Genomic DNA, 115,343 nt, shown 5'->3' with positions numbered 1-115,343 from the left:
CAAGGCGAAGCCGACCTCTCCTGCAGCTACGCCGCTGTCCGCACCCTGCGCCGACTGGGCCGCACCCCGGCCGAACCCGCTGGCATCGTGAGGTTCCTGCGGTCGCGCCGCAACAGCGACGGCGGCTACACCTGGCAGCGCGGCCTCCCGTCGGACGGCTGGGCCACCTACTGCTGCACCCGCGCCCTGCACGATCTCGGCGAGGAAATCGACGAGCCCGCCCGGGTCGCGGAATGGGTGTCCGGCACCGCGACCGTCGAAGGCGGGTTCGCGATGACCGCGGGCCGTCCGCCGGACGTGTGGGCGACCTGGTGCGCCACAAAGACTTTGGTCGAGATCACCGGCACCGCCGCCCCGGAACCGGCACGGCACGCCGGATGGCTGGCCGCGCTGCAGGGTCCCGACGGCGGCCTGACCTGGCAGCCCGGCTCGAACCTCTCGGACGCCCGAGCCTGCTACTACGGCGTGCGCGCGTGGCGAGCCGTGACCACCGCACCGTTGCCCTGGCGGACCGGACCGCTGGTCTCGTGGCTGTGCGAACAGCAAACCGTCGAAGGCGGATTCCGGTTCGCGCCCGGCTCGGCGGTCTGCCTCTGGGCGACGTTCCGCGCGGTGCTGACCTTGCGCGTCCTCGGCGCCCAACCGCCCGACCCAGCGGGAGCGCTCGCGTGGATCGGCGATCGGCGGCTGCCCGGCGGCGGGTACGAACGCTGGCCCGGCTACGGCCGTTCCGACATCTGGGCCTGCTTCTCCGCCGTGGGCGCGCTGACTGCACTCGGCTACGACCTTCCGGCCGCGGAAGCGGACGCGATCGCCGAAGCGGTGGCGCGCTGCCGCCTGGCGGGCAGCGGCTACACCTACCGAAGCCCTGAAGCCGCAGGCGACAGCCTCGCCACCGCGGCCGGTCTGCTCACCTCGGCGCGTTCCGGTACTCCGGCACGGGGGTTGGTCCGCTGGCTGCAGGACGCGCAGCCGCCCGCGGAAGACGGCGTCGTCTACATGCCGGGCCAGACCGCGGAAGTCCGTTGCACGCAATGGGCCTTCGAAGCGTTACGGGCGAGCGGACACCGGCTGGACGAACGCCGTCTGCTTCGCTGGATCGCGCGGCTGCAGAACCCGGACGGCGGGTTCGCGCACTGGCTCGGCCGCGCCTCCGACCTCGTCTCCACCACTGCCGCCGTCGAACTGGCCGACCGGCTCACCGGCGGCCGCCCCACCACGATCCTCGACGGCGCGCGAGCAGTCGCCTTCGTGACGCTTTGCCGCGACGGCGGCCTGGTCGACCCGGCTTCGGCCGGCACGGCCGCCGCGAGCGCCGCAGCGCAGGCCGCGCGGGTGCTGCACCTGCTCGGCGCCCGCCCCGCCGCGGCGAGCCTGCACGCCGGGCTGGCCTGCTACGCCCGGGCGACCGGCGGATACGCCGCGACCGCGCTCGGGCTTCCCGACCTCGCCACCACCTACCAGGTGGTGCGCACCGACCAATGCCTCGGCCGCGATTCCGACCGCGCGTGCGTCGCCCGCTTCCTCCTGCGGGTCGAACTGGGCGACGGGCACTACGCCTGGAGCCCGAGTTCGCCCGCGGTGGCCGGGCCGCTCGCCGACTGCCTCGGCGCACTCCTGCGCGCGTGGCTGACCGATCCGGCGGCGCTGCTGCCGCCCTTGAACTTGTGAACGAAGCAAAACCGGCCGCCGGGCGTCGGCCGGGCATCGCATTCCGCTCAGCACCGGGAAGGGAGCAACGGGTGAGTACAGTGCGCGACAGTACCGCGGAGGGCAAGAAGAAATCGCTTGCCGACATGTTGGCCCGTGCACGCGCCAAGATCACCGACGGACCGCGTCCCCGCCAGGACCGCGGCAACGTGCCGCTGTCGTATTCGCAGGACACCTTGTGGGTGGTGGACCAGCTCGCCACCGGAAAATCGACTTACAACGTCGCGTTCCTGTTCCGCCTCGAAGGCGATCTGGACGCCGACGCGCTCACCGAGTCCTTCGCCAGCATCGTCCGCCGCCACGAAGCGCTGCGGACCTACGTGCTCGAGGAGAACGACGAGTTCTTCCAGGGGATCGTCGAGGATCCCGAGATCGTCGTCCCGCGGTCGTCCGCGTCGTCGGAGGCCGAGGCCCGCCGGATGCTCGACGAACTCGCCGAGGTCGGGATGACGCTGACGGAATTCCCGCTGTGGCGCGCGGACCTGGTCCAGGTCCGGCCTGATCTGCATTACTTCGGCCTGGTCGTGCACCACATCGTCTTCGACGGGGTGTCGACGGCCATCTTCTTCGACGAGCTGGAGAAGGAATACAACGCGCGCCGGGCCGGCTCGACGCCGCTCGTGGAGCCGCCCGCCGTCCAGTTCGCCGACTTCAGCGAATGGCAGCGCAAGCAGATGCGCGCCGGGGCCTGGCAGGCCAGCGCGGACCATTGGGCCGAGGCGCTGCGCGACGTCGAGGTGATGGACCTCCCCGGCGACCGCCCGCTGCCGCCCGCGGTGACCTACCCCGGCCGCGCCGTGGTCCAGACCTGCGAAGGACTGGCAACCCAGGCCAACCGGCTCGCGTCCTCGCTCACGACCACCCCGATCACCGTCTACGCCACCGTGATGGCTTGTCTGTACCACCGGTATTCGGGTTCCGGCGACGTCATCTTCGGCATGCCGAGCGCGAACCGCGCCGAGGTCGAAACCGAACGGACCCTCGGCTTCTTCATCAACATGCTGCCGCTGCGGTTCCAGCTCGATCCGGAGGAGACGTTCCAGGAGACGCTCAAACGCGTCCAGCAACGGCTGCGCGGCGCACAGGCGCACGGCTACCTGCCGCTGGAGCAGATCATCGCGAGCGCGCAGGTCCGGCGCGACCCGTCGCGGTCGACGCTGTTCCAGTACACGCTGACGATGAACGAGTGGACCGAGCCGATGCGCCTCGACGGCGTATCCGCGACGGAGGTCGAGGTCCCCACCACGCAGGCGAAGTTCTTCCAGCAGTGGACGGTCGCGCGCAGCGGCCCGGACCTCGAAGTGCACACCGTCTACAACACCGACATCTTCGACCAGGCGACGATCGAAACCATGCAGCGGGTGTTCGTCTGGCTGCTGCGCAGCGCGATCGCCGACCCGGGCATCAGCCTCCGCGAACTGTGGGCCCACGACAGCGAGTCCCGCCGGATCCAGGCCCAGCTCGGCATCGGCACGCAGGCGCCGGCGCCGACCGGCAACGTCTACACGCAGTTCTGCCAGGTCGCCGAGGAACACGCGGACCGGCTGGCCGTCAGCAGTCCCGGAAAAGACCTGACGTACGCGGAATTGCGCCAACGGGTCGAAGCGCTGCGCGGCTATCTGGCCGAAGCCGGAGTCCGCGCGGGCGACCGGGTCGGCGTCGCGCTGGAACCGTCGGCCGACTTCTCGGCAACAGTCCTGGCGTTGCTGGCGATCGGCGCGGTGTACGTGCCGATCGACGCGATGAACCCGCGCGGCCGGATCGAGGCGATCATCGAAGACGCCGACCTCCGCTGCGTGGTGTGCGACGCGACGACCACTGGAATCGCGCCCGGCGCGGAATGCCGGTTGCCGGTCGAGGCGCCGGTCCCGGCGAGCCTGCCCGGACCGGCGCGCGGCGGGAACGAGGTCGCGTACCTGATGTACACCTCGGGCAGCACCGGCAAGCCGAAAGGCGTGCTGATCACCCACGACAACATCCTCGGCTTCATCCGGAACGTCCGGACGCTGTTCGAACTCAGCCCGGCCGACCGCGTGCTGGGCTACGCGTCCTGCGGGTTCGACGTGTCGGTGTTCGAGATGTTCGGCGCGCTGCTGAGCGGGGCGTCGCTGCACGTCGTGCCGTCGGTGATGCGGCTGAGCATGGCGGAGGTCCAGCAGTTCCTGGAGGAGCACCGGGTCACCGTGACCGACCTGCCGCCGTCGGTGATGAAGCTGCTCGACCCGGGTCCGCTGAACGATCTGCGGATCGTGTTCGTCGGCGGCGAAGCGTTCTCGCACGAGCTGGTGCGGGCGTGGGGCAAGGGCCGGCGCATCTTCAACGGTTACGGCGTCACCGAGTGCACCGTCACCAGCGTCGTCGAGGAGCTGGAAGAGCCGCTGCCGGCGGCCGGGCTGCCGATCGGCGGGCCGATGGACAACCACGTCGCGTATGTGCTGGACGAGCACAACCGGCCGGTGCCGCAAGGCGTCATCGGGCAGCTGGCGCTCGGCGGGGTCGGGCTGACGCCGGGCTACTGGCGGCGCGACGAGGACAACCGGGAGAAGTTCGTCCCGGATCCGGTCGGGCCCGATCCGTCCGCGCGGGTGTATCTGACCGGGGATCTGGTGCGGCACAACGGAGACGGCCGGCTGGTGTACGTCGGGCGGCGCGACCGGCAGGTCAAGATCAACGGGGTGCGGATCGAGGTCGGCGAGATCGAGAGCGTGCTCCGCGCCGCCGAAGGGCTCCGCAACGTCTACGTGCAGGTCCGCCAGGACGGGGACCAGAAGCGGATCGTCGCTTACTGCGCGACCGGGGGAGCGAAGCAGGCGAGCGAAAGCTCGCTGCGGGACTACTGCCGCAAGCGGCTGGTGTCCACGATGCAGCCGTCGACCTTCGTGCTGCTGGACGAACTGCCGATCAACGGCAGCGGCAAGATCGACGAACGCGCGCTGCCGGACGCCGATTTCACCGTCGAGGCCGCGCCCGCGGAAGAGCTCACCGAGCTCGAACGGGCGATGCTGACCGACGCCTTCGGCCCGATCCTCGGCCGCACCGATTTCCCGAAGACAGCGAGCTTCTTCGACCTCGGCGGCACGAGCCTGCAAGCCGCGCAACTGGTTTCCAAGATCAAGAAACTGTTCTCGGCGACGATCTCGCTCGCCGCGTTCTTCAACGATTCGAGCGTGCAGAGCATGGCGCTGGAGGTCGAACGGGCGCGGCTGGCCTCGCTGTCGGCCGAGGAGCTGGAGAAGGCCATCGCCGGGATGACCGAAGAGGACGTCGCCCGGCTGCTGGCCGGCGAGTGAGCGGACGTGGAGCGCATCCGGAAAGGAGGAGAGATGGACGGTGACGGCAAACGCCTGAGCAGCTATCTCAGCGCGAGGTCGGCGGCACCGGGCGTGCCGGGACTGGTAGAGCTGAGCCGGTCGGCGCCCGGCGCGAAGGTCCTGCTGTTCGCGCATCCGGTCGGCGGCAGCCTGCTGACGTATCAGCCGCTGGTCCGCAGATTCCCCGAATATGCCTGCTGGGGCCTGGAATCTTCGCGGGAGGTGCTCGACGGCGGCGAGCCGACGGAGTCGATGCAGGACCTCGCCCGCCGCTACTCCGAAGTTCTCGCCGAGCATTGCCCGGACATCGACCTGGTGTGCGGCTGGTCCTTCGGCGGCGCGCTGGCCTGGGAAATCGCCAATCTGCTGGCGGCGCGCGGGAAGCGGCCGAAAGTGGTGCTGCTCGATTCGACGTGGTCGACCATCGCGTACGAGGAGTCGACGCACGCCGAAGAACTGGAGTGGTTCGTCCGCGACGCACTGCGCTCAGGCGGGCACGACGGCGAATTCGCGGCGAGCACCGAGTCCGAAGCGGCCGAGATCGTCGGCATGGACGAGGAGACCTTCTCCGAACGCCTCCGGATCTTCGGCCACAACAGCCGTCTTCTCCGCAAGTGGAAGCCGACGCCGGGCGACCTGGACGTGGTGGTCGTACGGGCGGCCGAGTCGTTCAAACGGGACTGGCGCACGGTGTCCTCGGGCGAGGTCGACTTCCAGGAGCTGCCCGGCGAGCATTACGGCCTGCTCCAGAACGCCGACACGCTCGCCACCATCGAGAAGATCATCCGCAGCGCGCTGGATCTCCCCGTGCGCACGTCGGCAGTCAGCACCGGTGCCGGGCCCGATCTGCACGCGGCGTTGAAAGAGCTGGTCGACACGCCGCATTGGCGCGATCTCGTGCTGCGGGCCCGGAAAATGGAGCCGGAAGCGATCGCCGAGGCCTACCGGGAGCTCGGCAGGCGCGGGTTGCTCACCCCGGACTGGCCGGTCGAATTCGGCGGCTCCGGCTTGCCGACCAAGACCGGGATCGAGCTGTTCGAGCAGTTCATCGCCACCGGGCTGCCGGATCTCGTGTACGCGCTCACCGTGCAGATCGTCGGCTACTTCGTGCTGAAATCCGGCTCGGACCGGCTGAAACAGGACCTGCTCCCGCGCATCAGCCGGGGCGAGGAATTCGCCACCGTGCTCTACAGCGAGCCGCGGGCGGGCAGCGATCTCGCGTCGCTGCGCGCTCGGGCGGACCGCCGAGGCGACCGTTATGTCCTCAACGGCGTCAAGGTGTTCAGCATCTACAGCCACATCTCGGGCTCGGCGCTGGTCGCGGCGCGCACCGGCGATGACGGTCATAAGTACGACGGCATCACGCTTTTCGTCATCGACCTTGCGTCGCCGGGAGTGACAGTCGAGCTGGTCGAGACCATTCAGCCCGAGCAGATGTGCCGCGTCCGGCTGAAGGACGTCGAGGTCGAAAGCTGGCGGCGGATCGGCGAAGAGGGGCGTGGCTGGGCTCTGCTCGACGGCGCCCTGGCCATCGAACGCACCGGCATCGACCACGTCGTCCGAGCGGCGCGCTGGCTGAAAGCCCTGCGCACGGCGGCGGTCGGCCCGGATGAGCTGCAGCTGCTCGAAGGCCAGGTCGAATGCGCGACTACGGTAGCCCGCGCCGCCACCGAGGTCTTCCTTCGCCCCGATGCGACGGCGACGGACACTGCGGTGGCCAAGCTGTACACCAGCGAAACGTGTCAGCAGGTCGGGCACGAGGTGCTGCGCCGCTGGCGGACGCTCCGGACCGAGCCGCACGACGGTCTGGTCCGCGAGGAACTGCTGTCCGGGCTCACCGAATCTCCCGGGCTCACCCTGTCGGCCGGTTCGTCGGAGATCATGCTGTCGACGCTTTCGGTGGACCTCAAGGAGGAGTACGCCACGCGGTGCCGGGAGATCCTGCACCGGTTCGGCGGCGAACTCGCCGACGCGGTGGTCGAGGTCCTCGAACCGGTCGGGGCCGGGATCAAGGCGAAACCGCTGTTCAGCTACTCGGCCGACCGCCGCGCCGCGCTGGCGGAAACGTTGGCGGAGCTGGGTTTCGACCAGGTGGAGACTCCCGAGGACGACGGCGGGCTCGGCCTCGGCCTCGCCGTCGGCTGCTCGATCAACCTGAGCCTGGGGTACCTCGGGTTCGAGAACGCCTACCAGCCCTCGGCCGCGCCCGGCGCGCGCGAAGGCCGGGTGCGGCACGCGGCCTACGTGCTGGGCCTCGGCCTCGGACTGTTCCGCACCGCCTGGGAACACGCCGCCGGCCGCGAGCAATTCGGCCGGAAGCTCGTCGACCTCGACGCGCTGATGTTCCCGCTCATCCGGTCGTACGCGGAACTGCACGCGGTGAGCACGAGGCTGCAGGAAATCGCGAACACCTTGCCCGGCCTGGACGACGCGGCGCTCCGCCGGTTCGAATTGGTCGAGCAGGACGTGATGGTGCGCGCGGTCCGCGCGTCGATGCAGGTGCTGGGGGCACAGGGCATCACGGAGTGGTCGGTCGCCTCGCGGTTTTACCTGCGCTGCGCCGAGAACCTCGGGCTCGCTGCCTGACATTCACGCAAAGGAGACGTTTCATGCTGGTCGCCCTCGCAGGTTCGCAGGTGGCTCCCGACGGGGCTTCACCGCAGCTCTACGACGAATCGCTGTACTCCGCCCAGGACATGCACGCCGTGTGGCAACGCATGCGTGCCGAGGGCGGTCTGCACCGGCAGCAGACGCCGGACGGCCAGCAGTTCCTCGCGGCGATGCGGCACGCCGACGTCAAGGCGGTTCTGGGCGACCACAAGACGTTCTCCTCGGCCTACAGCACCATGCTCAGCGTGCGGGGCGACGGGGATGTCGCGGCGGGGGCGGCGATCCACCTCACCGACCCGCCGCTGCATCCCGAACTGAAGCGCGTGTTCACCCCGCTGATGACGGTGCAGGCGACGCAGCGGCTCCAGGTGGGGATCGAGGCGCGGATGCGCGAGCTGTTCGACGCCGTCCGGGGCAAGGAGACCTTCGACTTCTGCGAAGCGATGATCACCCTTCCGATGACGATCACCGGGCCGCTGATGGGCATTCCGGAGAGCGAATGGCCGATCACCGGCCGGGCGACGGTCCGCGCGATGGGCGGGTCGGACGTCCCGCAATCCGAACGGCAGCGCCGGTTCGACCTTTTCGAGGCGCACACGACGATCATGACCGTCCTCGGCGAGGTGCTCGAATCCGGTCCGCCCGAGGACACGGTGAGCGGACGGTGCCCGCACGCCGCCGAAGTAGTCGGGGACCCGGATCGCGACGTCGCGCTGCTGAACGCGTACGCGTTCCTGATGGGGGCCAATCCGACGGTGCCGCAGACCATCAACCAGACCCTGATCCTGCTGGCCGGCGACGAGGACCTGTGGTCGTGGTTCGTCCGCCAGGAACGGACCGACCAGCGGTTCGTGGACGAGGCGCTGCGCTGGGCGAGCCCGATCAACCACGTTTTGCGGCGCGCGGTCGCGAACACTACGCTCGCCGGAACCGAGGTCCGGGCGGGGGAATTGGTCACCGCCTGGCCCGCCTCGGCCAACCGGGACGAGGAGGTATTCCCGGAACCGTTCAGGTTCGTCCCCGACCGTTCCCCGAACCAGCATCTCGCCTTCGGGCTCGGCGTGCACCGGTGCATCGGCCAGCATGTGGCCGTCGCCGGGTTGAAGACGTTTTTCGATCTGTGGCGCGAAAACGTGCGGTCCTTCTCGCTTTCGGGACCGCCGCGGCATCTCGTCTCGAACTTCCTGAACGGCGTCGTGCGCCTGCCCCTGGCAGTCGGCTGGAACTAGGCCGGACGGGGAGAGAAGGGATGCCGCGACAAGGAGGACTGATGAGCGAACTGGTGACGAGCGTGGTCGGACCGGGCGACTGGCCCGCGATCGACGAGTTCTTCGGGCCGAAAGGGCTCGTCGAATACTGCTGGTGCATGTATTTCCGGCTGGGCTCGAAGGACTATTCCGCGTGCCGCCCGGCCGCGCGCAAGGCGACGCTCGGCGACCTGGTGCAGGACGGGGAACGGGTCGGCGTGCTCGGCACGGTCGACGGCGTTCCGGTCGGCTGGCTCGGCGCGGGGCCGCGGCTGGGTTTCCCGCGATTGCAACGGTCGCGGGCGGCGAAACTGCTTCCCGGCGACGACCCGGAGCGGATCTGGTCGATCGTCTGCGTGTACCTGGCGCGCGAGCACCGGCACCGCGGCCTGCTCCGGCAGCTGATCGACCGGGCGGCCGAGTGGGCGCGAGAAGAAAAAGCCGACCTGATCGAGGCGTACCCCGAGGACGACCGCGATCCGGAGTCCGGCTTCGACCCTTACAGCTTCCACGGCCGGGTCAGCACCTTCGAGGCGTGCGGATTCACCGTTGTCGAACCCCGGCTGCAGCGCAGAGCACTGGTGCGAAAGGAGTTCCGGTGACAGTCCACGAAATGCTCCCGCTCGAACCGTTCCTCAACAACCAGGCGGCGACCACGCCGGCGAACCTCGCCGACGGACGGCTGAACGTCTGGCGGAACTCGATCCCGGCGCAGCCCGGGCCGCTGGAACGGGTGGTCGACGGCGTCCCGCTGCGCAGCACGCTGCTGGACGGGAGCGGCCCGGACAACCTGGTCTGCTCGGGGCAATGGATCGAGGTCCCGCAGCGGCGCTGGGACTGGCTGTACGTGATCGGCTGCGGCGAACGGCGCGTCCGCGACTACGTGACCTGGCATTTCGCCGACGGATCGGCGAGCCGCGACCGGTTCGAGCTCTCGGATCTGTGGGAGGGCCGGTCGGACTACGGCGAGGAATTCGCGCTGCGCACCGACACCATCCACTATCCGCAGCACGTGCAGGAACGCATCGGCATCACCCTGTGGTGCCAGCGCGTCCCGGTCACCCGCAGGCAGCCGCTGTGCGCGCTTTCGCTGCCGGAGAACCCGGCGGTCCATTTGTTCGCGATGACGCTGCTGGGCCGCTGAACGACATTTTCGGAAAACCTCGGAAAGGTTTCGGCATGCCACGACAACGCGGCTGGGACGGTGCGACCGGCACCTATCCGCAATGGTACGAGGATCCGTTGAGCTGTCTCCAGACCACGGTGGGCAGCATTCTGCTGGAACACGGCCTGCGCCCGGTCGAGGTGCTCGGCCTCGCGTGCGAATTCGCTTTCGCGCCGCAGGACACGATGTGCGAGGAGTTCTACCGCCCCGCGCAAAGCAGCCGGGGCGTGGCGGCCGATCTGTGTCCTTATCACGACGTGGAATCGGAGTGGACGTCGGGAAAGAACGCCGACGATCTGATCGAGCTGGTCGAAAAGCACGCGAGCGTGATCGTGGCGGTGGACAATTACCATCTCCCGTTCCGGCCCGCTTATCACGACGTCCACGCCGCGCATCTGGTCGTGGTCCCGGCCTGGCGGAAGGCCGGCGGGGAAACCGAGTTCTACGTGTCGGACGCGCAACCGCCCCGGTTCCAGGGGTGGTTGCCCGCCGAGCACCTGATGAACGCGTGGACCTCCGGCAATCCGGCCGACCACCAGGACGTGTTCTTCTCGAGCAGCGAGATCGCCGGCCGCGTGCTGACCGCTCGCGTGGAGTCGGAGTCAGAAGACCTGACCGCCGACGGGTTCGGCCGTGCGATCGAAGGCAATATCGAGCGCTGGAACAACGGTGCGGCCGATGACGCGGATCGCGTGTGGACCGGCCAGGCCGGGGTGCGCCGGTTCGTCCAGCAGTTGCAGGAACGCAGCAGCGATCCGGCGGAATTGCGGCCCGCTTACACGTTCGGCTGGGCGATGCAGGCACAGGCGTTCCTGCACGGCCGCCTGACGCAGGAATTCGCGCGCCGGGCGAGCCTGCCGTATCTGTCCGGAATCGCCGCCGCCGCGGACAGCGTGATGTCGGCGTGGTCGAACCTGCGGCTGCTGAGCGCGCACGCGGCGAATCTCGCGCGGGTGCCGGAACTGGTGCTGCGGCGCGGCGACGAATTGGTGCACGCGTACGAGCAATTGGCCGTCGAATGGCGGCTCGCGGCGTCGAGAGGGTGGGCTGAGGCCAGATGAATGCCGGAGGCGGTGGAGAGCTGGCGCTCGCCGGCGGGGAGCCGGTCCTGCCGTCGCTCGCGCCGGTGGACTGGCCGAGGACGACCGACGCGGACCGGGCCGCGGTGCTCGCGGTGCTGGAGTCGAACGTGTTCGTGTCCGACCGCGCGGGACTGACCGCGGTCGAGCGGCTGGAACGGTCCTGGGCCGAGTTCCTGGGCGTGCGCCGCTGCGTCGGAGTCAGCAACGGGACGACGGCGATCGAACTCGCACTCCTCGCCCACGGCGTGGGCCCGGGCGACGAGGTCGTGGTCCCGGCGCTGACCTTCGTCGGGACGGCGATGGCGGTGACGCACGTCGGCGCGACGCCGGTGTACGCGGACGTCGACCCGGTCACCTTCACGATGTCGCCGCGCAGCCTGGGCGCGGCGTTCACCGAGCGCACCAAGGCGGTCATCCCGGTTCATCTGCACGGGCTCAGCGCTGATATCGCGGCCATCACCGACCTCGCCCGCAGCCATGGTTGTGCAGTGATCGAGGACGCCGCGCAGGCGCACGGAGCCCGGTATCACGGTGTCCTGTCCGGCGCGTTCGGCAACACGGCGACGTTCAGCCTGCAGATGACGAAGAACCTCCCTACCTGCGGCGAAGGCGGGCTCGTCGTCACCGACGACGACAGCGTCGCGGACAGTCTGGTTCAGCTGCGGCAGTTCGGCGAGTTGATCCGACCAGATCAGCCGCGCAGGTATGTCAGCCACCGTTTGGGGTTCAACGCGAAGCTGAGCAACGTGCAAGCCGCGTACACGGGCAGCCAGCTGGAGCGGTTCCCGGGCTACCACGCGGCGCGGCGGAAGAACGTCGCGGCTTTCCTTGCCCGGCTGGGAAATCTGCCTGGTTTGGTGTGCCCGAGCGAGCCGGAGGGGTACGAGCACGCCTGGCACATCCTGCGCTTCGTCGTCGACCTGGACCGGCTTTTCCCGGACCTGAGCACGGCCGCGGCCCGGACGCTGCTGATGCGAGCGCTGCGCGCGGAGGGCGTGCCCGCGACCCGGTACCAGATGATGCCGCTGGCCGACCAGCCCGCGTTGCGCTCGCTCTGCCAGCAGGAGCCCGCCTGGCCGGTCACTCAGGACGTCATCGACCGGAGTTTCACCATCCAGCAGCGGCATTTGCCGCCGGACGCCGGGCCGTTGCTGCAGAGGTTCGCCGACGCGATCGAGAAGGTCTGGTCGAACCTCGCCGTCCTGGAGAAAGGCGCGGTCTCGTGACGACAGCAGTGCGCAAGCCGGACCGCGAGGCGCTGGAAGCCCGCGCGGACCGCATCCGCGAGCACATCGTCGAGATGTGTTCCGGACCGGAGGGCGGCCATCTCGGCGGTTCGATGTCGTCGGTCGAGATCCTGGTCGCGCTGTTCTTCCACGTCATGAACATCAACCCCGCCGACGCCGAAGGAAAAGGCCGGGACGTTTTCGTTCTGAGCAAAGGACATTCGGCGATGGCGCTCTACGCGACGCTCGCCGAACGCGGGTACTTCCCGCCGGACGAGATCCCCACCTTCTGCCGCCCCGGCAGCCGCTTGGCGACCCACGGCAACGTCGCGGTCCCCGGCGTCGAATTCGCCACCGGCTCCCTCGGCCACGGACTGGCCTTGGCGAACGGCGTCGCGTGGGCGCAGCGGAAAGTCGGCACTGCGAACACCTTCGTCCTCGTTGGCGACGGCGAACTGCAGGAAGGTTCGGTCTGGGAAGCGGCGCAGGTGAGCCGGGCGTTCGACGCGGGCAACCTGGTCGTGGTCGTGGACGCGAACGACTTCCAGCAGACCGGCTCCGTGTACGAGGTGAGCGACGGCGCCTCGCCCGCACAACGGTGGTCCGGCTTCGGCTGGCACACCGTCGAGGCAGACGGCCACGACCTGCCCGGGCTCTGCGCGGCGTTAGAAGACGCTGCCGCGACGGGGGAGCCGACGGCAGTGGTGTGCCGGACGGTCAAGGGCAACGGCGCTGGACTCCTCGCTGGCCGGGCGGTGTCGCATTTCGTCCGGCTCGACGCGGCGAAGCGCCGGCGCGTTGAAGCCGGGATGCAGCGGGGAGGTCCCGGCCGTGGTTGAGACCAAAACCGAGCGCAAGAGCACCCGGGCCGCCTTCACCACCGCGTTGCCGGAGCTGGCGATACGGCACAACGTGCTCGTGGTCGACACCGACACCGGATCTGTCACGCCAACTCCCGAGATGGAATATCTCAACGTCGGCATCGCGGAATCCGCCGCCGTCGGTCTCGCCGCGGGCGCGGAGCATCTCGGCTGGCGTGCGCTCGTCTGCACCTTCGCGGCTTTCTCGGCGAGCCGGGCCTTCGAGTTCATCAAGCTCGACATCGCTTATCCGCGCCGCCGGGTGTGCATCGTCGGCACGCACGGCGGCGTCAGCGGCGGCTGGCTCGGCCCGACGCACCACTGCGCCGAAGACCTCGCCCTGATGAACGCGCTGCCGAACATGCGCGTGGTCGTCCCGGCCGACGCGCGGCAGACGGTCTCGCTGCTGGAGCAGTGCCTGGAGTACGACGGCCCGACCTACCTCCGGCTCGGGCGCAAGGATTCGCCGGTCTTCAGCGCCTTGGCGGAACCGGAACTCGGCGTGCCGCAGGAAGTCCGCGCCGGACAGGACCTCGCGCTGGTCGCCACCGGGCCCGAGATGCTGCTGACCGCGCTGGAAGTCGCGCGCGGGCTGACGGCGGAGGGCTACCGCGCCCAGGTGATCAACGCGCACACGGTCGACCCGGAATCAGCCGCCGCGGTCAACGACCTCCTCGCCGGCGAATGCCGATGGCTGGTCACTTTGGAAGAGGCGTGGCCCTCCGGCGGCATGGGCGCGCAGGTCGCCGCGGCGGCCGGGGCACGCGGGATCCGCTGGCTGCCGATCGGCCTCGACGGCTTCCTGGCCCCCGGTTCGCACGCGGACCTGCTCGCGGCGGGCGGGCTCGACGCCGGCTCCGTTCTCCGCCGGGTGCTGGCTTTCACCGGAGAACTTCAACCGACAGGGAAGGGGACGCACATGACCACCGAATGCCTCAGCTGCGCCGGGGACGTCCAGATCCAGGCGGACAGCTACCCGGGCGAGATCGTCAGCTGCCCGAAATGCTCGGCGGAGCTGGAAATCTTCTCCACCGCCCCGCTCAAGCTCGCGATCGCGCCCGAGTCCGAAGAGGATTGGGGCGAATGAACGCCGCAGCGGTGGGGATTCTGCTGTCGGTGGTCCGCTACGAGGAGCGCCGCTTGCTGTCCGAAATGGACGATCGCGGTCTTCCGGTACACCGGATCGATCCCCGCGCCGTGTCGTTCGCGCCGGAGCAACTCGCCCTGCTGCCGGGCATGACGGTGCTCAACCGCGAGATCTCCGCACAACGCGCGCTGTTGATGGCCGAAACTCTCGAAGTCTTCGGCGCATTCCCGGTCAACGACGCGACGGCGAGCCGGATCTGCGGCAGCAAGTGGTCGACGTACCTGCAGCTCCGCCAGTCCGGGATCCCGACGCCGACGACGCTGCTCGCGCAAACGCCGGAGGCCGGGCTGCTGGCGATCGAAGCGATCGGCTACCCGGCCGTCGTCAAGCCGCTCGGCTCGTCGTGGGGCAAGCGGGTCAGCCTGATCACCGACCGCTACGCCGCCGAAGCGGTGCTCGAACACTGTGCGGAACTGCCGTCGGCGGCGATGCGGACCGCGATCGTCCAGGAGGCGGTGCGGCCCGGCTCGCCGGATATCCGGGGCATCGTGGTCGGCGGCGACTTCCTCGGCGCGATCGTGCGCTCCGGCACGGACTGGCGGAACAACGTGGCGCGAGGCGCAGCGGTCGAATTGCTCCAGCCGGACGACGAGGTACGCCGGTTGTGCCTCGAAGCGACAGCCGCGGTCGGTGCCCGGGTGGCGAGCGTGGACCTGGTCGAAGGCGCGGACGGCCGCCGATTGGTGCTGGAAGTGAATTCCCGGCCGGAGTTCCGCGGTTTCGAGAGCGCGACCGGCGTGGACGTCGCGGCCCGGATTGTCGACCTGTGCGCCGGCGGCGTACTCGAAGAGAAGGAATCGGCGTGAAACGGATCGCGGTGGTAGGCGGCCGGGGCTTCGTCGGCGGCGAGCTGCTCCGGCTGCTCGTCCACCATCCCGGAGTCGAGGTCGTCGCCGTCACCTCGGACACGCACGCGGGCCGGGCCGTGGAAACGGCGCACCCGCCGCTGCGCGGAAGCGGCCTGCGGTACCGGCAGCGCGCGGACCTGGAGCCGGTGGACCTCGTCTTCCTGGCGGGCGTGCACGGATCCACGAGCAAGATCCTCGACGAGGTCAGCGCGTTCGCCCCGAAGATCGTCGACCTGACCGCGGACTTCCGGATCGAGGACGCCGCGCTCATGCGGCGGTACTACGGCTGGGACCGCGAGGGGGCTCCCGCGTTCGTCCGCGGCCTGCCGGAACTGCACCGCAAGCAGATCGTGGACGCGGATCGCGTCGCCATTCCCGGCTGCATGGCCACGTGCGCGATTCTGAGCCTCGCGCCCTTGGCTCAGCGCGGTCTCCTCGGCGCAGTGCAGATCGACGCGCGGACGGGCAGCAGCGGTTCCGGAGCCTCCGCCGACACGTCGAACTCCCACGCACTGCGGAGCGGTGTGCTGCGAGTGTTCGCCCCGTTCGGCCACCGGCACGAAGCGGAAGTGACCGAGGCGCTCGGCGTGGAGTCCTCGATGACCGTCACCGCGACACCGCAGGTCCGCGGCGTCCAGACGCTCGCGCGCGTGGCAGTCGATCTGAGCGAGCGCGAGCTGATCCGCCTGTACCAGGAGGACTACGGCTCGGAACCGTTCGTCCGCCTGCTCACCAGCCCGCGCGGCGCGTTCCGCTATCCGGACCCGAAGGTGCTGCTCGGTTCGAACTACTGCGACATCGGCATCGCGGTGGACAACCGGGGCAGCGCGCTCGTGATGGCCAGCCTCGACAACCTCGTGAAGGGAGCGGCCGGCGGTGCCGTGCAATGCATGAACCTCCTGCTCGGCCTCCCTGAAACCAGCGGGCTGGCCTTCCCCGGATTGCACCCGGTGTGAGCGCGATGAGAATTGTCGTGAAGTGGGGCGGCAGCCTCCAGGAGAGCGGGACCGGCATCGCCGACGATCTCGCGGCGCTGTGGCGCACGCACCGGATCACCGTGGTGCACGGCGGATCCCGGGACATCGACCAGACCATCGGCGAACTCGGCCTGCCGCGCCGCACGCTGCAGTCTCCGGACGGCATGCAGACGAGATACACCGACGCGGCCACGCTCACCGCTGTGATGATGGCCCTGCGCGGCCGGACGCAAGCGCGGCTGATCTCGGAGTTGCAGCAGCGCGGGGTCCCGGCGGTCGGACTGTCCGGAATGGACGGAGGACTCGTCCGCACCGAACGCAAAGCGGCGATCCGCGCGGTGTCGGACGGCCGGACCCGGGTGGTGCGGGACAACCTGGCGGGCCGCGTCGTGAGCGTGGACCCTCGCCTGCTGGACGCTGTCCACGACCTGGAGATGGTGCCGGTCGTCTGTCCTCCGGGCATGACCGCCGACGGGCAGCCGACCAATGTGGACGCCGACCGGATGGCCGGCGAAATCGCCGCGGCCTGGCGCGCGGACCGGTTGCTGCTGTTCACCGACACTGCCGGACTGCTGGCCTGCCCGGACGATCCGTCGTCCACCGTCGCGGAGCTGAACGTGGCCGACGCCGAAGAGCTGATCCCGACGCTGCGCGGCGGCATACGGATGAAGATCGCCGCCGCGACCGAAGCGCTCGGCAAGGGCTTGCGGGCAGTGCAGATCTGCGACGGACGCGGGGGAGCGCCCCTGACGGAAGCACTCGGCGGAAGCGGAACCTTGATCGGGAAGGGGCTGGGCCCGGCATGACGATTCAGGATTTCAGCACGCGGGAGGGCGAGCTGGTCGACAGCGCGGCGGTCGCGCTGCTGGCGGAGGCGGTGTCGATCCCGTCCGTCTCCGGCGAGGAGCGGCAGCTGGCCGAGCGGCTGCGCGACATCGCGGCCGGCTTCGGCGCGGACAGTTTCCTTGACGACGTGGGAAATGCGCACGCGATCGTCGGCAGCGGCGCGCGGACGGTCGTGCTGCTGAGCCACCTCGACACCGTTCCCGGTTCCGTGCCCTTCGAACACAGCGAGACCCACATTCGCGGCCGTGGCGCTGTCGACGCGAAAGGGCCGCTGATCGCGATGCTCGTCGCCGCGCTCACCAGCCGCGACCTCGGCCTCCGTGTCCACTGGATCGGCGTGGTCGAGGAGGAAGCCTTGTCCTCCCGGGGCGCCGAGCACGTCCGCGAGACCGTGCCGGTGCCGGACGCCGTGCTGGTAGGGGAGCCGAGCGGGTCCTCAACGGTGACGGTGGGCTACAAGGGAATGGTCCAGCTAGACGTCCGTTGCGAGGTCACGCGGACCCACACCGCGACCCCCGAACTGAAGTCGAGCGAGACGCTGATCGCCGCACTGGCCCGGCTTCTCGACGTCTTCTCGACGCGTGGCAACGCGAACTTCGCCGACGTCGGCATGGTCGTCAAGAACGGCAACTTCGAGCCGTTCTCCAGCCGCTGCTCGCTGTCCTTCCGGACCCCGCCGCACACGTCGCCCGAGGAACTGCGGAATCAAGTCGCCACGATCCTGGGCGAGCACGCGGCGGTGACGCTGCGATACGAGGTGCCGCCGGTGGTCGTGCCACGAAGCTCCCCGTGCGTCCGCGCGCTGTCCCGCGCCATCGCCATCGAAGGGCGAAAACCACGGTACAGCCTCAAAACCGGCACCAGCGACATGAACACGCTGAGCCGCACCTGGACCGTCCCGATGGCCACCTACGGCCCCGGCGACCCGTATCAGAACCACACCGACGGGGAGCACATCGCGATCGCGGAATACCTCGCGGGCGTCCGCATCCTGCGGACGGCCTTGCGGGAACTGGACAACTCGCTGCTGGAGGTGAAGTCGTGACCGAGCTGCTGGCGTTGTGGTGCGTGCCGCGGTCGCGCTCGACCGCGTTCGAGCGCGCGATGTACGAGCGCGGGGATTTCCTCGTGATCCACGAACCGTTCTCGCGCGTATCCGATTTCGGCACCGCCGAGGTCGCCGACCGGACCTGCACGAGCCAGGACGAGGTGATGGCCGCGCTCCTTGAAATCTCAGCGACGCGGCCAGTGTTCTTCAAGGACACCACAGACTTCCCCATCGACCGCCTCGACGCGAACCCGGCTTTCGTGCGCCGCTGTCAGCACGCGGCGATGATCCGGAACCCGCGCGACACCGTGCGTTCGCACCTCGTGATGCAGGCCGACGCGACGTCGCGGGCGATGGGATTCCGGAACCTCTGGGACATCGTCGCCACCGTCCGCGCCGCCGGAATGCCGATGCACCTGGTCGACGGCGACCGGATGGTCCGCGGCCCGGAGCAGGAGATGACGGCGTACTGCGCGGCGATGGGCATCCCGTTCGTCCCCGGTTCGCTCGCGTTCCGGAAGGAGCCGCCGCCGAGCTGGGGGACCACCGGGCGCTGGCACGCCGGGGCGAGCGCGTCGACCGCGCTGGGCGTCGCGTCCCGCACCCGGGAGGAACTGCCCGCCGAACTTCAGCTCGTCGCGGAGAGATACGAACGCGACCAGCTGCCGTATCACGACCGCATCAGGGCGGCGCTGAATCCGGAGCAGAGGGAACCAGCCAGCGGGCAAGGATCGCAGAGGAGTGCACATGAGTTTGGGGCGTAGCTTCACCCGCCTGTGGATGTCGCAGGTCCTGTCGAATTTGGCCGACGGCCTGGTGATCGCCGCCGTGCCCCTGCTCGCCGTGGTGGTGACCAGGGACCCGCTGCTGATCGGCGGGCTCACCGTGGCGCAGTTCCTGCCGTGGCTGGTCTTCACCCTGCCGGCCGGGGCGCTCGCCGACCGGGTCGACCGGCGGTTCATCATGGTCTGGGGCAACGTGGTCCGGGCGGCCGGTTTCCTGTTGCTGGTGCTGATGCTGGTCGCGCAGTTGCACAGCATCGCGATCCTCTACCTCGCGGTCTTCCTGACCGGCGTCGCCGAAACACTGGTGGACAACGCCGCGCTGACCGTTCCGCCGCGGCTGGTCGAGCGCAAGGACCTGGAGAAGGCGAACGGCCGGCTGTTCGCCACCCAGTCGGCGATCCACAGCTTCATCGGACCGCCGGCGGGCGCGGCGCTGTTCGCGATGTCGGCAGTCCTGGTGTTTTCCACCAGCGCCGGGCTTTTCGCCCTCGCCGCACTGGCGTTGGTGACCCTGCCGCGGATGCTGCCCACCGCGCACGACACCAGCGGCAGCACGCATTCGGCGGGCGAAGTCGTCCGCAGCATCAAGGAAGGCTGGTCGTACTTCTGGGAACACCGGCTGCTGCGCCGGGTCGCGTTCATCTCCGCCTCGATCAACTTCTTCTCTTCCGCCACAGCCAGCCTGCTCGTCCTGCTCGCGACGGGCCCACTCGGCGTGACGACGTCCTGGTACGGCTTCTTCATCGCGGTGCCCGCGGTGGGCGCGATCCTCGGTTCGCTGATCGCGGCCAAGGCGGTGCCGCTGCTCGGCGGCGGCCCGGTGACCTGGCTCGCCGCGCTCGTGCCCGCCGCCAGTTATGCGGCACTCGGCCTGACCCACAGCGTCGTCCTGGTCGAGATTCTCATGTTCCTGAGCGCCATCGCGACGGCGCTGAACCAGATCGTGGTCAGCACGCTCCGGCAGGCCGCGGTGCCCGACGAGCTGCTGGGCCGGGTCACCGCCGCGTACCGGTTGATCGTGCTCGGCGTCGTGCCGGTGGGCGCGCTGCTCGGCGGCGCACTGGCCCGCTGGCAGGGGACGGCCGCGACCTTCATCGCGGCGGCGATCGGCCTGACGCTTTCCGCGTTCGTCTTCGCGTCGCGCGTGACGACGCGGGGGTTGAAGGAAGCCGAGGCGGCCGGGCACACCCCGAAGGCCGCCCCGCTGGAGCCGATCCCCGGAACGGACTGAGTTTCGCGTTTTGCCCCGAAAGTGCTGCGAAGAGGAGTTCCCGTGCCCGAAAGCCGTGTTGCCCTGTCGCCAGCGGAGTACGAACATCCCGCCGACGAACTGGAGGAGCGCGTCGCCGCGATCATGGCGGCGGTGCTGGACGTCGACCTGGTCGGCAGGCGCGACAGTTTCTACGACCTCGGCGGCGGATCGCTCGCGGCGATCCGGATCTGCGCGCGCATCGCGGGCAAGATCGGCTGCCGGCTGGATCCGACGGTGCTGCTCGAACACGACGAGCTGGCCGATTTCGTCGAGCAGATCCGGCAGGGCGCGCCGTGAGCGTGCACGCCGCGGTCGCCCGGCACGACGGCGACGCGACCGCGCTGGTGCACGGCAGCGAACGGGTCAGTTACCGGACCCTGGTCGCGGCGGGGAAAGCCGTGGCGCATCGGCTGTCCTCGGAGGGCGTGCGGCCGGGCGACATCGTCCCGCTGGTGCTGCCGCGCAGCGCGCAGCTGATCGCGGTCCAGCTCGGCGTGCTGATGGCGGGCGCCGGCTACGCGGTGCTCGACCCGCGCTGGCCGGAGAGCCGGATCGCGTCGATCCTGGCGCAGCTGGACGACCCGGTCGTCGTCGGCCGTCCCGGGGTCGGTTTGGGCGTCACCTGCGCGCTTGAGCCGGTGCCGCTGGCCGAGCTCGCCTCGGGCGCCCAGGCCGCACCGGTGCTGTCCGGCCCGGAAGACATCGCGATGGTGTTCTTCACCTCCGGCAGCACCGGCGTCCCCAAGGGCGTCCTGGTGCCGCATCGCGCGGTGACGAGGATGTTCGGCCCGGACGGCCTGCCGGGCTTCGGGCCCGGACACGTCACGCCGCAGGTCGCGCCGGGGTCGTGGGATATGTACGCGTTCGAGCTGTGGGGTCAGCTGACCACCGGTGGTACGTCGGTGGTGGTCGAGGAAAGCCACCTGATGCCGAGCCGGTTGCGCGATCTCGTCGCCGAGGAGGGCGTGGACACGGTCTGGCTGACGACCTCGCTGTTCAACCTGATCGTCGACGAGGATCTCGATGCCTTCAAAGGCGTCCAGGAGCTTTACGTCGGCGGCGAGAAACAATCGCCCCGGCACGTCGGGATCTTCCTCGACCGCTTCCCGGAAATCCCGCTCTGGAACGGGTTCGGCCCGGCGGAGAACGGGATGCTGACAACCGTGCACCGGATGCGTCCGTCCGATGCGGACGTTCCCGGCGGAATTCCGGCCGGTGTCCCGGTGCCGGGAACCGAGGTCGTCATCCTGCGCGACGACGGTTCCCCCGCGCCCGCCGGCGAACCGGGCGAGATCGTCGCGCTCGGTTCCGGCGTCGCGCTGGGATATCTCGGCGACGAACGGCTGTCGCGCGAACGGTTCCCGCGACCGGGGGCGTACCGCACCGGTGACGTCGGACTGCTGGACGCTGAAGGGATCCTGCACTACCGCGGCCGCCGGGACCGGCAGGTCAAGCTCAACGGCAACCGCATCGAACTCGGCGACGTCGAGGCCGCCGCGGCCGCCGTCCCGCAGATCCGCACCTGCGCGGCGGTCGCCCGGACGGACGCCGACGGCCGAGTCGCGCAGATCGCCCTGGTCTACACGCTGACCGACGGCGCTCAGCTGTCCCCGCGAGAGGCACGCAAGGAACTCGCCGCGCTGCTTCCCGCCTACGCGGTCCCGACGAGATTCGAACTGGTCGAAGAACTTCCCCGGCGGGAGAACGGCAAAGTCGACCTGTCCGCGCTGGAGGGCCGATGACGGACGTCTTTCCGCAGACCTTCGAACAGGAAGCGATCTGGATCGCCGACCAGTTCGCGGGCAGCCCCTCACCGTTTCTCGAAACCTGGGCCCAGCGGATTTCCGGCCCGCTCGACGTTCCGGCGCTGGAACGCGCGCTTCAGGCGCTGGTGGACCGAAACGCCGCGTTCCGCACAAGGTTCACCCTCGACGAGATCGGTCCGGTCCAGCTCATCGATCCGGTCGGCGTGCTGCCCCTCGAACGGTTGCCATGGCCCGGGGGAGACCTGCACGAGGTGCTGCGCCGCGCCGGGCAACGACCGCTGGACCTCACGTCGGCACCGGCGCGGATGACGCTGTACGACTACGGCCCGGACGAATACGTCCTGCTGCTGCAGATCCACCACGTCATCGTGGACGACGCCTCGCTGGCGCTGATCGACCGGGAGCTGTCCGCGCTGTACGCGGAGCAGGCCCGCGATGCTTCGGCGCTGACTCTGGGCGAGCACGCCGCCCGTCAGCGAGCGGCCGGGATCGCGGACGAAGATCTCACCTTCTGGTCCTCATATCTCACCGGCGCCCGCGCGATGTCCCAGTTGCCGCCGCACCCGCGCCGACTGCCTGCCCGACGGGGAACCGAGTGCGCTTGCGTCCGCGCCACCGTCCCCGCCGAACTGAGCGACGCCGTCCGCGCGGCCGCTCGTTCCCTGCGCACCACCGCGAACGTCCTGATGAGCGTCTGCCTGGCTTTTGTCGCCGCCGCGGTGAACGACGACGACATCGTTCTCGGCACCCCCATGTCCCGCCGCGGCGACCCGGACCTCGACGACGTCATCGGCTGCCTGACCGACTTGCTGCCCGTGAGATATCAGGTCCCCTCTGCTGCCACGGTAGGCGAGGTCTGCGCCGCCGCGAAACGCACGTCCCTAGCCGTGCTGCGGCACCGAAACGTGCCGTACGCGCTGCTCGGCGGAGGCGTCACGCGCGAGCGCGGCGTGCTCTCGGGCGAGCACCTGGGCCGGATCTGCCTGGTCCTCGATGAAGCGCCCAGCGAACTGCAGCTTCCGGGCCTGCGCTGCGAACGAATATACGTCGCAGGCGCGGCAGCGAAGTTCGACTGGCTGCAATACGTGGTCGCGGACGGCAAAAGCTGGCAAGTCCGAGCCGACTACGCCACCGACTACTTCACCGCCGACGAAGCGCACGCAGTCCTGCGGCAATGGCTGACCGCGCTGTCGCTCGTCTCAGGAGACCTCGACCTTCCCGTGCGCACCCTGCTCGACCAGCTGGAGGCCCGCAGATGACCGCGCCGTCGTACGAACTGACCCATCCGCAAGCCCTCGAAGCCGAAGCCGTGCACATCTTCCGCGAGGTCGCGGCCACCTTCGCCCGCCCCGGGCTGCTGTTCTCCGGCGGCAAGGACTCCGTGGTGATGCTTCACCTGGCGCGCAAGGCGTTCTGGCCCGCGCCGGTGCCGTTCCCGCTGGTGCACATCGACACCGGCCATAACTTCGACGAGGTGATCGAGTACCGCGACGAGGTCGTCGCCCGCCTCGGCGTACGGCTCGTCGTCGGCCACGTCCAGGACGACATCGACAACGGCCGCGTCACCGAAGACCTGCGCGCGGGCCGAAACCGGCTTCAAACCACGACTTTGCTGCGGACAATCAACGACCAAGGCCTCGACGCCGTTTTCGGGGGAGCGCGCCGCGACGAGGAAAAAGCCCGCGCCAAGGAACGCGTGTTCAGTTTCCGCGACGAATTCGGCCAATGGGACCCGCGCAATCAGCAACCGGAACTCTGGCGGCTGTACAACGGCCGTCACCGCAAAGGCGAGCACATCCGGGTGTTCCCGCTTTCGAATTGGACCGAACTGGACATCTGGACCTACATCGAGGCCGAGAACATCGACCTGCCGCCGCTCTATTACGCACACCGCCGCCCGGTCGTCCGCCGCGACGGCATGCTGCTCGCCGACACCCGCTTCCTCCACCGCCGCCCGGACGACGAGGAGCCGTTCACCGCGACCGTCCGCTTCCGCACCGTCGGCGACGCCACCTGCACCGGCTGCGTCGAATCGACCGCGGCCACTCCCGCGGAGGTCGTCGCCGAGGTCGCCGCCACCCGCGTGACCGAACGCGGCGCCACCCGCGCGGACGACCGGATCTCCGAAACCGGCATGGAGGACCGAAAGAAGGAGGGGTACTTCTGATGAGCCACCTCGTCCGGCTGGCCACCGCGGGCAGCGTCGACGACGGAAAGTCGACGCTGATCGGACGGCTGCTGTATGACTCGAAAGCGATCTTCGAAGACCAGCTCGCCGCCGTCGAACGCACCAGCGCGCAACGCGGCGACGCCCACACCGACCTGGCCCTGCTCACCGACGGCCTGCGCGCCGAACGCGAGCAAGGCATCACCATCGACGTCGCCTATCGCTATTTCGCCACGCCACGGCGGAAATTCATCATCGCTGACACTCCCGGTCACATCCAGTACACCCGCAACATGGTCACCGGCGCCTCCACGGCCGATGTCGCGCTCATTCTCGTGGACGCGGAAAAAGGCGTGCTGGAACAATCGCGCCGACACGCTTTTATCGCCAGCCTGCTCGGCGTCCCGCACCTGACCGTGTGCGTGAACAAAATGGACTTGGTCGGCTACGCGCAGGAACGATTCGCCGAGATCGTCGAAGAATTCCGCCGCTTCGCCGCGAAACTGGACGTTCACGACCTGGCCTTCGTGCCGGTTTCCGCCCTGCACGGCGACAACATCGTCAACCGCAGCGCCGAAATGCCGTGGTACGAAGGCCCCGCGCTGCTGCACCGCCTCGAAGAAGTGCACGTCGCGTCAGACCGCAACCTGATCGACGCGCGCCTGCCAGTGCAATACGTCATCCGCGCCCACGGTTTCGCCGAGGGCCAAGGCTTCCGCGGCTACGCCGGCACCATCGCGGGCGGTGTTTTGAAACCCGGCGACGAGGTCACCGTCCTGCCGTCCGGATTCGGCACCACCGTCACCGCCGTCCGCGGCCCCGGCGGCACCGCGATCGAAGAAGCCTTCGCGGGCCAGGCAGTCACGGTTGAACTGTCGGACGAGATCGACATCGTCCGCGGCGACCTGATCTGCCGCCCGAACAACCACCCGCACGTCGCCGCCGACGTCGACGCCATGGTCTGCTGGCTGACCGAACACAGCTCCCTGTCGGTCGGCGCCCGATACACCGTCCACCACACGACGCGCGAGGTCCCTGCCACCGTCGGCCAGCTGGACTACCGCCTGAACATCAACACCCTGCACCGCGATCAGACCGCCGACTCGCTGGCCCTGAACGAAATCGGCCGCATCCGGCTGCGCACGCAACAGCCCCTGCACTTCGACCCGTACCGCCGCAACCGCGACACCGGAAGCTTCGTGCTCGTCGACGAGACCAGCAAGAGAACTGTCGCCGCCGGAATGATCATCGGCCCCGCGGAAACCGCGCCCGCCGTCGTCTGGCACGAACCGGCCGTCACCCGTGCCAGGCGCGCCACCTCGGGAATGACCGTGTGGCTGACCGGTTTGTCGGCGTCGGGAAAGTCCACTGTGGGCGCCGAGCTGGAGCGTCGACTGGTCGCCTCCGGCCGCCCCGCCTATCTGCTGGACGGAGACAACCTGCGCCACGGCGTCAATGCCGGCTTGGGCTTCTCCGCTGAAGACCGCCAGGAAAACGTCCGCCGAACCGGAGAGATCGCGAAGCTCTTCGCCGACGCGGGCACCGTGGCCGTGGTGTCGCTGATCAGCCCGTACCGCGCCGATCGGGACGCCGTCCGCCGCAGCCACGAAGAAGCGGGCTTGCGGTTCGTGGAGGTCTTCGTCGACACCCCGCTGGAGACTTGTGCGGCCCGCGACCCGAAGGGCCTGTACGCGAAGGCCCGGCGGGGCGAGATCGTCGGCTTCACCGGGGTGGACGACCCGTACGAGGTGCCCCGAAGCCCGGACCTCGTCCTGCGCCCGGACGACGGTGCTCCGTCCGCACAGACGGAGATCCTGCTGGAGTGGCTGGCGCGGTGACCGATGCTCCCGCCGCACGAACCGGCGCGGCGATCCCGCCTTAGCACGCTCTCCGGCCCGCACAACGCCGCCCCGGCGAGATCCCCCCTGTCGGCGAAAATCCCGTCACCCATCGCGATCCGGCGCGCATAACCTCCAGGAACCGCCAGGTCGTGATCGCCAGCGGAACCCAGTGCCGAGTAGGGAAAGGCTGCGGATCGTGACGCTGCGGGAAAAGGTCGAGAGCCGCCTCGCCGGAGAGTTCGTGCCGGGGGAGCGCGTACTGAACGCACTGGTCGCGTTCCGCACGGGCGGCGTGCGGAAGACGATGGTCGCCGGCGCGGCGGGCATCGCCGGGCTCGCGGGCGCGGCGGGGATGGCGCTCGCCGCGCGGCGCGGGCAGACCGAAGCGCCGCAGGTGCCGATCCCGACGCCGGGCCGGTTCGTCTTCTCGCTCACCTCGCACCGCGTCGCGCTGTTCACCGTCGGCGGCATCGTCCGCGCCGCTCCGGGGAAACCGCTGCGGTCGTGGATGCTCGACCAGCTCGCCTGGGTGTCGGAACCCGAACTGAACTCCGGCGTGGCACAGGCGCTCCGCGGCCAGATCGGCATCACCGGCGAAGGCGTGCTCGGCTACGAATTCGCTCGCCTCCAGGTCGACGAGGGACGCTCCATGATCAAGCGCCTGGCCCGCGCCCTGAAGGAACTCGACGCCTGAGCTCCCGGATCCCCGCCAGCTCCTCTGGAACCGGTCCACAATGGACAATGCCCAGCCGCCGCGTGGCGCGCGTCATCGCGACGTAGAGGTCGTTGCGGCCCAGGGGAGCGTCGAGAATCCGGGCCGGATCGACGATCAGCACCGAATCGAATTCCAGCCCCTTCGCCTCCCCAGGAGTCAGAACCGTCGCGGCACAGCGCTCCCGCAACGCGGCGACATGACACGCCGGAGCAATGATCAGCTCACCAGCAGCAGCACCGACCTCGGCAAGCGTGCCCTGCCGACGCCACGGCGCTTCGCCAGCAGCCCGCACAGACCGCGGCAGCTGAAGACCAGGGTGCTGCGCGGCGAACAACTCGCCTGCGGCTGCCATGATCTCCGACGGCGTCCGGTAATTCACGCTCAACTCCGCCAACCGCCAGCGATCCGCCACGTGCGGCCGCAGCACCTGTTCCCACGACGTCGCTCCCGCCGGATCGCTGGTCTGCGCGAGATCGCCGACGACCGTCATCGACTTGGCCGGACAGCGCCGCAGCACCATCCGCCACGCCATCGCGGACAGCTCCTGCGCCTCGTCGACCACGACGTGCCCGAACGTCCCCGCGGATTCGCCGAGCACCGCGGAAGCCTCGTCCAGCAACGGAATATCCGCCGCACTCCAGCCCTTGCCGGGACCGCCAAACTCGGCCGGATTCGGCGCCGCACCGGTCCCTTTCGCCGCGCCGGTCTCTGTGGCCGCGCCGTTGCCGGGCGCCGCGCTGCTCCCTGTCGCCGCAGCGGTCTCGCCGAGCGCCCCATCCACCCAGCGCTCGTCACCCAGCTCGCCGCTCCCCGTCGCCGCGCCGTTCCCCGTGGCCGCGCCGCTCCCCGTCGCCGCACCGGTCTTGCCGGGCGCCCCATCCACCCAGCGCTCGTCACCCAGCCCGCCGAACACCTCCGCCACCACCTCCTCCGCTGTCAGCGCGGGCCACAGCTCGTCCAGCACCCCGGACACCGCGACGTCGGCCAGCAACGCCGTGCGCAGGTCGGCGACGTCACCCTCGTCCAGCAACCGCCGTGGCCCGTCGTCCTGATCCGGCCCCAGCACCACCCCCGCCGCGGCCAACGCCCGCAGATCCGCCGCATTGAGCCGACCGTCCGCGCTCCCGCCGTCGATCGCGTCGCCGCTCTCGGTGAACACCACGTTCTCCAGCTGATCGGCCAACCGCCGCGCGAGAAGTTCCACCATCCGCTGTTGAAATACCAACCGTGCCTGCTGATACGGCAACCCCCGGCCGGAAGCGAACTCCACCGCGTCCAGCCATTCGGCGGGCTCCAGCAGCACCGCCTGCTGCTCGAACTCCACCTCGACCGCCTCGCCGCACGCACCCGCCCGGCCCCACACCGCCGCCGCGATCCGGTCCGCCGCCTCCGCCCGCCCCTTGACCTCCGCGACCTCGGCCGGGTCTACCCGGCTGACCTCGACGTCCGGCCGCAACCGGGCGATCGTCGCGGTCGCCACGGCGTGCTCGCCCAACCCCGGCAGCACCTGCCCGATGTAGTCGAGAAAGACGTCGCTGGGCCCGAGCACCAGCACGCCCCGCGTGCGCAACTGCGGACGCGTGTACATCAGATACGCCAGCCGATGCAGCGCCACCGCGGTCTTCCCGGTCCCCGGACCGCCCTGCACGACGAGCACTCCCGCGTACCCGTCGCGGACGATCCGGTCCTGCTCGGCCTGCAGCGTCGTGACGATGTCGCCCATCCGCCCGGTCCGGTCCGCCGTGAGCGCCGCCATCAACGCCGCCTCGCCGACCAGGGTCCCGGTCCCGGCGGCGTCGGGATCGAGCAACTCGTCGTCGAGCGCCGTCACGACCCGCCTCCGGGTGGTGATCCGCCGCCGCCCCCGGACGCCGCGCGCCTCCGCCATGGTCGCGGTGTAGAACGGCTGCGCGGCCGGGGCGCGCCAGTCGAGCAGCAACGGTTCGTCCGCCCCGTCCCGGAACAACCCGACCCGGCCGATGTACCTCCGGCTCCCGTCGTGCATCTCCAGCCGTCCGAAGCACAGCCCGTCCTCGACGGCTTCGAGCCGCGTCAACTCCGCCTTCCAGCGAGCCGCCGCCTCCGGGTCCTCGCTTTCGCAACCGCTCGCCGCCTGCTCGCGCAACGCGTCGAGCCTGCCGTACAAGGCGGTCACGTACTCCTGCTCGAGAACAAGCTCGCGATCGACGTCGTTTTCGGCCGGCACCCCTGAACTCCCCGCTGTCGGGTGATCGATGGCACCGAGGGTGCGCGGCATTCCGATGGAATAACAGTCTTGTCTTTCCCGGCGGCGTCAGCCGAGCGGTTCAAGGCCGCTCCTGCCCGGATCTCTTCGTTTTCACGTTGGCTCCGGCAGGGCTGGTGCGTTCCGGACCGCCCCGGCGAAGCCGGAGCGCTGGCAGCCGCTGTCCTGGCCGGCAGGGTTGCGTCGCAGCCGGGTTTTGTCGGTGGGGCCGGGTAGCGTTCCGGTTCGTGGACGTTCGGGAACGTATTCAGGAGCTCGCCGATCAGGTCGTAGTGCTGCGCGACGCGTACTACCGGGGTTCGCCGGTGGTGGCGGACGCGGAGTACGACGCGATCGAGGACGAGCTGCGCGGGTTGATCGAGGCGAGCCCGGAGCTGGCCCCGGACCCGAATCCGCTGGACCAGGTGGGCGGTCCGGCGGTGCTGCACGCGCCGATCCGGCATTCGCGGCCGATGCTGTCGCTGGAGAAGGCCACGCGCCCGGAGCAGGTCGAGGCGTTCTTCGACCGGTTCCCCGGCCAGCCGGTGGTCGTGATGCCCAAGCTCGACGGCCTGTCGCTGGCCCTGGTGTACGAGGACGGCCGCCTGGCCCGGGCGGTCACCCGCGGCGACGGGACCACCGGCGACGACGTGACCATGCTGGTCAAGGCGTTGGCGGACGGCATCCCGCACCAGGTCGGCGCCCCGGGCCGGGTGGAGGTCCGCGGCGAGGCGGTGATGCTGCGCTCCACGTTCGCCGCGTACAACACGGCGCACCCGGACAAACCGCTGATCAACCCCCGCAACGCCGCCGCGGGCACCCTGCGCGCGAAAGACCCGGCCGCGGTCGCCGAGCGACGGCTGCGGTTTTTCGCCTTCGACCTGGACACCGAGCCCGGCAGCACGGAAACCGACCTGGGCAGCGGCCTGCTGGCGCTCGGGTTCACCGCCGCGGACATGCGCCGCTGCGCCGACGCGGCCTCCGCGCAGGAGGTGATCACCACCATCGAACAGCAGCGCAACGACCTGGACTACGACATCGACGGCGCCGTCCTGCGCCTCGCCGACCGCGCCGCGTACGCCGCCGCGGGCACCCGTTCGAGTTCGCCGCGCGGGGCGCTGGCGTACAAGTTCGCGGCCGAGGAGAAGACGACCGTACTGTCCGATGTGGTCTGGGACGTCGGCAAGACCGGCAAGATCGCGCCGGTCGCGTGGCTGGAACCGGTGTTCGTCGGCGGGACCACGGTCACGCGCGCGACGCTGGCCAACCAGGAGGTCATCCGCGCCCGGGGCATCAAGATCGGCGACACCGTGCTGGTGCGCCGGGCGGGCGACGTGATCCCGTTCGTGGCCGGGGTGCTCGACGAGTCGAAACGGACCGGGGCCGAGCAGGAGATCGTGCCGCCCTCGACGTGCCCGTCGTGCGAGCAGCCGCTCACCGAACAGGGCAACAGCCGGGAACTGTTCTGCACCAACGTTTCCTGCCCCGCCCAGACTGTCCGGCGGTTGATCCACTGGGCGTCCAGGGCGGCCGCGGACATCGACGCGATCGGCGGCGTGTGGATCGAACGGCTGGCCGAGGCCGGGATCCTGGAGCACCCGTCGGACTTCTACCGGCTGACCAAGGAACGCCTGCTGGAATTCGACCGCATCGGCGAGGTCTCGGCGACGCGGATGATCGAGTCGATCGACGCCAGCCGCCGGGTCGGGCTGCGCCGGGCCCTGATCGGGCTCGCGATCCCGATGGCGTCGGAAGGTACCGCCGCGCGACTGTGCCGGGCCGGATTCGCCTCGCTGGAAGCAGTGCTCGACGCGGGCGTCGACGGCCTGGTGGCGGTGGAGGACATCGGCCCCAAGGTCGCCGCCTCGCTGGTGGAACACCTCACCCGGCTGCGCCCGGAACTCGAACGCCTGCGGGAACGCGGGGTTTCCCTGGACGTCCTGGACGAAGACCTCCCGCCCGCGGTCGTCGCGGGCGCGCCGCTGGAGGGGAAGACCGTGGTGGTCACCGGTGCGATCAGCGACCCGCGATCGGGGGAGAAGGTGCCGCGCCCCACCTTCCAGCGCCTGTGCGAGACCGCGGGCGCGACCACCGCGTCGTCCGTCTCGGCGAGCACCGACCTGCTCATCACCGGCGCCGACGTCGGCGCCAGCAAGCTGACGAAGGCCGAGAAGCTCGGCGTCGAGGTAGTGGACCAGGGGGTGATCTGGGAGCAGCTGATCGCGGCCGGAGTGGTCTGACCCCGCTCCCAGGTGATCGCGGCCGGAGTGGTCTGACCCCGGTCCCAGGTGATCGTGGCTGGAGTGATCAGACCTGCTGCCGGGTGATCGTGGCTGGAGCGGTCAGACCTGCTGCCAGGTGATCGTGGCCGGAGTGGTCTGACCCCGCTCCCAGGTGATCGCGGCCGGAGTGGTCTGACCCCGGTCCCAGATGATCGCAGTCTGACCTTGCGCCGGACCGCATCGCCAGCACGAGACCGGTGCCGCCCGGGGATTTCACGCATAATCCCGCGCCGCACGCCGCGGCCACGTACGATTCCGCCCAGAATCGACCATCTCCGGGGGAAACGCCATGAAACGCATCGTCATCGGTCTTGTCCTGTCCGCGGTCGCCGCACTCGGCGGCGCGGGCACTGCGAACGCAGCGGACTACCCGACGTCGGACTTCATCGGACACATCATCGGCGGCCGCGCCGGCGGCACGCTGACCTGGTACAACCGCGCCGTCGGTGTCAGCGGGTTCGTCATCGACGACCCCAGCGCGGGCAGCACCACGGTCACCTTCGAGTTCCGGCAGGCGGGCACGCTGTTCGACGTCCAGACCCGCACCGCCTCCGACGCCCCGAAGACCTACGGCTGGACCGAACCCGGCCCGTCCGGCGGCTTCAGCAAGGTCGACATCTACCTCGGCCGCAACGGCAGCAAGATCCTCGTCGCTTCCGTGCCGCGCAAGGTCTGAACGGGGCCGTCCCCGGCGGAGGAGGTCGCCGGGGACGTTCGCGGGATGTGGTGCGGTGCCGGCCGTGGGGTGAGGCGGATCGCTTGCCGGTGGCAGGGGTCGCCGGCGACGTTCGCGAGACCTGGTGCGGTGTCTGCCGTGGGATGGGCGGATCGCTTGCCGGTGGCGGAGATTGCCGGGGATGTTCGCGAGACGTGATGTGGCGTCGGTCGTGGGAGGGCGAATCGCTCGCCAACGGCAGGCAATGCGGCACCGGGCCCCGCCGTTGCCGAGGAACACCAAGACCTTGGCCTGTGCGCCTTTGCCGGACCTCGGCTGCACCACGCTGATTGGCGAGGCCCGGCACGCTGTGCTCGATGCTGAGTGCCGGGCTTAGCGGCTGGGCAAGCGTTCAGGCGGCTGGTTCTTGCCCCCGGCCGGGGGCAGAGGCCTGCTTAACGCCCCCGTTCAACTGGCTTCGAGCCGCGACCCAGCCTGCTCCGGCAGCCAAGCCCGCATCATCTCGGCATACCGCGGCGACGCGGCGAGAAGGTCCTCGTGCCGGCCCAGCAGCGTCTCCTGGCCGTCCATCAACAACACGCGCTGCGCCCGGACCGCGGACGACAGTCGGTGTGCGATCACCACCAGCGTACCTCCCCGGGCGGCGAAAGCGCGTTCCGCGAAGACCTCCGCCGCAGGGTCCAAAGTGGACGTCGCCTCGTCCAGGACGACGACTCCGGCTGGCGACGCATAGGCCCTCGCCAGGGCGACGAGCTGCGCTTCCCCAGCGGACAGGCCCTCCGCGCCGTGGCCGAGCACGGCGTCGAGGCCGCCGAGGCGAGCCAGCAACGGGGCAGCTCCCACAGCTTCAGCGGCGGCGACGAGACGGCGGTCGGACGCTTCGGGATGGAACAGGGACAGATTTTCGCGCAGAGTCCCGGCGAAGATGTACGCCTGTTGCGGCACGAGCACCAGATGCCGAGGCCGGTCGGCCAGCTCGCCTGCCCGCACGCCGCCCAGCCGGACTTCGCCGTAGTCCGGAGCCAGCAAGCCGGTGAGCAGACCGGCGAGGGTCGATTTCCCGATCCCGCTTGGGCCGACCACCGCGAGATGCTCGCCCGGGCGCAGATCGAGGTTCAGGCCGCAGACGACCGGTTCCGGCGCCGCGCCCCAGCGGAACGTCAGGCCGCGCACGGTGAGCCCGATCCCGGCGGGGCTCTCAGTCGCCGGAGGACGTTCAGGCGGGGCAGTGGTTTCAGCCAGCCGACGCAACGCGACGAGCAACCGGAGAACAACCGTCGACGCGGTAGCGGCGAGCCCGCGCAACGCGGGTTGCAAGGTAGTAGCCAGGTAGACGAGCGCGCCCAGCGCGGCCCCGGCGGTCAGCTCGCCGCGCGCGACCATCGACGGCGCGAGGGCAAGCGCGAGCACCAACGGGACGAACCCGCCGAGCGCCACGATCAGCGACCGCAGCGCAGCCGACCGAGCCACCCGTACCGCGGCGACGGCCTGCCGGTCCACCGCTTGATCGGCAGTCAGCGCGGCGACCGGTTCGGCTCCGCAGGCGACGACGTCCCGCATCCCGGCGAAGATCGAGCCGGTGGTGCCCGCGGTGCCTTCGTCAGCCAGCGTCAAAGCGCGTTGCCGCCGGGCGAGCGAGGGCAGCAGCGCGGCGAATCCCGCGAGCGCGAGCACCACCGGGACCACGACCGGCAACGCCAGCGACCCCGCGACGGTGATCAACCCGGCGATCGCCGCCGCGGTCGTGACGATCATGCCGCGAGCCTGCACCAGGAGCCCGCCGGTAGCGTCGCGCACGACTTCGACGTGCTGGGTGATTCGTGCGACCCCGCGCGCATCCGGCCCGCTCCGCGGCGGCGCGGGATCATGCAGCACTCCGCGGACGACGGCGGTCACCAGCGCGTCCCGGAGAGGCTCGACGACCTTGCCGAGTTGCCGCCACACCAGCCGGGACCCGAACGCGCCCGCGAGAGCGGCGAGACCGAACACCCCGAGCCAGCCGAGGCCGACACCGGGCTTGCCCGCGGCGAACCCGCTGTTGACGGCCAGTTCGACGAGCCGTCCGGAGAAGAACGCGGGCAGTCCTTCGAGGACGGAGCAGGCCAGGAGAACCAGCCCGCCGCGCCATTGCCCGGCGAGCGCGTTCCAGTAGAGGCGGCCGACGCTCATGCTCGCCCCATGGGTGGGGGACTAGACGCGCGGACGCGACCAGCGCGGCTTGTTTCCTGGGGATGGCGGGCAAATCCGGGAGTGGGAGCGGCTGCTGCGTCGTTGACTCCGCGAGGTCGGCGTGCCCCCGTGGCTGCGCCGTAATCAGGACGCAGCGGCCTCGGGCGCTGTCCGGCAAAGACTTTCCACCAGCGCGGCATCACGTTTCCTCCGTGAACACCGCGCGATACCCCGGCAGCTGCCACAGCCGCGCATGCGGCCCGACCGCGCGGACCTGCCCCGCCGCCAGCCACACCACCACGTCCGCCCGCGCGGCCATCGCGGCCCGGTGCGTGACGACCACCCGCGTCCGGCGGCCCAGCTCAGCCGTCACGGCGCGTTCGGTGACCGTGTCCAGGCTGGCGGTGGCGTCGTCGAGCAGGAGCACCCGCGGGTTCCGCGCGAGCGCACGCGCGAGACCGACCCGGGCGTTTTCCCCGCCGGACAACGGAGTTTCGGCGAGCAAGGTGTCGTACCCTCGCGGCAATCGCACGAGGACATCGTGAATACGCGCGGTCCGGCAGGCCGAGTCTATCGCCGGGACGCTGGCCCAGGAACCATAAGCAACAGCATCGGAAACGGTCGCCCCGAGCAGCGCGGGCTCAGCGGAGGCATACCCGACCACGGCCCGTAGTTCTTCCGGGCGCAGCACGGCGAGGTCGCGGCCGTCCAGCAGAGCCTGTCCGGCGTCGGGACGGCGGAGACCAGCCAGCAGACTGACCACAGTGGACTTACCCGAACCAGAACTCCCTACCACCGCGGCGAAACAACCGCCGGGAATGGTGAGGTCGACGTCGGCCAGCGCACCGTGCACGGTGGCGCCGCGGAGTTCCAGCGTGCCGTTCCCCGACAGCAGTCCGAGGGGGCCGCGAGGCGGCGGCTCGGTGTCGAGGACCTCGGTGATCCGGTGCGCCGCCGAGCGGATCCGGGAAAGCGTGGTGAGCAACGGAATCTGGGTCACCAGGCCGAGTCCGAGCGCGACATAACCGAGAGCGGCGAGGACGTCACCGGCGCTCAACCGTCCGTCCAGGACACCGAAACCAGCGGCGGCGAGGGTGAGGATCTCGACCGTCGGAAGCAGCAGACCGGCCCGCCACACCATCCGGGCCTGAGTACGCCACATGCCCTGGCCGGCAAGATTCAGCCGCGGCAACGGACGCAGCACCCGGGCAGCCTCAGCGTCGGCGGTGCCGGACGCGGCGATCGTCCGCAGTCCGGCGACCGCGTCGAGCAGCCGGGCGGACAGCTCGCCGGAAACCTGTTGGTAGGCAAGAACATCCTTGGCCGTGCCCCGCAGGTGCGACCGCGCGAGCAGCAACGCGAATGGGAGGCTGCCGAGGAACACCAGCGCCAGCCGCCAGTCCAGAAGCGCGAGCAGGACCACCGCGCCGGAAGACAGCAGCCCGGTCGCGATCAGCTGCACCACGACCGCGGCGATGCCCCCGGCCGCCGCGCAATCGCCGGTCACCCGGCTGACCGCGTCCCCGGGCGCGAACGGCGAATGCGTGCCCAGCGCGAGCAGCCGGTCGGTCACCCGGCGGCGCAGCCAGGCACTAGCGTTGCTGGTCAGCCGCGCTGGAAGGAGCATGGTGACGGCATCCGCGGCGATCTCCGCGACGCCCACGACGAGCAGCCACACCACCGCACCGGCACTGCTGCGCCCGCCGAGCACCGCGTCGGTCGCGTCCGCGAGCGCGCCGGGCAAGAGCAGCCCGGCCCCGGCGGCGATCAGCGACGTCACGACGACCGCCGCCAGCCTGGGCCGGTCCAGCAACGCGACCGAGCGCAGCAGGCGATCGGCGGATCCGGCCATGTCGCTCCTCTCGCGTGATTGCCGACGAACGCCCGCTCACCTGACGACTTTCGCGGGCATCCTCGGCCGGGCTCCCGACGGTGAACGCGCCACGACGCTCATCCCGACCGATGCCTGGTCGGCCGGGTCCCGACGATCGAGGCGACTCGACAGTTGCTTCACGCCGACCGATGCGTGGTCGACCAGGCCCCGACAGCGAACCCGTCGAGGCAAAACTCGCCGCACCGACGGCCGTCGAATCGCCGACGCGCGCCTCAATGCGACCGATGCGGCCATCACCCTCGCAGCCGGCCAACCCCTCGACGACCGACCCGCCAAGGCAACCGGCCGCACCGGCACCGTCGAATCACTGGCCTCGAATCGCCCGCCTCGGCGAGACCGTCGCGGCCGGCCGGGGCAGAATGAACGGGGCGGGAACGGCGCACTTGGCCTGCGCCGTTCCCGCCCCGCCCGCGGTCAGTAGCAGAGGAGCAGGCTGAGCGTGCTGTCGCCGCAGTACGCGCTGTAGTGGCTGTGGCCGTGGTGGTCCAGTCCCTGGCCTTCGAGGGCTTCCGGGGCCTCCAACGCCTGCAGCTCCAGGACGTGTTCCATGGGTGTTCCCTTCTCTCGGGGTCCGCCGGCGCTCATCGGCCGGAGGTGTGCGGGGACGGCGCGGAGCCCAGGAAGGGCAGCAGTTCCGCGCGGTCCAGTAGTGCGGCGAGCGTGCGGAGGACCCCCGCGCTGCCGGTGGTGACGTCGGTCGACAGGCGAAGCAGCTGGTTCCCGGGGAAGGCGAGCCCGCCGTGGTACGGGACGCCGTGCCAGGACAGCCGGGACAGGTGCAGGTCGATGGCTTCCCGGTCCGGCTCGTCGGCGAAGGACAGCGCGGCGGCCAGTCCGCACCGGCCGTACAGCAGACCCGGATGGATCACGAACTCCCCGCGGCACGCCGCCCGCAGTCCGGGCAGGCTCTCGGCGACCGTCGGCTCCGGGAGGAGCCGGGCGACCTGTTCGGCGACCAGCAGGATTCCGGCGCTGCCGATCGCGGCGTAGGGGAGGGTGCGCAGGGTTCCGTCGCGGACCTGCAGCGATCCGTCGGACGCCGGGGCGCATTCCTCCAGGTCGCGGGCCAGCACCCGGTCGGCGAGGGTGAGCCAGGACGGCTCGCCGGTGTGCTCGTACAGGCGCAGGAACAGCAACGCCGGCCCGGACCAGCCGCTGAGCAGTCCCGCCCTGGCGAAACGGCCGGGCGGCTCGGCGGTCTCGAAAGCGGCCGCGAGCCGCAGGGCGATGTCCAGGGCTTGGCGGCCGAACTCGTTGTCGCCGCGGGTCGTCGCGAAGTGCAGGCGGGTGAGGCCGATCCCGGCGAGCCCGCTTTCCAGGCCGTGGTCGGTGGTCTGGTCGGTCAGCGACTGCGAGGCGGCGAGCAGTTCGTCGGCCTCAGCCGCGTAGCCGAATTCCTCGAGGACGTACGCGATGCCGTGGCTGCCGTCGAAGAAGCCCGGCCGTGCGGGAGGTTGCCGCCGCACCGCGGCCAGCAGCCACTCTTCGTACTCGGGATAACGGCCTGCTCCGGCGATGTGCAGCGAATGCAGCACCCCCGCGGCCCCGACGCCGAAACCCACGCCGCCGGAGCGGAACTGTTCGATATCGCCGGGGAACAGCCGGTCGATGCGGTCCGGCGTGGCGCTCGCGAGGATGCCTTCCGCGATCTGCTTGCGCACCAGCGACCAGTCCGGCCGCGGCTCGTCCAGCTCGGTGTGCGCCGTGGCGGGCGGGTTGCCGCGCGGGGCGAGCACGGAGACCACGCGCTCGGCGTACTCCTCGGGAAGGCCGAACCGCCGTTGCGCGAAGTCCGCGATCCCGCGCAGTTTGCTCGGCGCGAGTTCGAGCAGCATCACCAGCGGCAGGAAAAGCCACAGCCGGAGCGCGGCCAGTGCGTGCTCGTCGATCTCGAAACCGTGCCGGTCGGCGGGGGCGCGGAACCCGGGCGCGCCGAGCCCGGGCCGATCGCCGGAATCGGCGTCGACGGCCAGCTCGAAGTCGATCAGCGACACCCGGTCCTGCTCGTCCACGAGGATGTTCTTCCCGTGCAGGTCGCCGAAGACGATCCCGTGCCGGTGGATGTCGGCGAGAATGCGCTCGACCTGCGCCAGCACGGCCAGCGCGCGTTCGCGGTAGGCCGCGAGATCGCCTTCCTCGCGGGAACCGCTGGTGAGCGGGTAGTGGCGGGCGAGCCAGCTGCTCAGCGCGATGCCCGGCAGATGCTCCATCGCCAGGTAATGGTGCTCCCAAACGGTGAACTGTTCGTACACCCGGGGGATCCCCGGAACGTCCGCGAGCCGTTCGAGGACCTCGCGCTCGTGGTTCAGCCGGGCGACCGCGTCGGTGCCGTCCCGGTCGAGGCCGGCGTGCGGGCGCGCTTCCTTCAGCACGACGGTTTTCCGGTCGGCCTCTCGTTCGGCCAGATAAACGCCGCCGCCGTTGGAAAAGTGCAGGGAACCGGTCACCCGGTACGGGAATCGGGCGCCGTTCTTGCGCGCGGCCAGGCTGTCGGACAAACAGGACGGAATCGGCACCCAATCCGGCGTGGAAAAGGACGGCTCCCGCCGGTCGGGCACGAGAGTGCCATCCGGATGGCGGATTGCGAGCACGCGCGTTCCGGCGTGTTCCGTCCACTGTTCGGCGAATCCGCCGTACCGGACGTAAAGCGGGCCCTCGCGGTAGCGGAGATCGCTCAGAATATACGCGCCGTGCTCGCCTTCCAGCTCGGCGGAAAGGTCGCGCAGTATCCGGGCGAGCGCCTCCTCGGACTCCGGGTAAATCGTGATCAGCTTGCCGCTTCCCTCGCGCGGCGCGTATTTCGAATTGCGGCTGATCAGGATCGCCCGGGAGCGCAGGTGCTTGTACGCGACCCGACGCTCCACACAGTACTGATGCACGCGGGACAGCACGCCCGCCGCGTTGTCCAGACCTGCGGAGACGTGGATTTTCCAGCCCTGAACGGGAAGTTCCCGCCCGGCCGGGCGCAGCGACCGCCAGATCCCGCGGTGCTCGACCGTCCATTCGGGTCCCGGCTGCGGCAGGTCCGCGGCCAGGTCGCCTGCCGCGCCCGGGGTTTCCCGCGGTTCGTCGAAGAACAGCGGATCGGCGAAGCAAAAAGCCTCGTACCGGACGTCCATGAAAACGAACCCTTCCCTTTCCCTGGGAAAAACCGGGCGACTGCGATGTCGGACGGTGACACCATTCCCGCACGGAGGAGGTCCCCCGGCCAATCCGCCAACCCGGGGGTTCGCCGCGCCTCGTCAGGGTGACGGAGGCGGGTTTGGGCCGCGCCGACGGAGACTGCGCGTGAGTTATCCCTACCCGATCGGGGTGTAACGATGTCGGTTTCCGGTCGGCCGCCCAGGTCGGCGCGGAAAGAGCCGGAGAAATTGGCGGAAGGCCATCAACCCGTTCCGGTGAGCCCGCTTCCACTCGTCGTCCGGCGCGAACCCGGTACCGGTTGGTCCGTTCGGGGTCACGGTCGCGCATTCGCGTCGTGAATGTGGTGCATTCGTTACCGGCGAAAGCCCGGCCGTCCGATTCGCGCCCCCGGCCACCGCGCCGTGAAGGGCTCCTTGAGGGAATCAGATTCCCTCAAGGAGCCCTTCACGGACTTCGGCGGTCCCCGGTGGCCGGGCTGGGAGTGCGGAGCTCGCAGCGCTTGCGACCTGGCTGTCCGTGAGGGGAACCTTCACCGATAGCGCGGAACTCGCAGCGTTCGCGTCCGGAAAGCCGTGAGGGGAACCCGCACGGAATCAGGGTCAATGTCGGGAACTTAAGCTGCGTTGCTTCAGCCAGTTGCCCGTCCACAAAGGACACCGGCACCGTCGAAACGCCCGATTGATGCCCATATGACCGGGTCTTCCGGTGCATGAGGGGAACCCTGAGCGAATCAGATTCCCTCAGGGTTCCCCTCACGTACGACAACCCAGCCTCCGCCGCACGCACCGGCCCCTCGGCAAGAAACTCCCACGCCCGCCAGCCGCTACGGCCCGCACAGACCCCCTCGGCCCCGCCCCGAGCGACGCCTTAAGTTCCTGCCATGGGGAATCAGAGTCCGGGAGGGTGGCCCTCACGGCTTTCCGGGCGAACCTCGGCGAGCCAGCGAGCCCGGCTGTCCGTGAAGGGGCCCCTCACGGAATCTGATTCCCTCAAGGGCCCCTTCACGGACCGCAGCCTTACTCCGGGCGGCGCGTCCGGCCTGGTGCGTCAGCCGACGCGGGCCTTCTCCGGGCACACCAGGCTTTCCAGCAGTTCCACCGCGCGCCGGGCGGCCGGATGCTCCGCGATCGGCTTCTTCACCGCGAGGCTGAGGTGCCGGACCGGCGCGGGGGAGGCCAGCGCGACCGTCGTGAGGCCGTCCGGCAGCTCGCCGATGCCCAGCGCCGGCACCACGGTCAGCCCGATTCCCGTTGCCACGAAAGACATCGCGGTCCGGTAATCGTGCGTTTCGACGACGAAACTGGGCGAGAACCCGGCTTGCGTGCAGGCGTTGAGCAGCACCTGTCGGCACGGCCCCTCGCGCAGGTCGTTGTCGACCCAATGCCGCTGCGCGAGCGCGGCCAGCGGCACCTCCGGCAGCCCGGCGAGCGGGTCGTCGAGACGGACGACCGCCAGGTACGGGTCCTCGGCCAGCCGGTGCACGACGACCGACCCGGGATGTTCGGCCCCGGTCTCCTCCACGAAGATGTCGATGTCCGGGTCGCCCGGCGTGAATTCGGTCAGCATCAGGTCCAGCCGCAGGCCGGGGAACTCGGTGCGCAGCGCGGCGACCGTCGGGGCCAGCCACGTCGAACCGGCCGAGCCGAAGTAGCCGATCGACAGCCGTCCGACGCGTCCGGCGCGCAGTTCGGCGACGACCTGCTCGACCCGGCTGAAGGACTCGAACAACGCCTCGGCTTCGGCGGCGAGCGTCCGCCCGGCCTCGGTGGGCTCGATGCCGCGGCCGGACCGTTCGAACAGCTGCAGCCCGGTCTCCCGTTGCAGCGTGGTGATTTGCTGGCTCACCGCGGACGGCGTGTAGCCCAGCGCGGCGGCACTTGCCCGGATCGACCCGGAGGCGACGACGGCGCGCAAAACGCGGAGGCGGGGGATGTCCAGCATGCTGTCAATGTACAGCGGTCCTTAACAGAGGTACAGAACTAATCGCTTGTGCTGTACATAGGCGCGAGGTGACGATGGCCAGGTGACCGATCTTGTGGAAACCGCCCAGCCCGCCGTCAAGACCGACCTCGGCAAGATCGCGGCCGCCGCCGGGCTCGCCGTCGTGCTGTGGGCCTCGTCGTTCGTCGCCATCCGGAGCGTGGGGCACGCGCTGTCCCCGGCACCGCTGGCGCTGCTGCGGCTCGCCGTCGCGGCCGTCGCGCTCACCGTGTTCGCAGTGGCCAAGGGCGCCGTCCGCGTCCGGCTGTCCCGCAAGGCGTTCCTGCTGGTCGCGGCCTACGCCGTGCTGTGGCTGGCCGCGTACACCGTCGTGCTCAACGCGGGGGAGCGGCACGTCGATGCCGGGACCGCGGCGTTGCTGGTGAATCTCGCGCCGCTGATGGTCGCCGTCGCGGCCGGGAAATTCCTCGGCGAAGGCTTCTCGCGCTCGCTGATCATCGGTTCGCTGGTCGCGCTGGGCGGAGCCGCGTTGATCGCGACCGGTGCCACCGGAAGCAACGACTGGGCAGGCGTCCTGTTGTGCCTGCTGGCCGCTGTCTTGTACGCCGCCGGAGTGATGGTCCAGAAGGTGACGCTGCGCCACGTGGACGGACTGACCGCCATCTGGCTCGGCTGTGTCGTCGGGGCCGTGGTGCTGCTGCCGTGGGCACCGCAGCTGATCGGCGAACTGGAGGCGGCCCCCACCGGCGCGGTGCTCGGCAGTGTCTACTTGGGAGTGTTCCCTACCGCGGTCGGCTTCACCGCGTGGGCATACGCCCTGCGCCGCACGGACGCCGGTCGCCTGACGATGGTGACCTACGCCGTGCCAGCGGTGGCGGTGTTGCTGTCGTGGCTGCTGCTCGCTGAAACGCCGAGCGCGTATGGGCTTATCGGCGGGGTGCTGTGCTTGGCCGGTGTGGCGATCTCGCGCCGTCGCTAGCGACGGCCCCAGACGGACACGAGGGGATAGGACGACACGGTGAACCGCGGATCGGCGAGCACCCGGCGGAACTGCTCAACCTCCTCCGCCGACACGCCGTCCGCGGCGAGCTTCTCCGCCAGCTCCACCGAATTCGCCGCCAGCAACCGGATCTCCGGACCGCCGCCAGGCCACCGGGTCGTCACTCGCGCACTGCCGACCTCGCGCAATCCGGCACCGGTGAGCACCTCCGGCAGCCGTCCGGCCCATTCGACGTCGCTGCCCGCCCGTTCGAGCAGGTCCAGGATCCGGCCTTGTACAGAACCGAAAACCGCGGCGCTCTCGTCGTCGGGCGTGGCGAGCACTGTCTGCCCGCGCGGTTCGATCTCCTCGAGGGCCAGCCAGCCGCCGGGGAGGAGGGCGTCGGTCAACTTCGCTACCAGTTCGTCCCGTTCCGGAAAGTGGATCAGCACCAGCCGGGCGTGGATCAGGTCGAACTTCCGTTCCGGCAGCGGCTCCTCGCGCACGTCGTGGCGCACGGCCGTGGCGTTCGCGGGCAAGTCGGCCAGCAGCCGGGTGTCGAGGTCGGTGGCCAGCACATACTCGGCCCGTTCGGCGAGCCATCGGGCGATCGACCCGCCGCCCGCGCCGATTTCCCAGCAGGACCAGCCCGCGCCGACTCCGAGGTTCCCCAAGTGCTGGACGGTGGTCGCGTCGTAGCTGGCTTCGAGGGCGGACATCCGGTCGCTCGCCGGGGCGGCTGCGTTGTCGAACGGGTACTCGTCGTCCATTCCGCCATCCTGCCAGCAATCGCGCTGGGCAGGATGGCGGAAGTCTCAGCAGGTTTCGCGCACGTAGGCGGAATCGCCCTTCGGCGTGACGTCCCGGTCGCGGCGGACGACGCTGAGCGTGCTGCCCCACTTGGCACACGCGTTGCGCAGGCCGTTCTCGGAGTATTCGATGACGATCACCTGGTTGCCGAAATGCTGGGTGTACTCCGCGCAATTGTCCTGCTCGCCGCATTCCTCGGCGACGGCGAAGTCAAGACCGTTGTCGACCCGCGACGAAGCGAGTTCCGAGGTGTTCTTCTGGCCGATCGCGAGGCCTTTCCCGTGCGCGCGCTGGGAAAGCAGCTTGACGAGGTCCTGGGCGTTCCGTGCGCTGAGCAGGCCCTGGGACCGGGTGAAGCTGTCGTAGTTGTCGGGCTCGACGGCCTGGTAGCCCTTGCCCGCGCACTCGTCGATCCACGTGCCGACCTTGTCCGCGATCCGGCTCCGTTTGTCCGCGGTGCGCAGGTCGAGCAGCGCCTCGTTCCAATCGTGATCGATGACGACGTTGCCGTTGTCGTCGCGCAGAACCAGGTCGCCCCAGTCCTTTTCGGCGCCGGGCTGCGCCTGGAAAGCGTTGACGTAGCAGATGTTGTACAGCCCGGCCGCCGCCGGTGCGCTGTGGTCGCGGCTGACGACCTGGACGCCCGCCGGCGGCTGGTAGGGGCCGCCGATCTGGTAGTCGAACCCGGCGTGCGGGGCCGGCAGCGGAACGTCCTTGACCTGGCTGTGCGGCGAGGGCAGCGGCGCGCTTTCCGCCGTGCCGCTGGCCCCGAGCGCGCACGCCGAACTGCCGATCAGCAGCGCGGCGGCCACGGTTCCGCGAGAAATCCGACCAGGAAGCGAATGCATCTGGTGACTCCAGCGTTGGTGAGTACGGCCCCGCCTCGGACGGTGGAGAAGACATCCTGGCGACTGGGTCCGGGCTCGCGGGACAATCCGCATTACCGGCTGGGCGTACTTCTGGCGCCTGCCCGTCCGGCAGGCACCAGAAGTTTAGCGGATCACCGCGCCGCGCCGTCAAGAGTCGTTAGCTGCCCAGCGTTTTCCGCAACCCGGGCTGGAGCGCGTCGCCGTGCGCGAGCACCATTTCGTCGCACAGTTCCCAGATGCGTTCGACCGGAAGCGCGGCCGCGGTGGCCGGATCGGTCATCGCGGCGTGGCGGATGTGCCGGGGATCGTCCTCGATCGCCGCGCGCACCACGAGTTCGGTAGTGCTCAGGTAGGTGCGGTTCAGCGCGGCGAGCTGCGGCGGAAGCGCGTCGACCCGCGTCGGGCGGATTCCGGTGGCGTCGGCGAGACACGGCACTTCGACGGCTCCGGTCGCCGGGAGATTAGGGATCAGCCCGCGGTTGAGCACATTGCCGTAAACGGTGCGCGGCGTGCCGGTGACGACACTGTGGATGATCTGCGGCGCGTATTCGTTCGTGCCTTCGACAGTGAGCGGTTCGTCGCGCTCGATGGCCTGGCGCGTACGTTCGTATTCGGCTTCGTTCTCCGCCACAACGTCCAGATACGCGCCGATCGGCAGCCGCAGCCGTTCGATTTCGCTGGCGTGGCCGAGATACCACGGCACGTATTCGGAGGAATGCTCGCTCGTTTCGGTGGGGTAGTAGCCGAGCCGCCGGAACATGTCGAACCGCACACGCCGCCGAAGCTGCGGGTCCTCGGCGAGTTCGGCGAGCCGCGGGTACAGATCGTTGCCCTGATGTTCCAAACGCAGGATCCAGGCCTGGTGGTTGATGCCCGCGGCGTGGTAAGCGACCTCGGACAGCGGCACCTCCAGCAGCGCGGCCAGGTCGTGCACGGTCCAGTACACCGAATGGCACAGGCCGACGACGCGGTCCGAGCCGAGCGTCTCGGAGAGGTACTGCACGTTCATCGCCATCGGGTTCGTGTAGTTCAGCAGCCACGCCTGCGGGCACACCCGCGCGATGTCCTCGCCGAGTTCGCGCAGGAACGGGAAAGTGCGCAGGGCACGGAAAATCCCGCCGACGCCGAGCGTGTCGCCGATGGTCTGCTTCACCCCGAAGCGCGCGGGGATGTCGAAGTCGACGCGGGTGGCCTCGCCCATTCCGATTTGGACCATGTTGATGACGAAATCCGCGCCGTCGAGGGCTTCCCGACGGTCCGCGTGCGCGGTGAGGACCGGCTTGGCTCCGCGCGCTTCGGCGATGCGACCGGCCGCCGCGTGCGCGATGCGCAGGCGTTCCGGGTCGATGTCGTGCAGCGCGACGTGCACCTCGGCCAATTCGGGGTAGGCGAACAGGTCCGCCAGCAGACCCTGGGTGAACACGACGCTGCCGGCGCCGATGAAGGTGATCTTGGTGGTCATGCACTTTCCGTTTCAGTGAGATGGAGCTCGTTCCAAGTGGGCTGGCCGTCGATCCCGCCGTGCGCGAGCGTCGAACGGCCGCCGCCTTCGACCCCGGCCCGCAGCGCGTCGGACAGCGGCAGACCGCGCAGCGTCGCGGCGAGGAACGCGGCGTTGAAGCTGTCCCCGGCGCCGACGGTGTCGAGCGGGGTGATCGAGGATGCGGGAACCGTGACGGTTTCGCCGCGGTGGTGCGCTAGCGCGCCGTCGGCTCCGTTCTTGACGACGACAGTCGGACCCTGTGCAGCAAGGTGTGCGGCGGCGTCGAGGAGTTCGGGTTTTCCGGACAACTGCAGGGCTTCGGCGGCGTTGGGCAGGAGGTAGTCGGTCTCCTGAAGTACCAGCGGGATGCCGCTGGGATCCCACTGCCGCGCTGGGTCGTCGTTGGTGTCCAGCGAGGTCGTCGCGCCGTGCGCCCGCGCGGTGCGGAACAGCTCCGGCAGCCCGGCGGCCAGCTTGGGCATCAGGAAGTACGACGAGGCGTGGACGTGCCGGGCGCTCGCCAGCAACTCGGCGGGGACGTCCGCCGCCGACACGGCGTCCAGCACACCGGCGCTGGTGATGATGGCGCGGCTGTCGTCGCGGGTCAGGATCGCGGTGAGCGGGGTCGGCAGCGTCGGATCCACCGTGAGCGCCTGGGTGTCGACGCCGCGGTCCTCGAGGATGTCGCGGACGAAACGACCGGCGGTGTCGTCGCCGATCCGTCCGGCGAAGGCGACCTTCAGCCCCAGCCGCGCGGCCCCGGCGGCGGTGATGGCGGCGGACCCGCCGAGGGTGAGCGAGCCGTGGCCGACGAGGTTCTCCCGTTGCCGGAAGTCGAGGTCCTCGGTCAGCGGCCCGAGGACGACGTCGGGGTTGACGTCGCCGAGCACGAGCAGGTCGAAGCGGTGCGGCATGCGTGGTTCCTCTGGACGACTCGGTTCAGCCTTTGAGGCCGCTGGAGGTGATGGACTGGATGAACGTCTTCTGCGCGCCCAGGAACGCCAGCAGGACCGGCAGCACGGTGATCACGTTCCCGGCCATCACCGCGGCCCAGTTCGTGTGGTGCTGTCCCTGGAAGGTGGTGAGGCCGAGCTGCAGCGTGTACTGGGTGTCGTGGTTGATCGCGATCAACGGCCAGGTCAGGTCGTTCCAGGTGCTGAGGAAGGTCAGCACCGCGACGGTGCTCAGCGCAGGCCGGGACAGCGGAAGCACGATCCGCACCAGCACGCGCAGCCGTGAACAGCCGTCGATCCAGGCCGCTTCCTCCAGTTCGCGCGGGAGCGACAGGAAGAACTGCCGCAGCAGGAACACGGCGAACGGCGTGACCAGCGACGGAACGATCAGCGCGCCGAGCGAGTCGATGAGGCCGAGCTTTTTCATCACCAGGAACGTCGGGATCATGGTGAGCTGGAACGGCACCGCCATGGTCGCCATCATCAGCCCGAGCATCGCCTTCGAACCGCGGAACCGCATGCGCGCGAACGCGTAGCCGCCGAGCGAGCCGAAGACGAGGTTGGCCGCCACGGTCACGACCGACACGATCAGCGAGTTGGAGAACCAGCGCAGGAACAGCGCGTTCTCCAGCACGTACCGGTAGCCGGAGAAGTCGATCCCGGACGGCCACAGCGACGGCGGGAACCGGTTGATCTCCGCGTTGCTCATCACCGAACTCAGCAGCAGCCACACCAGCGGGGCCGCGAACACCAGCGCCAGCGGAGCCAGCAGCAGATGCCACGGGCTGAACGGCAGCCGCCAGCGCCTGCGCTGACTCACGACGGGCAGCTGGGCCGCGGATACGGGGGCGACGTGCGCGCGCGTCGTCATCGGACCTCCTTGTTGCGGCGCAGCAGCCGGGCGCCCAGCCCGAGCGCCAGCAGCACGACGGCGAGCACGTACGCGGCGGCGGCGCCGTATCCGGCGGTGAAGTTCTGGAACGCCTGCTGCCAGATGAAGTAGACGATCACCGTCGTCGAACCGAGCGGCCCGCCCTTGGTGGTGACGTAGGTCAGGTCGAACACCTGGAGCGATTGGATCAGCTGCCACAGCGTCAGGAACGTGGTCACCGGCAGCACCGCGGGCAGGGTGACGTGCCTGAGAATCCGGAATGGACCGGCGCCGTCCAGCCGCGCGGCTTCGATGAGCGACGGCGGCACGTCCTGCAGCGCGGCCAGGAAGACCACCATGCAAAACCCGGTGCCGCTCCACAGCGTGATGGCGACCAGGATCAGCAGCGCCTGCGACGGGTCGGTCAGAAACCCTTGCTGGCTAAGCCCGATCCGGTGCAGCAGCGAGTTGGCGACCCCGAATTCGGGGTCGAGGATGAACGAGAACAGGACACCCTGCGCGGTGGCCGACAGCACGAACGGAACGAACATCAACGTCCGGTACACGCCGATGAAGCGCACCCGCCGGTTCAGCGCGAGCGCCAGCGCGAGGCCGAGCACGATGCTCAGCGGGACGTATAACGCCGTGTACAGCAGCGTATTGCCGACCGCTTGACCGAAGTGCGGGTCCTGCGCGAGCGCCGCGTAGTTGTCGACGCCGACGAACCGGGACGGGGTGACGAGGTCGTCGGCCTGGAACGACAGAATCAGCGACCACACCACGGGCACCAGGCCGAGGCCGATGATGACGATCACCGAGGGGCTCAGGTAGGCCCAGGCGGCGGCGGTCTCGCGCCGGCGGCGGGTCTTGGCGGCCGGAGCTACTGTGATCGGGCCGGGATGTACGGACATGGGCGGGGTCCTAACGGGGGATGATGAGGGCGGCGTTGGCCGCGGAAGCGCAGTCGCGCATGGCGTCGGCGGGGGTCGCGCGCCCGAGCAGCACGGAGACGATCGCCGCTGCGACGGCCTGCGAAACCTGCGGGTAGGCGGGGTGGTTGGCGCGGACGTGCGAGTTCTCGAGCGACTTGACGAACACGGAAAGGCCCGCGGTGTCCTGGGTTTTGCGCTGCCACTCCGGAAGCCGCTGCGATTCGGCGCTCAGCGGGAGGCTGCCGGCGCCGACGTCCCAGACGACGTCCTGGGCCGGCGCGGTGAGCCAGCGCAGGAAAGTCTTGGCCGCGGCGAGGCGGCGGTCGCCGTTGTCGAACACCGTCCAGGTGTCCGGTCCGGAGATGGTGATCGGGTTTCCGGTGAACGTGGGCAGCGGGACGATGTGGTAGTCGAGCCCCGCGTCGTTGATGTCGGGCAGCTGCCACGGACCGGTCGGCACCATCGCGATCCGGCCGGAGGCGAAGGCTTGATACATCTGCTCGGAGCCGGGTTTCGGGTCGATGTAGACACTGCGGTCGGCGGAGAGCTGCCGGATGACGTCGAGCGCTCGCACCCCGCTGTCGGCGAAACCGATGCTGCGGCCGTCCTGGCCGACGATGGTGCCGCCGAGGTCCCAGATCATCGGCCACAGCCGCCAGACCGTGTCCTCGTCGCCCGCGCCGGGCCAGGCGGTGCCGAACTGTCCCTGGTCGCGGTTGGTCAGTTTCTTCGCGGCGGCAACGAAATCCGGCCAGCGCCAGTTCTCGTCCGGGAGCGGGACGCCGTGGTCCTGGAAGAGTTTCTTGTTGCAGGCGACGGCGAGCGAGTCGAGCATCGCGGGCACCGCACGGACGCGTTCGTTCACGGTGACCGCCTCGAGCGCGGGCTTCCAGAACTGGGTGCCTTGGCTGACGACGTCGCCCATGTCGGCCACTCGCGGACTGCGGGCGATGCTGGCGAGGTCGGAGCCGAAGATGTAGGCGATGTCCGGGTAAGAACCGGAGGCGAGCGCCGCGGTCACCTTCTGCAGCATGGCATCGGCGAGCACGCCGCCGCCGAGGTCGATCCGGATGTCGGGGTGCTCGCGCTCGAACGAGGCGACCAGCTGCTTGAGGACTTTGAGGCCGGTGTCGTTCTGGCCGTGCCACATTTCGACGGTGACCGGTCCGGACGTGGCGGCGGGCGCTTCGGCGCAGGCCGCGGCGGCGGGCACCAGCGCCATGGCTGCCGCGCCGCGGAGAAACCCGCGCCGGGTCAGGGTTCGCACGCGCATGGGATCGTTTTCCTTCCCTTGCGCTAGCAGCGTGGGCGGGGACGGCGGGAGGGTGGAGTCATCTGCGGTTTCCTTCCGGCGGGGAGAAGTAGGCGGCTACCGTTCGGGGGAGGGGAGGAATGTCGATCGGCACGGAGCCGGAGCGCAGGGATTGCGTGGCGAGCGCACCCGTCGCCACCGCCTCGCGGGCGGCGATCGGGGACAGTTCCGGCGGGTCGCCGTGCGCTGCGTAACGCAGGAATTCAGTCATGGTAAGGAGATCCGCGTCCCGGTGTCCTGATGCGACACCGTCGATCGGGTGCTCGCGGTCTCCGTCCAGCGACCATCCGCGGCGGTGATTCCACACTTTCACCACGCCGCCGCCCGTGTCGCCGAAGTTCTCCGCGCGGCCTTCGGTGCCGATCACGGTGTAGTTGCGCCAGTAATCGGGCGTGAAATGGCACTGTTCGTAGCTGGCGAGCACGCCGTTGTCGAGTCGCATGTGGACCATCGACAGGTCTTCGACGTCGACGACCGGGTTGAGGCCGGTTTGCGTTGCCGGAGGCCAATTGTCGAAGGAGAACCAGTCGTCGGCCAGGCGGTCGCCTTGGCCGCTTCGGTCGGTGATCTTGCCGTAGACGGCCAGGTCGCCCATCGCGGTGACGCGGCGGGTGAAGCCGCCGGCGAGGTAGTGGATGACGTCGAGGTCGTGGCTGGCCTTCTGCAGCAGCAGCGAATTCACGCGGCTGCGGTCGGCGTGCCAGTCCTTGAAGTAGTAGTCGCCGCCGTTGCCGACGAAATGGCGGCACCACACGGCTTTCACCTCGCCGATCTCGCCGCGGGTCACGACGCCGCGCAGCGTGCGGACGACGGCCGCGTGCCGGAAGTTGTGTCCGATGTAGAGCTTCGTGCCGGTTTCCTGGGCGGCGGCGAGGACCGCGTCCGCGTCAGGAAGCGTTGTGGCGAGCGGCTTTTCGAGGTACACCGCCACTCCGGCGCGGAGCAGGTCGACGGCGATCTCGGCGTGCGTCCAGTCCGGCGAGGTGACGATCGCGGCGTCGACCAAGTTCGCGATTTCTTGGTGTCCGGCCACGATCTCGATGGCGCCGAACATCTCGCGCGCTCGCGCCCGGCCTCGCTCGTCGGGATCCGAAGCGGCGACAATCTCCGCCGCGACCCCGGATTCCGTTGCGTGCCGGGCGATCCCGGCCCGCAGGCCGACTCCGACCACACCGACCCGCAGCATCCCGCGGTTCGCCACGTCGCCACCTCACTTCTGCGTGATATTGATCTACATCATGGCAAAACAATCAGAAATGCGCAACGGGCTCAGCTGGCGATGACGAGCTCCACCGAGGCCGCGGCCAGGTCGGCGGCGAACGAAGCGGACACCTCGGAGTCGGTGACCAGGACGTCGATCGCGTCGAGCCGGCAGATGCGGGCGAACGTCGGCTTGGCCAGCTTCGTCGCGTCCGCCACCGCGATCACGCGCCGCGCGACCTGGCTGAAGTGCCTGCTGACCTCGGCTTCTCCCTCGTGCAGCGTGGTCGCGCCGTACTGCGCGCTCAGGCCGTCGACGCCGAGGATGACCGTGTCGAGCGCGAACCCCGAGAGCGCGTCCGAGACGAGCGAGCCGATCAGTTCATAGGACTGGCGCCGCGCGACGCCGCCGGTCGCGACGATCTTGACCTGCGCGCGGACGGACAGCTCGTAGGCGATGTTGAGCGCGTTGGTGACGACGGTCAGCCCGGGTTCGCCGTCGGCGCGGACGAACCGCTCGCTCTTGCCCAGCGCGCGGGCGACCTCGGTGGTCGTGGTGCCGCCGTTGATGCCGACGGTTTCCCCCGGCTGCACCAGGTCGGCGGCGCGGGCGGAGATCGCGGTCTTCGCCTCGGCCTGCCGCGCGATCTTGTACTGCAGCGGCAGTTCGTAGCCGGTGCCCAGCGCGGCGGCCCCGCCGTGGGTGCGGGTGATCAGCCGCTGGTCGACGAGGATTGTCAAGTCCCGTCGCGCGGTCGCGGGGGAGACGTCGAGCGCGGCGCCGATCTCCGAAACCGTGACGTTGCCCCGTTCGCTCACCAATTCGAGCAGGGCGTTCAAGCGTTGCTGGGGCGTCATGCCGGGGCTCTCGTTCCTGGTCGGAGGCGGTCCGGCGCTCATCCTAAGGCGCGCGTCGGCGCACCTGCGTGAGCGAATCTGCATCTGAATGGCTGGACCGATCAAAATCACTCAAGTAATCTGACGGAGGCGATCACGTCCCTCGCCCTGGATCGAAAGGCCTCCATCCCGTGTCCTCCCTTCCGGATGCCCCCGGCTCCTTCGCGGCCGCCGAACTGGCTTCCCAGCCCGAGATGTGGCGCGCGGCAGCCGCCCTCGCCCCGTCCGCCCTGCCCCAGCCCGGCGAACGCGTGGCGGTCGTCGGCTGCGGCACCAGCTGGTTCATCGCGATGAGCTACGCCGTCGCCCGCGAACAACGCGGCCACGGGATCACCGACGCCTTCGCCGGCTCGGAGTATCCGGCGTCGCGCGAATACGACCGCGTCGTCGCGATCTCCCGCTCCGGCACCACGACCGAGATCATCGACCTGCTCACCGCCCTGCCCGCGCAGCGCACCGTGCTGATCACCGCGGTCGGCGACAGCCCCGCGGCCGCGCAGGCGGACGAGGTCGTCGAACTTTCCTTCGCCGACGAACAGTCCGTCGTGCAGACGCGGTTCGCCACCACCGCGCTCGCCCTGCTGCGCGCCGGTCTGGGCGACGACCTCGACCAGCTCGCCACGGCCTGCTCGGAGGCGTTGGCCATCCCGATCGACGACCTGCTCGACGCCGAACAGGTCACCTTCGTCGGCCGCGGCCCCGCCGTTGGCCTGGCCTGCGAAGCAGCGCTGAAAACCCGCGAGGCCGCACAGTTCTGGGCCGAGTCCTATCCCGCCATGGACTACCGCCACGGCCCGATCGCGATCGCTCAACCAGGCCGTCTCGTCTGGTCGCTGGGCGAGCCGCCTGCCGGACTCGCGGACGAGGTCGCCCGCACCGGCGCCCGATTCGTGCACCACGACCTCGACCCGCTGGCCGCACTTGTGGTCGCGCAACGCTTCGCCGTCGCACTGGCCGCCCGGCGCGGCCTGAACCCCGACCGCCCGCGCTCGCTGACGCGCTCGGTCATCCTCGTCTGATGATCGTCGCCGTGACGCCGAACCCGGCCATCGACGTCACCTACCGGGTCGGCACCCACACGCCCGGGGACACCAACCGGGTGCTGGAGGTGCAACGGCGACCAGGCGGCAAAGGCGTCAACGTCGCCCGCGTACTCGCCGCGATGGACGTCCCGGTCCGGGCAGTACTCCCTCTGGGCGGCGATGCGGGCCGATGGCTCGGTTCTGCCTTGGACATTCCGTTCGACACCGTCCCGATTTCCGGCGAGAACCGCACCACCGTGACGGTGACCGGGGACGGGCATCCCACTGTCTACACGGAACCCGGCCCGGAAGTGTCCGAAGTGGAATGGACGGCTTTCGGCAGGCGCCTGGCCGAGTGTCTGGCTGATGCCAGATTCCTGGTGGTTTCCGGCTCTCTGCCGCGCGGTTCTTCGCCGGATCTGGTCGCCGAGTGGGTCCGCATCGCCCGAAAAGCCGGAGCGCGGACGCTGGTCGATGCATCGGGGCCGGTTCTTCTGGCCGCCGCGCGGGCTGGTGCTGTCGTGAAGCCGAACCGGGCTGAGCTGCTCGACGCGACGTCTGCTGCCGATGAGGCTTCCGGTGCAGCAATGCTTCTCCGCCTTGGCACCGAGTTGGTCGTGGTCTCGCGCGGGGCCGAAGGAATAGCCGCCTACACCCCGGGCGGTGTCTTCGCCGTCCCCGCCATCCCCGGCGTGCACGGCAACCCGACCGGTGCCGGAGACGCCGCGACAGCCGGACTTGCCGCAGCCCTCGCCGCCGGTCGTCCTCTGATCGAAGCCCTGCGCACTGCCGCCGCACTGGGCGCCGCAGCCGTCCTCCGGCCGGTCGCCGGTGAGGTCGACCTGCCCGCCTACCACCGATTCCTGAACGGAGCCTCCGCATGATCACCCGCCCCGACCTGCCCCGGCTGCTGGCCGCCGCCCGCGAGCGCGGTTCCGCCGTGGGCGCGTTCAACGTGATCATGCTCGAACACGCCGAGGCCATCACCGAAGGCGCGGAGCAGGTCGGATTGCCGGTGGTGCTGCAGATCAGCGAAAACTGCGTCCGCTACCACGGCGGCCTGGCCCCGATCACCGTGGCGTCGTTGGAAATCGCCCGCCGCGCGTCCGTCGACGTGCTGGTGCACCTGGACCACATCGAAGACCCCGAGCTGATCCGCGAAGGCATCGAACTGGGCGTCGACAGCGTGATGTACGACGGCTCGCGGCTGCCCTATGCGGAAAACCTGCGCACCACCCGCGAAATCGCCGACCTGTGCCACGAGGCAGGTGTGGCAGTGGAAGCCGAACTGGGCGAGGTCGGTGGCAAGGACGGGGTGCACGCCCCCGGTGCCCGCACCGACCCGGCCGAGGCAGCGGACTTCGTGGCCGCAACCGGGGTCGACGCGCTGGCCGTGGCAGTCGGCACGTCCCACGCGATGGTGGAGCGGACCGCGCAGGTGGACCGCGCGCTGGTGACCCGATTGCGAGATGCCATCCCGGTCCCGCTGGTATTGCACGGCTCGTCCGGCCTGTCCGACGAAGAACTGCGCGGTGCGGTGGTGAGCGGGATGGCGAAGGTCAATATCTCAACGCACCTGAATGGCCTGTTCACGCGCTCGGTGCGGCAGTTCCTGGCGGAGCAGCCGGAGGCGGTGGACCCGAGGAAGTACGTCAGGCTGGGGAGGGCGGCGGTGGCTTCGGAGACCGCTCGGCTTCTGCGCTTGCTTGCCGGTTGATCCTGGGCGGCGTGTACAGGTGCATGCGGTAAACAGTAGGGAGCGGTCCGTTGACTGTCTCCGGGGTCAGGCTGAATCCGAAATGCCGTCCCAGGATCGCCATCATCGCGACCGACGCGTCGCGGATGGTCGCCCGTGACGGGAAGTCGATGAGCCCGGCGTCGAACATCTCGTCGTCGAACATGTGGGGGCGACTCCCGGCCCGGGAGTCGTAGGGCGCGCCGCAGCCGAACGCGAAGACGAAATCGCCGTGCGAGAGATAGCTGACCTCCGCCGGGTCGAACGGGTTGGCGGAAATGAGGACAACCTCGGTGTTCTGGGCCAAGTGGCTCGAGATGCCGTCGACGTAGCTCTTCTGCTGCGAGTACTCCACCGCGACTGTCCATTCGCCGGACTCGGCGACGCGGATCCACTGCGGCCCCTCGTCGTACATGCCCGTTTGCAGCACCGGGTCGGTCAGCGCTTGCCGCGCGGTCATCGTCCGTGCCGAGTCCGGGTCGATGTCGAACGTGCGGAACACTTCGGCGACGCTCATCCCGCGCACGAAAGTCAGCGCGCCGCCGGGGACGACGCCACCAGGGGAAGTCAGCCAAGCCCAGCCCGGATCCAGCCGGTACCGGTCGGCCACGGGCGATTTCTCGTTCATCGGCGTTCCTCCGCAGGCGATCTTATGCGCCTGCGGCGGCTTGGCGTGCGGAGCGCGCGGACTCGCGCGTCCGGTACTCTTGGTATACCAAAGCGCTCCCGCTGAGAAAGGTGCTCTCCGTGTTGATCCGTGACGTCCGTCCCTGGGGCGGTCAGCGCAGCGACGTCGAGGTGGCCGGCGACCGGATCGCCGCGGTCCGGCCGCACGATCCGGCGGCGGCGCCTGGGCCGGACGTGGTCGAGGGGCGCGGGCGGTTGCTGTTCCCGTCGTTCAGCGACGTGCACGTCCACCTCGACTCGACGCGGATCGGGCTGCCGTTCCGGCCGCACACCGGTGCGCCGGGCGTGTGGGCGATGATGCTGAACGACCGCGAGAACTGGCGGAATGCCGAAGTCCCGCTGCCGGAGCGCGTCGCGGGCACGCTGGAGCGGATGATCGCGAACGGCACCACGCGTGTGCGCACTTACGCGCAGGTCGACGTGGACTGTCAGCTCGAGAAGCTCGACGCGGTCCTCGCGGCCAAGGAGCGCTTCGCGGGGCACGCGGATGTCGAGGTGATGGCGTTTCCGCAGGCCGGGATCCTGCGCGAGCCGGGCACGGTGGAGGTGCTGGAGGCTTCGCTGCGTTCGGGCGCGACGGTCGTCGGCGGGATCGATCCGTGTTCGCTGGACAAGGACCCCAAGGGGCATCTGGACGTCGTGTTCGGGCTGGCCGAGAAGTACGGCGTCGAGGTGGACATCCACCTGCACGAACCAGGGCATCTCGGCGTGTTTTCGACCGACCTGGTGATCGAGCGGGTCCGCGCGCTGGACATGCGGGGCAAGGTGACCATGTCGCACGCGTACGAGCTGGGGTCGGTTTCGGAAGCGGTGAGCCGCCGGCTGATCGACACGTTCGCGGAGCTGGACATCGCGATGGCGACCGTCGCGCCGTCCGTCGACCGGCAGTTGTCGCTCGCGGACCTGACGACTGCGGGCGTGCGCGTCGGGCTGGGGGAGGACGGCCAGCGCGACTACTGGAGCCCGTACGGCAACTGCGATCTCCTCGACCGCACCTGGCAGCTGGCTTTCACCCACGGCTTCCGCCGCGACGAGCTGATCGAGATGGCCCTGGCGGTCGCGACGACGGGCGGCGCGTCGATCATGAGCCACGACGTCCCCCGGCTGGCGGGCATCGCCGACCGGCCCGGAGTGGCAGTCGGCGACCGCGCGGACTTGGTCCTCGTGGACGGCGAGACTCCGACCAGCACGGTGATGGACCGGGGCAAGGACCGAACGGTGCTGCACGACGGCGTCGTGGTGGCCGACGGGTTGGCGGTCGTCGACCTCTGACGGGGCGGAGTCCGGCGGGGTCGGGAGAGCCTGCCGGACTGGTGCCGATGCTTCAGTTCCGCTGAGATTTCACGGGGCACGTGAGATCTCAGCGGAGCTGTGCGGGGTGGAATTGGGATGTCAGTGGTGCTGTATGGGGTGGAGCTGGGACCTCAACGGTGCCGTATGGGGTGGTGTTGAGATCCCAGCGGAGTGCGTTACTCAGCTCCCGCCAGGCCGCGAGGCCGCAACCCGCCGAAGCGAAATCCCGGGCTGCCGGAAGCGCTTCGACCCGCCGAAGCGAAATCCCGGGCTAACGGACGCGCCTCAACCCGCCGAAGCGGTCTCCTCCGCCGGATGCCGCCGCGCCGCCTCGCTCGTGCCCGTCGCCAGATGGGCCAGCACAAGCCGTTCCACCCGCTCGACATCGCGGTCCACGATCGCCTCGTACAGAAGCTCGTGTTCCGCCGCCATGGCTTCCAGGTCGTCGTGCTGGCCCAGCAGCCACCGCATCCGGCTGCGCAGCGTCCGTTCCAGTTCGCCGAGCAGTTCGTTCGCCGACAGCGACGTCACGACCTCGTGGAAATCCGCGGCCGCGCGGCGAGCCGAAACCGCGTCGCCGGCGCGGGCGGCGCGGAGTTCCGTGTCCAGCACCTCCCGCAGCCGCGCCAGGCCCTCGCGGGTGCGGCGCTGCGCGGCGAGCCGGAAAGTGAGGCCTTCGAAGGCCGTGCGCACCTCGTTGAGGTCCGCGACATCCGAAGCGGTGAACTCCCGCACCACCGACCACGACCGGGGCCGCGGCGTGACCAGGCCCTCGTTTCCCAGCGCGCGCAACGCGTCCCGCACCGGCACCCGGCTCACGCCCATCTCCGCGGCCAGGTCCCGTTCGACCAGCTTGCTGCCGGGGGCCCGCGTGCCGTCGAGGATTTCGTTGCGCAGCCGTTCCGTCACGCGCTCCGATTCCGAGGCGAAACCCGGCTCCATCCGATCCCCTCCCGCCGCCGTCACCGACAGTATCGGCGAACCTTCCCCCAGGCTCCCGGAAAAACCCGCCCCCGGCAAGGTCTGGCCGCCAGGTTCCGCCGTTTGGTATACCTAAATGCACCGACGGAAGGAACCCGATGCGTACTCGCTGGCGCGCGCGCCATGTGCTGGCCCACCAGAACGGACAGCACGCCCTGCTGGAAAACGGCGAGGTCGTGTGGGAGGACGACGTCGTCACCTACGTCGGCCCGCGGTATGCCGGAACGACCGACCTGGACGTCGACCTCGGCGAAGCGCTCGTCCTCCCGGGCCTGATCGACCTCGACGCGCTGACCGACGTGGACCATCTCGTCCTCGATTCCTGGGCCACCGCGGACAGTGCGACCGGACTGCAATGGTCCGAGGACTATTTCGCGAACCGCCGCCGCGACGTCTTCACGCGCGAAGAACGGCAGACCATTCGCGAGTACGCACTCGTTCAACTGGCGCTGCACGGCATCACGACATTCATGCCGATCGCGTCGGAGGTCCATTCGTCGTGGGCGGAACCGTACGAGGAACTCGTCGCGATGGCGGACTTCTCGCGGAACCTCGGCCTGCGCGGATATCTGGGCCCTGCTTACCGTTCCGGTGTCAATGTGGCCACTGTGGACGGTACGCGCACCGTCGCCTTCGACAAGCCCCGCGGCGAGGAGGGACTGGCCGACGCGCTGCGGTTCCTCGACCACGTAACGAAACTGGACGATCCGCTCGTCAACGGCGTTCTGCTGCCGTGCCGCATCGAAACCCTCACCGAAGACCTCATGCGTGCCACCGCCGACGCGGCGCGGCAGCGTGACGTCCTGGTGCGCCTCCACTGCCTGCAAGGCGTGCTGGAGCGGGAGCTCATCCTGGACCGTTACGGCGTAACGCCGCTGGAGATGCTCAAGCGCACCGGCCTGCTCAACGACCGGCTGCTGATCCCGCACGGCCAGGTCCTCGACCGCCATCCCGATGTCTATGGAGAGGACCGCGGTGATGTCGCGGCGCTCGCCGCAGCCGGTGTGTCGGTGATCCATTGTCCGCTCACGTCATTCCGCTATGGCCACGCCCTGCGCTCCTTCCGCGACTACCGCGAAGCAGGCCTGAATCTGTGTCTGGGCACTGATTCCTTCCCGCCGGACCTGGTGCGCGGCATGGACGTCGGCGTGCATCTGGCGAAGGTGATGGACAACCGCGCCGACGCGGCACCGGCGGAGTGGTACGTCGAAGCCGCGACGCTCGGCGGTGCCCGCGCGCTCCGTCGCGACGACCTCGGCAAGCTGGCCCCGGGCGCGCAGGCGGACCTCGTCGCGTTCCATATCGGCGACCTCCGCGACGGTGTGCAGGACGATCCAATCAGGACGTTCCTGCTGAGCGGAACTGCCCGCCAGGCAACGCATTCCGTCGTCGCGGGGCGGCCGGTGCTGGTCGACGGACACGTCCCCGGCGTCGACGAGGAGGGCCTTCGCCGCCGAGCGCAGGCGTTGTTCGAGAAGATGCGCGCCGCGTATTCGGAGCGGGACGTCGAACGCCGGGAGGTGGGGGAGTTGTTCCCTCCGACCTTCCCGGCGTTCCAGGAATAACCCGGCTGCTGTTCGTGAGGGGAACCCTCAGGGACTCTGAGTCAAGGTCCGGACCTTGAGATGCGTTGCTTCAGCCAGCCGCCCGTCCACAAAGGACACTGGCACCGGCGAAACGCCCGATTGAGGCCCATGTGACCGTGTCTTCCGGGTCGTGAGGGGAACCCTGAGGGAATCAGATTCCCTCAGGGTTCCCCTCACAGACGACAACCCAGCCTCCGCCGCCCCCCACCGGCCCCTCAACCCCACCCGAGCGACGTTCCTGCCATCGGGACTCAGAGTCCGTGAGGGTTCCCCTCACAGACCGGGCTAGCGCCGCGAGACGACAGCCCCGCCCTTCACCACGAGCCGCCGCGGAGGATGGGACACGACGGCTTCGGCCGGGTACACTGTGTCTATCAAGAAGAAATCAGCGTGGTCGCCGATCCGCAGGCCGTAATCCTTGAGCCGTAACGCTTTCGCGCCGCCGTACGTCGCCGCGTGCAGCGCGAGTTCGATCTCCGGGTCGGTCCGGAACGAGCTGCGGTACGCCAGGTGCATGGTGCGCGTCAGCATGTCGCCGTCGCCGTACGGGCCCCACAGGTCGCGGATGCCGTCGTTGCCGCACGCGGCGTTCGCGCCCGCCGCCCGCATTTTGGCCAGCGGCGGCACCGGCCGGTCGTACACCGCCGCGGTGGTGAGCGTGATCTGCTGCTCCGCGAGGCCCTCGAGCAGCCGGTCCTGCTGCGCGTCCGGGATGCCGCAGATGCCGAACGCGTGCCCGATCGCGACCTTCCCGGCGAGGCCGAGCGCCTTCGTCCGCTCGATGATCAGCTCGATTTCCCAGGCCCCGAGCGGACCTTCGTCGTGCAGGTGCAGGTCGACGCCGCAGCCGTGCCGAGCGGCGATGTCGAAGATCGCGTCGAGGTGCCCGCGCGGATCGCGGTCGTAGCCGGCCGGGTCGATGCCGCCGACGTTCTCCACGCCGGACGCCACGGCCCGCTCCAGCAGCTCCAGCGTGCCGGGCCGGGTGAGCAGGCCGCCCTGGGGGAAGGCGACCTGCTCGACGGTGACCCGGCCGCGATGCCGCGCCGCCGCCTCCCGCACCGCCTCGATGCCGGACAGCCCCAGTTCGGGGTCGACATCGGTGTGCGTGCGGACGAAGGAAGTGCCGTTCGCGATCATCGCGCCGAGCAGCGCGGCCGCGGGTTCGGGCGAGGGGAGCCCGAATTCCTTGCGGCGGCGCTGTTCGTTCGAGATCCGGTCGGCGAGGACCGAACCCGAGGTGTTCGGCGCCCAGGGGAGGCCCCAGAGGGTCTTGTCGAGATGGCAGTGGGCGTCGACGAGGCCGGGCAGCATCAGTGCGCCTTCGCCATCCTCGACCGGGAAATCGGCCGGGACGTCCGCGTCGGGTCCGAACCCGGCGATCCGGCCGTCGCGCACCAGCACGTCCGTCGGAGCGCCGCCACCGGGCCGGACGTTGCGCAGCAACAGGTTCACGCGACACCCTCCACGGCTTCGGCACGGACGGTCGGCTCGCGCCGCTCGGAGGTGGCGAGGCTGACGCCGACCGTGAGCACGACGTTGACGATGATCGCGAGGAGCCCGGGATTGAGGCCCCACAACGTGTTCTTCGAAGCCAGCACCGTCCACGCGACGATCGCGACGCCGACCACGAGCCCGGTCGCCGCGCCCGCCTTGGTCAGCCGCCGCCACACCAGCCCCAGCACGATCGCGGGGAAGAACTGGGAAACGCCGTTCTGGCCGGTCAGCAGCAGGTTCACCAGGAGCGCGGGCTGGAAGACCGCGAACAGCAGCGCCACCGCGGTCACCACGACGACCAGGCCGCGCGACAGCCGGAACACGCCCAATTCGGAGGTCTTCGGCCGCAGGACGCCCTGGTAGACGTTGCGAGCCAGCAGTGTCGCGGACTGCAGGAGCAGCAGGCTGATCGGCACGATCGCGGCCAGCGCGCCCGCGCCGCCGACGAGGCCGACCACCCACGACGGCATGGTCTTCACGGTCAGCGAAAGCAGCGCGCCGTTGGTGGCGCTGCCCTTCAGCCCCGGCACGACGAGCACCGCGGCGAACCCGACGAACAGCGTCAGCGCGATCAGGATCTGGTACAGGGGAAGGTAAATCGCGTTGCGGCGGATCGTCTGCTCGGACTTCGCGGTGTACATCGCGGCCAGTGCGTGCGGGAACATGAAGAACGCCGCGCTCGTGACGAGCAGGGTCGACATCATCCACGGCACGCCGAGCGGGCTGCCCGGCGCCGGCACGCCGAGGAAGCCGGGGTGGTGCGCCTGCACGGTGTCGATGAGATGTCCGAAGCCGCCGAAGTAATGCACCGGAATCGCGATGCCGACGACCAGCACGGTGCCGATCAGCAGGATGTCCTTGAGCACCGACACCCACGCGGCGGCCTTCATGCCGGACGCGTAGACGAACACCGCGATCAGCACCACCGCGAGGACCATGCTGGTGACCCGGTTGATGCCGGTCGTCGTCTCGACGATCTGGCCGAGGCCGAGCAGTTGCGCCTCGATGTAGGGGATCATGAACGCCACGCCGACGATCGCGGTGAGCGCGCCGAACCACGGGCTGCGGAAGCGGTGGGTGAAGAAATCCGCTTGGGTGACGAGGTTGTGCTTCTTCGCGTACCTCCACAATGGAGGGAGGAAGAAGTAGGACAGGACGAAGGCGCACGTGCCGTAGCCGGCGATGTAGAACGCCGCGCCGCCGTTGGCGTAGGCGAACCCGGAGGCGCCGAGATAGGTGAAGGTCGAGTAGGTCTCGCCAGCGGCGAGCACCCAGAACAGCAGCGTCCCGTACGACCGGCCGGCGACCGTCCACTGTTCGAGGTTCATCTGCTTCCGGCCGCGCGCGGCCAGTCCGATGACCACCGCCAGCGCCACCACGGCCAGCGCTACCGCCGCGCCCGCGTTCATCGCTGCTCCTGCTCGGTTTCGGCGGCGCCCGGGCGCCGGATGCGGTCGGCGACGCCGAGGAAGACGGGCGTGAGGGCCACCCAGAGCAGGATCCAGAACCCGATCTCGGGCAGGAACCAGATCCGGCCGTCGCCGCTGAACCAGGGCAGGCCGCCGATCATCGCCACGTAAGGGGTGAAGGCCACCGCGGCCACCACTGCGGAACGCTTCATCGCGCACACCCTTCGTTGTTTGGTATACCATAAGCGCGGCTGGTGGCGGGTTGTCAAGGGTGCGCCGGGGAACGATGCGGGCTCGCGACCGTTCCGGGCCGCTGGCGGCGGTTGGCGTGCTGGTGGCGGCGGAAGCGGTCCGCCTTGGCGCCGGACGGGGACTGGTGGCTGTTTGTCCGATTTGGACGCTGTCGGTCCAGCTGTGGCTGGCTGGGTCGAACTTTGGTAGACCGGACCGCCTGCCGTAAACCGGTCGCCCGCGCTTCCTCTCGGCGGTTACCGTGCCGTCGAGAGGGGGACGCAATGGACAACCCGACGACGGAACTGTGGCGGCCGACCGGCCCGGCCGAGCTGGAGCTGGTGCGCCAGTCCGGCTGGCGTGCGTGGCCGCCGCGGCTGCCGGAACAGCCGATCTTCTACCCGGTGCTGAACGAGGATTACGCGGTGAAGATCGCGCGGGACTGGAATGTCCGGTACGACGGCGCGGGTTACGTGACCCGCTTCCGCGTCGAAACGGCGTTCCTGGGCCGCTATCCGGTGCGGCAGGCGGGCGGCGAAACGATCCTGGAGCTGTGGGTCCCGGCTGAAGAGCTGGCGGAGTTCAACGCGCACCTGGTCGGGGAGATCGAGGTCGTGCACGAGTTCCGCTGACCGGCGGCCGTGCTGGGTCACTCACAGAGCCGCACACGTCTGCGCTGGGTGAGGACGCTGTCCGCCTCCGGTGTGGTTGACGTCGGCAGCTAGGCGACGGTAAGTGACCGCATGGGTCGGCTTGCGTCACCGTGGACGGATGGATGCGCTACTGGCAGGGCTTTCCGGGCGGCTCCTGATCCAGTGCCGGCCCGCGCAGTCCGGGCGCTGCTCGGCGTCAGCGCGGCGCACGGAACGGGGCTTGTCCTGACCGGGAAGTCGGCGACGGACGCGGTCAAGGGCCTTCGCGAGAGGGGACTGGACGGGCCGATCTTGTGCGATGCGGAACGTTACGCCGGAAAGCGGCGGGTACTGGCCGGAGCCGGAACGCATCCGGCGTGGTGCCGGGCGCAGAGAAAGCTCGGGTTGCTGCCCCTGACGGATTCCGGCTACCTCGCCGCGCGCGACTGGCAGGGGCTGCGCGGGATCCTGCTCGCTGCCGCAAGGGGGCCCACGGCGGTCGCGACGTTGCCCCTCGCTCCTTGGTGGTTCGGCAGCGGACCGATCGCGGCCGCACTGGCGAGGGAGATCAACCGGCACGGCGTGCCGGTCGCGATCGTTCTCGAGCACAAGGCTGATCCGTTCGGTGTTCAAAAGCTGCTGCGTGCGTTTCTGCGTTTCTTGGTCGACTGCGCGACTCCAGTGCTGGTTTTGCGTTGCGACATCTCGGCAGTGGGGCTTCTGAGCCACGGCGCGCACGCGGCGGCAGTGGGCACGAGGAGTTCGCTGCGGCACCTGTACCCGGCCGCTGGCGGCCGCCCCGGTGGGCCTTCGGTGTTCGTGCCCCGCCTGCTCAGCTACCACCAGATCGAGACCTGCGCGAAGATATTCGGCCGGACACCGGAGATCGAACAGCTGTGGACTTGCCCGTGCCCAGTCTGCGAGGACCGGACTCCTGCCTCCCTTGACGCTCCTTCGGCTGTTTGGCACGACCTCGATCGTCAGTTGGCCCTGCGGGACGAGCTGTTCCAGCGGCCGCTGACTGCGGAGCAGCGCCGGAGTTCCTGGCACGAGACGTGCAGTCACGCCGGGCACATCCATCGGCAGGTCGCCGAGGCGGTGCGCGGATGGACTGAACCCGCGAGCCTCAGGGCCTGGTGCCGGGTCACCGACGATCCGCTGCCGCGCAACATTCCTGGTCAGTCAGCGACCGGGGCCGCTCGTCCGCGCACCGAATCGACCCGTACTGGTCGGCGGCGGGCAGGCGATCGCGGGGTGCGTCGTTCGGGTGCCTAGGCATCAGGAATGTCTGGCGGTGATGAAAAGTCAGCGGCCTCGTGAGACGTCGAGCCCGGCGGAAAGCCCGCGGAAACACCGAACCGCCAGCTCGACCGGCGCCGCCTTCTCGTCAGTCCCCGCCCAGATCTCCAGCGAAATCCGGATCGCGTCCGTCGCCGCCGCCGCGACCAGGTGCACCGTCACCTCGTCCGTCTCCGGCGCCAACCGTGCCAGCACCGGCCGCAACCGGGTCTCGGATTCGCCGTTCACCCGGTGCCACACGGCCGCCAGCGCCGAATCGTCCCCACTGGCGGCGCGCAGTAGGCCGCGCGTCCAGGAGAACTCCTGCGTGGCGTCGGCGGCGGAGATCGTCTTGTGGATCGCGTCCTCGACCGCCTGAAGCAGCGGCGTCCCCTCGGGCGTCGACGCGAGGTGCTCCCGCCACGAATCGGCGCCGACGACCAGCAGCGGCGCGACCGCGTCCTCTTTCGTGCGGAAGTAGCGGTAGAAGGTGCGCGGCGCGACGCCCGCCGCGGCGGCGATCGCTTCTGCGGTCGTCCCCTGTGCGCCATGCTCGGTGAACAGGCGCGCGGCGGCGCGGGCGATGTCGAGTTGCGTCGCCGCTTTGCGCCGTTCGGTCAGGGTCGGGGTCTTTCCGCTCACCACGGCGACGCTACCCGATTACTGCCAAGGGTGCCCGTTTCGCCAGAGTGGCACAGTCTGCCATCTAGGCGTAACGTGACGGTTGGAGAAAGGAGCGGACCATGAACCGTTACGAAGGACGCCGCGTGCTGGTCACCGGAGCGGGCTCGGGCATCGGGCAGGCGACGGTCCTGCGGATGCTGGCCGAGGGCGGGCGCGTCGTCGCCGCTGACGTGAGCGAAGCGGGCCTGGCGGACACCGTCGAGAAGGCGGGCGACGCTGCGGACCGACTGGGCACTGTGGTCGTGAACGTCGCCGACGAAGCGTCGGTGAAGGCTGGGGTCGCGTCGGCGGTCGAGCAGCTCGGCGGGCTGGACGCGCTGGTCAACGCCGCGGGCATTCTGCGGTCGGCGCACACTCACGAGATGCCGCTCGAAGCGTTCGAGCAGGTGCTGCGCGTCAACCTGGTCGGCACGTTCCTGGTGATCCGCGAGTCGATTCCGGCACTGCGCGAAGGCAGTAGCCCGGCGGTGGTGAATTTCAGTTCGACGTCGGCGATGTTCGCGCACCCGTACATGGCGGCGTACGCGGCGAGCAAGGGCGGCATCCAGTCGATGACGCACGCGCTGGCGTCCGAATACGCGAAGGACGGCATCCGCTTCACCGCCGTGCAGCCCGGTTCGATCTCGTCCGGCATGACCGACGGCAGCGGCAAGAGCAAGCAGAGCGTCGGCCCCGGCTTCCCCGAGGACGCTGATTTCACGCTGCTCGGCAAGCTGCTTCCCGCGCTGGGCCAGGGATTCGCCGGTCCCGAGACGGTCGCGTCGGTCGTCGCGATGCTCGCCAGCGAGGACGCGGCGTTCATCACCGGCACCGAGGTCCGCATCGACGGCGGCACGCACTTCTGATGCGCGATTTGTTCAAGAACTGGCGGGCGGCCGGGCCGTAGCGTCGCGGCATGACAAAGTTCTCGACCGCGCGCTGCGAGGTGCCGCGATGATCCTCGTGACCGGCGGGCTCGGCATGATCGGCGCGCACACGGCCAGGGCGCTCGCCGACCTCGGGGAAGACGTCCTGGTCACCGGGCACCGGCGGACGGACGTCCCGTCGTTCCTGGCGGGCCGGGTCGCCGTGGAAACGCTCGACGTGACCGACCGGGACGCTTTCCTCGCGCTCGGCGACCGGTACGACATCACCGCGATCGTCCACCTGGCGGGCAGCATCCCGGGCGACGACCCGGTGGAGTTCTTCCGGACGGACCTGGCCGGCCTGACCAACGCCCTGGACGCGGCCCGGACGTGGCGGGTGCGGCGGTTCGCGGTCGCGAGCAGCCTCGGCGTGTACATCGGACGCGACGAGCCGTCCTGGCACGAGGAGCTGCCGCTGCCGACCGCGGATCTGCCGCACCTGATCGTCGCGTTCAAGAAAGCCGTCGAACCGCTGACGACGCACAGCCTGCAGGGGAGCGGCGTCGAGCCGGTGGTGCTGCGGATCGGGACCGTGTGGGGTCCGCTCGTGGACCCGGAATCGCCGTTCTTCCCGATTCCGGCGTATCTCAACGCTGGGCTGTGCGGCGCCACGCCACGTGAGCTGGTCGCCGACGAGGGGTTCGACTGCTGCTACGCCCCGGACGCCGGGCGCGCGATCGCCTTGCTGACCACGGCGCCTTCGTTGAGATATCAGACGTACAACGTGTCGAGCGGACAACCGGTGACGAACCGGGAGTTCGCGGAGGCGCTGGCGGAACTGGTGCCGGGCCTGCCGGACCACCTTCAACCGGGCGGCGAGACGGGGCCGTATCTGGATATTTCGCGGCTGCGGGAGGAAACGGGCTTCGCGCCGGAGTTCGACGTGCGCGCGGCGGTGGCGGATTACGCGCAGTGGCGGAAGACGAATCCGCGCTGACCGACTGGCCACAGTGGACGGTGCGGGCGGTGGTGCGAGAATGGCCGGATGGCAGCGGAACAGGGCGTCGAATCCGAGACCGACCGGGTCGTCCGGCGGCTCCGGGACGAGATCCTGGACGGGGCGCGCAAGCCGGGCAGCAAGCTGGTCGAGCGGGATCTCGCCGCGGACCTGGGCGTGAGCCGGGTCCCGGTGCGGGACGCGCTGAAAGCACTGGTCGCGGAAGGCCTGGTCACGCCGAGGCCGCGGACGTGGGCGGTGGTGCGGGAGTTCACCGCGAGCGATATCGCGGACCTGCAGGAAGTGCGTGCGGCGCTGGAAGTCCTGACGTTCAAGCTCGCGGCGACCCGGCATTCGCGTGCCGGGCTGGAGCGGCTCCGTGCCGCGCTGGAGGAGGAAACGGCCGCCGCCGCTGCCGGGGACGCGGTGACGGCGCATCGTGCGGCGGCCGATTTCCACGAGGCCGTGACGGCGATGGCCGGGAATGAACTGCTGAACGAGCTGGAACTGACGCTGCGCAGCCGGATGCGGTGGCTGCTGGGACAGCACGAGGATCTGGAGCGGGTGGCGGGGGAGCACCGCGAGCTGTACGAGGCGATCGCGCGGCGGGATGTGGACACCGTCGAGGCGCTGGTGATGGAGCACATGGAGAGCGGGCGGCATTTGCGCGGGCTGGGGCGCGGCGAAGCCTGACCGCCTCGGGGCGTCCGATCGCGAAGGGCGCGGCCACAGGTCCGTGAAGGGCTCCTTGAGGGAATCAGATTCCCCCAAGGAGTCCTTCACGGACGGTGCCCCAGAGTTTGCCGGTCCGTCGTGGCGGTATCGCTGGGGTGAGCAAGCTGCCGCCCGCTAGCGGCTGAATCAAGAAGATTTGGTAGGCCGCACTTCGCTCAGGCGAGGTGCGGCCATTTTGCGCTGCGCCAAGAAGCAAACGGCAGGGCAACAATCCTCGAAGACACTCTTGTGATCTTGTGCGAGCACTTGGTATACCAAACGCCATCGTTTCGCTCTCGCTGAGGAGAACCCCGTGCAAGGTGTCGACACGGCCGCCGCCCCGGTCGCGGCGGTCCGCTCCGGCCGCACCCTCGTGGGCACGGCCTGGCTGCGGATCCGGCGCAGCCGCGTCGCGATGGCGGCGCTGGTCGCGGTGTGCCTGATCGTGCTGTTCGCGATCCTCGCCCCGGTGCTGACCGGCATCGAGGGCTCCGACCCGTTCACCGCGCACACCGGCCCGGACTTCCTCGACGGCTTCACCACTCCCGGCCTGCCGCTGGACTACTACCGCTACCCGTCGGGCGAGCACTGGCTGGGCCTCGAACCCGGCCTCGGCCGCGACATCTTCGCGCGGATGGCCTACGGCGCACGGGTTTCGCTGACCATCGCGCTGCTGGCGACCGTCGTCTCAGTCGTGCTGGGCACCGTGCTCGGCGCGGCGGCCGGCTACTTCGGCGGCAAGACCGACATGGTCATCAGCCGGATCATGGACCTGTTCCTCGCGTTCCCGCACCTGCTGCTGGTGCTGTCGCTGACGCCGATCCTGCAGTCCCGGCTGCGCGGCACCGCGCTCGATTCGGGCAGCCTGATCCCGATCTCCTCGCTGGTGATCATCCTCGGCTTCTTCGGCTGGGCGTACCTCGCGCGCGTGGTGCGCGGCCAGGTGCTCTCGATCCGCGAGCAGGAATACGTCGAGGCGGCGAAGGCGTTCGGCGCGAGCCGCCGGTCGATCATCCTGAAGCAGATCATCCCGAACGTGCTGGGCGTCGTGCTCGTGTACGCGACCATGCTGATCCCGATCAACATCACCGCCGAGGCCGCGCTGTCGTTCCTCGGCGTCGGTGTGAAAGACCCGACGCCGTCCTGGGGCCAGATGCTCAACGCGGCACAGGCGGGCAACTGGTATCTCTCCGACCCCTGGTTCCTGGCGGTGCCCGCGGGCGCGCTGGCGATCACGGTCCTGGCTTTCAACCTGCTCGGCGACGCTGTCCGGGACGCACTCGACCCCAAGGCCTCCCGCCGCTGATTTCCCTTCTGCATAAGGAGTAGTTCGTGAAGAAAAGCACCACTGCGGCGGGAGTGCTGGCGCTCGCCGCCGGGCTCGCCTTGACCGCGTGCGGCGGCCCGAAACCCGCCGCGGGCGCGGGCAACGGGCAGCAGGACGTGACCAAACGCGCCGCCGTGAAGGTGGCCGAGGGGTCGACGGCGAAGGGCGGCGACATCCACGTCCTGATGTCGTCGGACTTCCAGACCCTCGACCCGGGCAACAGCAACTACGTCCAGACTGCCAACGTCGGCCAGCTGTACTACCGCACCCTGACCATGGCGAAGGAGACCTCCGGCAAGCCGCCGACGATCGTGCCCGACCTGGCGACGGACCTGGGCAAGGCGTCGGCGGACGGCCTGACCTGGACGTACACCCTGCGCCAGGGCCTCAAGTACGAGGACGGCACGCCGATCACCGCGCAGGACATCAAGTACGGCGTCGAGCGCACCTACGCGCGTGACGTATTCACCCAGGCCCCGCAGGAACTTGACTCCGCGCTGACCGACGACGGCTACAAGGGCCCGTACAAGGGCGGCGACTTCAAGGCCATCGACACCCCGGACGAGCACACGGTCGTCTTCCACCTGAAGCAGCCGTTCGCCGAGTTCCCCGCGCTGGTGTCGCGGTCGAACACCGCGCCGGTGCCGCAGGCGAAGGACACCAAACTCGACTACACGAACCACCCGGTGTCCAGCGGTCCGTACAAGATCGCTTCCTACGACCGCGGCCGCAGCCTGAAGCTGGTCCGCAACCCGAACTGGGACGCCGCGACCGACCCGAACCGCCCGGCGTTGCCCGACACGTTCACCTTCACGCTGTCGACCGCGCAGGCGACGATCAGCCAGCAGCTGCTGTCGAACGCGGACCCGACCGCGCTCACGCTGGACACCCAGGGCGCGCTGCAGCCGTCGGACATCGCGAAACTGTCCGCCGAGGACATCTCCAAGCGCACCGCCGCCGGTCTGCTCGGCTGCACTGACGTGCTGAACTTCAACACCACGACCATCACCGACCCGGACGTCCGCAAGGCGTTCGCGCTGGCGCTGGACCGCAACGCGATCCTGCTGCAGTACGGCGGCGAGCGGTTCGGCAACATCCCGCAGTCGTACATCAACGACGCGCAGAAGGGATATGTCGAGCAGCACACCGCACTGGACCCGAAGGGCCAGCCGAAGCTCGACGAGGCGAAGAAGCTGTTGCAGGGCAAGAACTATCCCAAGTCGCTGGTGTACGGGTATGCCGAGGCGTCTTCGAAGTACAAGGGTGTCGGCACCGTCCTGCAGCAGAACCTGAAGGCGCTGGGCGTCGACGTGCAGCTGCGCCCGATCCCGACCGCCAACTACTACACCGTGCTCGCCGGCGACCAGATGCCCGACATCGCGCGTTCCGGCTGGTGCGGCGGCGCGGACAGCGCGTCGGTGCGGTTCACGGTCGACCCGAACATCGGCCCGAGCCTCGACGGCAAGACCTACGGTTTCTCGAACATCCCGCGGTACTACGACGCCAAGCTGTCCGGCGACCTGTACCGGCTGCGCGGGCAGAACGGGTCCGCCGAGGAGCTGGGCCGCAAGTGGGCGACCGCGATGGACCAGATCATGCAGCAGTACCCGCTCGTGCCGCTGGTGCGCAACTACACCTACAGCGTGGTCGGGTCCAAGGTGCGCAACGCCCAAGTCGGCTACTTCTTCGGGTCCATCGACCTGTCGGCCGTCGGCGTCGGGCAGTAGCACCCCAGCGAGCACTCGAGCGAGCGCTCCAGTGACGAGAGAGGATTCCCCGGCGATGCGGTGTCCACAGTGGACCAGGCGGGTGCGGACGTGATCGGATTCCTGGCGCGGCGCGCGGCCGCGATGATCGTCCTGCTGGTCGTGATCAGCTTCGTCACGTTCGCGCTGTTCCAGATCGGCCCGGCCGATCCGGCCGCCGCCGCGTGCGGGCAGGAATGCACGCCGGAGCGGATCGACCAGGCCCGGATCGCGCTGGGCATGGACAAGCCGTTCTTCGTGCAATACCTGGACTACCTGTCCGGTTTCGTGCACAGCCGGATGATCGGAGCCCCCGGTGCGCTGACGGTGTGCGCGTGGCCGTGCCTCGGCAAGTCGTTCCAGACCAACGAAGCGGTGACCGACGTCCTTGCCCGCGCGCTGCCGTACACGGTGTCGATCGCGGTCGGCGCGGTTCTGCTGTGGACGGTCGCCGGGGTCTCGCTGGGTCTCCTCGCGGCGCTGCGCAAGGGGCGGGCCGCCGACAAGCTGATCGTCGGCGCCGCCTCGGGCGGAGTGTCGCTGCCGATCCCGGTGACGGGATTGTTGCTGCTGCTCGTGTTCGTGAGCACGCTGCACCTGCTTCCGTTCACCAGCAACGAGATCTCGTCGCCGTTCGGCCCGGCCGGACCGCTCGGCTGGTTCGGCAACTACCTCCTGCCGTGGGTGGCGCTGGCATTGTTGTTCAGCGCGCAGTACATCCGGATCACCCGGACCGCGATGCTGGAGACCTTCGGCGAGGACTTCATGCGCACGGCCAGGGCGATGGGGCTGCCGCGCCGGCGCGTCGTGTTCAAGCACGGCGTGCGGGCGGGCATCACCCCGATCGTCACCATGCTCGGCCTCGACATCGGCAGCCTGCTGGGCGGCGCGGTGCTGACCGAGCAGATCTTCTCCGTGCCGGGCGTCGGGTTCACCGCGGTGCACGCGGCGCAGTCCGGCGACCTGCCGGTGACGATGGCCATCACGATGGTGGCCGCGTTCTTCATCATCGTGGCCAACGTGGTCGTCGACCTCTGCTACGCGGTGATCGACCCCCGAGTGAGAGTCTGAGGGCACGTGTCTGCAACCGAAACGCCGCTGCTGGCGGTCCGCGATCTGCGCGTCAGTTTCCCGACCGACGACGGCGTCGTGCACGCGGTCAACGGGATGGACCTGACGCTCGGCAAAGGCGAGACGATCGGGCTGGTCGGGGAGTCGGGGTCCGGCAAGACCGTGACCAGCCAGGCGCTGCTGGGCCTGTTCAAAGGCTCGTCGGCGACGGTGACCGGGGAGATCCTGCTCGACGGGACGGACCTGAACACCCTCTCCGAACCCGCGATGCTGGCGTACCGGGGCAAGAAGATCTCGATGATCTTCCAGGACCCGCTGTCGGCGATGCATCCGTTCTACACCGTCGGTTCGCAGATCGCCGAGGTGTACCGGACGCACAACCGAGTGTCGCGCAAGGCCGCGGCCGAGGTCGCGATCGACATGCTGGGGCGAGTCGGCATCCCCGATCCGCGCCGTCGCGCGGCCGCGTACCCGCACGAGTTCTCCGGCGGGATGCGGCAGCGGGCGATGATCGCGATGGCGCTGGTGTGCGAGCCGGAGCTGCTCGTCGCGGACGAGCCGACCACGGCGCTGGACGTGACCGTGCAGGCGCAGATCCTGGACCTGATCGGCGAACTGCAGGCCGAGACCGGCACTGCGGTGATCATGGTGACGCACGATCTCGGCGTGGTGGCACAGGTATGTCACCGGGTCGCGGTGATGTACGGCGGGATGTGCATGGAGGTCGCGTCCGTCGGCGACCTCTTCGCCGCGCCCGGCCACCCCTACACCCAGGGCTTGCTGGCCTCGATGCCGTCGCTGGCGGAGGAAACCGGACGGCTGCGGCCGATCCCGGGCTTCCCGCCCGCGCTGCTCGACCTTCCCGCCGGCTGCTTGTTCGCCGACCGGTGCCCGCAGGCGTCGTCGGTGGCTGACGACCGGTGCCGTACGGAGGTGCCGTTGCTGTCCGGTGCCGGGCATCTGTCGCGGTGTCATCTCGGGGAGGCAGCGTGACCGAGCTGCTGGAGGTCCGGGACCTCGTGAAGCATTTCCCGGTGCGCTCCGGGCTGTTCCGTTCGGCGGGAGCGCTGAAGGCCGTGGACGGGATCAGCTTCTCGATCGGGGTCGGGCAGACGCTCGGCCTGGTCGGCGAATCCGGGTGCGGCAAGTCCACGACCGGCAGGCTGGTGATGCGCCTGCTGGACCCGACGTCGGGCAGCATCCGGCTGGCCGGGGAGGAAATCGGCGCCCTGCGCGGCGCAGCCCTGCAGGAATACCGGCGGCGGGTGCAGATCGTCTTCCAGAACCCGGCCTCGGCGCTGAACCCGCGCCAGTCGGTCGGCACCGCGATCGCCGCGCCGCTGCTCGCGCAGGGCATCACACCGCCTGGCGGGGTGAAGGCGCGGGTGCGGGACCTGATGGACCGGGTGGGCCTGCGGCCGGACCACTACAACCGGTTCCCGCACGAGTTCTCCGGCGGGCAGAAACAGCGGGTCGGCATCGCGCGGGCGCTGGCGCTGGACCCGCGGCTGATCGTCTGCGACGAGCCGGTGTCCGCTTTGGACGTTTCAGTGCAGGCGCAGGTGATCAACCTGCTGCAGGACATCCAGCAGGAGACCGGGGTGGCATATCTGTTTATCTCGCACGACCTGTCCGTGGTGCGCCACTTCGCCGACCAGGTGGCGGTGATGTACCTGGGACACCTGGCGGAACACGGCCCGACTTCGGAAGTCTTCGCGGCACCGCGCCATCCCTACACGCGGGCGCTGCTGTCGGCCGTGCCTTCTCCTTCGCCGGGCGCGGACCGCGCTGGCCGGATCCGGCTGGCTGGCGACTTGCCCAGCCCCTCGGACCCGCCGAGCGGTTGCGTCTTCCGGACCCGGTGCCCGGTTTACGCGGCGCTGGGGGAGCCGGAGCAGCGGTTGTGCCGGGAGCAGGTGCCCGTTTCCGCTTCGGGCGCGGCCTGCCACCACGTGGAAGCTTCTTTGTCTCTGTGAGGTGGTTTCCCCGGCTTTTCCGGCCGGGGAAACCCATTTCGCTCAGTTCGTGTGCGAGATTTCGATGTAGTGCTTGCCTTTCATGGGAATGCATTCGGCGCCGTCGACCGTGGGGTCCGGCGGCAGGGCGCGCAGAGCGTGGACACAATCGTCCGGGGTTTCGTACGGCCCTTTGTACTCGAGGTGGCTGGCGAACGCGGTGCCGCTGAGCACCAGAGAACCGCCGGTGACAGCGACGCAGACGGCAGCAGTGGCCCAGAATTTCCGCACGGTCATTTCGCTTCCTCCCGGTCGCGGCGATCATGCCGACCGCCCTCACTGCCATCCCTACCCTCTCCGATTCGCGCCGAACCGGTTCCTGCCTGTTCGGCTAGAAGGAATTGATCGAACGGGCACCGGACGCAACCCCTTGCCGGAACGGCAAGTTTCCGTGCCACCGCTGGGTGCGGCTGGCGAAACTGGGCCACATGATCACCGCATCCCGGCTGGTGCCGCGCTCGTTCGCGGCGCTTGCCCTGTCCCTCTTGCTCACTATCGGCACCGTGGCCTGCTCCGCCCCTCCTTCTTATGCCGTCGCCACCGAAAACGATCCCGCGTTCCAGAGCACCTTCCGGCACGAATTCGCCGACGTCAACGGCGTCCGCATGCACTACGTCACCGGCGGGAGCGGCAGCCCGGTCGTGTTGATCCACGGCTGGCCGCAGACCTGGTACGGCTGGTGGCCGGTCATGCCCGCGCTGGCGAAACACCACACCGTCTACGCGATCGACCTTCCCGGGCTGGGCGACAGCACCGGCACTCCGAGCGGATACGACAAAGCCACACTGGCGCGGTACGTGCACACCCTGATCGCCGAGCGACTGAAAATCCGGGACGCCGCCGTCATCGGCCACGATTTCGGTGCTGCAGTGGCATTCCAGTATGCCAGCCAATTTCCAGGCGATACTTCCCGGCTCGGCTATTTCGATCTGCCGTTGCCCGGCCCCGCGATCAATGCGGCTACTTACCGGACGTTGAGCTGGCACATCGCTTTCCACTCCCAACGCCGGGTTCCCGAAGCGGTAGTCGGCGATGACGTCCGCGAGTATCTCGCGCTGTTCTACCCGCAGGTTTCCTTTGGCGGTAAGGCATTCGGCGGCACCTCGGAGAAATCTCCGTTCACCGACGCCGAAATCAACGAGTACACCCGCACCTACAGCCAGCCCGCGGTCCTGTCCGGTGGCTTCGAGCTTTACCGGGCGCTGGACAAGGACGTCCGCGACACGGTGGCTGCGGCACCGGTGAAGGTGCCGACGTTGCTCCTGACCGCCCAGGGCCAGCTCGACGCGATCCGGGCGACTGTGGCTCCGCGGGTGACCGACATCGTCCAGGCGGCGGACGTGCCGCATGCGGGGCATTGGCTGGTCGAGGAGAATCCGCAGTTCGTGGCGGGGGAGGTGGAACGCTTCCTGGACCGTTAACCGCGGTGCTTGCGGCGGTAGACCAGGGTGGCGAAGACGTATGCGAGCGCGAGGACGCCGATACACCAGCCGAGGGCGGTCCAGATTTCAGCGCCGACTGGCTGCTGGGTCAGCAGACCGCGGATGGCGTTGACAATGGACGTCGTCGGCTGGTGTTCGGCGAAGGCGCGCACCGGCCCGGGCATGGTGCTCGTCGGGACGAAAGCCGAGCTGACGAACGGCAGGAAGATGAGCGGATAGGAGAACGCGCTCGCGCCGTCGCCCGATCTCGCGGTCAGGCCGGGGATGACGGCGAGCCAGGTCAGCGCCAGGATGAACAGGAGCAGGATCCCGGCGACCGCGAGCCAGGCCGGTATTCCCGCTCCGGAACGGAATCCCATCAGCACCGCGACGCCCACGACAATCGCGACCGAGACGAGGTTGGCGACCAGCGACGTCAGCACGTGTCCCCACAGGACGGCGGACCGGGCGATCGGCATGGACCGGAATCGCTCGAAGATGCCGCTCTGCAGGTCCTGGAACAGCCGGAACGCGGTGTAGGAGATGCCGGAGGCGACGGTGATGAGCAGGATGCCGGGCAGCAGGTAGGTCACATAGCTGACGGAACCGTGCTGGATCGCGCCGCCGAAGACGTAGACGAACATCAGCAGGAAGGCGATCGGCAGGACGGCGGTCGTGATGACGGTGTCCGGGCTGCGCGCGATGCGGCGCAAGGAGCGTCCTAACAGGACAACGGTGTCGGCGAAGAAGTGTTTGGTCATCAGTGCTCCTCGACGATCGCGAAGAAGACGTCTTCGAGCGTCGGCTGTTTCTCGACGTATTCGGCCCTTGCCGGCGGCAGCAGCTGCTTGAGTTCGGCGAGGGTGCCGTTCACGATGATCCGGCCATGGTGCAGGATCGCGATCCGGTCGGCGAGCTGCTCGGCCTCGTCCAGGTACTGGGTCGTGAGCAGCACGGTCGTGCCGTGCCCGGCGAGTTCCTTGACGGCCTGCCACACCTCGGCGCGCGCTCGCGGGTCGAGGCCGGTGGTCGGCTCGTCGAAGAAGACGACCGGCGGGTTCCCGATCAGGCTCATCGCGAGGTCGAGGCGGCGGCGCATGCCTCCCGAATACGTCGCCGCCCGCCGCGCGGCCGCGTCCTGCAAGGAGAACCGGGCGAGCAGATCGTCCGCGATCGGGCCTGGGTTTCGGAGGTGCCGCAACCGGGCGACGAGCACGAGATTCTCCCGGCCGGTGAGGATTTCGTCCACGGCTGCGAACTGTCCGGTGAGGCTGACGGATTCGCGTACCTCCGCCGAGTGCGCGGCGACGTCGAATCCGTTGACGCGTGCCGTTCCCGCGTCGGCCTTCAGCAGGGTGGCGAGGATGCGCACGACCGTCGTCTTGCCCGCCCCGTTCGAGCCGAGCAGCGCGAAGATGCTGCCCCGTGCCACGTCGAAGTCCACGCCGCGCAGCACAGGCAGCGTTTTGTACGATTTTTCCAGGCCGCGCACCCGGATCGCGGGTTCGGCGGGCTTGGCCATCGGCGGATTTCCTTTCTTGGCACGGCTGAACGGCCAGAACCTATCGGCGTTCTTCCGCGCCCGGGAAATTCCGCGGCTCGCCGCGTTGAGATATCCGTGCAGGTCAGGCTCGGCTTTTCGGTGCATCAGGAATAGGGTTATTGCAACGAGGAGGTCTGAGATGCCAGGGTCCCGGCTCACTCGCCGCGACCGGCGGGTCATCGCCGCCGGTCTGTCCGACGGGCTCGGCTACGCGGAGATCGCGCGCCGGCTGGCCCGGCCCACGTCCACGGTGAGCCGGGAAGTCGCGCGCAACGGCGGTCGTGCCGGGTACACGCCGGACGCTGCCCAGCAAGCTGCGAAACGGCGCGTGCACCACCGCAAACCCGGTGCTGTGCCAAGCCGTCCGGCGGAAACCTCGGTCGAGCAGCAGCTGGCCGCCACGCTGATCGGCACCGGCCTTCCCAGCATGGCCGGGAGAGTGCTCGCCGCGCTGCTCGTCACGGACGACACCGGGATGAGCGCCGCGGAGCTGGTTCGGCAGCTGCGGGTGAGCCCGGCGTCGATTTCCACCTCAGTCCGGTATCTCGAAGGCGAGGGGTTGCTTCGCCGGGAGCGGCCCCGGAGAGGCCGGGCGGAACGGTACGAGGTCGGTCCGGACGCGTGGTTTCAGGCGTTCCTCGCCAGCGCACAGCGGAATCACCAGCTCGCCGACACCGCGCGCCGCGGAGCCGCTCGTCTCGGCCGGTCGACTCCGGCCGGCGCGCGGCTGCACGCGCTGAGCCGGTTCCACCAGCAGCTCACCGACGACATCATCGAGCGGGCCCGGCATTGGCGATCCGTGCTCCACTCGCTGGAGCCGACCCGGCGAGACGTCAATCGGTCCAGCACTGCCGGATGAGGCGTTCCAGCTCGTCCAGATGACACCGGGCTTCCCGCGCCTGCTCGGCCTCGGCCGTGTCGAAGAGCTGCTCCAGTTCGAGGAGCGCGGCTTGCGCCCGCTGCGCTGGCGAGCTCGAGCCCGCCCAGGACTCGCTCCACTGGCCGGACCCTTCCCGGCTCACCGCGGACCGGAAGATCAGCTCTTCCACGGTATCCGTGGCCAGCTCGAGTTCAGCCGCCCAGGAGGTCAGCAACCCGACGTACTTTTCATAGACCGTGGGCCGCCATTCGTCGATCATCAGGTGCTGGCCGGTGTGCGTCGAGACCCACCGGCGGACCACGGCGTCCAGGATCGGGGCGTTGTCGGGGGAATGAGCGGCGGTGACGAACCGCAGGTACTTGGTGCCGAAAGCCACGCCCAGGTAGCGCAGCGGCTTGCCCGCCAGATCGCGGAAGGCCGCCAACCCGCCCTGCTCACGCGCGACGACGGCCACGTCCGCCAGCCGATCGACAGCGTCCGGGTTCTCGGTCAGCACGCGGGCGGTGCGCCAAGGGCCGTAACCGACACGTCCGTATCCCCAGATCATCGCGGCCAGGAACGAGCGTTCCGCACCCTCCGGGGTCGTCGCGTCCGCCGCGTGGCGGGTGGCTTCGGCCCGGTCGATGCGGTCGGGCAGGGCGTCGAGGAACGCGTGCTGGCTCGGGAAGTACCTGCGCCAAGCCTCGCGGGACCAGCGGATCGGTGGCTGAACCGGCTTGCCCTGTTCCCGCCAGCGCTGGACGGTGGTGGTCAATGCGGCAGGAACTGGTATCTCACCCGAAGCTGCTGCCATACGTGTCCCCTTGCGTAGATGACCGTGGTACTACACGGCAATCCATCTGACCACTGGGCCTCCCCGCCAGCGCGAGCCGCGGACCGGACAGAGAGCTTGGAACAGGGCTGATCCAAGACTCGGCGCTCGGGTGAAAGCAGGACCGCCTCCGCCGATTAGGTCTAGACATCCGATGGATGCCCGACTTACGCTCCCGGCCGTCACCGTTCGGTCACGGATCCGACAGGAGGACCGCCGTGTCGATTCCCGCGAGCCTGGCGCTTGCCGCGGTACTGGCGGCCGGGGGAACGGCCGCTCCCGCCGCTTCGGACACCACCGGCTGCCACGGGCCGATCCGCCCGGCGGCGATCCAGACCGTGCAGTCGTGCGACGGCATGGACCGGATCGTCGCCAAAGCCGCCGCGACCGTGCCGCGCGCCGGACAGGTCGCTTGGCAGCAGCGGCCGGTCACCGCGTTCACGCACTTCGGCATGAACACCTTCACCGACCGGGAATGGGGCTCCGGCGCGGAAAAGGAGTCGACGTTCGCGCCACCCGCAGTCGACACCGACCAGTGGATGCGGTCGATGAAGGCGGCGGGCGTCACGCAAGTGATGCTGACCGCGAAGCACCACGACGGGTTTGTTCTCTACCCGACGCGCTACACGAACCATTCCGTCGTCGCGAGCCCGTGGTGGATCACGCCCGGGTGCGCCGACGACGCGGTGACGAAGGCCCGTGCGGCGGCGCAGAACGGCCGGGTGCAGGATCCGTCCGCGTATTGGCAGGTCCGCACCGCCGGCTGCGCCAATCCGCGCGGGGACATCCTGCGCGATTACGTTGATTCGGCGCGGAAAGCCGGGCTGAAAGTCGGCGTGTACCTGTCGCCCGCGGACGGTGCCGAGTTGCCCGCGCAGTTCTTCGCTGACCAGGTGAAACGGGTCGAGGCGAAGGTCGCGGCGGGACAGCCGTTGAGCATCGAGGAGCAGGCGACCTACGACGACCGGGCGAACACGCCCGCCGGTCAGGGCCGATACGGCACGGGCAGCGCGGCGAAGGCCCGCACGATCCCGTCGCTGGTCCCGAACGACGACCGGGCCGCGGCGCTGGCGGCCGGGAAGCTGCCGAAGTTCACCGTCACCGAGGACGATTACAACACCTACTACCTGAACCAGATCTACGAGTTGTTCACCCAGTACGGCCCCATCGACGAGCTGTGGCTGGACGGGGCGAATCCGTGGCGGGGCAACGGGATCAGCGAGACCTACGACTTCACGACCTGGTTCCGGATGATCCACGCGCTGTCGCCGGACACGGTCACGTTCGCCGGACCGGCGGGCGTGCGCTGGGTGGGCAACGAGCAAGGCCAGGCCCGCCAGACCGAGTGGAGTTCATTGCCGACCACCGGCGATCCGAACACCGCGCACAACGAGGAGTTGTTCGTCGGCGGCGCGGAGGGCGCCGACCTCGGTTCGCGGCAGGTGCTCGCCGACCCGTCCGTGCGGTACCTGGAATGGGCGCCGGCCGAAGCTGACGTATCAATCCGGCCGGGCTGGTTCTACCACCCGGACGAACAGCCCAAGACACCCGCGCAGCTCGTCGATCTCTACCGCGCCTCGGTGGGACGCAACGCCTCGCTGCTGCTGAACGTTCCGCCCGGACCGGACGGCCGCGTCGCTCCGGCGGACAGCGCGGCGCTGGCGTCCTTCGGGCAGGCCATCGCGAGGACACAGGCGCAGAACCTCGCCGCCGGTGCGCGGGGACTGAACGCGGTCACGGATTCCTCGCTCACCACGTCGTGGTCGCCGCCGCATGGTGCGCTCGCCGGGACGATGGACGTCGTGCTGCCTTCGGAGGTCGCCTTTGACCAGATCCGGCTGGGGGAGGACATCACCCACGGCCAGCACATCGAAGGCGCGACCGTACAGGCCGAAGTGGACGGTGCCTGGCGCACGATCGCGACTGTCACCACCGTCGGCGCCAACCGTCTCGTCACCCTCCCGTCGCCGGTCACCGCCCGCCACCTGCGCGTGGTCGTCACGCAGTCGCGGGCGACGCCGTATCTGGCTACCTTCGCGTTGTACCGCACTGTCCCCGCCGCCTGAGAGGAAGTCATGACTCTACGCCGCAGAGTTTGGCTCGCCGCTGTCGTCGCGACGAGTGCCCTCGCCGTCGTCCAGCCGGCTGCTGCCAAGCCGGGTTCGGTGCCGGTCGTTTCCCCGACGCCGCAACAGATCAGCCGCGATGCCACTGACGTGTCGTTGCCGTCCACGGTGACGCTCGTAACGGACAAAACCACTGATGGCCCGGCCAAGGATCTGCTGATTTCGCTGTTGAAACAGCGCGGGGTGAAGAAGATCGGCAGTGGCGGATTCGTCATCCGACTTGCCAACGGCGGGGACGCGCCGACGCAGGCGGAGGGCTATTCGCTCGCCGTGCGGCGCGACGGGGTGACGATCAACGGCCGCGACGGCGCTGGACAGTACTACGGCGTGCAGACGCTGCGGCAGCTGTTTGTCCGAAGTGGACACGGCTGGGCGGTGAGCGGCGTCGCGGTACGGGACTGGCCGAACATGGCGCTGCGCGGGTCGATCGAAGGGTTCTACGGTCCACCGTGGACTAACGACGACCGCGTCCGCCAGCTCAAGTTCCTTGGCGAGACCAAGGCGAACACCTACATCTACAGCGCGAAAGACGACGCGTATCTGCGCGCGCAGTGGCGGGATCCGTATCCGCAGCAGGAGCTGGACGCGCTTGGCCAGCTTGTGCACACGGCGAACGCGAACCACGTCGACTTCACCTACGCCTTGTCTCCCGGCGTCTCGATCTGCTTCTCGTCGCCGCAAGATGTCGCTGCGGTGAAAGCGAAATTCCAGGCCGTGTACGACCTCGGGGTGCGGTCGTTCTCACTGCCGTTCGACGACATCTCGTACACCAAATGGAATTGCGCTGGCGACCAATCGGCGTTCGGGGCGCCCGGACAGGCTGCTGCGGGCAAGGCTCAAGTCTCGCTGCTCAACGAGATCACCAAGAACTTCGTGAAGAACCACGACGGCGTCCGTCCCTTGCAGACAGTTCCGACCGAATACAGCGACCTCAAGGATTCGTCGTACAAGACGCAGCTGCGGGAGAACCTCGACCCGTCCGTCGTCGTGCAATGGACCGGCACCGCGGTGGTGCCGCCGAGCGTGACGAACGACGAAGCTCAGCAGGTGTCCACAGTGTACGGACGGAAAGTGTTCCTCTGGGACAACTACCCGGTCAACGACTACGAGCAGTCCGCTGGACGGCTGCTGCTCGCGCCGTACGCGCATCGCGAAGCGGGACTGTCGAAATATCTCAACGGGATCGTCTCGAATCCGATGAACCAGGAAGCGGCCAGCGAGGTCGCCGAATTCGGGGTCGCCGATTTCTCCTGGAACGACGCGGGCTACTCGCCGGACCGGTCGTGGCCGCAGGCGCTGGGTCGGCTCGCGGGCGGCGACCCGCGGGCGACGGCGGCGCTGCAGGTGTTCGCGGATCTCGAACACCTGGCACCCGTCTTCGGGCCTACGCCGTGGCAGCCGCAGGCCCCGGTCCTCGCGGCCAAGGTGGCCGATTCCTGGCAGCAGTGGAACGGTGGCGATCACCGTTCGCTGGACAAACTGCGTTCGTACGCCGAACAGATCCGCAATGCTCCCACGGTAATCCGCGGCGGGCAGGTGCAGAGTGCTTTCGTCAGCGAGGCCGGTCCCTGGCTGGACGCGACCGCGCTGTGGGGCGACGCGATGGTGACCCGGCTCGACGCCCTCGCCGCGGCGACCCGCGGTGACGACGCCAAGGCCGAGCAACTGACCGCCGCCGCGGACGCGTTGGTCAAGCGGGCGGAGGCAGTGAAGACGGGCAATAGCAACCGGTGGGGCGTGCGACAGGCGCTCGTCGGCGATGGCGTCCTCGACGCGTTCCTCGTCCAGGTCCGCGCGGCGACGGTCGGCTGAGCGGGGGAGTGATGGACGTGAGCAGGAGGACTTTCCTCGGCGGCGCGGCCGCGGTCGCCGCGAGCACCGTGTTCGCCGGACCGGCGGGCGCGGCCGGACGTCGCGGGCTGAGCGTGTCCGGCGACCATTTTCTCTTGGACGGCAAGCCGTTCCAGATCGTGTCCGGCGCGATCCACTATTTCCGGTTGCGTCCGGACCAGTGGCACGACCGCCTGTCGCGGCTCAAAGCGCTCGGCCTCAACACTGTCGAGACCTATGTGGCCTGGAATTTCCACCAGCCGACGCCGGGCCGAGCCGATTTCCGCGGTCCTCGCGACCTCGTGGCGTTCATCCGCTTGGCCGGGGAACTCGGCTTCCAGGTCATCGTCCGCCCGAGCCCCTACATTTGCGCGGAATGGGAATTCGGCGGCCTGCCCGCCTGGCTGCTCGCGGACCGGAACATGGAACTGCGCTGCGCCGATCCGGCTTACCTCAAGGCCGTCGACGCGTGGTACGACCAGCTGATCCCGCAGCTCGAGCCGCTGGAAGCGCAGCACGGCGGACCGGTGGTGGCCGTGCAGATCGAAAACGAATACGGCAGCTACGGCAATGACACGAGCTATCTCGCGCACCTGCGGGACAGCCTGCGTTCGCGCGGAATGACGAGCCTTCTTTTCGTCGCCGACGGTGCTTCCGAATTCTTCATGCGCTTCGGCGAGCTGCCGGGCACTTTGGAAGTCGGAACCGGCGACGGCGATCCGGCCCCGAGCATCGCCGCACTGAAGGCTTTCCGGCCCGGAGCGCCGGTGATGATGGCCGAATACTGGGACGGCTGGTTCGACCACTGGGGCGACCCGCACCACACTACCGATGCCCAGGAAACCGCCGCCCACATCGACCAGCTGCTGGCTACGGGCGCGTCCGTGAACCTCTACATGGCCTGCGGCGGCACCAACTACGGCTTCACTGCTGGCGCCAACACGTCGGGTCTGCAATATCAGCCCACCGTGACCAGCTACGACTACGATTCCCCCGTTGGCGAAGCAGGCGACGTCGGCGCGAAGTTCGCCGCGCTGCAGGCGGTGATCACCAAATACACCAAACAACCCGTCGTCCCGCCGCCCGCCAGCTCGCCGCGCCTCCCGGCGCAAACCGTGACTCCCGCCGAGTCGGTGTCCCTTTTGGACTCGCTGCCCGCGCTGTCCACAGTGGTCCGATCGGCACAACCAGTGTCCATGGAACGACTGGGCCAGTCGACCGGCCTGATCCACTACCGCACGACCGTGCAAGGCCCGCATTCCGGCCCGCTCAGCATTCACGGACTGGCGGACCGGGCGCTGGTGTTCGTCGACGGCAAGCAGCTGGGCGTCCTGGACCGCAACCATCCGGACGCGACGCTGGATCTGAAACTCGAGAAACCGCGGACGCGGCTGGACATCCTGGTCGACGCCATGGGCCGGGTGAACTACGGGCCGTACCTCGCGGATCGCAAGGGCATCGACGGGTGGGTCGCGATGAACACCCAGCAGAAACTGTTCGGCTGGGAGATCCGGCCGCTGCCGCTGGACGACCTGTCGAAGCTGCGCTTCTCCTCCGGCTCGCCCGGCGCCGGCCCGGCTTTTCACCGCGCGACCGCGGTGATCGCCGACCCGGCGGACGGTTTCGTCGCCCTGCCCGGGTGGGAGAAGGGCATCGTGTGGCTGAACGGCTTCAACCTTGGCCGGTACTGGAAGATCGGGCCGCAGAAGACGTTGTACGCGCCGAAGTCGTTGTGGCGGAGGGGGAAGAACGAACTGGTGGTGCTGGAACTGCACCAGCCGGGGTCGACGATCGAGATCCGTCCGGAGGCCGACCTGGGCTGAACGGGAGCCGAAGGTCCGCGACGCGCCGTGGACTGACTAGTGCACGGTGAGGTGCCGAGCCTCGGTGACCCCTTCTCGGCGTCGAGTCCAAAATGGACCCTCCCACCGCTCTTCCGCCCGATAGACCTCGCGTCGTTGCCGAAGGTAGGCGTCGAACCGGCGGCGCAGCTGGTGCCGGTGCCGGGCGGAATCGACCTGCCCGGTCACGATCAGCTCCGCGGCGGCCAGTCCGGACTCGATCGCCAGCGTGACTCCGGCGCTGCTGAGCGGATCGAGCGCCATCGCCGCGTCCCCGGCGGCGAGCCAGCCCCGGCCCGCGCTCGGGGTGAGGAGGTGGGAGCGGGCATCGCGGACGATCAGGGACGGTTCGTTGCGCGGGACGTCGAGGTGGCGGGTGTCCCGGAGGGCGGCCAACCATCCTATCGGCCTGGCCCAGCCTTCGCGGCGGACCAGGTCGGCGTCGGACAACAGGGCGAGCGTCAGCCGGCCGCCGGGTTGCGGAGAGGCGTACCACCAGCCGTTTTCCGCCGCTTCGAGCACGACATGCCTGCGTGCGGCTGGATCCGGCACGGTCGCGGCGACGCCGATCAGCCGGTCGGCGAAACAACGCCGGGCCCCTTGCGCGGTGGCGAACGCGGCGCGGCGGCCGGTGGCGTCGACTACGACGTCCGCGGTCAGGCGGGTGCCATGGCAGGTGAGCGACCAGCCCTTCGCGGTGCTGCTGGCGGAGGACCAGCGGCCGTGGACCAGAACGGCCCCGGCGGCGACCGCGGCGGCGCGCAGCATCCGGTCGAACCGGGTGCGGTCGAGGTGCCAGCCTGGGCCTAGTCCGTCGAGGAGGTAGTCGCGGTATTCGAGGTCGGCGGAGCCCCAGGCCGAGGCGGTGCCCAGGGAACGCAGGTGGTCGCGGTCGAGGGCGGCGGTGCTGAGGCCGAGGCGGGCGAGCGCGCCGGAGATCGAGGGCGGCACGGATTCTCCGGCGGCCCCCAGGGACGCGGCGCTCAGGGGCACGGTGAGCGAGGAATTGGTTGCCGCACAAGGGGACCCGGCCGCAGCGGGAGCAGAATCGCCGTTTCCGCGGCGAACGAGTACGAGCGTCGCATCGATACCGGCCGCCTCGCCTTCCCGCGATGGACCGGCCGCTCTGCCCTCCGACGAGGAACCGGCCGCCCCGCCGTCCCGCGATGGACCGGCCGCCTCGCCCTCTGACGAGAGACCTGCCGCCCCGCCCTCCCCCGAGGACGCGGCCGGATCGACCACCACGACCTCGCACCCCGCTCGCCGCAGCGCGATCGCGGCGCTCGTTCCGGCCGGTCCCGCCCCGAGCACCGCGACCCTAGGCATGGTTGTGGTCGTCGAGAACGTATCCGGGCCGGGGCAGCGTCCGCCGCACCTCGACGTACCGCGGTTCCGGCGGCTGGGTGTCGTCGGCGGGCCGGAGCCGGGTGTTGCGGGCGACGAAGCCGAGTTCGTGCCAGTGCTGGGCCATTCCCAGGTTGTCGGCGAACGCCACGTAGCCCTTCGCCGTCTGGTCGCGGATCGTGCCGACCCAGCCGACGTGGTTCCACTCGGAAGACCCGGGCTTGTCGCGCCGGGCGTAGACGAACATCGGGCGGTGCGCCGGCCACCACCAGAGGTAGTGCTCGTCGACCTTCAACACCGAGCAGGTGTTGAAATCCCCTTGCCACGGAACGGAAAGGTACTTCGTCACGTCGCCGGGTTCGAGGCCGCGCGCGGGGTCGGCGATCAGGCTCAGCCGGCCTGCTTCGACCGGCAGGTGCGGGACCGGGCGGAGCCGGAACGGCGCCGCATAGACCGCCGGGACGCGCGAGAGCCACGACATCTCGATCCCGGGCGCGAACGGCGGGCCGCAGCAGTTGCCCAGCGCCGCTTCGGTCAGGTGATGGCCTGGCCGCCGTTCCGCTTCGGAGCCGGGGTTCGGGGGCTGGTCGGCCGTCAGGAAATTGCCGTCGGCCCATTGGCTGAGCAGGAAGTACTGGGTCTCGGTGAGGGAGTGGAACTTCGCGGTCAGCTGGCTGTCGTTGGCGGCGTCCTCGCCGACGATGTAGGGCATCATCCGGTAGCCGGTTTTGGCCGAGGCAAGCGTGTTGGGCGTGCTGGGCGGGCGCAGGACCTCGAAAAGCCGACGGCGGATCTGGTCGTAGCGCGGGTCTTTCGTGCCGAGCCGGGCCAGGTCGAAGGTGTGCACCTTGGGCGGGACCGCCACCACCCACGGGAGCACGACCGCGCGGCGCAGGATCGGTTCGATCTCCGTCGGGTAGTGCGGCTGGTAGGTCTTCTGCCACTGGCCGTTGTCGTAGAGGTCCGGGCGCAGGCCGGTGAACCGGACGGCCGTGTCGAAGATCGTGTCGTAGAGGGTGACCACGTTGACGATCTCGGGCGCGTAGGCGGGCGGCGCGACGATCGCCCACGCCTTGTCGTCGAGGCGGACCTCCTGTTCCGGGCCCAGCACGGTGCCGTGCTGGCCGAGCACGCGCACGACGAGCGTCGCGGACACCGGGCCGTCGGAGACGTCGTCCCACCAGCCGTCGTTGTTGTCGTCGTCGGGGATGCTCGGCTCGGCGTCGGTGGAGTAGGAGATCCCGGAGCCGCCGAGCAGGAGCAGGCCGCCGTCCTTGGCGACCGTGATCCGCCCGAGCGTGGTGATCCGCTGCCTCGCCGGGTCCGGGCCGTCCGGCGGGAACGTGCTCCGGCCGTGCCCGTCGTTGCGGTCGAACTCGCCGATCCGGGTGCCGCGGCCGCTCACCGTGCGCGGGCCGGGGTCGATGATGAGCTTTTTGCGCGCCTCGCCCTGGACGTCCTCGTTGCGCAGCGGATGCCCGGCCGGGTAGCCGGTCTCGCCGATCCGGTCCTGGATCCGGTACCAGGACGCCTTTTTGTTCGCGAGATGCGCGGTCCAGACGATGTCGACGATCGTCGCGGTGCTGCCGTCGGACAACGGGAGCCGGGTGCCGATCGTGAGCGGTTCCTGCCGGTCGGCGGCGTAGAGGGCGAAGGTCGCGGCCTGTTTGCGGAGCCGGCCGTGCCGGTCCCGGAAACCGGCCGGTTCGAAGGGCAGGTCGCCCTCGCTTGCGCGGGGGAGCCGCCCGATCCCGTCCGGGGGCAGGTAGTAGTCCTCGGTGCTGTCTCCCGGACCGGTGTTGCCGAGCCTCGCGAAGCCGATCGCCGGGAAGATCGACACCGAACGGCCGAGCTGGGCCAGCGGTTCAGACATCGTCCGCCTCCGTTCTCGTCTCGGGCCGGTTCTCCTGGATCCGGCGCAGGGTGGCGGCGAGCGTCGGCGATCCGCCTTTTCGCCTGCCCGTGGCCAAATCCGCGACGAGCTGATCGAGTTCCTGCGGTTTCCGGCGGTCTTTCACCGGCAGGTAACGGAAAGCCGGTCCTGCTGTTGGATCGTCCGCGGTGTGGCTCTCGGCGGCGACCGGGGTCTGCATGAGCTCGGCGGCGAGCGACGGAAGGCTCACCCGCATTGCCGGGACGACGCCGGTGAAGAAGAGATCCCGGTCGCCTCTCAGCGCTTTCTGCAGATCGTCGACCAGCACGCTGTACGCGTGGTCGAACAGGTCACTGAGCGCGGCCGCCGTCGGGTTTTCGTACTTCGCCTTGGCGGGATTGGCGATCATCGGATACGTCGGGGGCAACGGGACGGTGCCGTCGGCGATCGCCTTGAACTTGAAGTAATGCGACATTTCGAGCGGCGTGCCCAATACCGGTCCGTAAGTGCCGTCGGCGCGCGGGCCGTAGTACTCGTACTGGCCCCACGGCTCGCGGACCCGGTATTTCGGATCGTCCAGTTCCCCGCTCATGTCGGCGCCTTCGCCCTGTTCGACGATCTCGTTGACCGCCTTTTTCGCGGACTCCAGATCCTTCACGAGGACGACCGTTCCGCCGCTGTTGCCGAAGTTCCACTGTTCGCTTTGCCGCGTGACGTCGTAGGTGCGCCCGGGCGTGCGGTCGTATTCCTCGAGTTTCTTCAGGATCGCCGAGTACAGCTGGCCGACGGTCGAGAAATCCTCTTCCTGCGCGACCGCGTCCGGCTGGGCAGGTTGCTCGATTCGCATGAAGGTGCTGCGGAACAGCTCCGGCGACGCCGCCATGAGCTGCAGATACGGCCCGCCGTCCTCGGCGTCCTCGGAAAGGTAGGCGGGATAGCTCGGCGGAAACGGATGTGCCGCTCCTGCCTCGGTGACCAGGGTCGGCGTGCCGCCGACTGCGTTGAGCAGGTTCGCGGCCAGATTGAGGTGGAGCATTTCCTCGAGCGCGACCCCGCGTACGAATTGGTAGGCCGAGGAAGCCTTGTCTTTGATCGAGTACATCGCGGTGAGATAAGGCGGAATGGTGGCGAACTCCACGCGCAAGGCGATGTCCAGCAGTTCTCGAAGTGTCTTGCCGTGCGGTTGCCTCGGAATGAGGTAGCGACGTTCGGACACGGTTACGGCAGTCATGGCGACTCCCTCTCGATTGCGCCAGCGGCGATACCGGGCAATTTCGCACGACGGCGACCCCCTGCCCGTGCTGGCGACCCTAGCAGCGGCCGGATCGGCCATCCAACGTCCGAACGGGCGCACTTCGGCATGGCTTATTTGGTAAAGAAGCGCAGACGACCTAATGGTCAGGGAAGCTCTAAGGTGTTCTTATCGGGAAATCGGTTCCGCGAGGTGGGTTTCTTTTGGCGCGGCGGATTAATTGGTCTTTACGCGATGCTGGAGACCGGATTGGCGGTTTCGGCTAGGCTGGCGCGGGACTGACAGGGGAGGTCAGGGTGAAGGGGTTCACGACGCCGGGCAAACCGGTGGACGTCGCGAAGGTGTTTCCGGAGCTGGCCGGGCTGGCGCGGACCACGGTGCGGCTGCATCCGTGGCAAGACGCGGTGACGGTGCGGGATTCGTCGCTGGGCGGGCCGTTGCTGTGGCCCGCGGACGAGGCGTGGCCGGTGTGCACGGTCGACCATCCTGATTCGCGGCCGCTGCCCAGCGCGGAGGGAAAGCGGCTGCAGCGGCGGCAGGAGGAGATTCGCGCGGAGAAGAACGAGTACCCATACCTCGGGCCGCACCCCCTCGACGAAGAGTTCGCGAGGCTGGAGACCAGCATCCGCGAACTGCGGCGCGTCGATTTCGCGGACGATCCGGCCGCGGCGCTGCCCATGGCGCCGATCGCGCAGTTCTACCGGCGGGACATCCCGGAGCTGCCGTTTCCCGACGGGACCGACGTATGCCAGGTGCTGTGGTGCCCGACCGATCACGAGCCGCACTACGGTCCGCGGCCGCTGGTGCGGTGGCGCGATTCCCCGAGCGTGACCGAGGTCCGCGTGGCGCCGGAGCCGGACCTCGGCCTCAGCGACGAGGAAAGCCTGCCGTCGCCCTGCCGGATCTCGCCGGAGCGGGTGACGGAGTTCCCGCACTGGGACGATCTGCCCTCCGCGCGGCTGCGGGCCCGGATCGAGGAGTGGGAGAAGGGGAAGGACCGGACGTACTACGAGCATCTGTCGGTCGCGCCGGGCTCGAAGGTCGGCGGCTGGATCGGCTGGGTGCAGTACCCGCGGTGGCCGGAATGCGAGCGCGGGCATCGCATGGACCACCTGCTGACGGTTTCGTCGGCCGAGAGTGCCAGCGGGGGCTGGGAAACCTGGATGCCGCTCGAGGAGCAGGCTGCGGCGACCTTCGTGAAGCGGGTGGAGTTCGCGCTGGTCGACGGCGTTACGACCAGCCGGGAGATCGGGCTCGACGAGGAGTTCGACACGACCGCGGCCTACAGCACTTTCAGCGGCACGACGGCCGCGGTGGCGCCGGAAACGGTGAAGGAGCGCGTCATCCCCGCCGACCGGAGCGGGGCCGGCCGCCTGGACCTGATGCTGGGCGACGTCGGAGACGTGTACGTCTTCGTGTGCGCGGTCTGCCCGGACCGGCCCGTCGGAGTCGAATTCCAGTGTCACTGACCGGCGTCGGCCCGCGTCACTGATCCCCGGCGAGGTTCTCGATCGCCCGTTTGCGGCTGTGGTCGAACACGATCGAACTGCGGAACTGCACGACCTCCTTGCGGCTGCTGAGGTCCTCGACGAGGAACGTGTGCAGCCGGGAGACGTCCGGGACCGCGACGTGCAGCAGGAAATCGTCGCCGCCGGCGAGGACGAAGACGGCCATCACCTCCGGCATCGCCAGCGCCTCGCGGCGGAAGCGGTCGATGATCGGCTGACTGAGCGGGCGGATCTGCGCGAACACCATGGCCTGCACCGACCTGCCCAGCGCGGGCAGGTCGACCTCGGCGTGGAACCCGGTCAGCACCTGGCGGGCCTGCAGCCTGCCGATGCGCTCGGAACAGGTGGACGCCGCGACGCCGACGCGTTCGGCGAGGTCGCGCATCGGGATCCGGGCGTCCTGCTGGAGTTCGTGGACGATGCGGCTGTCGATCCGATCCAGGTTCGGGATTCCAGGCATTTGCCGAACATATCACTGCTGCTGCGCCTCAACGATCGACAGAAGAGGCAGGCTGGCGTTCGTGAACCGAACAGAGAGTTTCGCTGGTGAAGCACTGCAGGTCGTCCGCGGCGCGAGGTCGGGAGTCGCGATCGCCGTCGCGATCCACTCGACAGCGAGGGGACCGGCGATCGGCGGCTGCCGGATCAAGGAGTATCCGTCGTGGCGGGACGGGGTGGACGACGCGCTGCGACTGTCGGCGGCGATGACGATGAAGTGCGCGCTGGCCGGACTTCCTTACGGGGGCGGCAAAACTGTCGCGGTCCTGCCCGCGGAGGGAGTGCGGCGGCCGGACCTGATCGCCGACATCGCCGAAGCGATCGCCGCGCTGGGCGGGCGCTACCGCACGGGGCCGGACATCGGGTCGACGTCCGAGGACATGGCGGAGATCCACCGCCTCGCGCACGGCTGGGCGTTCTGCCGTCCGGAAGCCCAGGGCGGCAGCGGAACGTCGAGCGCGGCGACCGCACGGGGAGTCTTGGCGGCGCTTCAGGCCGGTGTCGCGCCGGGTTCGGTCGCGGGCTTGCGGGCGGGCGTGATCGGATTCGGGAGCGTCGGACGGCTCATCTGCAAGTCGCTGCTCGCGCGCGGGGCGGAGGTCGTCGTGACGGACGTCGACGGCGGGCTTCGGCCGGTCGCGGAGCGGCTCGGCGCGACCTGGACGACGAAGGACCTCGTGCGGGAGCGGCTGGACATTCTCGTGCCTGCCGCGACGGGCGGCCTGCTGACGGCGGAGTCGGCGGCGGCTTGCGGGGCGTCGCTGATCGTGGGACCGGCGAACAATCAGCTCGCCGCCGAGGAGGTCGCGACGGTGTTGCGGGACCGGGGGATCACGTGGATCCCGGACGTTGTCGCGAGTGCGGGCGGGATTGTCCACGCGGTCGGCCGCGAGGAACTCGGGATGGACGAAGCCGCGGCGAACGCGAAGATCGACGCGATCGCGGACACGACAACTGCGGTGCTGTCGCGCGCCCGCGAGCGGGGGTTGACGACGGTGCGGGCCGCGCGCGAACTGGCGGCCGGGCTCGGTTGAGCGGAGCGGCTAAGGCTCCGGGACGCGTCCCGGAGCCTTAGCCGCTGTTTTCCGTTTCCGCTGGATCAGTACCAATGGGCGCGGCCGCCGATTCGGCGTCCGGTCCCGCCGAGCACCGCCAGTATCGCGCCGATCACCACCAGGGCGATCCCGATGCTCCACAAAATCTGGATCGAGGTGATGAACCCGATCACGAGGAGAATGACGCCGAGAACAATCACGGGTAAACCTCGTCTTCCTTCTCTCAGTGGGGAATGAGGCGTGCTCACTGCCGGATACCCTCACTCGGTCGAGTGAAACATGGGATCGCTGGGCAATTCCGCGGCCGCGGCCATTCGCGCCGCGTGAATTTGTCACCACATTGCTCGGAGAGAAGGCGGGAGATCAGGCAAATGGCGTAAGGAAGGGGGTCGGCATTAATGCCGCGGGTTGAACCGGACGAAGCGGATTGATCGTCGCTCGCCTGCGTCGCGGCCGAAGGACGGGCATCATGGTGAGGTGCCTCCCGCCTGCCCGGCCGGGCAGGGGCGACCGACGACGGGACCATGACGATGGACGAGCCGACCGATCCCGGCAGCGACCCGGTGCGCGAGTTCCGCGTCGAGCGCGCGGATCGGCCCCCGGCCGCGGTGCTGACGGTGTACGGCGAGGTCGACATGGTCACCGCGCCGCTGCTGACCGCCGCGGTCGACGAGGTGCTGGCCGCGGCTCCGCCGGTGCTGGTGGTGGATCTCGCCGCGGTGGAATTCCTGGCTTCGGCCGGGCTCACCGCGCTGGTGACCATGACGCAGGACCGGGCGGCGCGCGCCGTCCTGCGGATCGTCGCGTCCGGCCGGGCCACGGTGCGGCCCATCCAGCTCACTGGACTGGAACAGAGCCTTCCCCTGTATCCGACGGTCGAAGCGGCGCTGGCCGGGTCCTGACCGCGGGCGTCTCTTTCGGACAGACGCGACGGGTGAACCGGGCCGGGACCGGGTAACCGGGCGGGGAGAAAGAGGTTCCGGGGCGTACGCGCTCTGCGAAGAGCCCGTCGAACGGGGAGAACATGCGCATCGGCTACACCTTGATGACTGAACAGACCGGGCCGCGCGAGCTGGTCGGCTGCGCGACCGCCGCCGAGCGGGCCGGATTCGATTTCGCCGCCTGCAGCGACCACTATTCGCCGTGGCTGGCCGAACAGGGCCACGCGCCGTACGCGTGGAGCGTGCTCGGCGCGGTGGCGCAGGCGACCGAGCGGATCGAGCTCATGACGCTCGTGACCTGCCCGACCATGCGCTACCACCCCGTGGTGGTGGCGCAGAAGGCCGCGACCGTGCAACTGCTGTCCGACGGCCGGTTCACCCTCGGGCTCGGCTCGGGGGAGAACCTGAACGAGCACGTCGTGGGCCAGGGCTGGCCGTCGGTGTCGGTGCGGCACGACCGGCTCGCCGAGGCGGTGCAGATCATCGGCGGCCTGTTCGACGGCGGCACGTTCACCTACACCGGCCGGCATTTCCAGGCCGACGGCGCGAAGCTGTGGGACCTGTCCCCGACGCGGGTGCCGATCGCGATCGCCGTGTCCGGCCCGAAATCGGTGCAGCGCTTCGCGCCGGTGGCCGACGCGATGGTGGCGGTCGAGCCGAACGCGGAGCTGTGCACGGAATGGGACCACGACCGGATCGGGCCGCCGGCGCGCAAGATCGGCCAGCTGCCGGTCAGCTGGGACCCGGACCGCGGCGCGGCGATCCGGCGCGCGCACGAGCAGTTCCGCTGGTTCGGCTCGGGATGGCCGGTGAACGCGGAGCTGCCGGGCACGCGGGCGTTCGACGCGGCGACGCAGTATGTGAGCGAGGACGACGTGGCGGCGGGGATCCCGTGCGGGCCGGACGCTGGTCCGATTGTGGACGCGGTGAAGGAGTTCGAGCAGGCTGGGTTCACGGATCTGGCGTTGGTGCAGATTGGTGGGGCGGAGCAGCAGCCGGGCTTTGTGGAGTTCGCGGAGCGGGAGTTGCTGCCCGCGTTGCGGTAAAGGTCCACTGTAGACGAAAGGGCCCGGGTGCCGAGGCACCCGGGCCCATAGACGCACGTCACGGATGTCGCAGCAACGCCCCGAATCCGTCGGCCAGGTCGAGCCGTTCGTCCATCACCACGACGTCCGCCCCGACGGCCACCGCCGCGTACGGCAGGGCCTCGTCGGCGCGGCGGCGGGCCGGGTCGTCCGCGCCGAGGGCGTCCAGTCGCGGCTTCGCCACGCCGACCTGGGTCGGTTCCGGGCCGGTGTACACGCTGGCCTCGCCGGAGTCTCCGACCAGCAACGTCGCCACGTTCGACTCCGCCAGCGCGGCGGTGACGGCGGACAACCCGCTGACCGCCAGCGCCGATTCGCGCCCGGCGTCGGCGCGGAAGCGGTCGGCCAGGTCGTCCAGTTCGCGCAACCGTTGTCCGGTAAGCAGTTCGTGCACCGCTCGGTCCAGCTCCGCACGGTCGGCACCGGAGGCTCGGCCGCCCGCGTCGACCTCCGCGGCGAGCGAGCGGGCCGGTTCCGGAAGGCGTTCGTGCAGTTCGGTGCGGGCCTGGACTTCGCCGGCCAGGACGATCGCTCGCGGCCGCACGCGTTCGGCGGCCTTCGCGACGTGGTCGGCGACTTCCGAGAGGTTGCGGTGCGTGGTCTGCTCGGCGTGCGACTGGATGTCGCGGTGCGCGGGACCGCCGCCGCGGACCTTGTGCACCGGGTGTTCCTGCCCGTGCACGGTCTCGGTTTCCACGCTGCCGTCGGGCCGGTGCACCTCGATGTCGGCGCCGGTCCGGTCGACCAGCACCACCAGATGCGCGGGTGCCTCTTCGAGGTGGCTCACCGTCGGCAGGAAGTACGGCAGCGCCGAGTAGCGCGCCTCCTGCGCCGGCGGCGGGGCCGCGAGCCGCCGGTCGAGCAGCACGGTGCCGTGCGCGGCGACGATGGTGCGTCCGGCCCGTCCGACCGGCGGCGTACTTTCTTCCACGGCGCGAAGAGCCGCCTCGACGGTCGGCCGGTCCGCGCCCTGGTCTTCGAGCGCCGCCTCGATCTCCTTGAGCCGCAACCGCAATTGCTTGGCCGCGTCCTCGGTGTCGTGCGATTCGTCGAAGTGCACCGAGACGAACGGTCCGTCGGTCAGCAGCGCGCGCAGTTCGTGTGTGTCCATTTCTTCCTCCCAACGTCCGGGAAAGTCTCACCGGGTCCGGGGCAGCTCGGGCGAGGCGGTGTCCAGCGGCACCGCGCCGGAGCGGACGAGACCCAGCTGCACGGTCTGCCGCCGCCCGAGCTTCTGCAGCGCCCAGTCGGCGGCCGTGCGCAGGCGGTTTCCCGGCAGGGACAGCAGATGGTAGCCGCGGGTCACGAGCCGGGCGGGAAGCCCGGCCAGCGGGATGTGCAGCGGATTGGCCGCGCCCTGGCCCGAGCCGAGGTCGACGGCGAAACCGAGATCGCGGTGCCGGTACCGGCGCGAGCGGCCGACGCCGAGCGATGCGGCGACGTTGCTTCCGGCCAGTTTCCCTTGCCGCTGCGCGTGTTGCGCGGTCATCGGCGTGGTCTCGCCGGGCCGGGTCAGGTCCGGTACCGCCGCCGCGTCGCCACAAGCGAGAACGTCGTCGCGGCCGGGCACGTTCAGCTCCGGCGTGACGACCAGCCTGCCCTTCACGGTTTCCAAACCCAGGTCGGACACCAGCGGATCAGGCCGGACGCCCACGCACCACACGAGCGTGTGCGTCGGCACCGCGTCGCCAGTGGTCAGCGTGACGCCTTCGACGTCCGCCCGGTCCACCGAGGTCTTCATCCGGACCTCGACGCCGCGCTCGCGCAGCACCCGGTCGGCGGTGGCGCCGAGCCGAGGGTCCAACTCGGGCAGTACGCGTTCGGCGATGTCCAGCAGCAGCCAGCGAATCGGCTGTCCGTCGAGTTCCGGGTGGCGGCGCGCGAGGTCGGCGGTGAACTCCGGGCCTTGCGCGGCGACCTCCGTGCCGGTGTAGCCCGCGCCGACGACGACGAACGTGCACCGGGCGTCGCGCTCGGCCCGGTCGTCGGTCGCGGCCGCCAGTTCGATCTGGCGGGTGACGTGGTCGCGCAGGTACAACGCTTCGGGCAGGCCCCGGAAACCGTGCGCGCATTCGGCGACCCCGGGGATCGGCAGCAGCTTGTTGACGCTGCCCGCCGCGAGGATCAGCCGGTCGTACTCCAGTTTCCCCTTGCGGTCCTCCGGGTCGGTGAACGTCACGGTGCGGGCGTCGAAGTCGACCGATTCCGCGGTGCCCAGCACCAGCCGCACGCCGCGCAGAGTGTCCGGAATGGACACTGCGACGTGCCGGGGGTCGACGATCCCGCTGGCCACCTCCGGCAGCAGCGGCAGGTACAGGAAATAGTCGGTCGGGTTCAGCACGACGATCTCGGCGCGGTCGCCTAGCGTGCGCAGCAGTTTTCGCGCCGCGTGGTATCCGGCGAACCCGCCGCCGACGATCACGACTCGCATGGGCGCCTCCTTTCCTCTCGACGGGTACCCGGCGCGCGGCCGGGCAATCGCGCCGGTTTCGTCCCGGCGCGCCCCGGGCACCCGGTGCCGGTACCCGCTTGCGAGGAGGAGCGAATGAGCAGCACGATCACCGAAATCGTGGACGTCGACGTCCCGGTGTCGACCGCGTACAACCAGTGGACGCAGTTCGAATCGTTCCCCGAGTTCATGGAGGGCGTGGAGGAGATCCGCCAGCTCGACGCGACGCACACGCACTGGGTCACCCGGTTCGGCGGCGTCGGGCGGGAGTTCGACGCGACCATCACCGAGCAGCACCCGGACGAACGGGTCGCGTGGCGCTCGGATTCCGGGCCGGACCACGCCGGGGTGATCACGTTCCACCGGCTGGCCGACACGAAGACCCGGGTCACCGCGCAGATGGAGCTCGACCCGGAAGGGTTCGCCGAGAACGCCGCCGACAAGCTCGGAATCCTGGACCGGCGCGTGAAGGGGGACATGCTGCGGTTCAAGCAGTTCATCGAGCAGCGCGGACGCGAAACGGGGTCCTGGCGCGGCGACGTCGAACCCCCGGGCTGAGGCGGTTTTCCCCGCGGTTCCACGGCGTTTTCCGTCGCGGAACCGCGGGGCTGTCGTGGGACACCGCACAAGCGGCATGGCCCGGCCGGACGGCGGGTAACCGGGCGGCGACGGACGCCGTTCAGAGAGGAGACCAGCATGGCCCGCGTGGCAGTGCTCGTGGACGAAATGACCGAGGACGACGAATTCCTGGTGCCGTGCGAGCGGTTGCGCTCGGCCGGGCACGAGGCGGTGGTCGTCGGCCTGGAGCGGGGCAAGAAGCTGACCGCCTTGCACGGCACCAAAATCACTACTGACCAGGCCGTGGACGAGGTCGGCGCGGCGGACTTCGACGCGGTCGTGGTGCCCGGCGGGTACTCGCCGGACAAGATTCGCACCAGCGAGCCGATGGTCGCGCTGGTCCGGGAAACGGCCGCCGCGGGCAAGCCGGTCGCAGCCGTCTGCCACGGCCCTTGGCTGCTCGCCGAATCCGGGCTCGCGCGCGGCCGGACGGTCACTTCGTGGCCGTCGCTGCAGACTGACCTGCGCAACGCGGGTGCGGAGTGGGTTGATCGCGAGGTCGTGACGGATGACGGCGTCATCACGTCGCGTAATCCCGACGACCTGCCCGCGTTTTGCGACGCGCTGCTCGAGCGGCTGAAGTAGGCCTCAGGACAGCGCGAAGCGAATGCCGAAGTGGTTGAGCGTCGCGGGGAGCCGCCCCGGCTGCAGGTCGGCGGCGGTGCCTCGCGGCGCGAAGCCCGCTTGTTGCAGTAGCGCGGCGAGCAGGGTCGAGGCGGTGAAGAGCACGATGTCGCGGCCCGGGCACACGCCGGGCCCGGCGCTGAACGGCACGAGCGCCGGGTTGGCTTCGGCCCGGCCGTCCAGCCAGATGTCCGGGGCGAAGGAATTCGCGTACGGCAACGTTTCCGGGTCGCGGTGGAAGAACGGCGTGTAGATCAGGAATGTCGTTTCCGCCGGACCCCACGCGGTGTCCTCGGTGCTTTCGCGCAGCAGCGCAGGAGTCGTCGGCCAGAGCCGGATGGACTCCAGAACGCAGGCACGCAAGTACGGAAGCTGTTGTGGCTTCAAGAGATCCGCTTCGGCGACTTCGCGCCGGGCTTCGGCCAGCTCGTCGGGATGTGTTGCGAGCAAAGCGAGTGCGCGAAGAGTGGCGATCGCGGCGGCGTCGAAAGCGAACAGCCAGTGCGGGACTTGGCCGGTCGGATCGACGTCCGGGTCGGCCGGTTGTTTCGCCATCGCGGCGCCGAGGCTGCCGGGGCGGTCCAGGCCGAGCTGACGGTCGAGAAGGGACTGGAACTGACGGCGCTGGTCGTCCCGGCGCGGGTGCGCGAACGCCCAGTTGGCGTCGAGCCGCAACTGGTCGAGGAGGTCGGTGACGCGCCGGTCGGCGGTGGTGTCGCCGCCGAGCACGATCTTGCGGATGATCGTCCAGAAGTGCTCGGTGAACTGGGTCGCGTCGAGGTCCGGAAACCCGGAGAGCATTTCGTGCGCTTCGGTGCGGATGGTTTCCGCCCAGGACCCGGCGAGTTCGTGCGCGGCGCGGCCGGGTTCGAGGACGGTTTCGTTGAGTTTCCTTCGCCGGGCGCGGGTGGCGCCGCTGGAGATCAGGGCGCCGTGCGGCTGGAAATGGCGCAGGGCCGCGGCTTTGTCGGTGGTGTCCGGGCTGAACGGACTGGGCGTGCCGGCCAGCAGCGCGCCGACGTGGTTCGCGTCCAGCACCAGGCGGAACGACCGGCCGGGGACCGGCAGGTCGAGCGGGCCGGGGCCGTAGCGTTCGCCGAGGTCGTGCAGCAGACGGATCGCCGAACTGTCGACCCGCAGTTTCTGTGCCGCGGCCATCGCGCGGGGGCGGCGTTTGATCAGGCCGATGCCGACGGTGGGGGCGACCACCCGCGCGACGATGCGCCCGGTGTCACGGACCGACGCGCGCTGCGGGCGGATGTCGGCCGGGGGCAGTTCGGACAAGTCCGGGCTCGCGGTCGCGCGGGTGGTCGCCATGCTGTTCGGGTACCCGCGTCGGTTCGGGCGAAACCTGGGCGCGGGAACACTGGCTTCCGCTCCGGCGGCGCGACCTGGACAGTCCATTATGGATAGTGAGTAGTTGCTGGCATGGAACGGTTTCGACCTCCGGGCGGTCGCTTGTGTCCGGGCGCCGGGGACTGTCCACTGTTCACCTTGCGTCCGGCGAGATCGATGCTTCGGCAGGTGGAGGGCAGTGCGGCGGGCGCGGCACTGCGGTAGGGTCGGGCCAGGAGCGGTTCAGCCCACGTGCCGTCGCCTGACCAATGCGGCCCGTTTGCCTCGGGCCCAGGGCCGGGTCGCCAGCGTCGGCCCGGTCTCGCATCTGCGAGGAGGGCTCCATGGTGCATGAAACGCTTTCGTATCTGCCGGGGACACCGGCGAGAACTCTGATCACCGCCACCGCGGGCGAAACCGTCGTCGCGGTCTCCGGAGAACTGGACCTCCGCTCCACCGCCCGGCTGCGCGCGATGCTGGCCGAGGAATTGGCACTGCGTCCGCCTGCTCTGATCGCCGACGTCTCCGCCTTGACGTTCTGCTCGGTCAGCGGGCTGGAAGTGCTGACCGACACCGCCCGGGCGGCGGACGCGGCGGGCGTCGCGTTCGCCGTGGTCGCTGGGCAGCGCGCGGTGCTGCGGCCGCTGCGCATTCTCGGGCTCGACCGGGAGTTCCGGGTGGTCGAACGCCTTGCCGACGCCGTCGATGCGGGTGCCGCCGCTCGGAGCGTCGCGGCCGAGGTCGGCTAGCTGTTCCGTTTTGGCCCGGCCCTTCCGGAGATCCGGCGGGCCGGGCCAGAACGCTGTCCGCGAGCGTGGCGAAACGAGGGGCGCCGCGTCCGGTCCCGGATCCGAGTACTTTGGCAGGCGCTTGCCGGACAGTCCGGGCTGGCGGGGAGGAATCGTGGAAGGCGGAAACGGGTCGGCGGTCGACTACTCGGCCGTGGTGCGGCTGAGCGGCGATCCGGCCGAATTGCGCGCCGAAGTGGGCGAAGCGCTGTCGGCGGAGCCGAGGATGGTGGTCTTCGAGCTGAGCGAGCTGACCTCGTTCTCGAGCCAGGACCTCGCCGCGCTGCGCAAGACCGCCGAGCCGAGCGAAGCGGTGTTCGCCTGCCGCGAGGGCGGAGTGGCCCGCCGGGTGCTCGAAGACGAGGGCGTGCCGGTCGCCGATTCCGCGTCCGCGGCGCTGGCTTTCGAGGACGAGTCGCTGCGGCCCTCCGGCGGGCAGTTCCGGACGCTCACCGAGATGCTCCTGGCCGCGCGGACCGTCGGCGAGGTCCTGGAGCTGATCGTGGACGCGACCGCGTCGCTGGTGCCCGCCGCCGAACTGGTGTCGATCACGCTGCGCGCGCCGGACGGGACCTTCCACACCGCCGCCTACACCGACCCGGCGGCCGCCGACCTGGACCGGCTGCAGTACCGGCTGGGCGAGGGCCCCTGCCACGACGCCGCCATCCCGAACCGGCCCGAATTCCTCGAAAGCGCCGACCTGCGCAGTGACGCACAGTGGCCGCGATGGGCTCCGGAGGCTGCCGAGGCCGGCTGGCGCGCCGTACTGGCGACCGCGCTGGTCGACGACGCCGTGTCGCGGTTTTCCGGCGCGCTCAACCTCTACTCCCGCACTCCCGGCGGCCTGACGGACGCCGACCGTGACGTCGTGCTGCTCCTGGCCAGCCACGCGACCCTCGCGGTGGCCGAAACGGACGCGGTCACCCGGAGCGAACTGCACCAGGCGCAGCTGCGGCGCGCGCTGGACAGCCGGGACGTGATCGGCCAGGCCAAGGGCATCATCATGGCGCGCCGGGGCCTGGACGCGGAGGAGGCGTTCGACCTGCTGCGGCGCACTTCGCAGCAGCTGAACGTGAAGCTGGTGCACCTGGCGGGGACTCTTGCCTCCCGGCACGAGGAGCTGGACGGGCCGGCCGCGCAGCTGGGAGAGCCGGACCCGGTGTGAGGGCCGACGCCAGCGACTCGAGGCGGCGCCTTCGGCGTGGTGGTTTACGTCTGTCCAGGCCGAGAGCTTCCGCTTCCGGGCCGGGGCCGGGGCCGGGGCGGGCCGAGCCGGGTCGGTCCGGTCGGCGGGTGCGGTGTGCGGTACGTGAGGGGAACCCTGAGGGAATCAGATTCCCTCAGGGTTCCCCTCACGTACCGGGGCGGCGGGTTGGGCGACGAGGACCAGGAGGCTGGATGTCCACCGAAACGAGTACCGGCCGCGAGGCCGCGTCGGGTTCGCGCGGCAAGCGGGTCCGGGTGACCGACGTCGTGGAGGAGACCGCCGACGCGCGCTCGTTCGTCGTGGAGCCGGTCGGGGACGCCGCGTTCGGCTACCGCGCGGGGCAGTTCCTGACCGTCCGGGTCCCGGACGCCGGAACGGGGTCCGCGCGCTGCTACTCGCTGTCGAGTTCGCCGCACTGCGATGAGGCGATGAAGTTCACCGTCAAGCGCGTACGGGGCGGGCACGGGTCGAACTGGCTGTGCGACACGGTCGCGGCCGGGGACGAACTCGACGTGCTCCCGCCCGCCGGGACCTTCACGCCCGCGTCGCTGGACCAGCCGGCGGTGCTGGTCGCGGGCGGCAGCGGGATCACGCCGGTGATCGCCATCGCGAAGTCGATCCTGTTCGGCGGCAGCGGGAACGTCGTGCTGATCTACGCGAACCGGGACGAGGCGTCGGTGATCTTCGCCGGAGAACTGGCCGCGCTCGAGAGCAAGTTTCCCGATCGCTTCACCGTGATCCACCTCTTGGAGTCACTGCAGGGCTATCCCAGTCGGAACCTGTTGACGGTGCTGCTGCGTCCGTTCGCTGGCCGCGACGTCTACCTGTGCGGACCGGAACCGTTGATGGACCTGGCGGCGGACGTCTGCGCCGGAATCCCCGGGACCCGGGTGCACTCGGAGCGATTCCTTTCCCTGCAGCAAGATCCGTTCGCCGACGAGCCGGAGTCCGGGACCGGCGAGGTCGCGTGCACCGTGCGGGCCTCGCTCGACGGGGAGGACCACGTCGTGCCCTGGAACGCCGGGCAGAAACTCCTCGACGCCCTCCTGGCCGCGGGCGTCGACGCGCCGTACTCGTGCCGCGAAGGCGCCTGTAGCGCGTGCGTGTGCGCGTTGACGGACGGAAAGGTGAACCTGGCGCGCAACGAGATTCTCACCGAAGACGACCTCGCCGACGGCTACATCCTGGCGTGCCAGGCGGAACCGGTCAGCGACGAGATCGCCATCGAGTACTGAGGCCGCTGTTCCACTCATCAGGAGACCGGGGCCGATCCGGCTTCCTGGTTGGCAAGCTCGACCCACTGCGAAAATCGAGGAGCCCCCATGCCGAATCCCGTGCTCGACAACATCGAGGCGATCGCCGACGAACTCCGGGCCGCTGCTGAGGAAGGCGAGGCGCTCGGCCGCCTTCCCGACGACATGGCCAAGCGGCTCAAGCAGGCGGGCATCATCCGTTTGCTGCAGCGCAAGAAGTACAACGGCTATGAAGCGCACCCGCGCGAGTTCGCCGAGACGGTCATGAAGACTGCGAGCATCTACGGATCGGCGGGCTGGGTGGGCGGCATCGTCGGCGTCCACCCGTGGCAGCTGGCCTTCGCGGATCCGAAGGTGCAGGAAGAAATCCTGGGCGAGGACACCGATACCTGGCAGGCGTCGCCGTACATGCCCGCCGGGGTCGCGGTTCCGGCGGACGGCGGTTTCGTGCTGAACGGCCGCTGGCAGTTCTCGTCGGGCACCGACCACTGCGACTGGATCTTTCTCGGCGCGATGCTCGGCGGCCAGGACGGCCAGCCGCTGATGCCGCCGCACAGCATGCACGTGATCCTGCCGCGGTCGGACTACGAGATCATCGACGGTTCCTGGGACGTCGTCGGCCTGCGCGGCACCGGCAGCAAGGACATCGTGGTCAAGGACGCGTTCGTCCCGGCGTACCGGGTGATGGACGCGGACAAAGTCATCGACGGCTCCGCGGCGAGGGAGTACGGCGTCACCGAGACGCTGTACAAGATGCCGTGGTCGACGATCTTCCCGCTGGGCATCACTTCGGCCACCATCGGCATTTGCGAGGGCGTGCTGGCCGCCGGGGTCGAGTACCAGCGCAACCGCGTCGGCGCGACCGGCACCCTCGTCAAGGACGACCCGTACGTGCTGCACGCGCTCAGCGATTCGGCCTCGGAGATCGACGCCGCGCGCCAGCAGCTTCTGTCCAATGTGGACCGGGTGTGGGACAAGGTCGACCGGGGCGAGGAGATCGACTTCGCCACCCGCGCCCAGATCCGCCGCGATCAGGCCCGCGCGGCGTGGCGAGCGGTCCGCGCCGCCGACGAGATCTTCGACCGCGCCGGCGGGAACGCGTTGCGGATGGACAACCCGCTGCAGCGCTTCTGGCGCGACGCGCACGCCGGCCTGCACCACGCGATCCACGTCACCAGCACCACCTACCACGCCGCCGCGCTGGCGTCGCTGAACGTCGAAGTCCCGCAGGGTCCCCTGCGCGTGATGATCTGAGAAAGGAACCCCGTCATGAGCGAAATCAAGGGACTCGGCTACGTCCGGGTCATCGCCACCGACCTGGAGCGCTGGCGCGAACTCGGCTTCGACGTGCTCGGTTTCGCGCCGGGCTTCGGCGAGGAGAAGGACGCGCTGCACTTCCGGATGGACGAGCGTCCGTCCCGGATCACCGTCGAGCACGGTGACGCGGATCGGGTGACGGCGGTCGGCTGGGAAGTGCGGGACGCTCCGGCATTGCGCAGGCTTCGTGCGACGCTCGAAGACTCTGGCGTGGAGTGCACGCCGATGTCGCAGGAACTCGCGGACCGGCGCAAGGTCGAGGCTGGCTTCTCCGCGAAGGATCCGGGCGGCACGCCGCTGGAGTTTTTCCACGGGCCGGTGCTCGAACACAGCCCGGTGGTGACCAAGTACGCCCACAAGTTCGTCACCGGCGCGCAGGGCCTCGGCCACGTGGTCATGCCGACCACCAGCTTCGACGAGTCCTTCGAGTTCTACACCGAGACGCTCGGCTTCCTGTCGCGCGGCGCGTTCCGGATGCCCGGCCCGCCGGAAGCAGGCCCGCTGCGGATCCGGTTCCTCGGGGTCAACCAGCGCCACCACAGCCTGGCGATCATGCCGAGCCTGGAAGGCCGCGACCCCGGCCTGATCCACGTCATGGTCGAGGTCGATTCGCTCGACGCGGTCGGCCGCGCCTACGACCAGGTGCTGGCGCGCGATTTCCCGGTGTCCTCCACGCTCGGGCGGCACACCAACGACAAGATGATCTCGTTCTACGTGCGGGTCCCCGGCGGCTGGGACATCGAGTACGGCTACGGCGGCCAGCCCGTCGACGAAACCTATTACACCGCCGAGGAAATCACCGCGGACAGCTACTGGGGCCACGAATGGCTCTGGATGAAGGAAATGAAGGAAGCGCAGAAGGCCGCCGAGCGCGTGGAAGCCTGAACCGCCTGCCGCATCGAGGGACGGGAACAACGTGGAAAACTCTTTCGACGCAGTCGTCGTCGGGGCCGGGATCGCCGGTCTTTACGCGGTGCACAAACTGCGTGCCCGCGGAATGCGGGTGCGGGGCTTCGAAAGCGCGGCCGGAGTGGGCGGAACCTGGTACCACAACCGGTATCCCGGTGCGCGCTGCGACGTCGAAAGCATCGACTATTCCTACTCGTTCGACGAAGAACTGCAGCAGGAATGGACGTGGAGCGAGCGGTTCGCGGCCCAGGACGAGATCCTGCGCTATCTCGGCCACGTCGCGGACCGGCACGACCTGCGCTCGGCGTACGAGTTCTCGACCCGGGTGACGGCGGCGGATTACGACGAGCGGTCCGGGCGGTGGACGATCGGCACCGACACCGCCCGGACCGTCAGCGCGCGTTTTCTCGTGCTGGCCACCGGTGTTCTGTCGGCTACCAATATGCCGGAGATTCCGGGGCGGGACAGTTTCGCGGGCGAGCTGTACCACACGGGTGCCTGGCCGCACCATGGTGTGGAGTTCGAAGGCAAGCGCGTCGGCGTGATCGGGACCGGGTCTTCGGGAATCCAAACGATCCCGGTCGTCGCCGAAACCGCGGCGCAGGTGACGGTTTTCCAGCGCAGCCCCAACTATTCGATTCCCGCGCGGAACCGGCCGCTGACGCCCGAGTTCATCGCGGAAATCAAAGCCGGTTATCCCGAACGGCGGCGTTTGTCGCGGATCAGCGGCGGCGGCACGCCCAACAGCCCGCACCCGCGCGGCGCGCTCGAGGTCGACGCCGCCGAGCGGACCCGGATCTACGACCAGTGGTGGCAGCGCGGGGGATACCTGTTCGCCAAGGCTTTCCCCGACCAGACCACGAATCTCGCGGCCAACGACACCGCCCGCGAGTACGTCGAAGCCAAGATCCGCGAACTCGTGCACGACCCGGAGATCGCTGAGCAGCTCATCCCGGACGACCATCCGATCGGCACGAAACGCATCGTCACCGACAGCGGCTATTTCGAGGCGTACAACCGGGAAAACGTCGAGCTGGTCAACCTCCGGCGCACGCCGATCACCGAGATCACTCCAGACGGTGTCCGCACGTCGGGCGGTCTGCACGAACTCGACATGCTGATCTTCGCCACCGGTTTCGACGCGATGACCGGTTCGCTGTCCCGCATCGACATCCGCGGCCGGGACGGGCGCACGCTGCGCGAAGAATGGTCGGCAGGGCCGCGCACCTACCTCGGACTGGCGGTTTCCGGATTTCCCAACCTGTTCGTCGTCAACGGGCCGGGCAGCCCGAGCGTGCTGGCGAACATGGTGCTGACCGCCGAACAGCACGTGGACTGGATCGCGTCCTGTGTGGACTATCTCGACGAGCACCGCGCGACGACGATCGAGGCGAGCGAGGACGCCGTCGCGGAATGGGTGGCCACGTGCAACGCCAACGCGGCGGCGACGTTGTTCCCGGCCGCCAACTCCTGGTACCTCGGCGCGAACATTCCCGGCAAGCCCCGGGTGTTCATGCCGTATGTCGGAGGGCTCGGCAAGTACCGCGCGATCTGCGACGAGGTCGCGTCCGACGGGTACCGCGGGTTCGTCCTCGACGCTCCCGTCGCCGAGGTGACGGCGATGCTCGCCGGGCTGGCGGACTTCCCGGACGTGACCCAGCACGATCCCGCGGAGTTGCGGGCGCTCATTCGCTCCCGTCGCGCACCACTGACGCACCAGCCCGCGATGCGGATCGCGGAGGATCGCGTGATTCCAGGGCCCGGCGGCGACCTGACCCTGCGCATCTATGCGCCGAACCACGAAGGGCCGCTTCCGGTGGTGGTCTTCGCGCACGGCGGCGGTTTCGTGTTCTGCGACCTCGACAGCCACGACGAGTTCTGCCGTTCCATGGCCGATGCGGTCGAGGCCGTGGTGATCGCGGTCGACTACCGGCTGGCCCCGGAACATCCCGGTCCCGCCGCGATGGAGGACGTGTACGCGGCGGTGGTCTGGGCTGCCGAGCACGCCGCTGAGTACGGGGGAGACCCAGCCCGGATCGGCGTAGCAGGCGACAGTGCGGGCGGCAACCTGGCCGCGACAGTGTGCCTCGCGGCGCGCGACCGCGGCGGCCCGCGCATCGCCGCGCAAGTCCTGCTGTACCCGGTGATCGACGACGATTTCGCCACCGAGTCCTACCAGCGCTACGGCGAGGGCTACTACAACACCGAGACCGCGATGCGGTGGTACTGGGCGCAATACGCGCCGAACGGAACCGACAGCCCGTACCTGGTGCCGACGCGGGCGGAGTCGCTTGTGGACCTTCCTCCCGCAGTGGTCGCGACCGCGGAACTGGATCCCTTGTGCACCGCCGGAGACGACTATGCAGCGCGCTTGCGGGACGCCGGGGTAGCAGTCACCGCGCACCGGTTCGAGGGCTTGTTCCACGGCTTCCTGACGATCCCGGCGTTGTCCCTGACCGAACCCGCGCGCGAGAAGCTCTGGCAGATGATGCGGGACCTCCTGGCTTAGGAAGGGTTGATCCATGACGACCGACAAGCTGCGTCCCGTCCCGGCCGCCGCCATCACCGAATGGCACGAGACCGCGGACGTGGTCGTCGCCGGGTACGGCATCGCCGGCGTGTCCGCGGCGATCGAGGCCGCGAGGTCCGGCGCGCAGGTGCTGATCCTGGAACGCACGAGCGGCTGGGGCGGCGCGGCGGCGCTGGCCGGCGGTTTCGTGTACCTCGGCGGCGGCACTCCGCTCCAGCGCGCCCTCGGGTTCGAGGACACGGCGGAGAACATGGAGAAGTTCCTGCTCGCGGCCGTCGGCCCGGGCGCCGACGCGGCCAAGATCGCCGACTACTGCCGCGGCAGCCTGGAACACTACGACTGGCTCGTCGGCAACGGCGTGCCGTTTCGCGAAGCGCTCTGGGACGAACCGGGTTGGGAACCGCCGCACGATGAAGGCCTGGCCTACTCCGGCGGCGAGAACGCGGCTCCGTTCAACGCCGTCGCCAGCCCCGCACCACGCGGACACGTGCCGCAGATGCGCGACAAGCGCACGGGGGAGCGGGGCGGCGGCTACATGCTGATGAAGCCGCTCGCCGAGACCGCCGAAGCGCTCGGCGTGCGGGTTTCCTACGACGTCCGCCTGAGCCGTCTCATCGTGGACGGTTCGCGAGTCGTCGGCGTGCTTGCCCGGCGCTACGGCCGCGAGATCGCCGTCCGTGCGGACCTCGGCGTCGTGCTGGCGACCGGCGGATTCGCCTACTCCGAGCAGATGGTCGCCGACCACGCACCGCGGCTGATCGGCCGTCCCGGTGCTGCTATCGAGGAACACGACGGCGTCGGCATCCTGGCCGCGACCGCGTTCGGCGCGGCGACCGCGCACATGGACGCCACCGAAGTCGCCTTCTTCGGCGACCCGCAGATGCTGGCGCGCGGCATCCTCGTCAACGGCCAGGGCCAGCGCTACGTCACCGAAGACACCTATCCCGGCCGGATCGGCCAGGCAACCCTGTTCCACCAAGACAACCAGGCATTCCTGGTGATCGACGAACGCGCACACGAGGAAGCCCTCGCGACCGAAACCGCAACGCCGATCTTCCGCGTGCCGCCAACCTGGGCCGCCGAGACCGTCGCCGAGTTAGAGGCCGACATGGGCCTGCCGGAACTGGCGCTGCAGACCACAGTCGAGTTCTACAACACCTATGCCGCGCTTGGCCGAGACCCGCTGTTCGGCAAGAAACCAGAGTGGCTGCGTCCGCTCACCGGCGCAGTCGCCGCCTTCGACCTACGGGGCGCCACCGCCGGATTCCCTCTGGGCGGCTTGCGGACCGACCTGGACTCCCGGGTCCTGCACGTATCCGGCGCGCCGATCCCGGGCCTGTTCGCCGCCGGACGCTGTACGGCAGGCATCTGCACCGGCGGTTACGTCAGCGGCGCTTCACTAGGAGACGGCAGCTTCTACGGCCGCCGGGCCGGACTCGCCGCGGCTAAAGGAGAAGTCGAATGACCAACCCGTCGGACCCCACGCGGATGCGGACCGTCCTGGGCCATTTCGCCACCGGCGTCGTGGCGATCACCGGCATCGACCCGGACACGGGCGCACCGGTCGGCCTGGCGGCGAACTCGTTCACGTCGGTGTCGCTCGACCCGCCGCTGGTCGCGTTCTGCGTGGCCGCGACCAGCACGTCGTGGCCACGAGTGCGTGCCGCGGGCTGCTACGCGATCAGCATCCTGTCCGAATCCCAGGAAGCGGTGTGCCGGAGCTTGGCGGCTCGCGGTGTCGACAAGTTCGCCGGAATCGACTGGACGCCGTCGCCCTCGGGCGCCCCGGTGGTCACCGATTCCCTGGCCTGGATCGAAGCGGAACTCGACACCGAGCACGAGGCAGGCGACCACACGATCGTCGTCTCCCGCGTACGGCATCTGCACTCGTCGGACCAAGAGCCACTGGTCTTCTTCCGCGGCCGCTACGGACGCATCAACGTGCCCGCCTGAGAGCGTCCGCTGATCGGGAAGTCCGCCCGACCGGCACCGATCCCGCTGGCAAAGTCGAGCCATGACCGCCGAATCCGCTCCCGAACTCCGCGAACTCCCCACCGAACACGGCGTCCTGCGCTACCGCGAAGCCGGCGACGGCCCACCGCTGGTGCTGCTGCACGGTTCCGGCCCCGGCGTGACAGGCTGGCGCAACTTCGGCGCCAACCTGCCCACCTTCGCCCCGCACTACCGCACCATCGTGCTGGAGTTCCCAGGCTTCGGCGTCAGCGACGATTTCGGCGCCGCCCACCCCATGCAGTCCGCCAGCACCGCCGTCCGCGCGCTGCTAGACGGTCTCTCACTGGACCGCGTGCGCCTGATCGGCAATTCCATGGGCGGCTTCGTAGCAACGGACTTCGCCCTAGCGTCCCCCGAACGCGTCGAACGCTTGGTCACAATCGGCGGCATCGGCACCCCGATCTTCAGCTCGCACCCCGGCGAAGGCATCGTCCGCCTGAGCGAATTCGTAGAAAACCCCACCCGCGCCGCCCTAATCGCTTGGCTGCGCTCGATGGTCTACGACCAATCCATGGTCACTGAGGAACTGATCGAGGAACGCTGGACCCAAGCAACAGACCCCGGCACCCTGGAAAACTCCCGCCGCATGTACGGCACCGCAGCCCTAGCCGCAATGGCGGCCGCCGCACGCAGCGCGGAAACCCCGTCCTGGGCGCAGCTGCGCCGCCTGGATGTCCCGACCCTGGTCACCTGGGGCCGTGACGACCGCGTGAGCCCGATCGACATGTCCCTGCTCCCCCTGCGCACCCTGCCACAGGGCGAAATCCACATCTTCCCGAACTGCGGCCACTGGGTCATGATCGAACAAAAGGCCGCCTGGGAATCCACCGTCCTAGCCTTCCTACGCCGCTGACACCGGCTGGCCGCTTCTCTGAACTTGCCCCGCCCCGGCCCCTGAAACCCAACTTGCCCACCACGCGGGATCGCGCCGGCATAAAAGCGATCCCGCACGCGACGACGAAGTCGGCGCCAAAAACACAGGAGCAACGTGAAAAACAAAGTCCCCACCCCAACACCAGCCAAAAACAAAACCGTAGACCTCCTGGTAATCGGCTCCGGCACCGGCCTAGCCGCAGCCCTAGCTGCCCACGAACGCGGCCTCAACACCCTCGTCGTAGAAAAAACCACCTACGTAGGCGGCTCAACAGCCCGCTCCGGCGGCGCGTTCTGGATCCCCGGAAACCCCACCCTGCCCGACACTGGCCCCAACGCAGCAGCCGACGCAACCACCTACCTAAACGCAGTAGTCGGAAATTCAGCCCCACCCGAACGCGCCCGCGCCTACCTAAAACACGGCGCCGCCGCAGTAGACATGCTCCGCCGCACCACCCCCATGCGATTCTTCTGGGCCAAGGGCTACTCCGACTACCACCCAGAAAAACCAGGCGGCCGCCCAGAAGGCCGAACCTGCGAATGCCGCCCCTTCAACGCCTCCGTGCTCGGCGACGAACGCCCCAGACTCCGCCCCGGTGTAATGGAGGCCCCAGTCCCCATGCCAGTAACCGGCGCAGACTACAAGTGGATGAACCTAGTAGCCCGCAAGCCACTCAAAGCACTGCCGCGCATTTTCGCCCGAGCCGCACTAGGCATAGGCGGCATGCTAATCGGCCGCGACTACCTGGCAGGCGGCCAAGCACTAGCAGCCGGAATGTTCGCAGGCGTGCTCCGCGCAGGAATCCCCGTGTGGACAGAAACGAGCCTGGTCCGCCTGCTTCAAGACGACGACCGAGTCACCGGAGCCATCCTGCGCCAAGGAGACAAGGAAGTCACCGTCCTGGCCCGACGCGGCGTAGTCCTGGCCGCAGGCGGCTTCGACCACGACATCGAGGCACGGCACAAGTTCCAGTCGCCACGACTAGGCGACCACGCCAGCCTAGGCTCGGAAGGCAACACCGGCGACGCCATCCTCGCCGGCCAGGAACTCGGCGCAGACACCGCTTTGATGGACCAGGCTTGGTGGTTCCCGGCATTCGCCCCCGTCCCAGGCGGTGCCCCGGCAGTCATGCTGGCCGAACGCTCGCTGCCAGGCTCGTTCATCGTCGACCAGAACGGAAAACGGTTCATCAACGAGGCGATCGACTACATGTCCTTCGGCCAGGAAATCCTGGCCCGCGAACGGGCAGGAACCCCGGTCGAGGAAATGTGGCTGGTCTTCGACCAACGCTACCGAGACAGCTACATCATGGCCGGCCGCTGCTTCCCCCGACAGCCGCTCCCGGAATCGTGGTACCGAGCCGGAATCGCCCACAAATCAGAAAATCTAGGCACCCTCGCCGCCGCGATAGGCGTGCCCGCGGCTGAGTTCGAGAACACCTTCCAGCAATTCAACGCGCACGCCGCCGCCGGAAAAGACCCCGACTTCGGCCGAGGCGACAGCGCCTACGACCGCTACTACGGCGACCCCACCATCGGCCCCAACCCGAACCTGGCCCCGCTGCGCCGCGCCCCGTACTACGCGGTGAAGGTAGTCCTGAGCGACCTAGGCACCTGCGGCGGCCTGGTCGCCGACGAACACGCCCGAGTCCTGCGCGAGGACGGCGAAGCGGTCGATGGTTTGTACGCGATCGGAAACACCGCGGCCAACGCCTTCGGCACGTCATACCCAGGCGCAGGCGCGACAATCGGACAGGGCGTCGTGTACGGCTACATCGCCGCAATGCACGCCGCCGGTGCGTCTTCGTAACCTTCAACAAGACCGGGCTGGAGTCACTCGACGACTCCCGCCCGGTCCACAAAGGATCTACTTGGCGAGCCGAGTCAACCCGCTCAACGCCATCCGCAACCCCCGCGAATCCCACCGCTCGATGTCGCTGAAGTCGTCAGACCCCCCGCTCTGCACCCACCGCGTCAGCGAATGCCGCATAGTCTGAATCACCAGCAACGCCGGAAGCTCGCGCAGGAACGGGTCCGGGTCAAGCTCGTAATACCGCGCCAAAAACCGCGTGACCGCCTCGCTCAGTCCCTCGCACCACTCCACGAACCGCAGCCGGTACTGCGGCGTGTTGACGATCAGGGTCATGATCTGGTGGTCGTACTCGGGCACCTGCCGCCGGTTGAGCTCCGTCGTGAGGGCGGTCGTCAAGACCTCGATCGGGTCCGCGTCGTCCGGCGCGTCCTGCAAGCCCTGCACGATCACGCGCTCGCTGCGGCGCAGCAGCGGCATCAGGACGTCCTCCTTGACCGGGAAGTGCCGGTGAAACGTCCGCGGGTTGATCCCGACGATCTCGCAGATCCGCTCGACGGTCACCGACGTGTCGCCCTCGGCCACGAACAGGTCCCGCGCCGTGAGCGCGATGCTCATGCGCAGCTCCTCGGCCCGGCGCTCGGTGAGGGTCTGCCGTTTCGGTTCCGTCACCAGGACTCCCTCCCTGTCGCGTTCATGGACCGTAGCCGCGCGGACGCCCTTCGTGATGCCCGCTGACCACTCTGCGGAACAACGCGCGCTACGGCCGCGGGTGTCAGAATATGACATGTCCCAGCGGTGCCGGCGCCGATCCTGCTACGCTGATCGTGATGAGCACCTACTCGTACAGATCGGGGGTTCCGTTCGCCAAAGGTGAGTGCTGATGCACCCTTTGCCCGCGAACGAGAATCTTCGCCTCCTTTTCTGGGCGCGCGTGCGCGAATTCGCCGTGCCGCCGTCGATGATCGAGTCAGCGACAGCCCGCCGCGCGGCGGGCGACTGGGCCGGGGCCTGCGCCGCGGCGCGCGTCGACGTGGATCTGAACCTCCGGGCCATCAGCCGCACCCATGGCGGCTGGCTGGCGGCACAGATTCGCGCCGATCTGCGGCATCTCGCCCCTGACCTGCTTCGCTGGCATTTCCCGCGAATCGCGCCGGACGGCCTGCTCCGGCCAGGACTCACGGTGTCCCTGGCCCGGTATGGTCCGGCCGCAGCCGAGATACACCTCGTCGCGCGCACGCCGCCCGCCTGGGCGGATGCCGGTCAGCGGATCAGTCTCGCGCTGTGGTCGCCGTCCCAGCGCGCGGCCGGGCTTCATCCGCATCCGCATCCCGACCGGCGGTATCGCCTCGACCTGCACCGTCACTTGTGGGACGTGCGCAGGGCGGGCGAGCTGCGAGAACGGTCGGGACGCTGGCCGCCACGCGAGCACGCCTTCCAGCTCCCGGCCGGAGTCGGCCCGTGTGCGGTCGACCGGTGGATGGCCGAGGCGGCGTTGCTGCTGCGCGCGGAGGGGCGCGCGGACGGCCTTGTCGCGGTACGGCTCACCTCCCGGCACCGGCTGATGCTGGACCTCGGCGGAGACCGGACCCGCGCGGCACCCGTCCTGCCCGACGCCGCGACCTGGATCCTGCCCGACCTGGAGCTGCTCCACGCCGGGTTCCTCGACGTCGACCAGCTGCATCCGCTTCTCGCAGCGGCACTTCGCCCCGGCCATCGACCCGGCGCGGCACGGAATCCCACCGCACCAGGGAATTCCCGCCTCGTTGAATGCCGTGGCGCCACGCATCGCATCGGCGTGGAGAACGGCGTGCTCGTCCCGCTGGACCACGACCCCGGCGAAATTCGCCGCGAAGAACTCCTGGGCGCGCTGGGCGGCCCCGAATTGCCGTGCCTGCGGGCGATCGACGAAGCGCACCGGTCTCCGGAAAGCCTCGTGGACGTCCGCGCCCGGCTCGATCACGGCGATGCGGCCGGCGCTCTGGCCACCGTCGAAGGACTGCTCGGGCCGGACGTCCTCCTGCGCAGCGGCGCACTGCGCGACGAACTGGAAACGGCGGCGGACCGGCAAGTCGTCCACGGCCTCTACCGGGCCGGACTGGCCGGATACGGACCGCCGCGCCGGTCCATCCGGGACACGAACCACCGCGGCCACCCCCGCCACGCGACCTCTCGCTGATTCGCTCAGCCCCGATACGACCCCGAAGGTGATGAAACCTGTTTACTGCCATGGATAATCGACGCCCCCTGGACCTCGCCACCGATCTCCTTGCCCTCCTCGACGACACGAACACCGAACCGCGCCCCGACAGTCAGCTGGAAGCGTTGACGCTGGCCGTGTCCGCCGATCTGCCCGTGCTCCTGTGGGGCGAGCCGGGCATCGGCAAAACGGCCGCGCTGACCCAGCTCGCCGAAGCTGTCGAACTGCCGCTGACCACGGTGATCGCCAGCGTGCACGAACCGTCCGACTTCTCCGGCCTGCCGGTGGTCGGCGACGATCCCGCGGAGCAGGGCGTGCCGATGGCCCCGCCGGACTGGGCCGTGCGCCTGGTCCGCGCGGGCCGGGGACTGCTGTTCCTGGACGAGCTTTCCACCGCGCCGCCCGCCGTCCAGGCGGCGCTGCTGCGCGTCGTGCTCGAGCGGCGGGTCGGGGCGCTCAGGCTCCCGCCCGGGGTGCGGATCGTGGCCGCCGCCAACCCGCGATCTTCCGCGGCTGACGGATGGGAACTGAGCCCGCCGCTCGCCAACCGGTTCGTGCACCTGCACTGGACCTACGACCACGACGTCGTGGTGCGCGGGCTCGGCGGAACGTGGCCCAAAGCAGCGCTGCCCCAGTTGGACCCGACGCAGCTGCCCGACGCCGTGACGTTCGCCCGCCGCGCGGTCTGCGGACTCCTGACCACCCGGCCCGGTCTCGTGCACCAGTTGCCGAAGAGCGAAGCCCGGCGCGGCGGTCCGTGGCCCTCGCCGCGCAGTTGGGAAATGACCCTGCGACTGGTCGCTTTCGCCACCGCGGCGGGCGCTTCGCGGGAAGTGCTGTCCATGCTGGTGCGCGGCACGGTCGGCGACGGCCCGGGTCTGGAGCTGCTGGCCAGCCTCGACCGGATGGATCTGCCGGACCCGGAAACCTTGCTCGCCGACCCGGAATCGGCGGTGCTGCCCGAACGCGGCGACCTGCGCCAGACCGTGCTCGACGGGGTCGTGGAGGCGGTGCGGAAAAGGCCGGAAGAGGCCCGCTGGGACGCGGCGTGGGCGGTGCTGGTGCTGGCGTTGGAAACCGGTGCGCCGGACCTCGTGGTGGTGCCCGCGACGACGCTCGCCTCGTTGCGCCGCGAAGACTGGCAGGTACCGGCGGCGATCGAACGGCTGTCCGGTGCGGTGGCGCTGTCCCGGCGGGCGGAACCGGCAGGTGAGCGCTGATGGACGAGGAGAAGCTTTACGCGGCAAGGCTTTACGCCATCCGGCACCGGCCGTATCTGGCGACCGCGTTGTTCGCCTTGCACGTGGTGGAGTCGCGGCGAGTGCCGACGATGGCCGTCGACCGCCACTGGCGCTGCTACGTGTCGCCGAGGTTCGTGGACCGCACGCCGCTGGAGGAACTGGCCGGGGTCTGGGTGCACGAGGTCTCCCATCTGCTGCGCGACCATCACGGCCGCGGCGACCGGTACGCCGCGAAGCACGAGCTGACCGGGCCGGCGGAGCGGTTGCGGATGAACATCGCCGCGGACTGCGAAATCAACGACGACGTCTTCGGCGACGGCTTGGACCGGCCCGAGGGCGCGGTCGAGCCGCAAGCGTTGAGGCTGCGCGAAGGCGAGCTGATGGAGGAATACCTTGCCCAATTCCGGCTGGGTCCGTACACCGCGGAATTCGCCTGGCTCGACTGCGGCAGTGGCGCCGACGGCCTGGAGCGCGAATGGGATCTGGGCCCCGACGGCGCGCACGGGCTCAGCGAGCAGGAGCGGGACGCCGTCCGGTTCCGGGTCGCGCAAGGCATCAACGGCAACCCGGGCGATGTTCCGGCGGGCTGGAAACGCTGGGCCGAGGAAGCGTTCCACCCGCCGCTGCCGTGGCGGGAGCTGCTGGGCGCGGCGCTCCGGTCCGCGATGTCCGGCGCGGGCGAGGACTACACCTACGGCCGCCCGGCGCGCCGGGCGGCCAGCCTGCCCGGCGTCATCCTGCCGAGCCTGCGCCGCAGGCCGCCGCAGGTCTGCGTCATCGTCGACACCTCCGGCTCGGTGAGCGACGCCGAACTGGGCAGCGCGCTCCTCGAAATCGCCGCGATCGTCCGCGCGGTCGGCGGGCGTCGCGATCTCGTCTCGGTGCTGTCGTGCGACGCCGCCGCGTACGTCACGCAACAGCTGTGCAGTACCGAAGGAATCCCGTTGCTGGGCGGCGGCGGTACGGATCTGCGCGCCGGTTTCGCCGGGGCGCTGAGAAGCAACCCTCGCCCCGACGTGATCGTGGCGTTGACCGACGGCCAAACCCCTTGGCCCAGCTCGAGACCGCCCTGCCGGACGGTGGTGGGCCTGTTTCCAAGGGTGGGTCGGCTGGCGGAGAACATTCCCGGCTATCGGCCGGATTCGCCGCCTGATTGGGCCCGCGTGGTCACGGTGGGGTG

98 protein-coding genes (2 of these 98 cut by a window edge) are annotated in these 115,343 nt (G+C 69.5%); 64 read left to right on the top strand and 34 right to left on the bottom strand.

Annotated features, from left to right (window positions below; all coding sequences use genetic code 11):
• The 22 genes from ACWDNU_RS06000 to ACWDNU_RS05895 form a co-directional block, all read left to right on the top strand.
• Positions 1–1,671, top strand: the 3' portion of a protein-coding gene (locus tag ACWDNU_RS06000) for a prenyltransferase/squalene oxidase repeat-containing protein (RefSeq protein ID WP_449667960.1). The gene continues 48 nt to the left of window position 1, outside the view; the window shows 1,671 of its 1,719 coding nt (coding positions 49–1,719); the start codon falls outside the window, past its left edge; its stop codon occupies positions 1,669–1,671.
• Between the two features lie 71 nt (positions 1,672–1,742).
• Entirely contained in the window at positions 1,743–5,000 is a 3,258-nt protein-coding gene (locus ACWDNU_RS05995) for a non-ribosomal peptide synthetase (RefSeq protein WP_449667959.1), read from the top strand.
• A 33-nt stretch (positions 5,001–5,033) separates the two neighbouring features.
• The gene (locus tag ACWDNU_RS05990) at positions 5,034–7,607 is read left to right on the top strand and encodes a thioesterase domain-containing protein (protein WP_449667958.1); all 2,574 of its coding nucleotides are present in this window, start codon (positions 5,034–5,036) and stop codon (positions 7,605–7,607) included.
• A gap of 23 nt (positions 7,608–7,630) precedes the next feature.
• The gene (locus ACWDNU_RS05985) at positions 7,631–8,860 is read left to right on the top strand and encodes a cytochrome P450 (RefSeq protein ID WP_449667957.1); all 1,230 of its coding nucleotides are present in this window, start codon (positions 7,631–7,633) and stop codon (positions 8,858–8,860) included.
• Positions 8,861–8,901: 41 nt separating this feature from the next.
• Entirely contained in the window at positions 8,902–9,480 is a 579-nt protein-coding gene (locus ACWDNU_RS05980) for an N-acetyltransferase family protein (protein ID WP_449667956.1), read from the top strand.
• Positions 9,477–10,022 (top strand): hypothetical protein, encoded by a 546-nt coding sequence (locus ACWDNU_RS05975; RefSeq protein WP_370937899.1) that lies wholly within the window; start codon positions 9,477–9,479, stop codon positions 10,020–10,022. The genes ACWDNU_RS05980 and ACWDNU_RS05975 overlap by 4 nt, the downstream gene beginning before the upstream one ends.
• A gap of 35 nt (positions 10,023–10,057) precedes the next feature.
• Positions 10,058–11,104: a BtrH N-terminal domain-containing protein gene (locus ACWDNU_RS05970; RefSeq protein ID WP_449667955.1), complete on the top strand. Its 1,047-nt coding sequence runs from the start codon at positions 10,058–10,060 to the stop codon at positions 11,102–11,104.
• Positions 11,101–12,351 (top strand): DegT/DnrJ/EryC1/StrS family aminotransferase, encoded by a 1,251-nt coding sequence (locus tag ACWDNU_RS05965; RefSeq protein WP_449667954.1) that lies wholly within the window; start codon positions 11,101–11,103, stop codon positions 12,349–12,351. Before ACWDNU_RS05970 ends, ACWDNU_RS05965 begins: the two co-directional genes overlap by 4 nt.
• Complete coding sequence (locus tag ACWDNU_RS05960) at positions 12,348–13,190, top strand: transketolase (RefSeq protein WP_449667953.1); 843 nt, start codon at positions 12,348–12,350, stop codon at positions 13,188–13,190. The genes ACWDNU_RS05965 and ACWDNU_RS05960 overlap by 4 nt, the downstream gene beginning before the upstream one ends.
• The gene (locus ACWDNU_RS05955; protein ID WP_449667952.1) at positions 13,183–14,298 is read left to right on the top strand and encodes a transketolase C-terminal domain-containing protein; all 1,116 of its coding nucleotides are present in this window, start codon (positions 13,183–13,185) and stop codon (positions 14,296–14,298) included. Before ACWDNU_RS05960 ends, ACWDNU_RS05955 begins: the two co-directional genes overlap by 8 nt.
• On the top strand, positions 14,295–15,164 hold the full coding sequence (locus ACWDNU_RS05950) for a RimK family alpha-L-glutamate ligase (protein WP_449667951.1): 870 nt from the start codon (positions 14,295–14,297) through the stop codon (positions 15,162–15,164). The genes ACWDNU_RS05955 and ACWDNU_RS05950 overlap by 4 nt, the downstream gene beginning before the upstream one ends.
• On the top strand, positions 15,161–16,162 hold the full coding sequence (argC, locus tag ACWDNU_RS05945; RefSeq protein WP_449667950.1) for an N-acetyl-gamma-glutamyl-phosphate reductase: 1,002 nt from the start codon (positions 15,161–15,163) through the stop codon (positions 16,160–16,162). Before ACWDNU_RS05950 ends, argC begins: the two co-directional genes overlap by 4 nt.
• A gap of 5 nt (positions 16,163–16,167) precedes the next feature.
• Positions 16,168–16,989 (top strand): [LysW]-aminoadipate kinase, encoded by an 822-nt coding sequence (locus ACWDNU_RS05940; protein WP_449667949.1) that lies wholly within the window; start codon positions 16,168–16,170, stop codon positions 16,987–16,989.
• On the top strand, positions 16,986–18,074 hold the full coding sequence (locus ACWDNU_RS05935) for a M20/M25/M40 family metallo-hydrolase (RefSeq protein ID WP_449667948.1): 1,089 nt from the start codon (positions 16,986–16,988) through the stop codon (positions 18,072–18,074). Before ACWDNU_RS05940 ends, ACWDNU_RS05935 begins: the two co-directional genes overlap by 4 nt.
• The gene (locus ACWDNU_RS05930; RefSeq protein WP_449667947.1) at positions 18,071–18,841 is read left to right on the top strand and encodes a sulfotransferase-like domain-containing protein; all 771 of its coding nucleotides are present in this window, start codon (positions 18,071–18,073) and stop codon (positions 18,839–18,841) included. The genes ACWDNU_RS05935 and ACWDNU_RS05930 overlap by 4 nt, the downstream gene beginning before the upstream one ends.
• Positions 18,825–20,093, top strand: a complete 1,269-nt coding sequence (locus tag ACWDNU_RS05925; protein ID WP_449667946.1) for an MFS transporter — start codon at positions 18,825–18,827, stop codon at positions 20,091–20,093. Before ACWDNU_RS05930 ends, ACWDNU_RS05925 begins: the two co-directional genes overlap by 17 nt.
• 42 nt (positions 20,094–20,135) lie before the next feature.
• Complete coding sequence (locus tag ACWDNU_RS05920) at positions 20,136–20,411, top strand: phosphopantetheine-binding protein (protein WP_354742633.1); 276 nt, start codon at positions 20,136–20,138, stop codon at positions 20,409–20,411.
• A complete protein-coding gene (locus ACWDNU_RS05915) occupies positions 20,408–21,856 on the top strand; it encodes an AMP-binding protein (RefSeq protein WP_449667945.1) in 1,449 nt (482 codons plus the stop codon). The genes ACWDNU_RS05920 and ACWDNU_RS05915 overlap by 4 nt, the downstream gene beginning before the upstream one ends.
• Positions 21,853–23,139, top strand: coding sequence for a condensation domain-containing protein (locus tag ACWDNU_RS05910; protein ID WP_449667944.1), 1,287 nt, complete (start codon positions 21,853–21,855; stop codon positions 23,137–23,139). Before ACWDNU_RS05915 ends, ACWDNU_RS05910 begins: the two co-directional genes overlap by 4 nt.
• Complete coding sequence (cysD, locus tag ACWDNU_RS05905) at positions 23,136–24,047, top strand: sulfate adenylyltransferase subunit CysD (protein WP_449667943.1); 912 nt, start codon at positions 23,136–23,138, stop codon at positions 24,045–24,047. Before ACWDNU_RS05910 ends, cysD begins: the two co-directional genes overlap by 4 nt.
• Complete coding sequence (gene cysC / locus ACWDNU_RS05900; RefSeq protein WP_449667942.1) at positions 24,047–25,885, top strand: adenylyl-sulfate kinase; 1,839 nt, start codon at positions 24,047–24,049, stop codon at positions 25,883–25,885. The genes cysD and cysC overlap by 1 nt, the downstream gene beginning before the upstream one ends.
• A 199-nt stretch (positions 25,886–26,084) precedes the next feature.
• A complete protein-coding gene (locus tag ACWDNU_RS05895) occupies positions 26,085–26,582 on the top strand; it encodes a hypothetical protein (protein WP_449667941.1) in 498 nt (165 codons plus the stop codon).
• Here ACWDNU_RS05895 and ACWDNU_RS05890 read toward each other — a convergent pair.
• Positions 26,542–28,809 carry a HelD family protein gene (locus tag ACWDNU_RS05890; RefSeq protein WP_449667940.1) on the bottom strand — a complete coding sequence of 756 codons (2,268 nt, stop codon included), beginning with the start codon at positions 28,807–28,809 and terminating at the stop codon, positions 26,542–26,544. The genes ACWDNU_RS05895 and ACWDNU_RS05890 overlap by 41 nt on opposite strands.
• A gap of 266 nt (positions 28,810–29,075) precedes the next feature.
• Between ACWDNU_RS05890 and ligA the strand changes: the two genes are divergently transcribed.
• Together ligA and ACWDNU_RS05880 are read left to right on the top strand one after the other, a co-directional pair.
• A complete protein-coding gene (ligA, locus tag ACWDNU_RS05885; protein WP_370937881.1) occupies positions 29,076–31,067 on the top strand; it encodes an NAD-dependent DNA ligase LigA in 1,992 nt (663 codons plus the stop codon).
• Positions 31,068–31,398: 331 nt separating this feature from the next.
• Complete coding sequence (locus ACWDNU_RS05880) at positions 31,399–31,785, top strand: hypothetical protein (RefSeq protein ID WP_449667939.1); 387 nt, start codon at positions 31,399–31,401, stop codon at positions 31,783–31,785.
• Between the two features lie 447 nt (positions 31,786–32,232).
• Here the strand turns inward: ACWDNU_RS05880 and ACWDNU_RS05875 are convergent, their stop codons facing one another.
• The 5 genes from ACWDNU_RS05875 to ACWDNU_RS05855 all read right to left on the bottom strand — a co-directional run bounded on the left by ACWDNU_RS05875 (position 32,233) and on the right by ACWDNU_RS05855 (position 40,933).
• A complete protein-coding gene (locus ACWDNU_RS05875) occupies positions 32,233–33,954 on the bottom strand; it encodes an ATP-binding cassette domain-containing protein (protein ID WP_449667938.1) in 1,722 nt (573 codons plus the stop codon).
• A 199-nt stretch (positions 33,955–34,153) separates the two neighbouring features.
• A complete protein-coding gene (locus ACWDNU_RS05870; RefSeq protein WP_449667937.1) occupies positions 34,154–35,806 on the bottom strand; it encodes an ABC transporter ATP-binding protein in 1,653 nt (550 codons plus the stop codon).
• Between the two features lie 456 nt (positions 35,807–36,262).
• Entirely contained in the window at positions 36,263–36,397 is a 135-nt protein-coding gene (locus tag ACWDNU_RS05865) for a class III lanthipeptide (RefSeq protein ID WP_158242558.1), read from the bottom strand.
• Positions 36,398–36,429: 32 nt separating this feature from the next.
• A complete protein-coding gene (lanKC, locus tag ACWDNU_RS05860; RefSeq protein ID WP_449667936.1) occupies positions 36,430–38,967 on the bottom strand; it encodes a class III lanthionine synthetase LanKC in 2,538 nt (845 codons plus the stop codon).
• A gap of 1,072 nt (positions 38,968–40,039) precedes the next feature.
• Positions 40,040–40,933, bottom strand: a complete 894-nt coding sequence (locus tag ACWDNU_RS05855) for a LysR family transcriptional regulator (RefSeq protein WP_449667935.1) — start codon at positions 40,931–40,933, stop codon at positions 40,040–40,042.
• A gap of 82 nt (positions 40,934–41,015) precedes the next feature.
• Here ACWDNU_RS05855 and ACWDNU_RS05850 point away from each other — a divergent pair, with 82 nt between their 5' ends.
• The gene (locus tag ACWDNU_RS05850) at positions 41,016–41,912 is read left to right on the top strand and encodes a DMT family transporter (RefSeq protein WP_370937875.1); all 897 of its coding nucleotides are present in this window, start codon (positions 41,016–41,018) and stop codon (positions 41,910–41,912) included.
• On the opposite strand, the gene ACWDNU_RS05845 is transcribed toward ACWDNU_RS05850, so the two are convergent.
• The 9 genes from ACWDNU_RS05845 to ACWDNU_RS05805 form a co-directional block, all read right to left on the bottom strand.
• Positions 41,909–42,682: a class I SAM-dependent methyltransferase gene (locus ACWDNU_RS05845; RefSeq protein WP_449667934.1), complete on the bottom strand. Its 774-nt coding sequence runs from the start codon at positions 42,680–42,682 to the stop codon at positions 41,909–41,911. The two genes, ACWDNU_RS05850 and ACWDNU_RS05845, sit on opposite strands and share 4 nt — an antisense overlap.
• A gap of 45 nt (positions 42,683–42,727) precedes the next feature.
• Positions 42,728–43,570, bottom strand: coding sequence for an endo alpha-1,4 polygalactosaminidase (locus ACWDNU_RS05840; protein WP_449667933.1), 843 nt, complete (start codon positions 43,568–43,570; stop codon positions 42,728–42,730).
• 178 nt (positions 43,571–43,748) lie between these two features.
• Complete coding sequence (gene melA / locus ACWDNU_RS05835) at positions 43,749–45,053, bottom strand: alpha-galactosidase (RefSeq protein ID WP_449667932.1); 1,305 nt, start codon at positions 45,051–45,053, stop codon at positions 43,749–43,751.
• Complete coding sequence (locus tag ACWDNU_RS05830) at positions 45,050–45,988, bottom strand: carbohydrate kinase family protein (RefSeq protein ID WP_449667931.1); 939 nt, start codon at positions 45,986–45,988, stop codon at positions 45,050–45,052. The genes melA and ACWDNU_RS05830 overlap by 4 nt, the downstream gene beginning before the upstream one ends.
• Positions 45,989–46,013: 25 nt before the next feature.
• On the bottom strand, positions 46,014–46,898 hold the full coding sequence (locus tag ACWDNU_RS05825) for a carbohydrate ABC transporter permease (protein ID WP_370937870.1): 885 nt from the start codon (positions 46,896–46,898) through the stop codon (positions 46,014–46,016).
• Positions 46,895–47,809: a carbohydrate ABC transporter permease gene (locus ACWDNU_RS05820; RefSeq protein ID WP_449667930.1), complete on the bottom strand. Its 915-nt coding sequence runs from the start codon at positions 47,807–47,809 to the stop codon at positions 46,895–46,897. The genes ACWDNU_RS05825 and ACWDNU_RS05820 overlap by 4 nt, the downstream gene beginning before the upstream one ends.
• Before the next feature lie 10 nt (positions 47,810–47,819).
• Positions 47,820–49,103, bottom strand: coding sequence for an extracellular solute-binding protein (locus ACWDNU_RS05815; protein ID WP_449667929.1), 1,284 nt, complete (start codon positions 49,101–49,103; stop codon positions 47,820–47,822).
• A 58-nt stretch (positions 49,104–49,161) separates the two neighbouring features.
• On the bottom strand, positions 49,162–50,343 hold the full coding sequence (locus tag ACWDNU_RS05810; protein WP_449667928.1) for a Gfo/Idh/MocA family protein: 1,182 nt from the start codon (positions 50,341–50,343) through the stop codon (positions 49,162–49,164).
• A gap of 68 nt (positions 50,344–50,411) precedes the next feature.
• Complete coding sequence (locus tag ACWDNU_RS05805; protein WP_449667927.1) at positions 50,412–51,200, bottom strand: DeoR/GlpR family DNA-binding transcription regulator; 789 nt, start codon at positions 51,198–51,200, stop codon at positions 50,412–50,414.
• Positions 51,201–51,433: 233 nt separating this feature from the next.
• On the opposite strand from ACWDNU_RS05805, the gene ACWDNU_RS05800 reads away from it, so the two are divergent.
• From ACWDNU_RS05800 to ACWDNU_RS05790, 3 genes are read left to right on the top strand one after another with little or no spacing between them, the layout of a single operon-like run.
• The gene (locus tag ACWDNU_RS05800; RefSeq protein ID WP_449667967.1) at positions 51,434–52,258 is read left to right on the top strand and encodes an SIS domain-containing protein; all 825 of its coding nucleotides are present in this window, start codon (positions 51,434–51,436) and stop codon (positions 52,256–52,258) included.
• The gene (locus ACWDNU_RS05795; RefSeq protein WP_449667926.1) at positions 52,258–53,145 is read left to right on the top strand and encodes a 1-phosphofructokinase family hexose kinase; all 888 of its coding nucleotides are present in this window, start codon (positions 52,258–52,260) and stop codon (positions 53,143–53,145) included. Before ACWDNU_RS05800 ends, ACWDNU_RS05795 begins: the two co-directional genes overlap by 1 nt.
• Positions 53,142–53,978 carry a class II fructose-bisphosphate aldolase gene (locus ACWDNU_RS05790; protein ID WP_449667925.1) on the top strand — a complete coding sequence of 279 codons (837 nt, stop codon included), beginning with the start codon at positions 53,142–53,144 and terminating at the stop codon, positions 53,976–53,978. The genes ACWDNU_RS05795 and ACWDNU_RS05790 overlap by 4 nt, the downstream gene beginning before the upstream one ends.
• On the opposite strand, the gene ACWDNU_RS05785 is transcribed toward ACWDNU_RS05790, so the two are convergent.
• Positions 53,914–54,624: a DUF6461 domain-containing protein gene (locus tag ACWDNU_RS05785; RefSeq protein ID WP_449667924.1), complete on the bottom strand. Its 711-nt coding sequence runs from the start codon at positions 54,622–54,624 to the stop codon at positions 53,914–53,916. The two genes, ACWDNU_RS05790 and ACWDNU_RS05785, sit on opposite strands and share 65 nt — an antisense overlap.
• Positions 54,625–54,743: 119 nt before the next feature.
• Between ACWDNU_RS05785 and ACWDNU_RS05780 the strand changes: the two genes are divergently transcribed.
• Positions 54,744–55,955: an amidohydrolase family protein gene (locus ACWDNU_RS05780; protein WP_449667923.1), complete on the top strand. Its 1,212-nt coding sequence runs from the start codon at positions 54,744–54,746 to the stop codon at positions 55,953–55,955.
• A gap of 306 nt (positions 55,956–56,261) precedes the next feature.
• On the opposite strand, the gene ACWDNU_RS05775 is transcribed toward ACWDNU_RS05780, so the two are convergent.
• On the bottom strand, positions 56,262–56,918 hold the full coding sequence (locus ACWDNU_RS05775) for a GntR family transcriptional regulator (protein WP_370937861.1): 657 nt from the start codon (positions 56,916–56,918) through the stop codon (positions 56,262–56,264).
• Between the two features lie 137 nt (positions 56,919–57,055).
• Between ACWDNU_RS05775 and ACWDNU_RS05770 the strand changes: the two genes are divergently transcribed.
• Positions 57,056–58,522, top strand: a complete 1,467-nt coding sequence (locus ACWDNU_RS05770; protein WP_449667922.1) for a chlorohydrolase family protein — start codon at positions 57,056–57,058, stop codon at positions 58,520–58,522.
• 306 nt (positions 58,523–58,828) lie between these two features.
• Here ACWDNU_RS05770 and ACWDNU_RS05765 read toward each other — a convergent pair whose 3' ends face one another.
• From ACWDNU_RS05765 to ACWDNU_RS05755, 3 genes are read right to left on the bottom strand one after another with little or no spacing between them, the layout of a single operon-like run.
• The gene (locus tag ACWDNU_RS05765) at positions 58,829–59,998 is read right to left on the bottom strand and encodes an amidohydrolase (RefSeq protein ID WP_449667921.1); all 1,170 of its coding nucleotides are present in this window, start codon (positions 59,996–59,998) and stop codon (positions 58,829–58,831) included.
• Entirely contained in the window at positions 59,995–61,449 is a 1,455-nt protein-coding gene (locus tag ACWDNU_RS05760) for a sodium:solute symporter family protein (protein ID WP_370937858.1), read from the bottom strand. The genes ACWDNU_RS05765 and ACWDNU_RS05760 overlap by 4 nt, the downstream gene beginning before the upstream one ends.
• Complete coding sequence (locus ACWDNU_RS05755) at positions 61,446–61,661, bottom strand: hypothetical protein (protein WP_370937857.1); 216 nt, start codon at positions 61,659–61,661, stop codon at positions 61,446–61,448. Before ACWDNU_RS05755 ends, ACWDNU_RS05760 begins: the two co-directional genes overlap by 4 nt.
• 303 nt (positions 61,662–61,964) lie before the next feature.
• Between ACWDNU_RS05755 and ACWDNU_RS05750 the strand changes: the two genes are divergently transcribed.
• Positions 61,965–62,312, top strand: coding sequence for a hypothetical protein (locus tag ACWDNU_RS05750; protein WP_449667920.1), 348 nt, complete (start codon positions 61,965–61,967; stop codon positions 62,310–62,312).
• A gap of 183 nt (positions 62,313–62,495) precedes the next feature.
• On the top strand, positions 62,496–63,587 hold the full coding sequence (locus tag ACWDNU_RS05745; protein ID WP_449667919.1) for a hypothetical protein: 1,092 nt from the start codon (positions 62,496–62,498) through the stop codon (positions 63,585–63,587).
• 30 nt (positions 63,588–63,617) lie between these two features.
• Here ACWDNU_RS05745 and ACWDNU_RS05740 read toward each other — a convergent pair whose 3' ends face one another.
• Entirely contained in the window at positions 63,618–64,232 is a 615-nt protein-coding gene (locus ACWDNU_RS05740) for a TetR/AcrR family transcriptional regulator (protein WP_449667918.1), read from the bottom strand.
• 101 nt (positions 64,233–64,333) lie between these two features.
• Here ACWDNU_RS05740 and ACWDNU_RS05735 point away from each other — a divergent pair, with 101 nt between their 5' ends.
• The 8 genes from ACWDNU_RS05735 to ACWDNU_RS05700 all read left to right on the top strand — a co-directional run bounded on the left by ACWDNU_RS05735 (position 64,334) and on the right by ACWDNU_RS05700 (position 72,949).
• Positions 64,334–65,119, top strand: a complete 786-nt coding sequence (locus ACWDNU_RS05735; protein WP_449667917.1) for an SDR family NAD(P)-dependent oxidoreductase — start codon at positions 64,334–64,336, stop codon at positions 65,117–65,119.
• An 88-nt stretch (positions 65,120–65,207) separates the two neighbouring features.
• Entirely contained in the window at positions 65,208–66,116 is a 909-nt protein-coding gene (locus ACWDNU_RS05730; protein ID WP_449667916.1) for an NAD-dependent epimerase/dehydratase family protein, read from the top strand.
• 48 nt (positions 66,117–66,164) lie between these two features.
• Complete coding sequence (locus ACWDNU_RS05725; RefSeq protein ID WP_449667915.1) at positions 66,165–66,809, top strand: GntR family transcriptional regulator; 645 nt, start codon at positions 66,165–66,167, stop codon at positions 66,807–66,809.
• Between the two features lie 334 nt (positions 66,810–67,143).
• A complete protein-coding gene (locus ACWDNU_RS05720) occupies positions 67,144–68,136 on the top strand; it encodes an ABC transporter permease (protein ID WP_449667914.1) in 993 nt (330 codons plus the stop codon).
• Positions 68,137–68,162: 26 nt separating this feature from the next.
• Positions 68,163–69,884: an ABC transporter substrate-binding protein gene (locus tag ACWDNU_RS05715; RefSeq protein ID WP_449667913.1), complete on the top strand. Its 1,722-nt coding sequence runs from the start codon at positions 68,163–68,165 to the stop codon at positions 69,882–69,884.
• 60 nt (positions 69,885–69,944) lie between these two features.
• Positions 69,945–70,973 (top strand): ABC transporter permease, encoded by a 1,029-nt coding sequence (locus tag ACWDNU_RS05710; RefSeq protein WP_370937848.1) that lies wholly within the window; start codon positions 69,945–69,947, stop codon positions 70,971–70,973.
• Between the two features lie 6 nt (positions 70,974–70,979).
• Positions 70,980–71,966, top strand: coding sequence for an ABC transporter ATP-binding protein (locus ACWDNU_RS05705; protein WP_370937847.1), 987 nt, complete (start codon positions 70,980–70,982; stop codon positions 71,964–71,966).
• The gene (locus ACWDNU_RS05700) at positions 71,963–72,949 is read left to right on the top strand and encodes an ABC transporter ATP-binding protein (protein WP_449667912.1); all 987 of its coding nucleotides are present in this window, start codon (positions 71,963–71,965) and stop codon (positions 72,947–72,949) included. The genes ACWDNU_RS05705 and ACWDNU_RS05700 overlap by 4 nt, the downstream gene beginning before the upstream one ends.
• 42 nt (positions 72,950–72,991) lie before the next feature.
• Here ACWDNU_RS05700 and ACWDNU_RS05695 read toward each other — a convergent pair whose 3' ends face one another.
• Positions 72,992–73,225 (bottom strand): hypothetical protein, encoded by a 234-nt coding sequence (locus ACWDNU_RS05695; protein WP_449667911.1) that lies wholly within the window; start codon positions 73,223–73,225, stop codon positions 72,992–72,994.
• Positions 73,226–73,416: 191 nt separating this feature from the next.
• On the opposite strand from ACWDNU_RS05695, the gene ACWDNU_RS05690 reads away from it, so the two are divergent.
• The gene (locus ACWDNU_RS05690; RefSeq protein ID WP_449667910.1) at positions 73,417–74,409 is read left to right on the top strand and encodes an alpha/beta fold hydrolase; all 993 of its coding nucleotides are present in this window, start codon (positions 73,417–73,419) and stop codon (positions 74,407–74,409) included.
• Here the strand turns inward: ACWDNU_RS05690 and ACWDNU_RS05685 are convergent.
• The gene (locus ACWDNU_RS05685; protein ID WP_449667909.1) at positions 74,406–75,170 is read right to left on the bottom strand and encodes an ABC transporter permease; all 765 of its coding nucleotides are present in this window, start codon (positions 75,168–75,170) and stop codon (positions 74,406–74,408) included. The genes ACWDNU_RS05690 and ACWDNU_RS05685 overlap by 4 nt on opposite strands.
• The gene (locus tag ACWDNU_RS05680) at positions 75,170–75,931 is read right to left on the bottom strand and encodes an ABC transporter ATP-binding protein (protein WP_449667966.1); all 762 of its coding nucleotides are present in this window, start codon (positions 75,929–75,931) and stop codon (positions 75,170–75,172) included. Before ACWDNU_RS05680 ends, ACWDNU_RS05685 begins: the two co-directional genes overlap by 1 nt.
• A gap of 160 nt (positions 75,932–76,091) precedes the next feature.
• Here ACWDNU_RS05680 and ACWDNU_RS05675 point away from each other — a divergent pair, with 160 nt between their 5' ends.
• Complete coding sequence (locus ACWDNU_RS05675) at positions 76,092–76,811, top strand: helix-turn-helix domain-containing protein (protein WP_449667908.1); 720 nt, start codon at positions 76,092–76,094, stop codon at positions 76,809–76,811.
• Here the strand turns inward: ACWDNU_RS05675 and ACWDNU_RS05670 are convergent.
• Positions 76,786–77,586 carry an 8-oxoguanine DNA glycosylase OGG fold protein gene (locus tag ACWDNU_RS05670; protein WP_449667907.1) on the bottom strand — a complete coding sequence of 267 codons (801 nt, stop codon included), beginning with the start codon at positions 77,584–77,586 and terminating at the stop codon, positions 76,786–76,788. The genes ACWDNU_RS05675 and ACWDNU_RS05670 overlap by 26 nt on opposite strands.
• A gap of 275 nt (positions 77,587–77,861) precedes the next feature.
• On the opposite strand from ACWDNU_RS05670, the gene ACWDNU_RS05665 reads away from it, so the two are divergent.
• Genes ACWDNU_RS05665 through ACWDNU_RS05655 form a run of 3 tightly spaced genes read left to right on the top strand, consistent with a single transcriptional unit; the run spans position 77,862 to position 83,422 of the window.
• Positions 77,862–79,709 carry an alpha-L-fucosidase gene (locus ACWDNU_RS05665; protein WP_449667906.1) on the top strand — a complete coding sequence of 616 codons (1,848 nt, stop codon included), beginning with the start codon at positions 77,862–77,864 and terminating at the stop codon, positions 79,707–79,709.
• Between the two features lie 9 nt (positions 79,710–79,718).
• Positions 79,719–81,581 (top strand): beta-N-acetylglucosaminidase domain-containing protein, encoded by a 1,863-nt coding sequence (locus tag ACWDNU_RS05660; RefSeq protein WP_449667905.1) that lies wholly within the window; start codon positions 79,719–79,721, stop codon positions 81,579–81,581.
• A gap of 11 nt (positions 81,582–81,592) precedes the next feature.
• Positions 81,593–83,422 (top strand): beta-galactosidase, encoded by a 1,830-nt coding sequence (locus ACWDNU_RS05655; RefSeq protein WP_449667904.1) that lies wholly within the window; start codon positions 81,593–81,595, stop codon positions 83,420–83,422.
• Positions 83,423–83,458: 36 nt separating this feature from the next.
• Here ACWDNU_RS05655 and ACWDNU_RS05650 read toward each other — a convergent pair whose 3' ends face one another.
• The 3 genes from ACWDNU_RS05650 to ACWDNU_RS05640 all read right to left on the bottom strand — a co-directional run bounded on the left by ACWDNU_RS05650 (position 83,459) and on the right by ACWDNU_RS05640 (position 87,888).
• Complete coding sequence (locus ACWDNU_RS05650; RefSeq protein ID WP_449667903.1) at positions 83,459–84,391, bottom strand: NAD(P)/FAD-dependent oxidoreductase; 933 nt, start codon at positions 84,389–84,391, stop codon at positions 83,459–83,461.
• Positions 84,392–84,758: 367 nt separating this feature from the next.
• Entirely contained in the window at positions 84,759–86,657 is a 1,899-nt protein-coding gene (locus tag ACWDNU_RS05645; protein WP_449667902.1) for a LodA/GoxA family CTQ-dependent oxidase, read from the bottom strand.
• Positions 86,650–87,888, bottom strand: coding sequence for a ferritin-like domain-containing protein (locus ACWDNU_RS05640; RefSeq protein ID WP_449667901.1), 1,239 nt, complete (start codon positions 87,886–87,888; stop codon positions 86,650–86,652). The genes ACWDNU_RS05645 and ACWDNU_RS05640 overlap by 8 nt, the downstream gene beginning before the upstream one ends.
• 317 nt (positions 87,889–88,205) lie before the next feature.
• Between ACWDNU_RS05640 and ACWDNU_RS05635 the strand changes: the two genes are divergently transcribed.
• Complete coding sequence (locus ACWDNU_RS05635) at positions 88,206–89,378, top strand: hypothetical protein (protein WP_449667900.1); 1,173 nt, start codon at positions 88,206–88,208, stop codon at positions 89,376–89,378.
• A 16-nt stretch (positions 89,379–89,394) separates the two neighbouring features.
• On the opposite strand, the gene ACWDNU_RS05630 is transcribed toward ACWDNU_RS05635, so the two are convergent.
• On the bottom strand, positions 89,395–89,877 hold the full coding sequence (locus tag ACWDNU_RS05630) for an Lrp/AsnC family transcriptional regulator (protein ID WP_449667899.1): 483 nt from the start codon (positions 89,875–89,877) through the stop codon (positions 89,395–89,397).
• Positions 89,878–89,938: 61 nt separating this feature from the next.
• On the opposite strand from ACWDNU_RS05630, the gene ACWDNU_RS05625 reads away from it, so the two are divergent.
• Entirely contained in the window at positions 89,939–90,949 is a 1,011-nt protein-coding gene (locus ACWDNU_RS05625; RefSeq protein WP_449667898.1) for a Glu/Leu/Phe/Val dehydrogenase dimerization domain-containing protein, read from the top strand.
• A gap of 65 nt (positions 90,950–91,014) precedes the next feature.
• On the opposite strand, the gene ACWDNU_RS05620 is transcribed toward ACWDNU_RS05625, so the two are convergent.
• Positions 91,015–91,170 carry a hypothetical protein gene (locus tag ACWDNU_RS05620; RefSeq protein ID WP_086024889.1) on the bottom strand — a complete coding sequence of 52 codons (156 nt, stop codon included), beginning with the start codon at positions 91,168–91,170 and terminating at the stop codon, positions 91,015–91,017.
• 324 nt (positions 91,171–91,494) lie between these two features.
• Here ACWDNU_RS05620 and ACWDNU_RS05615 point away from each other — a divergent pair, with 324 nt between their 5' ends.
• Both ACWDNU_RS05615 and ACWDNU_RS05610 read left to right on the top strand, forming a co-directional pair.
• Positions 91,495–91,872 carry an STAS domain-containing protein gene (locus ACWDNU_RS05615; RefSeq protein ID WP_449667897.1) on the top strand — a complete coding sequence of 126 codons (378 nt, stop codon included), beginning with the start codon at positions 91,495–91,497 and terminating at the stop codon, positions 91,870–91,872.
• 122 nt (positions 91,873–91,994) lie between these two features.
• Complete coding sequence (locus tag ACWDNU_RS05610) at positions 91,995–92,957, top strand: TIGR03557 family F420-dependent LLM class oxidoreductase (protein ID WP_449667896.1); 963 nt, start codon at positions 91,995–91,997, stop codon at positions 92,955–92,957.
• 58 nt (positions 92,958–93,015) lie between these two features.
• Here the strand turns inward: ACWDNU_RS05610 and ACWDNU_RS05605 are convergent, their stop codons facing one another.
• Positions 93,016–94,107: an Rv2629 family ribosome hibernation factor gene (locus tag ACWDNU_RS05605; protein WP_449667895.1), complete on the bottom strand. Its 1,092-nt coding sequence runs from the start codon at positions 94,105–94,107 to the stop codon at positions 93,016–93,018.
• A gap of 27 nt (positions 94,108–94,134) precedes the next feature.
• Positions 94,135–95,427 carry an NAD(P)/FAD-dependent oxidoreductase gene (locus ACWDNU_RS05600; RefSeq protein WP_449667894.1) on the bottom strand — a complete coding sequence of 431 codons (1,293 nt, stop codon included), beginning with the start codon at positions 95,425–95,427 and terminating at the stop codon, positions 94,135–94,137.
• Positions 95,428–95,541: 114 nt separating this feature from the next.
• On the opposite strand from ACWDNU_RS05600, the gene ACWDNU_RS05595 reads away from it, so the two are divergent.
• Both ACWDNU_RS05595 and ACWDNU_RS05590 read left to right on the top strand, forming a co-directional pair.
• A complete protein-coding gene (locus tag ACWDNU_RS05595; protein ID WP_370937828.1) occupies positions 95,542–96,003 on the top strand; it encodes an SRPBCC family protein in 462 nt (153 codons plus the stop codon).
• A gap of 138 nt (positions 96,004–96,141) precedes the next feature.
• Complete coding sequence (locus tag ACWDNU_RS05590) at positions 96,142–96,648, top strand: type 1 glutamine amidotransferase domain-containing protein (protein WP_370937827.1); 507 nt, start codon at positions 96,142–96,144, stop codon at positions 96,646–96,648.
• Positions 96,649–96,651: 3 nt separating this feature from the next.
• Here the strand turns inward: ACWDNU_RS05590 and ACWDNU_RS05585 are convergent, their stop codons facing one another.
• Positions 96,652–98,004, bottom strand: coding sequence for a cytochrome P450 (locus tag ACWDNU_RS05585; RefSeq protein ID WP_449667893.1), 1,353 nt, complete (start codon positions 98,002–98,004; stop codon positions 96,652–96,654).
• 362 nt (positions 98,005–98,366) lie between these two features.
• Here ACWDNU_RS05585 and ACWDNU_RS05580 point away from each other — a divergent pair, with 362 nt between their 5' ends.
• The 10 genes from ACWDNU_RS05580 (at position 98,367) to ACWDNU_RS05535 (ending at position 110,722) form a co-directional block, all read left to right on the top strand.
• Positions 98,367–98,771, top strand: a complete 405-nt coding sequence (locus tag ACWDNU_RS05580) for an STAS domain-containing protein (protein ID WP_449667892.1) — start codon at positions 98,367–98,369, stop codon at positions 98,769–98,771.
• A gap of 154 nt (positions 98,772–98,925) precedes the next feature.
• On the top strand, positions 98,926–99,975 hold the full coding sequence (locus ACWDNU_RS05575; protein ID WP_449667891.1) for a GAF and ANTAR domain-containing protein: 1,050 nt from the start codon (positions 98,926–98,928) through the stop codon (positions 99,973–99,975).
• Between the two features lie 233 nt (positions 99,976–100,208).
• Positions 100,209–101,252, top strand: coding sequence for a 2Fe-2S iron-sulfur cluster-binding protein (locus ACWDNU_RS05570; protein WP_449667890.1), 1,044 nt, complete (start codon positions 100,209–100,211; stop codon positions 101,250–101,252).
• Between the two features lie 87 nt (positions 101,253–101,339).
• Positions 101,340–102,524, top strand: a complete 1,185-nt coding sequence (locus tag ACWDNU_RS05565; protein WP_370936188.1) for an acyl-CoA dehydrogenase family protein — start codon at positions 101,340–101,342, stop codon at positions 102,522–102,524.
• Positions 102,525–102,539: 15 nt separating this feature from the next.
• Positions 102,540–103,472, top strand: coding sequence for a VOC family protein (locus ACWDNU_RS05560; RefSeq protein WP_449667889.1), 933 nt, complete (start codon positions 102,540–102,542; stop codon positions 103,470–103,472).
• 31 nt (positions 103,473–103,503) lie between these two features.
• Positions 103,504–106,005, top strand: a complete 2,502-nt coding sequence (locus tag ACWDNU_RS05555; RefSeq protein WP_449667888.1) for a flavin-containing monooxygenase — start codon at positions 103,504–103,506, stop codon at positions 106,003–106,005.
• A 13-nt stretch (positions 106,006–106,018) separates the two neighbouring features.
• Positions 106,019–107,491: an FAD-dependent oxidoreductase gene (locus ACWDNU_RS05550; RefSeq protein ID WP_370936191.1), complete on the top strand. Its 1,473-nt coding sequence runs from the start codon at positions 106,019–106,021 to the stop codon at positions 107,489–107,491.
• The gene (locus tag ACWDNU_RS05545) at positions 107,488–107,979 is read left to right on the top strand and encodes a flavin reductase family protein (protein ID WP_449667887.1); all 492 of its coding nucleotides are present in this window, start codon (positions 107,488–107,490) and stop codon (positions 107,977–107,979) included. The genes ACWDNU_RS05550 and ACWDNU_RS05545 overlap by 4 nt, the downstream gene beginning before the upstream one ends.
• Positions 107,980–108,040: 61 nt before the next feature.
• Positions 108,041–108,892, top strand: a complete 852-nt coding sequence (locus tag ACWDNU_RS05540) for an alpha/beta fold hydrolase (protein ID WP_449667886.1) — start codon at positions 108,041–108,043, stop codon at positions 108,890–108,892.
• Between the two features lie 135 nt (positions 108,893–109,027).
• A complete protein-coding gene (locus ACWDNU_RS05535; protein ID WP_449667885.1) occupies positions 109,028–110,722 on the top strand; it encodes a 3-ketosteroid-delta-1-dehydrogenase in 1,695 nt (564 codons plus the stop codon).
• A gap of 57 nt (positions 110,723–110,779) precedes the next feature.
• Here the strand turns inward: ACWDNU_RS05535 and ACWDNU_RS05530 are convergent, their stop codons facing one another.
• Positions 110,780–111,394 carry a TetR/AcrR family transcriptional regulator gene (locus tag ACWDNU_RS05530; RefSeq protein ID WP_449667884.1) on the bottom strand — a complete coding sequence of 205 codons (615 nt, stop codon included), beginning with the start codon at positions 111,392–111,394 and terminating at the stop codon, positions 110,780–110,782.
• 211 nt (positions 111,395–111,605) lie between these two features.
• Here ACWDNU_RS05530 and ACWDNU_RS05525 point away from each other — a divergent pair, with 211 nt between their 5' ends.
• The 3 genes in view from ACWDNU_RS05525 to ACWDNU_RS05515 are tightly spaced (at most 50 nt apart) and all read left to right on the top strand, a layout consistent with a single transcriptional unit that may run on beyond the window.
• Positions 111,606–112,901: a hypothetical protein gene (locus tag ACWDNU_RS05525; RefSeq protein ID WP_449667883.1), complete on the top strand. Its 1,296-nt coding sequence runs from the start codon at positions 111,606–111,608 to the stop codon at positions 112,899–112,901.
• A gap of 50 nt (positions 112,902–112,951) precedes the next feature.
• Positions 112,952–114,142 (top strand): AAA family ATPase, encoded by a 1,191-nt coding sequence (locus ACWDNU_RS05520; protein WP_370936196.1) that lies wholly within the window; start codon positions 112,952–112,954, stop codon positions 114,140–114,142.
• Positions 114,142–115,343 carry the 5' portion of a vWA domain-containing protein gene (locus ACWDNU_RS05515; RefSeq protein WP_449667882.1) on the top strand. 1 nt of this gene lie beyond the right edge of the window, so only the first 1,202 of its 1,203 coding nucleotides appear in the window; its start codon is at positions 114,142–114,144; only part of the stop codon is in view: it crosses the right edge, with 2 bases visible at positions 115,342–115,343. The genes ACWDNU_RS05520 and ACWDNU_RS05515 overlap by 1 nt, the downstream gene beginning before the upstream one ends.

It is taken from the genome of Amycolatopsis sp. NPDC003676, assembly GCF_053587275.1.
The sequence above is the reverse complement of the archived record's forward strand: the minus strand, read 5'-3'. Positions and strand labels throughout refer to the sequence as shown.

Excerpts from the sequence above, each read along its gene's own strand:
- ACWDNU_RS05580 (WP_449667892.1), top strand. The coding sequence starts at position 98,367 with ATGGTGCATGAAACGCTTTCGTATCTGCCGGGGACACCGGCGAGAACT.
- ACWDNU_RS05940 (WP_449667949.1), top strand. The coding sequence starts at position 16,168 with ATGAGAATTGTCGTGAAGTGGGGCGGCAGCCTCCAGGAGAGCGGGACC.
- ACWDNU_RS05725 (WP_449667915.1), top strand. The coding sequence starts at position 66,165 with ATGGCAGCGGAACAGGGCGTCGAATCCGAGACCGACCGGGTCGTCCGG.
- ACWDNU_RS05690 (WP_449667910.1), top strand. The coding sequence starts at position 73,417 with ATGATCACCGCATCCCGGCTGGTGCCGCGCTCGTTCGCGGCGCTTGCC.
- ACWDNU_RS05950 (WP_449667951.1), top strand. The coding sequence starts at position 14,295 with ATGAACGCCGCAGCGGTGGGGATTCTGCTGTCGGTGGTCCGCTACGAG.
- ACWDNU_RS05820 (WP_449667930.1), bottom strand. The coding sequence starts at position 47,809 with ATGTCCGTACATCCCGGCCCGATCACAGTAGCTCCGGCCGCCAAGACC.
- ACWDNU_RS05795 (WP_449667926.1), top strand. The coding sequence starts at position 52,258 with ATGATCGTCGCCGTGACGCCGAACCCGGCCATCGACGTCACCTACCGG.
- ACWDNU_RS05990 (WP_449667958.1), top strand. The coding sequence starts at position 5,034 with ATGGACGGTGACGGCAAACGCCTGAGCAGCTATCTCAGCGCGAGGTCG.
- ACWDNU_RS05560 (WP_449667889.1), top strand. The coding sequence starts at position 102,540 with ATGAGCGAAATCAAGGGACTCGGCTACGTCCGGGTCATCGCCACCGAC.
- cysC (WP_449667942.1), top strand. The coding sequence starts at position 24,047 with ATGAGCCACCTCGTCCGGCTGGCCACCGCGGGCAGCGTCGACGACGGA.
- ACWDNU_RS05730 (WP_449667916.1), top strand. The coding sequence starts at position 65,208 with ATGATCCTCGTGACCGGCGGGCTCGGCATGATCGGCGCGCACACGGCC.
- melA (WP_449667932.1), bottom strand. The coding sequence starts at position 45,053 with ATGACCACCAAGATCACCTTCATCGGCGCCGGCAGCGTCGTGTTCACC.
- ACWDNU_RS05685 (WP_449667909.1), bottom strand. The coding sequence starts at position 75,170 with ATGACCAAACACTTCTTCGCCGACACCGTTGTCCTGTTAGGACGCTCC.
- ACWDNU_RS05855 (WP_449667935.1), bottom strand. The coding sequence starts at position 40,933 with ATGCTGGACATCCCCCGCCTCCGCGTTTTGCGCGCCGTCGTCGCCTCC.
- ACWDNU_RS05610 (WP_449667896.1), top strand. The coding sequence starts at position 91,995 with ATGCGCATCGGCTACACCTTGATGACTGAACAGACCGGGCCGCGCGAG.
- ACWDNU_RS05675 (WP_449667908.1), top strand. The coding sequence starts at position 76,092 with ATGCCAGGGTCCCGGCTCACTCGCCGCGACCGGCGGGTCATCGCCGCC.
- ACWDNU_RS05755 (WP_370937857.1), bottom strand. The coding sequence starts at position 61,661 with ATGAAGCGTTCCGCAGTGGTGGCCGCGGTGGCCTTCACCCCTTACGTG.
- ACWDNU_RS05970 (WP_449667955.1), top strand. The coding sequence starts at position 10,058 with ATGCCACGACAACGCGGCTGGGACGGTGCGACCGGCACCTATCCGCAA.
- ACWDNU_RS05590 (WP_370937827.1), top strand. The coding sequence starts at position 96,142 with ATGGCCCGCGTGGCAGTGCTCGTGGACGAAATGACCGAGGACGACGAA.
- ACWDNU_RS05570 (WP_449667890.1), top strand. The coding sequence starts at position 100,209 with ATGTCCACCGAAACGAGTACCGGCCGCGAGGCCGCGTCGGGTTCGCGC.
- ACWDNU_RS05825 (WP_370937870.1), bottom strand. The coding sequence starts at position 46,898 with ATGACGACGCGCGCGCACGTCGCCCCCGTATCCGCGGCCCAGCTGCCC.
- ACWDNU_RS05520 (WP_370936196.1), top strand. The coding sequence starts at position 112,952 with ATGGATAATCGACGCCCCCTGGACCTCGCCACCGATCTCCTTGCCCTC.
- ACWDNU_RS05880 (WP_449667939.1), top strand. The coding sequence starts at position 31,399 with ATGAAACGCATCGTCATCGGTCTTGTCCTGTCCGCGGTCGCCGCACTC.
- ACWDNU_RS05595 (WP_370937828.1), top strand. The coding sequence starts at position 95,542 with ATGAGCAGCACGATCACCGAAATCGTGGACGTCGACGTCCCGGTGTCG.
- ACWDNU_RS05585 (WP_449667893.1), bottom strand. The coding sequence starts at position 98,004 with ATGGCGACCACCCGCGCGACCGCGAGCCCGGACTTGTCCGAACTGCCC.
- ACWDNU_RS05925 (WP_449667946.1), top strand. The coding sequence starts at position 18,825 with ATGAGTTTGGGGCGTAGCTTCACCCGCCTGTGGATGTCGCAGGTCCTG.
- ACWDNU_RS05525 (WP_449667883.1), top strand. The coding sequence starts at position 111,606 with ATGCACCCTTTGCCCGCGAACGAGAATCTTCGCCTCCTTTTCTGGGCG.
- ACWDNU_RS05805 (WP_449667927.1), bottom strand. The coding sequence starts at position 51,200 with ATGACGCCCCAGCAACGCTTGAACGCCCTGCTCGAATTGGTGAGCGAA.
- ACWDNU_RS05875 (WP_449667938.1), bottom strand. The coding sequence starts at position 33,954 with ATGAGCGTCGGCCGCCTCTACTGGAACGCGCTCGCCGGGCAATGGCGC.
- ACWDNU_RS05840 (WP_449667933.1), bottom strand. The coding sequence starts at position 43,570 with ATGCATTCGCTTCCTGGTCGGATTTCTCGCGGAACCGTGGCCGCCGCG.
- ACWDNU_RS05935 (WP_449667948.1), top strand. The coding sequence starts at position 16,986 with ATGACGATTCAGGATTTCAGCACGCGGGAGGGCGAGCTGGTCGACAGC.
- ACWDNU_RS05695 (WP_449667911.1), bottom strand. The coding sequence starts at position 73,225 with ATGACCGTGCGGAAATTCTGGGCCACTGCTGCCGTCTGCGTCGCTGTC.
- ACWDNU_RS05815 (WP_449667929.1), bottom strand. The coding sequence starts at position 49,103 with ATGCGCGTGCGAACCCTGACCCGGCGCGGGTTTCTCCGCGGCGCGGCA.
- ACWDNU_RS05785 (WP_449667924.1), bottom strand. The coding sequence starts at position 54,624 with ATGAACGAGAAATCGCCCGTGGCCGACCGGTACCGGCTGGATCCGGGC.
- ACWDNU_RS05600 (WP_449667894.1), bottom strand. The coding sequence starts at position 95,427 with ATGCGAGTCGTGATCGTCGGCGGCGGGTTCGCCGGATACCACGCGGCG.
- ACWDNU_RS05605 (WP_449667895.1), bottom strand. The coding sequence starts at position 94,107 with ATGGACACACACGAACTGCGCGCGCTGCTGACCGACGGACCGTTCGTC.
- ACWDNU_RS05540 (WP_449667886.1), top strand. The coding sequence starts at position 108,041 with ATGACCGCCGAATCCGCTCCCGAACTCCGCGAACTCCCCACCGAACAC.
- ACWDNU_RS05770 (WP_449667922.1), top strand. The coding sequence starts at position 57,056 with ATGCGTACTCGCTGGCGCGCGCGCCATGTGCTGGCCCACCAGAACGGA.
- ACWDNU_RS05735 (WP_449667917.1), top strand. The coding sequence starts at position 64,334 with ATGAACCGTTACGAAGGACGCCGCGTGCTGGTCACCGGAGCGGGCTCG.
- ACWDNU_RS05565 (WP_370936188.1), top strand. The coding sequence starts at position 101,340 with ATGCCGAATCCCGTGCTCGACAACATCGAGGCGATCGCCGACGAACTC.
- ACWDNU_RS05865 (WP_158242558.1), bottom strand. The coding sequence starts at position 36,397 with ATGGAACACGTCCTGGAGCTGCAGGCGTTGGAGGCCCCGGAAGCCCTC.
- cysD (WP_449667943.1), top strand. The coding sequence starts at position 23,136 with ATGACCGCGCCGTCGTACGAACTGACCCATCCGCAAGCCCTCGAAGCC.
- ACWDNU_RS05845 (WP_449667934.1), bottom strand. The coding sequence starts at position 42,682 with ATGGACGACGAGTACCCGTTCGACAACGCAGCCGCCCCGGCGAGCGAC.
- ACWDNU_RS05775 (WP_370937861.1), bottom strand. The coding sequence starts at position 56,918 with ATGGAGCCGGGTTTCGCCTCGGAATCGGAGCGCGTGACGGAACGGCTG.
- ACWDNU_RS05680 (WP_449667966.1), bottom strand. The coding sequence starts at position 75,931 with ATGGCCAAGCCCGCCGAACCCGCGATCCGGGTGCGCGGCCTGGAAAAA.
- ACWDNU_RS05645 (WP_449667902.1), bottom strand. The coding sequence starts at position 86,657 with ATGTCTGAACCGCTGGCCCAGCTCGGCCGTTCGGTGTCGATCTTCCCG.
- ACWDNU_RS05550 (WP_370936191.1), top strand. The coding sequence starts at position 106,019 with ATGACGACCGACAAGCTGCGTCCCGTCCCGGCCGCCGCCATCACCGAA.
- ACWDNU_RS05965 (WP_449667954.1), top strand. The coding sequence starts at position 11,101 with ATGAATGCCGGAGGCGGTGGAGAGCTGGCGCTCGCCGGCGGGGAGCCG.
- ACWDNU_RS05630 (WP_449667899.1), bottom strand. The coding sequence starts at position 89,877 with ATGCCTGGAATCCCGAACCTGGATCGGATCGACAGCCGCATCGTCCAC.
- ACWDNU_RS05615 (WP_449667897.1), top strand. The coding sequence starts at position 91,495 with ATGACGATGGACGAGCCGACCGATCCCGGCAGCGACCCGGTGCGCGAG.
- ACWDNU_RS05910 (WP_449667944.1), top strand. The coding sequence starts at position 21,853 with ATGACGGACGTCTTTCCGCAGACCTTCGAACAGGAAGCGATCTGGATC.
- lanKC (WP_449667936.1), bottom strand. The coding sequence starts at position 38,967 with ATGGACGTCCGGTACGAGGCTTTTTGCTTCGCCGATCCGCTGTTCTTC.
- ACWDNU_RS05800 (WP_449667967.1), top strand. The coding sequence starts at position 51,434 with ATGTGGCGCGCGGCAGCCGCCCTCGCCCCGTCCGCCCTGCCCCAGCCC.
- ACWDNU_RS05790 (WP_449667925.1), top strand. The coding sequence starts at position 53,142 with ATGATCACCCGCCCCGACCTGCCCCGGCTGCTGGCCGCCGCCCGCGAG.
- ACWDNU_RS05870 (WP_449667937.1), bottom strand. The coding sequence starts at position 35,806 with ATGGCCGGATCCGCCGATCGCCTGCTGCGCTCGGTCGCGTTGCTGGAC.
- ACWDNU_RS05655 (WP_449667904.1), top strand. The coding sequence starts at position 81,593 with ATGGACGTGAGCAGGAGGACTTTCCTCGGCGGCGCGGCCGCGGTCGCC.
- ACWDNU_RS05545 (WP_449667887.1), top strand. The coding sequence starts at position 107,488 with ATGACCAACCCGTCGGACCCCACGCGGATGCGGACCGTCCTGGGCCAT.
- ACWDNU_RS05660 (WP_449667905.1), top strand. The coding sequence starts at position 79,719 with ATGACTCTACGCCGCAGAGTTTGGCTCGCCGCTGTCGTCGCGACGAGT.
- ACWDNU_RS05980 (WP_449667956.1), top strand. The coding sequence starts at position 8,902 with ATGAGCGAACTGGTGACGAGCGTGGTCGGACCGGGCGACTGGCCCGCG.
- ACWDNU_RS05640 (WP_449667901.1), bottom strand. The coding sequence starts at position 87,888 with ATGACTGCCGTAACCGTGTCCGAACGTCGCTACCTCATTCCGAGGCAA.
- ACWDNU_RS05830 (WP_449667931.1), bottom strand. The coding sequence starts at position 45,988 with ATGCCGCACCGCTTCGACCTGCTCGTGCTCGGCGACGTCAACCCCGAC.
- ACWDNU_RS05760 (WP_370937858.1), bottom strand. The coding sequence starts at position 61,449 with ATGAACGCGGGCGCGGCGGTAGCGCTGGCCGTGGTGGCGCTGGCGGTG.
- ACWDNU_RS05985 (WP_449667957.1), top strand. The coding sequence starts at position 7,631 with ATGCTGGTCGCCCTCGCAGGTTCGCAGGTGGCTCCCGACGGGGCTTCA.
- ACWDNU_RS05750 (WP_449667920.1), top strand. The coding sequence starts at position 61,965 with ATGGACAACCCGACGACGGAACTGTGGCGGCCGACCGGCCCGGCCGAG.